Annotated in this window: 112 protein-coding genes and 1 other RNA gene (2 of these 113 only partly in view); 54 read left to right on the top strand and 59 right to left on the bottom strand. The window is 56.1% G+C overall.

Translation table 11 applies throughout. From position 1 onward, the window contains the following. Together NB063_RS09410 and NB063_RS09405 are read right to left on the bottom strand one after the other, a co-directional pair. On the bottom strand, positions 1–24 hold the 5' portion of the coding sequence (locus NB063_RS09410) for a helix-turn-helix domain-containing protein (protein WP_250928471.1). The gene continues 699 nt to the left of window position 1, outside the view; only the first 24 of its 723 coding nucleotides appear in the window; its start codon is at positions 22–24; the stop codon falls past the left edge of the window. Positions 25–152: 128 nt separating this feature from the next. Beyond that, on the bottom strand, positions 153–941 hold the full coding sequence (locus NB063_RS09405) for a TIGR04255 family protein (protein ID WP_250928470.1): 789 nt from the start codon (positions 939–941) through the stop codon (positions 153–155). A gap of 188 nt (positions 942–1,129) precedes the next feature. On the opposite strand from NB063_RS09405, the gene NB063_RS09400 reads away from it, so the two are divergent. The 15 genes from NB063_RS09400 (at position 1,130) to NB063_RS09330 (ending at position 19,716) form a co-directional block, all read left to right on the top strand. Then, positions 1,130–4,210 (top strand): type I restriction endonuclease subunit R, encoded by a 3,081-nt coding sequence (locus tag NB063_RS09400; RefSeq protein ID WP_250928469.1) that lies wholly within the window; start codon positions 1,130–1,132, stop codon positions 4,208–4,210. Next, positions 4,207–6,216, top strand: coding sequence for an acyl-CoA dehydrogenase family protein (locus NB063_RS09395; protein WP_250928468.1), 2,010 nt, complete (start codon positions 4,207–4,209; stop codon positions 6,214–6,216). The genes NB063_RS09400 and NB063_RS09395 overlap by 4 nt, the downstream gene beginning before the upstream one ends. A 496-nt stretch (positions 6,217–6,712) precedes the next feature. Beyond that, positions 6,713–7,078, top strand: a complete 366-nt coding sequence (locus tag NB063_RS09390; protein WP_250928467.1) for a helix-turn-helix domain-containing protein — start codon at positions 6,713–6,715, stop codon at positions 7,076–7,078. Between the two features lie 2 nt (positions 7,079–7,080). Next, positions 7,081–7,812, top strand: coding sequence for an ImmA/IrrE family metallo-endopeptidase (locus tag NB063_RS09385; protein WP_197203827.1), 732 nt, complete (start codon positions 7,081–7,083; stop codon positions 7,810–7,812). Between the two features lie 102 nt (positions 7,813–7,914). Continuing rightward, positions 7,915–9,114 (top strand): hypothetical protein, encoded by a 1,200-nt coding sequence (locus NB063_RS09380; protein ID WP_146439931.1) that lies wholly within the window; start codon positions 7,915–7,917, stop codon positions 9,112–9,114. Beyond that, the gene (locus NB063_RS09375) at positions 9,080–10,231 is read left to right on the top strand and encodes a hypothetical protein (RefSeq protein ID WP_250928466.1); all 1,152 of its coding nucleotides are present in this window, start codon (positions 9,080–9,082) and stop codon (positions 10,229–10,231) included. The genes NB063_RS09380 and NB063_RS09375 overlap by 35 nt, the downstream gene beginning before the upstream one ends. 74 nt (positions 10,232–10,305) lie before the next feature. Further along, complete coding sequence (locus NB063_RS09370) at positions 10,306–11,010, top strand: GNAT family N-acetyltransferase (protein ID WP_250928465.1); 705 nt, start codon at positions 10,306–10,308, stop codon at positions 11,008–11,010. Between the two features lie 192 nt (positions 11,011–11,202). Then, positions 11,203–11,817: a sigma-70 family RNA polymerase sigma factor gene (locus NB063_RS09365; protein ID WP_250928464.1), complete on the top strand. Its 615-nt coding sequence runs from the start codon at positions 11,203–11,205 to the stop codon at positions 11,815–11,817. 95 nt (positions 11,818–11,912) lie between these two features. Further along, positions 11,913–12,146: a hypothetical protein gene (locus NB063_RS09360; RefSeq protein WP_145294974.1), complete on the top strand. Its 234-nt coding sequence runs from the start codon at positions 11,913–11,915 to the stop codon at positions 12,144–12,146. Positions 12,147–12,188: 42 nt separating this feature from the next. Then, positions 12,189–12,947, top strand: coding sequence for an ATP-binding protein (locus NB063_RS09355; protein ID WP_145294977.1), 759 nt, complete (start codon positions 12,189–12,191; stop codon positions 12,945–12,947). A 55-nt stretch (positions 12,948–13,002) separates the two neighbouring features. Beyond that, positions 13,003–13,476 carry a DUF669 domain-containing protein gene (locus tag NB063_RS09350; protein ID WP_146439927.1) on the top strand — a complete coding sequence of 158 codons (474 nt, stop codon included), beginning with the start codon at positions 13,003–13,005 and terminating at the stop codon, positions 13,474–13,476. Positions 13,477–13,569: 93 nt separating this feature from the next. Further along, positions 13,570–14,088: a RusA family crossover junction endodeoxyribonuclease gene (locus NB063_RS09345; protein WP_145294984.1), complete on the top strand. Its 519-nt coding sequence runs from the start codon at positions 13,570–13,572 to the stop codon at positions 14,086–14,088. Then, positions 14,088–15,749, top strand: a complete 1,662-nt coding sequence (locus NB063_RS09340) for a DEAD/DEAH box helicase (protein ID WP_250928463.1) — start codon at positions 14,088–14,090, stop codon at positions 15,747–15,749. The genes NB063_RS09345 and NB063_RS09340 overlap by 1 nt, the downstream gene beginning before the upstream one ends. After that, positions 15,746–18,016 carry a bifunctional DNA primase/polymerase gene (locus NB063_RS09335; protein WP_250928462.1) on the top strand — a complete coding sequence of 757 codons (2,271 nt, stop codon included), beginning with the start codon at positions 15,746–15,748 and terminating at the stop codon, positions 18,014–18,016. Before NB063_RS09340 ends, NB063_RS09335 begins: the two co-directional genes overlap by 4 nt. Before the next feature lie 389 nt (positions 18,017–18,405). Further along, positions 18,406–19,716: a DNA modification methylase gene (locus tag NB063_RS09330; protein WP_250928461.1), complete on the top strand. Its 1,311-nt coding sequence runs from the start codon at positions 18,406–18,408 to the stop codon at positions 19,714–19,716. Here NB063_RS09330 and NB063_RS09325 read toward each other — a convergent pair whose 3' ends face one another. From NB063_RS09325 to NB063_RS09275, 11 genes are all read right to left on the bottom strand, one after another. Next, positions 19,717–20,037, bottom strand: coding sequence for a hypothetical protein (locus NB063_RS09325; protein WP_146439923.1), 321 nt, complete (start codon positions 20,035–20,037; stop codon positions 19,717–19,719). It lies immediately after the preceding gene. Between the two features lie 12 nt (positions 20,038–20,049). Beyond that, positions 20,050–20,265, bottom strand: a complete 216-nt coding sequence (locus tag NB063_RS09320; protein ID WP_146439922.1) for a DUF4314 domain-containing protein — start codon at positions 20,263–20,265, stop codon at positions 20,050–20,052. An 11-nt stretch (positions 20,266–20,276) separates the two neighbouring features. Next, the gene (locus tag NB063_RS09315) at positions 20,277–20,510 is read right to left on the bottom strand and encodes a hypothetical protein (RefSeq protein WP_146439921.1); all 234 of its coding nucleotides are present in this window, start codon (positions 20,508–20,510) and stop codon (positions 20,277–20,279) included. Next, positions 20,507–20,689, bottom strand: coding sequence for a hypothetical protein (locus NB063_RS09310; RefSeq protein WP_146439920.1), 183 nt, complete (start codon positions 20,687–20,689; stop codon positions 20,507–20,509). The genes NB063_RS09315 and NB063_RS09310 overlap by 4 nt, the downstream gene beginning before the upstream one ends. 241 nt (positions 20,690–20,930) lie before the next feature. After that, positions 20,931–21,164 (bottom strand): hypothetical protein, encoded by a 234-nt coding sequence (locus NB063_RS09305; RefSeq protein WP_146439919.1) that lies wholly within the window; start codon positions 21,162–21,164, stop codon positions 20,931–20,933. A 9-nt stretch (positions 21,165–21,173) separates the two neighbouring features. After that, complete coding sequence (locus NB063_RS09300) at positions 21,174–21,653, bottom strand: winged helix-turn-helix domain-containing protein (RefSeq protein WP_250928460.1); 480 nt, start codon at positions 21,651–21,653, stop codon at positions 21,174–21,176. A 29-nt stretch (positions 21,654–21,682) separates the two neighbouring features. Next, positions 21,683–21,744: hammerhead ribozyme type II (locus tag NB063_RS09295), an RNA gene on the bottom strand. Positions 21,745–21,803: 59 nt separating this feature from the next. Beyond that, positions 21,804–22,055 carry a hypothetical protein gene (locus NB063_RS09290; protein ID WP_250928459.1) on the bottom strand — a complete coding sequence of 84 codons (252 nt, stop codon included), beginning with the start codon at positions 22,053–22,055 and terminating at the stop codon, positions 21,804–21,806. A 282-nt stretch (positions 22,056–22,337) separates the two neighbouring features. Next, positions 22,338–22,547 carry a hypothetical protein gene (locus NB063_RS09285; RefSeq protein WP_146439916.1) on the bottom strand — a complete coding sequence of 70 codons (210 nt, stop codon included), beginning with the start codon at positions 22,545–22,547 and terminating at the stop codon, positions 22,338–22,340. 132 nt (positions 22,548–22,679) lie between these two features. Then, positions 22,680–22,955, bottom strand: coding sequence for a hypothetical protein (locus NB063_RS09280; protein ID WP_250928458.1), 276 nt, complete (start codon positions 22,953–22,955; stop codon positions 22,680–22,682). A gap of 288 nt (positions 22,956–23,243) precedes the next feature. After that, positions 23,244–24,101 carry an amidoligase family protein gene (locus tag NB063_RS09275; protein ID WP_250928457.1) on the bottom strand — a complete coding sequence of 286 codons (858 nt, stop codon included), beginning with the start codon at positions 24,099–24,101 and terminating at the stop codon, positions 23,244–23,246. Positions 24,102–24,237: 136 nt separating this feature from the next. Between NB063_RS09275 and NB063_RS09270 the strand changes: the two genes are divergently transcribed. The 17 genes from NB063_RS09270 to NB063_RS09190 all read left to right on the top strand — a co-directional run bounded on the left by NB063_RS09270 (position 24,238) and on the right by NB063_RS09190 (position 39,836). Continuing rightward, complete coding sequence (locus tag NB063_RS09270; RefSeq protein ID WP_230253616.1) at positions 24,238–24,555, top strand: hypothetical protein; 318 nt, start codon at positions 24,238–24,240, stop codon at positions 24,553–24,555. Then, complete coding sequence (locus NB063_RS32440) at positions 24,545–26,812, top strand: terminase gpA endonuclease subunit (RefSeq protein ID WP_250928456.1); 2,268 nt, start codon at positions 24,545–24,547, stop codon at positions 26,810–26,812. Before NB063_RS09270 ends, NB063_RS32440 begins: the two co-directional genes overlap by 11 nt. 91 nt (positions 26,813–26,903) lie before the next feature. Next, the gene (locus tag NB063_RS09260; protein WP_230273898.1) at positions 26,904–27,101 is read left to right on the top strand and encodes a hypothetical protein; all 198 of its coding nucleotides are present in this window, start codon (positions 26,904–26,906) and stop codon (positions 27,099–27,101) included. Positions 27,102–27,164: 63 nt separating this feature from the next. Then, entirely contained in the window at positions 27,165–28,667 is a 1,503-nt protein-coding gene (locus NB063_RS09255) for a phage portal protein (RefSeq protein ID WP_250928455.1), read from the top strand. After that, positions 28,624–30,651 (top strand): Mu-like prophage major head subunit gpT family protein, encoded by a 2,028-nt coding sequence (locus NB063_RS09250; protein WP_250928454.1) that lies wholly within the window; start codon positions 28,624–28,626, stop codon positions 30,649–30,651. Before NB063_RS09255 ends, NB063_RS09250 begins: the two co-directional genes overlap by 44 nt. A 57-nt stretch (positions 30,652–30,708) precedes the next feature. Beyond that, the gene (locus NB063_RS09245; RefSeq protein ID WP_250928453.1) at positions 30,709–31,038 is read left to right on the top strand and encodes a DUF2190 family protein; all 330 of its coding nucleotides are present in this window, start codon (positions 30,709–30,711) and stop codon (positions 31,036–31,038) included. A gap of 8 nt (positions 31,039–31,046) precedes the next feature. Then, the gene (locus NB063_RS09240) at positions 31,047–31,394 is read left to right on the top strand and encodes a hypothetical protein (protein WP_250928452.1); all 348 of its coding nucleotides are present in this window, start codon (positions 31,047–31,049) and stop codon (positions 31,392–31,394) included. A gap of 14 nt (positions 31,395–31,408) precedes the next feature. Continuing rightward, positions 31,409–32,014, top strand: a complete 606-nt coding sequence (locus NB063_RS09235; RefSeq protein ID WP_250928451.1) for a hypothetical protein — start codon at positions 31,409–31,411, stop codon at positions 32,012–32,014. Beyond that, a complete protein-coding gene (locus NB063_RS09230; RefSeq protein WP_250928450.1) occupies positions 32,011–32,958 on the top strand; it encodes a hypothetical protein in 948 nt (315 codons plus the stop codon). The genes NB063_RS09235 and NB063_RS09230 overlap by 4 nt, the downstream gene beginning before the upstream one ends. Positions 32,959–32,962: 4 nt before the next feature. After that, complete coding sequence (locus NB063_RS09225; protein ID WP_250928449.1) at positions 32,963–33,253, top strand: hypothetical protein; 291 nt, start codon at positions 32,963–32,965, stop codon at positions 33,251–33,253. Between the two features lie 5 nt (positions 33,254–33,258). Further along, positions 33,259–33,630, top strand: a complete 372-nt coding sequence (locus tag NB063_RS09220) for a hypothetical protein (RefSeq protein ID WP_456061989.1) — start codon at positions 33,259–33,261, stop codon at positions 33,628–33,630. Further along, a complete protein-coding gene (locus NB063_RS09215; protein WP_250928447.1) occupies positions 33,627–34,070 on the top strand; it encodes a hypothetical protein in 444 nt (147 codons plus the stop codon). The genes NB063_RS09220 and NB063_RS09215 overlap by 4 nt, the downstream gene beginning before the upstream one ends. Then, entirely contained in the window at positions 34,067–34,624 is a 558-nt protein-coding gene (locus NB063_RS09210) for a hypothetical protein (RefSeq protein WP_250928446.1), read from the top strand. The genes NB063_RS09215 and NB063_RS09210 overlap by 4 nt, the downstream gene beginning before the upstream one ends. A 27-nt stretch (positions 34,625–34,651) precedes the next feature. Then, entirely contained in the window at positions 34,652–35,065 is a 414-nt protein-coding gene (locus NB063_RS09205) for a hypothetical protein (RefSeq protein WP_146439901.1), read from the top strand. Positions 35,066–35,087: 22 nt separating this feature from the next. Next, positions 35,088–35,588 (top strand): hypothetical protein, encoded by a 501-nt coding sequence (locus NB063_RS09200; protein ID WP_250928445.1) that lies wholly within the window; start codon positions 35,088–35,090, stop codon positions 35,586–35,588. A 238-nt stretch (positions 35,589–35,826) separates the two neighbouring features. Next, on the top strand, positions 35,827–39,045 hold the full coding sequence (locus tag NB063_RS09195) for a phage tail tape measure protein (protein ID WP_250928444.1): 3,219 nt from the start codon (positions 35,827–35,829) through the stop codon (positions 39,043–39,045). Further along, complete coding sequence (locus NB063_RS09190; protein ID WP_250928443.1) at positions 39,045–39,836, top strand: hypothetical protein; 792 nt, start codon at positions 39,045–39,047, stop codon at positions 39,834–39,836. Before NB063_RS09195 ends, NB063_RS09190 begins: the two co-directional genes overlap by 1 nt. Here NB063_RS09190 and NB063_RS09185 read toward each other — a convergent pair. The 5 genes from NB063_RS09185 to NB063_RS09165 all read right to left on the bottom strand — a co-directional run bounded on the left by NB063_RS09185 (position 39,833) and on the right by NB063_RS09165 (position 42,756). Further along, the gene (locus tag NB063_RS09185; RefSeq protein ID WP_250928442.1) at positions 39,833–40,543 is read right to left on the bottom strand and encodes a hypothetical protein; all 711 of its coding nucleotides are present in this window, start codon (positions 40,541–40,543) and stop codon (positions 39,833–39,835) included. The genes NB063_RS09190 and NB063_RS09185 overlap by 4 nt on opposite strands. Before the next feature lie 224 nt (positions 40,544–40,767). Next, positions 40,768–41,055: a hypothetical protein gene (locus tag NB063_RS09180; protein ID WP_250928441.1), complete on the bottom strand. Its 288-nt coding sequence runs from the start codon at positions 41,053–41,055 to the stop codon at positions 40,768–40,770. Positions 41,056–41,502: 447 nt separating this feature from the next. Beyond that, positions 41,503–42,096 carry a hypothetical protein gene (locus NB063_RS09175; RefSeq protein ID WP_250928440.1) on the bottom strand — a complete coding sequence of 198 codons (594 nt, stop codon included), beginning with the start codon at positions 42,094–42,096 and terminating at the stop codon, positions 41,503–41,505. Between the two features lie 24 nt (positions 42,097–42,120). Continuing rightward, positions 42,121–42,354 carry a hypothetical protein gene (locus NB063_RS09170; protein ID WP_250928439.1) on the bottom strand — a complete coding sequence of 78 codons (234 nt, stop codon included), beginning with the start codon at positions 42,352–42,354 and terminating at the stop codon, positions 42,121–42,123. A gap of 108 nt (positions 42,355–42,462) precedes the next feature. Beyond that, positions 42,463–42,756 (bottom strand): hypothetical protein, encoded by a 294-nt coding sequence (locus NB063_RS09165; protein WP_250928438.1) that lies wholly within the window; start codon positions 42,754–42,756, stop codon positions 42,463–42,465. Here NB063_RS09165 and NB063_RS09160 point away from each other — a divergent pair. Genes NB063_RS09160 through NB063_RS09130 form a run of 7 tightly spaced genes read left to right on the top strand, consistent with a single transcriptional unit; the run spans position 42,748 to position 48,384 of the window. Continuing rightward, positions 42,748–43,320 carry a hypothetical protein gene (locus NB063_RS09160; protein WP_250928437.1) on the top strand — a complete coding sequence of 191 codons (573 nt, stop codon included), beginning with the start codon at positions 42,748–42,750 and terminating at the stop codon, positions 43,318–43,320. The genes NB063_RS09165 and NB063_RS09160 overlap by 9 nt on opposite strands. A gap of 13 nt (positions 43,321–43,333) precedes the next feature. Next, entirely contained in the window at positions 43,334–44,668 is a 1,335-nt protein-coding gene (locus tag NB063_RS09155) for a glycosyltransferase family 25 protein (RefSeq protein ID WP_250928436.1), read from the top strand. A 5-nt stretch (positions 44,669–44,673) separates the two neighbouring features. After that, positions 44,674–45,429 carry a glycosyltransferase family 2 protein gene (locus NB063_RS09150; protein ID WP_250928435.1) on the top strand — a complete coding sequence of 252 codons (756 nt, stop codon included), beginning with the start codon at positions 44,674–44,676 and terminating at the stop codon, positions 45,427–45,429. After that, positions 45,422–46,135 (top strand): glycosyltransferase, encoded by a 714-nt coding sequence (locus NB063_RS09145; protein WP_250928434.1) that lies wholly within the window; start codon positions 45,422–45,424, stop codon positions 46,133–46,135. Before NB063_RS09150 ends, NB063_RS09145 begins: the two co-directional genes overlap by 8 nt. Next, positions 46,126–47,151: a hypothetical protein gene (locus NB063_RS09140; RefSeq protein ID WP_250928433.1), complete on the top strand. Its 1,026-nt coding sequence runs from the start codon at positions 46,126–46,128 to the stop codon at positions 47,149–47,151. Before NB063_RS09145 ends, NB063_RS09140 begins: the two co-directional genes overlap by 10 nt. Then, the gene (locus tag NB063_RS09135; protein WP_250928432.1) at positions 47,123–47,932 is read left to right on the top strand and encodes a radical SAM protein; all 810 of its coding nucleotides are present in this window, start codon (positions 47,123–47,125) and stop codon (positions 47,930–47,932) included. The genes NB063_RS09140 and NB063_RS09135 overlap by 29 nt, the downstream gene beginning before the upstream one ends. Beyond that, a complete protein-coding gene (locus tag NB063_RS09130) occupies positions 47,929–48,384 on the top strand; it encodes a hypothetical protein (RefSeq protein ID WP_250928431.1) in 456 nt (151 codons plus the stop codon). Before NB063_RS09135 ends, NB063_RS09130 begins: the two co-directional genes overlap by 4 nt. Before the next feature lie 112 nt (positions 48,385–48,496). Here NB063_RS09130 and NB063_RS09125 read toward each other — a convergent pair whose 3' ends face one another. After that, positions 48,497–48,829, bottom strand: a complete 333-nt coding sequence (locus NB063_RS09125; RefSeq protein WP_250928430.1) for a four-helix bundle copper-binding protein — start codon at positions 48,827–48,829, stop codon at positions 48,497–48,499. 117 nt (positions 48,830–48,946) lie between these two features. Between NB063_RS09125 and NB063_RS09120 the strand changes: the two genes are divergently transcribed. From NB063_RS09120 to NB063_RS09100, 5 genes are all read left to right on the top strand, one after another. Further along, positions 48,947–51,394, top strand: a complete 2,448-nt coding sequence (locus NB063_RS09120; RefSeq protein WP_250928429.1) for a heavy metal translocating P-type ATPase — start codon at positions 48,947–48,949, stop codon at positions 51,392–51,394. 119 nt (positions 51,395–51,513) lie between these two features. Beyond that, positions 51,514–51,792, top strand: coding sequence for a metal-sensitive transcriptional regulator (locus NB063_RS09115; protein WP_007328345.1), 279 nt, complete (start codon positions 51,514–51,516; stop codon positions 51,790–51,792). Between the two features lie 186 nt (positions 51,793–51,978). Continuing rightward, positions 51,979–52,359, top strand: a complete 381-nt coding sequence (locus NB063_RS09110; RefSeq protein ID WP_250928428.1) for a hypothetical protein — start codon at positions 51,979–51,981, stop codon at positions 52,357–52,359. Between the two features lie 116 nt (positions 52,360–52,475). After that, a complete protein-coding gene (locus tag NB063_RS09105) occupies positions 52,476–52,886 on the top strand; it encodes a hypothetical protein (protein WP_250928427.1) in 411 nt (136 codons plus the stop codon). Positions 52,887–52,967: 81 nt separating this feature from the next. Continuing rightward, the gene (locus tag NB063_RS09100; protein ID WP_250928426.1) at positions 52,968–54,416 is read left to right on the top strand and encodes a PP2C family protein-serine/threonine phosphatase; all 1,449 of its coding nucleotides are present in this window, start codon (positions 52,968–52,970) and stop codon (positions 54,414–54,416) included. Here the strand turns inward: NB063_RS09100 and NB063_RS09095 are convergent. The 6 genes from NB063_RS09095 to NB063_RS09070 form a co-directional block, all read right to left on the bottom strand. Continuing rightward, positions 54,408–55,079, bottom strand: coding sequence for a GNAT family N-acetyltransferase (locus NB063_RS09095; protein WP_250928425.1), 672 nt, complete (start codon positions 55,077–55,079; stop codon positions 54,408–54,410). The two genes, NB063_RS09100 and NB063_RS09095, sit on opposite strands and share 9 nt — an antisense overlap. A 19-nt stretch (positions 55,080–55,098) precedes the next feature. Beyond that, positions 55,099–55,374: a hypothetical protein gene (locus NB063_RS09090; RefSeq protein WP_250928424.1), complete on the bottom strand. Its 276-nt coding sequence runs from the start codon at positions 55,372–55,374 to the stop codon at positions 55,099–55,101. A 134-nt stretch (positions 55,375–55,508) separates the two neighbouring features. Continuing rightward, a complete protein-coding gene (locus tag NB063_RS09085; RefSeq protein ID WP_250928423.1) occupies positions 55,509–56,888 on the bottom strand; it encodes a hypothetical protein in 1,380 nt (459 codons plus the stop codon). 115 nt (positions 56,889–57,003) lie between these two features. Next, complete coding sequence (locus NB063_RS09080) at positions 57,004–60,519, bottom strand: efflux RND transporter permease subunit (protein WP_250928422.1); 3,516 nt, start codon at positions 60,517–60,519, stop codon at positions 57,004–57,006. Positions 60,520–60,530: 11 nt separating this feature from the next. Further along, the gene (locus NB063_RS09075; RefSeq protein ID WP_250928421.1) at positions 60,531–62,654 is read right to left on the bottom strand and encodes an efflux RND transporter periplasmic adaptor subunit; all 2,124 of its coding nucleotides are present in this window, start codon (positions 62,652–62,654) and stop codon (positions 60,531–60,533) included. 291 nt (positions 62,655–62,945) lie between these two features. Next, on the bottom strand, positions 62,946–63,500 hold the full coding sequence (locus NB063_RS09070; protein ID WP_250928420.1) for a hypothetical protein: 555 nt from the start codon (positions 63,498–63,500) through the stop codon (positions 62,946–62,948). 133 nt (positions 63,501–63,633) lie between these two features. Here NB063_RS09070 and NB063_RS09065 point away from each other — a divergent pair, with 133 nt between their 5' ends. Next, positions 63,634–65,346, top strand: a complete 1,713-nt coding sequence (locus NB063_RS09065) for a TolC family protein (protein ID WP_250928419.1) — start codon at positions 63,634–63,636, stop codon at positions 65,344–65,346. 55 nt (positions 65,347–65,401) lie between these two features. Here the strand turns inward: NB063_RS09065 and NB063_RS09060 are convergent, their stop codons facing one another. Next, positions 65,402–65,956 carry an RNA polymerase sigma factor gene (locus NB063_RS09060; protein ID WP_250928418.1) on the bottom strand — a complete coding sequence of 185 codons (555 nt, stop codon included), beginning with the start codon at positions 65,954–65,956 and terminating at the stop codon, positions 65,402–65,404. A 210-nt stretch (positions 65,957–66,166) separates the two neighbouring features. Here NB063_RS09060 and NB063_RS09055 point away from each other — a divergent pair, with 210 nt between their 5' ends. Next, on the top strand, positions 66,167–66,643 hold the full coding sequence (locus NB063_RS09055; protein WP_250928417.1) for a DUF305 domain-containing protein: 477 nt from the start codon (positions 66,167–66,169) through the stop codon (positions 66,641–66,643). 14 nt (positions 66,644–66,657) lie between these two features. On the opposite strand, the gene NB063_RS09050 is transcribed toward NB063_RS09055, so the two are convergent. From NB063_RS09050 to NB063_RS08985, 14 genes are all read right to left on the bottom strand, one after another. Beyond that, positions 66,658–69,132, bottom strand: coding sequence for a heavy metal translocating P-type ATPase (locus NB063_RS09050; RefSeq protein WP_250928416.1), 2,475 nt, complete (start codon positions 69,130–69,132; stop codon positions 66,658–66,660). Positions 69,133–69,154: 22 nt separating this feature from the next. Beyond that, positions 69,155–70,630 (bottom strand): trypsin-like peptidase domain-containing protein, encoded by a 1,476-nt coding sequence (locus NB063_RS09045; protein WP_250928415.1) that lies wholly within the window; start codon positions 70,628–70,630, stop codon positions 69,155–69,157. 32 nt (positions 70,631–70,662) lie between these two features. Next, on the bottom strand, positions 70,663–70,905 hold the full coding sequence (locus tag NB063_RS09040; protein WP_250928414.1) for a BON domain-containing protein: 243 nt from the start codon (positions 70,903–70,905) through the stop codon (positions 70,663–70,665). Continuing rightward, on the bottom strand, positions 70,902–71,663 hold the full coding sequence (locus tag NB063_RS09035) for a methyltransferase family protein (RefSeq protein WP_250928413.1): 762 nt from the start codon (positions 71,661–71,663) through the stop codon (positions 70,902–70,904). Before NB063_RS09035 ends, NB063_RS09040 begins: the two co-directional genes overlap by 4 nt. Positions 71,664–71,854: 191 nt before the next feature. Beyond that, positions 71,855–72,538, bottom strand: coding sequence for an ABC transporter ATP-binding protein (locus tag NB063_RS09030; RefSeq protein ID WP_250928412.1), 684 nt, complete (start codon positions 72,536–72,538; stop codon positions 71,855–71,857). 112 nt (positions 72,539–72,650) lie between these two features. Further along, positions 72,651–73,877 (bottom strand): ABC transporter permease, encoded by a 1,227-nt coding sequence (locus tag NB063_RS09025; protein WP_250928411.1) that lies wholly within the window; start codon positions 73,875–73,877, stop codon positions 72,651–72,653. Positions 73,878–73,944: 67 nt separating this feature from the next. Next, positions 73,945–74,727 (bottom strand): hypothetical protein, encoded by a 783-nt coding sequence (locus tag NB063_RS09020; RefSeq protein WP_250928410.1) that lies wholly within the window; start codon positions 74,725–74,727, stop codon positions 73,945–73,947. A 118-nt stretch (positions 74,728–74,845) separates the two neighbouring features. Next, a complete protein-coding gene (locus NB063_RS09015; protein ID WP_250928409.1) occupies positions 74,846–75,376 on the bottom strand; it encodes a hypothetical protein in 531 nt (176 codons plus the stop codon). Positions 75,377–75,433: 57 nt separating this feature from the next. Then, positions 75,434–76,096: a hypothetical protein gene (locus NB063_RS09010; RefSeq protein ID WP_250928408.1), complete on the bottom strand. Its 663-nt coding sequence runs from the start codon at positions 76,094–76,096 to the stop codon at positions 75,434–75,436. Positions 76,097–76,137: 41 nt separating this feature from the next. Further along, complete coding sequence (locus NB063_RS09005) at positions 76,138–79,389, bottom strand: efflux RND transporter permease subunit (RefSeq protein ID WP_250928407.1); 3,252 nt, start codon at positions 79,387–79,389, stop codon at positions 76,138–76,140. A gap of 11 nt (positions 79,390–79,400) precedes the next feature. Beyond that, a complete protein-coding gene (locus tag NB063_RS09000; protein WP_250928406.1) occupies positions 79,401–80,903 on the bottom strand; it encodes an efflux RND transporter periplasmic adaptor subunit in 1,503 nt (500 codons plus the stop codon). A gap of 248 nt (positions 80,904–81,151) precedes the next feature. Then, on the bottom strand, positions 81,152–81,652 hold the full coding sequence (locus tag NB063_RS08995; RefSeq protein ID WP_250928405.1) for a hypothetical protein: 501 nt from the start codon (positions 81,650–81,652) through the stop codon (positions 81,152–81,154). A 250-nt stretch (positions 81,653–81,902) separates the two neighbouring features. Beyond that, positions 81,903–83,549: a TolC family protein gene (locus tag NB063_RS08990; protein ID WP_407652585.1), complete on the bottom strand. Its 1,647-nt coding sequence runs from the start codon at positions 83,547–83,549 to the stop codon at positions 81,903–81,905. 223 nt (positions 83,550–83,772) lie between these two features. After that, complete coding sequence (locus tag NB063_RS08985; RefSeq protein WP_250928403.1) at positions 83,773–84,399, bottom strand: hypothetical protein; 627 nt, start codon at positions 84,397–84,399, stop codon at positions 83,773–83,775. Positions 84,400–84,695: 296 nt separating this feature from the next. Between NB063_RS08985 and NB063_RS08980 the strand changes: the two genes are divergently transcribed. Beyond that, complete coding sequence (locus NB063_RS08980; RefSeq protein WP_250928402.1) at positions 84,696–85,043, top strand: hypothetical protein; 348 nt, start codon at positions 84,696–84,698, stop codon at positions 85,041–85,043. Positions 85,044–85,190: 147 nt separating this feature from the next. Continuing rightward, complete coding sequence (locus NB063_RS08975; protein ID WP_250928401.1) at positions 85,191–85,817, top strand: hypothetical protein; 627 nt, start codon at positions 85,191–85,193, stop codon at positions 85,815–85,817. A gap of 100 nt (positions 85,818–85,917) precedes the next feature. On the opposite strand, the gene NB063_RS32235 is transcribed toward NB063_RS08975, so the two are convergent. After that, positions 85,918–86,046 carry a hypothetical protein gene (locus NB063_RS32235; RefSeq protein ID WP_261367275.1) on the bottom strand — a complete coding sequence of 43 codons (129 nt, stop codon included), beginning with the start codon at positions 86,044–86,046 and terminating at the stop codon, positions 85,918–85,920. 430 nt (positions 86,047–86,476) lie between these two features. On the opposite strand from NB063_RS32235, the gene NB063_RS08970 reads away from it, so the two are divergent. The 3 genes from NB063_RS08970 to NB063_RS08960 all read left to right on the top strand — a co-directional run bounded on the left by NB063_RS08970 (position 86,477) and on the right by NB063_RS08960 (position 88,538). Further along, positions 86,477–86,797: a hypothetical protein gene (locus tag NB063_RS08970; RefSeq protein WP_250928400.1), complete on the top strand. Its 321-nt coding sequence runs from the start codon at positions 86,477–86,479 to the stop codon at positions 86,795–86,797. A 149-nt stretch (positions 86,798–86,946) separates the two neighbouring features. Further along, positions 86,947–87,267, top strand: coding sequence for a hypothetical protein (locus NB063_RS08965; protein ID WP_250928399.1), 321 nt, complete (start codon positions 86,947–86,949; stop codon positions 87,265–87,267). Positions 87,268–87,653: 386 nt separating this feature from the next. After that, positions 87,654–88,538 carry a hypothetical protein gene (locus NB063_RS08960; RefSeq protein WP_250928398.1) on the top strand — a complete coding sequence of 295 codons (885 nt, stop codon included), beginning with the start codon at positions 87,654–87,656 and terminating at the stop codon, positions 88,536–88,538. Between the two features lie 81 nt (positions 88,539–88,619). Here NB063_RS08960 and NB063_RS08955 read toward each other — a convergent pair whose 3' ends face one another. From NB063_RS08955 to NB063_RS08890, 15 genes are all read right to left on the bottom strand, one after another. Beyond that, positions 88,620–90,767, bottom strand: a complete 2,148-nt coding sequence (locus NB063_RS08955; protein WP_250928397.1) for a heavy metal translocating P-type ATPase — start codon at positions 90,765–90,767, stop codon at positions 88,620–88,622. Beyond that, the gene (locus NB063_RS08950) at positions 90,748–91,395 is read right to left on the bottom strand and encodes a cation diffusion facilitator family transporter (protein ID WP_250928396.1); all 648 of its coding nucleotides are present in this window, start codon (positions 91,393–91,395) and stop codon (positions 90,748–90,750) included. The genes NB063_RS08955 and NB063_RS08950 overlap by 20 nt, the downstream gene beginning before the upstream one ends. Continuing rightward, on the bottom strand, positions 91,392–92,651 hold the full coding sequence (locus NB063_RS08945) for a cytochrome P450 (protein ID WP_250928395.1): 1,260 nt from the start codon (positions 92,649–92,651) through the stop codon (positions 91,392–91,394). Before NB063_RS08945 ends, NB063_RS08950 begins: the two co-directional genes overlap by 4 nt. A 65-nt stretch (positions 92,652–92,716) precedes the next feature. After that, complete coding sequence (locus NB063_RS08940; protein WP_250928394.1) at positions 92,717–93,283, bottom strand: cation transporter; 567 nt, start codon at positions 93,281–93,283, stop codon at positions 92,717–92,719. A gap of 62 nt (positions 93,284–93,345) precedes the next feature. Continuing rightward, a complete protein-coding gene (locus NB063_RS08935) occupies positions 93,346–93,795 on the bottom strand; it encodes a thioredoxin family protein (RefSeq protein WP_233215155.1) in 450 nt (149 codons plus the stop codon). 20 nt (positions 93,796–93,815) lie between these two features. Beyond that, a complete protein-coding gene (locus tag NB063_RS32570) occupies positions 93,816–94,061 on the bottom strand; it encodes a BON domain-containing protein (RefSeq protein ID WP_063825903.1) in 246 nt (81 codons plus the stop codon). Continuing rightward, on the bottom strand, positions 94,058–95,446 hold the full coding sequence (locus tag NB063_RS08930; RefSeq protein ID WP_250928393.1) for a PP2C family protein-serine/threonine phosphatase: 1,389 nt from the start codon (positions 95,444–95,446) through the stop codon (positions 94,058–94,060). Before NB063_RS08930 ends, NB063_RS32570 begins: the two co-directional genes overlap by 4 nt. 119 nt (positions 95,447–95,565) lie before the next feature. Next, complete coding sequence (locus NB063_RS08925) at positions 95,566–95,997, bottom strand: response regulator transcription factor (protein WP_234952465.1); 432 nt, start codon at positions 95,995–95,997, stop codon at positions 95,566–95,568. A 536-nt stretch (positions 95,998–96,533) separates the two neighbouring features. Then, a complete protein-coding gene (locus tag NB063_RS08920; protein ID WP_250928392.1) occupies positions 96,534–96,890 on the bottom strand; it encodes a heavy-metal-associated domain-containing protein in 357 nt (118 codons plus the stop codon). A 463-nt stretch (positions 96,891–97,353) separates the two neighbouring features. Beyond that, entirely contained in the window at positions 97,354–97,722 is a 369-nt protein-coding gene (locus tag NB063_RS08915) for an RND transporter (protein WP_099261001.1), read from the bottom strand. 33 nt (positions 97,723–97,755) lie between these two features. Continuing rightward, entirely contained in the window at positions 97,756–100,992 is a 3,237-nt protein-coding gene (locus NB063_RS08910) for an efflux RND transporter permease subunit (protein WP_250928391.1), read from the bottom strand. Positions 100,993–101,004: 12 nt separating this feature from the next. Continuing rightward, complete coding sequence (locus NB063_RS08905; protein ID WP_250928390.1) at positions 101,005–102,696, bottom strand: efflux RND transporter periplasmic adaptor subunit; 1,692 nt, start codon at positions 102,694–102,696, stop codon at positions 101,005–101,007. Positions 102,697–103,466: 770 nt separating this feature from the next. Then, the gene (locus NB063_RS08900) at positions 103,467–107,444 is read right to left on the bottom strand and encodes an efflux RND transporter permease subunit (protein ID WP_250928389.1); all 3,978 of its coding nucleotides are present in this window, start codon (positions 107,442–107,444) and stop codon (positions 103,467–103,469) included. Positions 107,445–107,459: 15 nt separating this feature from the next. Next, positions 107,460–109,787 (bottom strand): efflux RND transporter periplasmic adaptor subunit, encoded by a 2,328-nt coding sequence (locus tag NB063_RS08895; protein WP_250928388.1) that lies wholly within the window; start codon positions 109,785–109,787, stop codon positions 107,460–107,462. A 9-nt stretch (positions 109,788–109,796) separates the two neighbouring features. Further along, positions 109,797–110,699 carry an anti-sigma factor family protein gene (locus NB063_RS08890; protein WP_250928387.1) on the bottom strand — a complete coding sequence of 301 codons (903 nt, stop codon included), beginning with the start codon at positions 110,697–110,699 and terminating at the stop codon, positions 109,797–109,799. A 186-nt stretch (positions 110,700–110,885) separates the two neighbouring features. Here NB063_RS08890 and NB063_RS08885 point away from each other — a divergent pair, with 186 nt between their 5' ends. The 3 genes from NB063_RS08885 to NB063_RS08875 are packed head-to-tail and all read left to right on the top strand — an operon-like array spanning position 110,886 to position 112,889. Continuing rightward, complete coding sequence (locus NB063_RS08885; RefSeq protein ID WP_250928386.1) at positions 110,886–111,281, top strand: hypothetical protein; 396 nt, start codon at positions 110,886–110,888, stop codon at positions 111,279–111,281. Between the two features lie 2 nt (positions 111,282–111,283). Further along, entirely contained in the window at positions 111,284–111,961 is a 678-nt protein-coding gene (locus NB063_RS08880; RefSeq protein WP_250928524.1) for a class I SAM-dependent methyltransferase, read from the top strand. A gap of 19 nt (positions 111,962–111,980) precedes the next feature. Continuing rightward, positions 111,981–112,889 carry a hypothetical protein gene (locus NB063_RS08875; protein ID WP_250928385.1) on the top strand — a complete coding sequence of 303 codons (909 nt, stop codon included), beginning with the start codon at positions 111,981–111,983 and terminating at the stop codon, positions 112,887–112,889. Positions 112,890–112,897: 8 nt separating this feature from the next. Here NB063_RS08875 and NB063_RS08870 read toward each other — a convergent pair whose 3' ends face one another. The 3 genes in view from NB063_RS08870 to NB063_RS08860 are tightly spaced (each overlapping or abutting the next) and all read right to left on the bottom strand, a layout consistent with a single transcriptional unit that may run on beyond the window. Next, on the bottom strand, positions 112,898–113,314 hold the full coding sequence (locus NB063_RS08870; RefSeq protein ID WP_196784637.1) for a hypothetical protein: 417 nt from the start codon (positions 113,312–113,314) through the stop codon (positions 112,898–112,900). Then, positions 113,311–114,885, bottom strand: a complete 1,575-nt coding sequence (locus NB063_RS08865; protein ID WP_250928384.1) for a recombinase family protein — start codon at positions 114,883–114,885, stop codon at positions 113,311–113,313. The genes NB063_RS08870 and NB063_RS08865 overlap by 4 nt, the downstream gene beginning before the upstream one ends. Further along, positions 114,882–115,343 carry the 3' portion of a DUF2924 domain-containing protein gene (locus tag NB063_RS08860; protein WP_250928383.1) on the bottom strand. The gene runs 30 nt beyond the window's last position, so only the last 462 of its 492 coding nucleotides appear in the window; the start codon falls outside the window, past its right edge; the stop codon is at positions 114,882–114,884. The genes NB063_RS08865 and NB063_RS08860 overlap by 4 nt, the downstream gene beginning before the upstream one ends.

Below are 115,343 nucleotides of genomic sequence, written 5' to 3'. Positions count from 1 at the left end.
TGAATCCAATCTGTCCCAACTCATGGAATCAAGATCGAGGTCTTCAACTTGCTGCTCAGCGTCACACACTACGATTCCAGAGCCAGTCGCGGAAACAACTGGAACAATCAATGAAAAAACGACCTTGGAGTTGCGACGTTTTAGAGCCGTGTTCATTGTTGCTTTCTCCAACACTCACGGGCAAAATCTGTCACGGACTGCTTAAAAGCTCGTGACGTGAACCGATGGAGATTCCACAGGAGTTCTTTCAAGTCGTCGAATTCGATCCCATCGCCGCTGCTTGTCGTATTGTCGATGTCCAGCAAGCGATATGACTCTTGTTCGTTTGGCGTATTGGAAAACTTCATGCCTTGAATTTGCAAATCGGGTGGAAGGAAATCTGATCCAACCATGTCGAGACATCGAATGGTGAGAACACCGATGTCGGTTTGACTGCGAGTCATGGTCTGCGTTTGACTTGTTTTGCATTCCAGTTCGTCGCCCGACAATCCGCGGAGGCCGTCAGCAACCAGTTGGTTGGGAGTGACTCCATCAATTTCACGCAGCAGGTTTAGATATCGAATTCCAACCTGTTCGGCAAAAGAAGGGTTTGCAATTTCTTGGAGCTTGCCGACAAGGCTGACCAACCGGTCCTGAAATGCTTCAAATCGAGCGTATTCGCTTGTTGCCAAGACGATGAAGTCTTGGGTCAAGAAAACCGACTCGGTCCGGTTTCGATTACGAAAGACCCAGCGAGTTACGTCACTAGTTGTGATCTTCGGGCCGAAATGGACCTGTTGGACTTTCTCTTCGTCAAACCTCTCCAATCCGACATGCCGCATCGTTTCTTGAAGGTCGTCGACCATCTCCGGCATCTTGCGGACCGGCGAAAAACGCACTTGCCCGATTACCAACGCCAGCGGCGGGCGAGCTAGTTCGTCAATCGGATCGTGGCGATTCACTGTGCTTTTTCTCCCTATGCTGCGTGGATTGTTTTAAGACTTTACAATAAACTTTACACTACCGAACAGGCCAGGGTTCGGAATTTTCCCCTGGAGACGACCAGTTTTCGGTTTCGCAGCCGTTGCAACCCCCGCATTTCGCCACGATCGCCACAGCTTTCCGCTTTCACAACTGAGACTCAATTCCTATGAAGAAACACACGGAGGCTCGATTCGAGGATGCGATCGTCGCGGAGCTTTGCCAGTCGACGCAGCAGGGTGGCGGCGGATTCGAGTTCGTCAATTACAACTCCGGACCGGATAAAGAACGGTTCGATCGGTCGAGGGCGATTGATCCCTCACGGGTGATCCGTTTCATCACTGCAACGCAGCCGAAACCTTGGGCCGGACTGAAGACGATTCACGGGGACGACGCTGAGCGGTTGCTGATCGAGCATCTATGCAAAGAACTGGACACGAAGGGTGTCTTGAAGGTTCTGCGGCAGGGTTTCAAGTGCTACGGGAAGAAGTTTCGCGTCGCGATCTTTGCACCGAGTAACGCCATGAATCCAGATACTCTGGCGGCGTATGCTGAGAATACTTGGAGCGTTACTCGGCAACTTTTCTACAGCACGTCGAACAGCAACTCACTCGATCTGGTTCTTTTGCTCAATGGTTTGCCGTTAGTGACAGCGGAACTGAAGAATCCGCTTTCCGGACAAACGGTCCAGAACGCGATGAAGCAGTACAAGGAAGATCGCGACGCCAACGATTTGATCTTCACGTTCAAGAAGCGTTCACTCGTACACTTCGCGGTTGATCAGGACGCGGTTTTTATGACAACGCGGTTAAGCGGAAAGAAGACATACTTCCTGCCGTTTAACCTCGGTAACAAGAGCCACGCGGGCAATCCGCAGGCTAAGGACGGAGGCTACCGCACGTCGTATCTTTGGCGAGAGGTTTGGCAGCGGGATAGTTTGCTGGACATCGTCGGGCGTTTCATGCACTTGCAGGTCAGCGAGAAGCGCATCCTGACGTCGTCGGGCATCAAAACCATCACTTTAGAAACGATGATCTTTCCTCGTTATCACCAGCTCGATTGCGTCCGCAAAATGGTCGATAGTGCCCGAAAAAACGGGCCAGGTAAAAACTATTTGGTTCAACACTCCGCAGGGTCCGGCAAGTCCAACTCGATCGCCTGGCTAGCCCATCGCCTGTCTTCATTGCACGATGCCAATGACCGTCGCGTTTTCGATAGCGTGATCGTCGTGACGGATCGACGAGTGCTGGATCAACAGTTGCAGAACACGATCTACCAATTCGATCACAAACAGGGGGTGGTCGAGAAGATCGACGAAGATACCAAGCAACTCGTGAAAGCGCTGGCTGGTGGAACGCCGATCGTGATCACGACGCTGCAAAAGTTTCCTTTCGTGAGCGAGACGCTGGAAAAACTTCGCGAAGAAAGCCTGCCTGGATTAAATATTTCGACGAAGGATCGCCGTTTCGCTGTCATCGTCGACGAAGCTCACAGTTCGCAATCCGGCGAATCTGCAATGGAATTGAAAGGCATTCTGAATGCGGAGCAAATTGCCGAGGATGCCGCGAAGTATGCGGCCGAGCACGGATTGGATGACGAAGATGATGACGATGCCGATCATCTTGCCGGCGTGGTTCGGGAGATGATGAAGCGAGGTAAGCAGCCGAATTTGAGCTTCTTCGCGTTTACGGCGACGCCGAAGTACAAGACCAAAATCGTTTTTGATGAGCCGGGCGAGACGGGCCAATCGCCGTTTCATCTCTACACGATGCGACAAGCAATCGAAGAACGCTTCATTTTGGACGTGCTTCAGAACTATACCACGTTCGAGACTTACTTTCGGATTGTGCAGGCATCCGAAGAAGACCCCAATGTGCTACGCAAGAAGGCCGCTCGGGCCTTGGCGCGGGCGTTGAGTCTGCACGATTACAACCTGGCGATGAAGACCGAAGTGATGGTGGAGCACTTCCGCACGCATGTCAAGCATAAGATTGGCGGCCGGGCTAAAGCGATGGTGGTGACTGAGTCGCGGTTGCATGCGGTTCGCTACAAGCAATCGTTCGACCGGTACATCAAGGCGAAGGGATACGATGACATCCGGACGTTAGTTGCGTTCTCGGGAACGGTGGAAGATCCAGACGCGCCTGGCAAGTCATACACAGAAGTGGGCATGAATGAAGGAATCAAAGAATCAGAATTGCCAAGCAAGTTTGATACGGAACAGTACCAAGTTCTGTTAGTTGCTGAGAAGTATCAAACAGGTTTCGATCAACCCCTTCTGCATACGATGTACGTCGATCGCAAACTGAGCGGATTACGTGCCGTGCAAACCCTGTCGAGGCTAAACCGAACGTGCAGCGGAAAAGAGGACACGTTCGTTTTAGATTTTCGCAATAAACCCGAGGAGATCTATGCGGCGTTCAAGCCGTACTACGAGGACACGCCAACTGAACCGATCACCGACGCGCAGCATCTTTACCGGCTGCAACATCAGATTGAGGAAACGGCTCTGTTCGATGAGTCCGAAGTAATTGCTTTCTGCAAAATCTATTTCCAGCCAAAACGAAAAGAAACACCGAACGATCAAGCTCAAATGAGTGGCATTCTCGACATCGCCAAAGATCGCTTCACCGCGAAAACGGAAGAGGAACAAGAAGAAACGAAAGCCCTTTTAGTTAACTTCCGCAATATGTACGGCTTTCTTTCCCAGGTTTTACCGTACCAAGATTCCGATTTGGAGCAGTTGGCGACATACCTTCGGTTTTTGCTGACGAAGCTTCCCAAGCGTGAAACCGGGCCTGCCTACCACTTGGGCAACGAGATCGACTTGCAGTACTACCGCCTGCAAAAGATCAGCGAAGGCAGCATCGACCTGGAGACTGGCGACGCCAGCCCGTTGAAGGGACCGTCGGATGTGGGAACGGGGCGAGATGACGAGCAAATCCGTCTCTCGGAACTGATCACGCTGCTCAACGAACGGTTCGGGACGGACTTCACACAGGCCGACCAATTGTTTTTTGATCAGATCGAAGAGGAAGCAAACGAAAACGAAGATCTTCAAAAGGCTGCGGCGGCCAATTCAAAAGACGACTTTCGAGGTGTCTTTGAAAAGTCGTTTGAGGGATTGGTCATCGACCGAATGGAAGGCAACGAAGAGATCTTCGATCGCTTGATGAGCGATGACGAATTCCGAAAGATTGCTTTGGAACACCTCCTGGCTAAGGTCTACAAGAACTTGAAACAGAAATGATCGCCACAGCCGTTTACAAGGTTGTCAACTTCAACTCCACCAGGATTTCCATGCGACGTTTGCACGTTTTTTTGTTTTGCATAGTTTTTGTAAGCCGGCCTGGAGTCGCCACGCCTGACGATGTCAGGACGACTCCAAACGATGCCCTGAATCGTGTTCAACAAGATCATTCGGACGAATCGCCGATCCTTGTTGCGCAGGGCGACTTGGACCAGTTAATCGACTGCAAGGGTGGTGGGGCATGTCCAATTTCGGCCGCGTTGATTGCGTCACAGGGACTTCGGGTGATGGCGGGGCTGGCGGTCGATCCGCACCCGCATCGGACGGCGTTGCGGGTGTTTCGAGACAAACCAGAGTTGTTGCTAGGTCGAATCAGCAACGATCGGTTCGTCAACCTGATGGCTTATCTTTGCGATGACTTTCAAGAGATGCCGACTGCAATCTCGGTCTTATCTGCGCCCAACAGTCCGCATTCCGCACTGGAGCCGAAGTGGTCGGAAACTGAAGGGCCGGACCTTTCGGTAAAGCATGGGGAGATGAAGGTTTTGGCTTACACGGTGACGACAGCGGACGGAACCGTACGAGGCAGGCATTTTGTGTTGCTAAAAGAGAACAATGAAGGCAAGTTGTCATTTCTCAATCCTGCGAGCCCGTTGAAACAGCGATTCTTCTTGGTCGAGTATGGTGGCGTCCCGACCGCGACGAAACAGCGAGTGTTCTTTGTCGTCCCCGACGGGCTGGATAAGTCCAACCAAACCTACGAACTAAATACGATATTCACCGTTCGATTCTTGGCGGACGACGCCGATGAATCGCCTGACGACGCTTCGAGGGTCGAGGCCATCAAAGCCAAGATTGACTTGCTGGCTGATCAGTTGCGATCGTCAGGCGAATTGACCTCGCCGATAGCTTGGCGACGTGGGGGAGCCGAGTTCGGATTGCCAGGTGTTGACCTACCGGTGGAAGTTGGAGGCGGTGGTTACTCGGCTTCCGAAGCAATCGAATTGTTTCGCCATGCTGGGAGAATCAATCTGAACTTGCGTGATGTCATCGGAGGCGCACATGGCCGGCCTCTGACAAAATCAAGCACAGCACTATCTCAGGATGTGTTGCGGAAGCTTGCGGCTGGGGAGGCCTACGTGGCGGTGGCGATTACGGAGCCAACCGCGGGAACAGATATGAAGGCCATGAAAAGTAACGCTGTTCGTTACGAGGCTGGCTTCAAATTGACCGGACGCAAGCTTTGGAACGCACGGTTGCGTCAAGCGACTCACGTTGTGCTCTACACACTGGCGGCCGACCGCAATGACGGAGAACGTTCGGCGTTTCTCATCCCCATCGATCATCCCGGTTTAAAAGTGGTTGACCGCTACGCCCATGGGCTGACCGGCAATTCGTTTGGTGGTCTTGAATTCAACGACATGTTCGTCAGCCGAGACCACCTGCTGGGCGAAGATGGTGATGGAGGTGAAATTTTCAACGAACATTTTCAATACTGGCGACTGATGCAGGCCGCCGCGGCGATCGGATGCGGCGAAGCAGCTCTGGATCAGATGGCCGAGCGAATCGAAACACGAGATGCATTTGGCGCACCGATAGGCCGCTTCACGCACCTGCAGCAACCACTCGGTGAGTACCTAACAAAGTTGCGAATGGCGATGTCGCTAGCACGGGAGGCGGCCCAAATGATCGACAATGGCGACTACGACGGTGCAACGCCGTTGGTAAACGGCCTGAAAGCTGAAGGCGTCGAAATCGCATTGTCAGCGTGTGATGCAGCTATGCGTGCCCACGGAGCGATGGGATACAGTCGAGAAACTGATCTCGGTGATCGAGTTCGAGATCTGATGGGATTGCGAATCGCTGACGGCACTACGGACGTTATGCGAATGACGGTCGTAAGTGAGAAGTACGGATCCGATCTTTGGAAGATGGCGGTATACGGTGTTAGAGACACCAAGGCCAGCAGCACAAAAGACGAACAGCAGCCTGCAAGTGTTGAGTAACTTATTGGACTGGGCTGCTCTAATGACGTTGTCTCGATAACATTCTTCCCGTACCAAGCGGTCTCGCTGTGGCTTCCGAATCTCTGATTTCTAAATCGGAAACACGAACAGCCGTACGACTTCGCTTGGCTGTGAGACAGCATTTGGGGACAAATGTTGATTGTGGATCAGTTGAGGAATCCCTAAACGGATTCAGTCGGTTGCTGTGAATCCGATCTAGAATTCTCGCTTTCTTGCTCCCCACGTGACCAAACGTGTCACGAGCGATGAGTTCAATGATCCGGGCTGGCGGGTTTGCTAGCAAAATTCTGAATTGGGGGATTGTCTGGGTTTTGGGACACGGCATATTATGATTGCATTGTTTAGTGCACACTATACACCGAGGGTCGGGGGCTCGTGTTTTCGCGGGTTTCCGGAGGAGTAAGTGGTTGATGGAGATTGCCATGCTTTGGATGCAGTGGAATTCGGGCGACGATTCGGCGGGGAGGCCTGCGCGATGAAAAAGGCTCGTGGTGCGAAGTCGTTTGGCGCGGTGCTGCGCCAGAAACGAACGGCGAAGAAGATCACGCTGCGCAAATTCGCAGAGATGATCGGCGTGTCGGCAACGTATTTGTCACAGGTCGAGCAGGATCACTTTGCACCGCCAACGGCAGATCGTGTCACGAAGATCGCTGAGTTGTTGGGCGAAGATTCCGACGAATGGATTCGGCTGGCCGATCGCGTGCCGGATGACGTGGATGTCATGGTCCGCCAACACCCAAAAGACATGCCCGAGCTGATGCGGTTGGCGACTGGGCTTTCACCGAAACAATTTGAAATCATCAAAGAACAGATTCGTAAAATGAAAAAGCGGGGGAAGTGACGATGGTCGTTGATTTGTTCGCACAGGGAATCGAAGTGCCGCCGCTGTCGTCCCGCCAAATCGCTGCCGAGGCCGACACTGTGCTGGAGGAGTACGCGAAGCGATTCGGGCCGATCGTGAAACCTCCCATCGAAATTGAGGATGTCGCGACCTCGGTGTTGCCGCTGACTTTTGGCTTCTCGGATCTCCAGAGCCAACTTGGTGGTCGCGTTCATGGTGCGATCTGGTTCTCGCGACAGCACATCCTGATCGACGACGCGCTGAATCCAGATCGCTTTCCCGATCTTCTCGGTCGCTATCACTTCACGCTCGGCCATGAAATCGCACACTGGCAGTTACACCGGTTTTTGTTCCTGGACGAAGCCGGACATGCGGTCTTGTACGGTGACGAGGAAATGCCGGACGTGATTTGTCGCAAGGATCACGCTCGTCCCTTGATCGAACGACAAGCCGATGAGTTCGCTGGTTGTTTACTGATGCCCGAATGGTTGCTCAGGCCGGCGTGGCGAATGCTAACCGGCAGCGATGATCCGATTTGCGACTGTCGGCTTCGAGAACTCGTGCCGACGATCGAGCCGATTCGTTTCTTGATCGACGCCGATGGGATCGAGGTCCAGCCGGATCCGATCCGTTTGATGCGTGAGGTGTTCTGTGAATCGCTGGCGGATCAATTCGCGGTGTCGGACGAGGCGATGCGGATTCAATTGGAGTATCTGGGTTTGTTCGCTGAGTAGGCAGCTTTGAGGGTTTGTTCATGCCTCCTAATCGGAGGCATTCGTTTTTGATTCATTGTTTAGTGTGTAGTGTACGGTATGTTTCCGAGAGGGGGAAAGACGATGTCATTAGCTGGATTTAATCCGCGGAACGTCCTGCGGCAGACTTCCAACGGTTTGCTGGAGGAAATGTTTGGCGGGCTGAAGATTCCGATCGACGTGAATTGGTCCGAGGCGATCGAAACGGACGTGGAACCGATCTTTCAGGCGTATCAGTCGCTGGAGGAGCCGACGAGACAGAAGATCGAATTGCTACTGCGTGACTTGCATTCGATGGCCACGGAGTCGGGACAACGTTCGATCTTTCAACAAGCCATCCAAATTGGCGAAGACGATTTCCTTGCGGAACTAGAACGGTTCGATAGCCGGTACGACGTCGCGATGCTGACCTATCTGTCGAAGCCGGAGGTCTGGCAAGTGGCCGCGCGCTTCGCGGCAGCCGACCGCGTGATTGGCGGGCGATCGTCCCAGCGGCGAATCAACCTTCCGTCGGCGAAACCTCGAACCTCGCCCCAGCACATGAAGTCGTTCTCTGGTGCCTTGTCAGCGTTCTATTCGGCTCATCAGGGTCGCGGCCGGCAATGCGTGGCCGAGTACTTGCTGCGCTGCGAGAACCTGCACTATGTCTTCGCGAGCCTGGACGACTATCGCAAAACGTTCATGAAGCTGATCGACGGCGGCAACGCGTTCAAGCGGGTTTGTGAAACGCATGTGTTTGAAAACGTATTTGCCTACGACGAAGCGAATCACGTTCTCGACGTGTACGCGCTCGGTGGAAAACCGACAATCGGTCCGCTGCAAAAGATCTTTGCTCGCGAGTTCCTGGGGATCGAATTGCCGCCGGAAGATCCCAACGCCGAGCCATTCTCGCTGGGGATCCTGTTGGATCCGAAGTTTCGGTTTCCGACTGATCCCGAGGACGCTGTTCGCTCGGTCGTGATCGCGGCGGCTCGTGTGTTGATTCTCGGCTCAAAAGAAAAGTTGCACTTCAATCCGAACGTCGACTTCGGACCATCGAGTTTTCAACGCATGATCGAACGATACATCCGGCAAGACAACTTGCCGCGGTCGATCATGCATCTCGAGCGCGTCGACCTGCGATTCCTGATGGAAAACGGTCACGAGTTCAACCTCTCAATCACGCGGCCCAACCGTAGCACCATCAAATCGTTGGCGACGCGAGATCGCTTGTTGGCTGAAAAGTACCTTCGTCAGTGGGGGATCGACCTTGCGAGCGATTGTGACGCTGTTTCGGTTGCTTGACCGAGGCGATGAACCGTTGGTGGATTGCGACACGCTTCGATTACTGGGCGGTTGCGATCCCGACGACCTAGTTCGATCCGGCGTGTTGGTGCCGGCCGAGCCGTCGATGTCGCTGCATGCAAGTTGCGGACAATGCAATGTCCACGATGTGGTTCGTGTTCCGCGACCAACTGGGGTTGAGTTTTACGAAGCGTGCCCTTTCGACGGCGCAGACTTGGTTGAGAAAGAGCGATTGCGGCAATGGTCGATTGACGGTCGGGCGATCGCGGAATTGTTTGCCTCGGCGATGCCGGACGGCGGCCCGGCGGAAACACTGTTACCGGGTGTGGCGTGGAGAATTGGCGAGGTGCAAGTTGGTGGTGAATCGTTTCCGATTGTTTTGACGACGACCCGATCAGCATCGCGTCTGGCAGACCGGAGTGGTGCGTCACGAATGATTTTGATTGGCGATGAGCTTCCCGGCGAGGGTTTCGCGGGAAGACTGAGCATCACTGAAGCTTTCGCTATTCGCTCGAAACGGGTCCAGTCGCGACCGGAGCGTTTTGCACAGGTCTTGCCATTGTCGAGTGTGCCGCTGGGAAATGCGTTCTATCGCAAAGGCCAGATGTGGGTGGTGCGGTTCGAGGGGCAGGAGACCTACCTCGAGAACAATGTCGGACCACTCTACATCGCTCGGCTGTTGGCGACGCCGCATCGAGCGGTACCGGCGGTCACGTTGTTGGCCAGTCGCATCGGGATCGACGAGCGACAGCTGATTGGATCGTCCGGCGAATTGACGGACGAAGCGGCGGTGGAAGAGTGTCGTGGTCGGTACCACGAGCTGATGGGCGAGATCGATGAAGCGAAAGCGAACCATGACTTGGGATGGCTGGAAAAGCTGCAATCCGAACAGGACCAGTTGGCCCTGCACTTTGCATCGGTATTGGGCAAGGGTGGCAAACCTCGCGAAGTTGGCGACATCAAGAAAGTGAGCCAATCGGTTTCGGTTGGCATCAAGCGAACGCTTGATGTACTCGACACGGAATTAAAACCGCTGGCCGATCATCTGCGAGCGCACCTCAGTCGTGGTGTCTGTCCAGTCTATTCACCGCCCGCCGACATCGACTGGTTGGTTTGAACTATCTGGAAACAAATTCGCTGCGAAAGAAACCACAACAGCTAACGAATAACACTTTAAGCCTTAGGACAACGATGACTCTTAGAAACCGAATCCAACAAGCGTTAAAGCAAGAACGCGGAATCCGGCTATCGGCCGCGGAAGTACAAGGAATCGCTTCGGCCTTGCACATTGATTTCCCGGTGACGCGACCGATGAACGCACGGCGGTCCAAGCCGTCACCATCAAAAACGCCGATCGACGGGCACGTGCGTTGGATGATCCATCGAGATTTGAAAGATGTTGTGGCGATTGATGTTGCGGCAACCTGTGCTCCGTGGAGCAAAGACGACTACAAAAGTCGCCTGAGCCAACGAAATACAGTCGCCATGGTGATTGAGTTGCCTCGTGTCGGCCGCCGCAAGCCCGTGATTGTCGGTTCCATGGTCTATCAACTCCACAAGCAGCATGTCGAGTTGGAACGGATCTTTATCGAACCAGAGGTTCAATTGCATTCATTTGGGCAGCAATTGATTTCCGAGCTGCGATCGAGATTGACCCGAGAGCGTCGGACGCGAATCAAAGTCACGGTCGAGGAATCCAATCTTCGCCTCTTGCTGTTTTTTCAAGCGGTCGGGTTTTCTGCGGTTGAATCATCTGGCGGAAGAGTTGTCATGGAACATTGGTGGAACGACGACCCCAGTCCGTTTCGCGACCTTAATAAGCGTCAGCGATCCGTATCACGACAGTCACCGCACAAGGACCGTGATCAAGAGGGCGACAACCGTATCGGAGTCTAAAAACTTTTCTTAGCGACTCCAAATGTCGCTCGGCGACTTGAGAAGTCGCGGCACGTCTTCGCTGTGAGGACGTGACGAACGAACCTCGCCGGCCGCCTGCGTTCTTTTCGTGACATGGCTTGTCGCGACGCAGCTTCTTTGCGGTCTGTGCGAATCGCTCGCATCACGGGATGCCTCCAGCCGGAGACAACCATGAGTGCGAATACTCAAGCGGAAGGCAAACGGCTCGGCGAAGAGATTCTTAACGATTTCGCCATGAAGACGGCGCGGATCAAAGCCGAGCAACTCCATCGGCGACCGGAATTCAGCGACTGTGACGCCGAAGACATCGCTCAAGAGTTGCTGATGTACTTGATCCAAAAAGCTGACTGTTTCGACCCGTCGCGATCGAAGGTGAACACGTTCATCAACCGAGTCATCAACTCGGGCGTGCGAGAACTGTTGCGATCGAGGAAACGCCACAAACGGCATCCGATCGAAGATGGCGTGCAAATGCAATCGTTTGAGACGCCCGTCGACACGGTGGATGAAACGTTCGCGACTCTGGGTGGCGAAATCTGTGACGAGGACCAGGTCCGACGAAGCCAGTCGTCTTACAGCGATCCATTCGAGGCGATCGACGAAGCGGACGCTTTGGAGGTCGCGATGCAGACGATGCCCGCGGAATTGCGGCGGGTGTGCGAGTACCTGCGTTGTCATTCGATGAGCAGCACGATGAAAAAGTATGGCCTGCCGCGTCGGCGGTTCAACGCGGTGCGTGCCGAGATCGCCAAGCACTTGAAGAAGTATGGCGTGGCCAATTTCTGAGATTGGCGTACAGGGCGACCAATTCACGGCATAGGTAACCAGGGGCGGCCAACGGGTCGTCGGAACATCAAACCTCCCATCCACCAGGTTAGCGAATGAGTGATTTGGACATTGAACGCCGCGTAGCACTTTCATTGGCGGTCGGCCGTTACTTGCGATCGGCCGACCGCTTCAACGAAGCGTCACGAGATTTCACCGGAGCGTGCAAGTCGCTCCGCAAGCAACTGGGAACCAACCAACGGTTCGTCGCCCAAATTGATTTCAAGCACTACCTCGTGACCAGCGATCGCGATGGCAATTTCGACATCGAAGCGATCCCGACTCTGTAATTCCAGCCATCCCAACCATTCAACGAAGGAACTATCCAACCCATGACCAACTTACTCACAACCATTCAATCTGGCCGGCAATCGAAGCCGCCTCGTGTCTTGCTTTACGGTGTCGAAGGCATCGGCAAGTCAACGTTTGGCAGCGAAGCCCCAAAACCGATCTTCATTCAAACGGAAGACGGTCTCGACGAAATCGAATGCGATCGCTTTCCGCTGGCGACGAAGTTCGATGACGTCATTGCCGCCCTGAAAACGCTCGTCAATGAGAAGCACGATTACGAATCCGTCGTGATCGACTCGCTCGATTGGCTGGAGCGTCTCGTCTGGGACAAACTCTGTCAGCAGTATGCCGTCGAGTCGATTGAGAAGGTCGACGGCGGGTATGCCCGCGGTTACATGCACGCCCTCTCTCTGTGGCGTGAAGTACTCGACCTGCTCAATGTGCTGCGTTCGCGCGGCATGGTGACGGTCTTGATCGCCCATTCCAAGGTCGAACGGTTCGAGGATCCCGAGTCCTCACCCTACGACCGCTATTCGCCGCGACTGCACAAGCACGCCGCTGCCCTGGTGAAAGAGTGGTGCGACGCCGTGCTGTTCGCGACGCGAAAGATGCGCACGCAGAGCGAAGACGGAGGTTTCAACCGCAAACGCACCATCGCTCACGCGATCGGCAAAGACGGTGGCGAACGCGTCGTGCGTGCTTACGGATCGCCCAGTTGCGTTGCCAAGAATCGTTACGGCATCGCTGAAGAATTGCCGCTCTCGTGGGCGGCGTTCGTGGCAGCGATGTCGGCCAACTAAACGACTCAACCAATTCTCTTTCTACAGACTCCAAACGAAGGACCACAGACTTACCATGGCAAATCTCAACGGCTTTGATGCCAACACCGTCGAACCAGCCGACGATCTCGAACCGATCCCCGCTGGCAAGTATGTCGCTGTCATCACCGATAGCGAAATGAAGCCCACCAAATCCGGCTCTGGAAACTATCTGCAGTTGACGTTTCAGATCGTGGAGGGCGAGTACGCAAACCGTCTTCTCTGGGTGCGACTCAACCTCGACAACCCCAACGCGACCGCGGTGGAAATCGCCCGGCGGGAGTTGTCTGCGATCTGCCGGTCGGTTGGCGTCTTGGTGCCAACCGACTCGGCGGACTTACATAACTTGCCATGCGTGATTCATGTGCGAGTGAAACGCCGCAACGACACCGGCGAGTTGCAAAACGAAGTGAAGGGCTACTCGAAGAAGGACGCTGTGGCTCAACCGATCGCCGCCTCGCAAGTCAGCGGTTCGGACGACCAGTCCGCGTCCCCGCCTTGGAAGCGTTAACCGCCCGACAGCTTCCAAGGAACGGCACCCAGTCAGCAATGGATTGTTGGCTGGGTGTTTTTATTCGCTCGTTGAACATCGAAGTAAGCCACCATGATCCGACTCACGTTGCCCTATCCGCCTTCGGTCAATCATTACTGGCGACACGTTGGCAATCGCGTGTTGATCAGCAAGGAAGGCAGGAAGTATCGAGCGGCCGTCAGTTCGCTGCTGAATCGTAAGAACATCGAAACGCTCACAGGCGATTTGATCGTCGACATCGTCGTCCATCCGCCCGATCGACGCCGGCGTGATGTCGACAATTGCTTGAAGGCGATGCTGGACTCGATGCAGTGGGGCGGTGCGTACGAGGACGATAGCCAGATCGTGCGATTAACGATCGAGAAACGGGAGCCGGCACCGAAAGCGGGCAACGCCGAAGTTGTGATTCAACGCATCCCTGCACCGATCGGGAAAGCTGGCTTTCGTTCGTGCTTGCGTTGCGACGAGGCCTTTGTTTCCACAGGTCCAGGCAATCGCATCTGCGAGAGTTGCACTTTCATCAACGACCTGCTGCCACCAGCGCTGCCAATCGAACGAGGTAGCAAACGGCACAACGGGGAGTTGATGTGATGAAACTGCGTTCCTACCAGCAAGCCGCCGTCGATGCGGTCTACGATCACCTGCGAAACCGCGACGATAACCCTGTTGCGGTCTTGCCGACGGGGGCGGGCAAGAGTCTCGTGCTGGCTAAGATCGCGTCCGACGCTGTGACGCAATGGAATGGTCGCGTATTGATCTTGGCGCACGTCAAAGAATTACTCGAACAGAACGCCGACAAGGTTCGCCGTCTGTGTCCCGACATCAAGGTCGGCCTGTATTCAGCTGGCCTCAAGAAACGCGACACGAACACCCCCGTTCTCGTCGCTGGCATTCAGAGCATCTACAAGCGAGCGTGTGACCTCGATCCATTTGATCTGATCGTCGTCGATGAAGCCCATTTGATCTCAAAGAAGGGCGACGGCATGTATCGGCAGTTCCTGGCCGACTGCAAGGTTATCAATCCGCACGTTCGCGTGATCGGCCTGACAGCGACTCCGTTCCGCCTCGATTCCGGCATGATCTGCTCGGCGGACCATTTCTTGAATCAAGTCTGCTACGAAATCGGCATCAAGAAATTGATTCGTGACGGATACCTGAGTCCGCTCATTTCCAAGGCCGGCGTGAATCGAGCCGATTTTGGTGGCCTTCATCTCCGCGCCGGCGAGTTCGTCAGTGAAGAAGTCGAATCGTTGGTCAACGACGACGCCCTCGTGTCCGCCGCGTGTGGCGAAATCGTTGAACTGACGGTCGATCGCCGGGCAGTGTTGATCTTTGCGTCGTCCGTCGCACACGGGCGGCGTGTCGTTGAAGTGTTGCGGGAAAATCACGGCATCGAGTGCGGTTTCGTGACCGGCGAAACACCAGCGGGCGAACGAGACGAACTGTTGGCCCGCTTCCGTGGCGATGCCCCAACATCGTTGATCGAAACCGAACCGCTACGCTTTCTCTGCAACGTAAACGTGCTCACCACCGGTTTCGACGCACCGCGAGTCGATTGCGTGGTGATGCTGCGTCCCACGATGTCGCCTGGCTTGCTTTATCAATGCGTCGGTCGAGGTTTTCGTTTGCATCCCGGCAAGGAAAACTGCCTGGTCCTCGACTTTGGCGGCAACATTGAACGCCACGGACCGATCGACCAGATCAAACCGAAGGACAAAGCCGCTCGCCCCGGACAAGAACCGCCAGCCAAGGAGTGTGAGAAGTGTCACGCTTTGGTTGCATGCGGCTATGCCAACTGTCCCGAGTGCGGTCATCCCTTCCCGCCACCCGAGCGAGAAGCTCATGATGCACAGGCGTCGGAGGCCGGAGTATTGTCTGGCGAAGTCACTGACACCGAGTACGACGTCCAAGACATCATCTATCGCGTCCATCGCAAACGCGACGCGGACGAAGACGCACCACGATGCCTGCGCGTTGACTACATGATCGGCCTCGAACGTTGGCAAAGCGAGTACATCTGCATCGAGCACTCTGGCTACGCACGTCGCAAAGCCGAGGCTTGGTGGAGTGAACGCTGTCTCGATCCGTGCCCATCGAACGCGGAAGAAGCGGTTGATGTTGCCGGCTCGGGGCTTCTCGCGGCGACCGAAAAGCTGATTGTTCGCTCAATCGCAGGCCAGAAATACGATCGCATCATCAAGCAGACACTCGGCGAGATTCCAAATGCGGCATTGGAAGAGGCCCCATTTTGATAGCCGATGTGCGGGAACAAGTTGCGATTTATCGCCAACGTGGCTGGTACTGCGTGCCGCTGCGCCCTCGGTCAAAGTCGCCGTCGCGCCGCGACTGGACAAAGTTGCGATTGAAGCCCGAAGCGTTTCCCGAGAACAGCAATATCGGCATCATTCTCGGCGAGCCGTCCGGTTGGATCGTCGACGTCGATCTCGATTGCGCCGAAGCGATTGAACTGGCCGATCAATATCTGCCACCGACTGTGGCAGTAACTGGCCGGCCGTCGGCACCCCGTTCGCATCGTTGGTACATCGCCGCTGGCGCGACAACCGAGAAACACGCCGATCCAAACGACGGCTCGATGATTGTTGAGCTTCGATCCACCGGGACTCAAACCGTCGTCGGCCCCAGCATCCATCCCGAAGGCGAACCGTACGATGTCCTCGACAATGAACCCGCAACCGTTCCTGCACCCATGTTGGCTGCGTGCGTGAAAGCTCTGGCTGACGCCGTGATCGTCAAACGTGGTGTGCAGGTATCAATCAAGCAGCCGACCTCATCGACGCGGTCTGCGTCGGATGGAGATGTCGAGGCCCGAGCCATTGCCTATTTGAACGCCATGCCGCCAGCGATTGCGGGCAGCAGCGGTCACTCGCAAACCTTCGCCGCCGCGACAGCGCTGGTTCACGGTTTTGGCATCGAACCGGATCGTGCCCTGGCGATTCTCGCGGCGGACTACAACCCTCGATGCGTCCCGCCCTGGTCCGATCGCGAACTGCAACACAAAATCAATCAAGCCGCGACTAAGTCCCACGACCGGCCGTTTGGTTGGCTCCGCGATGACGGTCCGATCGAAACGGCAAGCGAAGTCGATCTGTCCGGTTTCATGACGAAACCGAAGAAGACGGTTTCCAAAGACGCAAAGCCATTGTCCAAGTTCACGGGAATCGCGGATCCAGGGATGTTGCCCGAGCGGTTGTTTGAAGTTCCCGGGTTCGTTCGCCGCGTCATGGACTTCTCGCTCGCCAACGCACCCTACCCGAACATCGGCCTTGCCTTTTGCGGCGCGATGGCGTTGCAGTCGTTCTTGGCCGGTCGCAAAGTCGCGACCGCCGGTGATCTTCGTACGAATCTCTACCTGCTCGCGCTCGCCGGTAGCGGAACCGGTAAAGAATTCCCTCGAAAGGTCAACTCGCAAGTCCTTTTCCAGATTGGCGAGGCGACTTCGATCGGTGACAAGTTCGCGTCGGGCGAAGGAATCCAGGACGCCCTGGTTCGCAGCGGACGCATGTTGTTTCAGAACGATGAAATGGACGGTGTTTTGCGGCAGATCAATCTCGACCGAGAAAACAGCCGCGAGTCGATTCCGAACATTTTGTTGACGCTCTACACATCCGCTGGCGATGTCTATCCGATCCGCGTGAAAGCAAACCAGAAAGAGGCAATCCATGTCGATCAGCCCCACCTGACGTTGTTCGGCACTGCGACGCCTCAATACTTCTACGAGTCGTTATCGAAGCGAATGTTGACCAACGGCTTCTTTGCCCGGCTGAATATCATCGACGTCGGCAAGCGTGGCAAAGGGCAAACGCCCGGATCGGCAAGAGACGTTCCTGAGGAGGTTCTGGAGATCGCGAAGTGGTGGGCGGATTTCGAGCCGGGCACTGGCAATTTCATGAAGTTCCATCCCAAACCGCTGCGTGTAGCGTTCACGCCGGAAGCGGAGGACGCGATTACGCAGTTGCGTGAACAAACCGAGGTGGAATACGACAAGGCCGACGACGCTGGGGACGAGGTGGCTCGTGCCGCATGGAGTCGGACGTGCGAGCATGCCAAAAAGCTGGCGTTGATCTACGCGGTCAGCGAAAACCATCTGCAGCCGATGATTTCGATTGATGCCGTGCGTTGGGCCAGCGAGTTTTCACTGCACCAAACCCGCCGGCAACTCTACCTCGCATCCGTTCACGTCGCCGAGAACCCGTTTCACGCCGAGTGCTTGAAATTCAAAAAACGTCTCGCCGACCGACCCAACTACACCATGGCTCGCCGTGAAATGATGCGTTCGATGACGTTGAAGGCAAGCGACTTCGATCAAATCGTACAAACGCTGATGCAGCAAGAAGACATCGAACCGGTCACGATCGAAACGCGAACCAAACCGGCGTCGGGCTATCGCCTCACCACGGTGCCCGATCTGCCCAAACAATCCGTCAGCCAATCCGTCAGCGATGATGCGGACGATTCTGACGTGTTGGCGACCAATGCGAACGATTTAGGCCTGGAATGATCGAATCTGTCAGCAAACGTCAGAGAGTCAAACTGACGGATTAGCTGACGGTTTTGGTACGCGGAAACCCAACGATATACGAATAAAAACACTCTCTCTCCTAATGCGTCAGCGTGTCAGTCCCACTCGCCCGCGATACACGTTTGCACGCATGAGGGGGCTGTCTGACGGATTCATTCATGACGCTTCTCAACGCGTAGGTACTCCCGGCCGATCCGTTCTCTGGTCAGGGCCGCGGGAACAGCAGCCTTATTAGGCACAGTTAGTTTCGGCTGTCCGAACGAAAATTCACGTCCGTCCGAACGCATCGGATCCCCAACCAACCACCCATCAAACCAACGACCGACCCAACCCTTCCCGTTTCATTCTCTCGCCTTGGAAGGGCAAACATGCAGGTCGAAATGTGGTCGCTTGATCGAATCAAGCCTTACGAGAACAATCCTCGCATCAATGACGACGCCGTTGATGCCGTCATCCTCTCGATCAACGAGTTCGGGTTTCGCCAGCCGATCGTGGTCGATACCGACGGTGTCATTATCGTCGGCCATACACGGTTCAAGGCGGCGAAAAAACTCGGACTCGCCGAAGTCCCCGTTCACATCGCGACGGACCTCGAACCTGAAGCGGTAAAAGCGTACCGGATCGCCGACAACCGGACTGGCGAGAACGCGCAGTGGGACTACGACCTGTTGCCCTTGGAAATCGGCGGATTACAAGAATCAGGTTTTGATGTTGAGTTGCTCGGTTTCGACGATGATGAACTCGCCAAGCTGCTCGATCCCGGTGTAACGCAGGGTTTGACGGATCCAGACGACATCCCCGAACCGCCAGACGAAGCGATCACGCAGCGCGGCGACATTTGGATCCTCGGCGACCATCGACTGATGTGTGGTGACTCGACCAGCGTCGAAGACCTCGATCGTCTGCTCTCCGGCGCGAAGATTCACCTTTGCAATACCGATCCACCGTACAACGTGAAGGTGGAACCTCGCAGCAAGAATGCGATCGCGGCCGGCAATTCGTCGTTCGAGGCTGGCAAGGGCAAGACGAAGGAAGGCCCGAAGAAGATGCGGGCCAAGGATCGGCCGCTTGCGAATGACTTTGTGTCCGACGAAGAGTTCGACCGATTGTTGAAAGCGTGGTTTGGCAACATCACTCGCGTGCTCGAACCCGGCCGTTGCTTTTACATCTGGGGTGGCTTCTCCAACATCGCCAACTACCCGCCGGTCCTGGCCGCAGCCGGTTTGTATTTTTCCCAGGCCATCATCTGGGACAAGCAACACCCCGTGATGACCCGCAAAGACTTCATGGGGGCACATGAATGGGCGTTCTATGGATGGAAAGAAGGTGCTGGTCACAAATTCTTTGGGCCAAACAACGCGACGGACCTGTGGCACGTCAAGAAAATCGCTCCGCAGAAGCTCGAACACCTCACTGGCAAGCCCGCCGAACTCGCGGTTTTGGCGATGCAATACTCGTCGCGGAAAGGCGAGAACGTGCTCGACTTGTTTGGCGGCAGTGGCTCGACGCTGATCGGCGCGGAGCAGACGGGGCGCAAGGCATTCTTGATGGAACTCGATCCGCCGTACTGCGACGTGATCGTTGATCGCTACCAACGCTTCACCGGCAAGAAAGCAATCCTCGAACGGACCGGCGAATCGCCGATCCCAGTGGGCAGACGCGAGGAGAACATGCGGTGACTAGAGTTCCTTGCACGACCAAGCTCCGTCGTCAAAGACATAGACGAATCGAGCGCCGCAATTTCTCGCGAAATCAATCAGCGAGTCGTTGGTCGGCAACTTGGCCGGCGGATCACCGTCTGAGAATCGTTCGGCCTCGCCGGTCTCGCGGTTCAGGCATCGAAGGTCGCCGTGGGAGACGAGTTCCTCGGCGGCGGTTTGAGTTTGGTAGCTTTGCATCAGAATTTCTCCTGTGTGTTCGGGGTAACCGTCGTAATGAAGGTAGACCGCTGCGTATGTTCGGTCGGCGCGGCGGACTGCGATCGTCGCTCGTGTGGACATGGTGGTTGCTCCTTAGTTCGTTTGGCCGGCCGGCAGTCGCTCGACGACGTCCGGTGGAATGGAAAGCATCAGCGACCGGCCGTTGTCCCAGTCGACATCGACCTGCGTCCAATCGCTTTGTGGATAAGCGCCGGCCACCGTTCCGGTGGTGCCGGCGGGAATCGGATCGGGGTCGTCGGTCATCGAAATCAGCCGCACGCGATCGCCCGCCTTGAGATTCGTTTTCATCGTTTTGTTTCCTAGTTGCGAGCGTTGTTGGTTTCGTCGACCAGCGCGGCAACTTCCGAAAGCTGAGCGTTGACCAAGTTCAACGCTCGTACGTGCGTCCATCGCAAAGCCTTGTTGTCCGGCCGAATCATTCGGTCGAGTTGCAACTCGATGTGTTGCAAGAGATCGCGGGCAATCTGGTGAGCGTTTTCGTAAGCCGGTGCGGGTTGGATTGGCTGAGCGTTAAGCGTTTGAACCTTGTTCATTTCTGGTCTCCTTTCTCGTTGAGATAGATTTCGGTGCCGTTTTCGAGTTCAACCTTGGCCGCGCCAGCGCGTTTCGCATCGGCGACGATCATTTGAACTGACAAGGGTTCTTCGACTTCGATTCGCCGGCCGTCGGCGAATACAACAGCCGATCGCATTCGCTGCGGTTGCATCTTCATTTCGTTTCTCCGTTCGTGTTGTTTGAAAAACCGTTCGTACAACCACACATGAGCCATTGGTTTGCCAACACATCAAGCGAAGTCCACGAAACATTCCAAAACTTCAACATGTTTTTCGCCGGAGTGCGTTGGGCCACGACGTTGCCGCGTGTCGCGTGACTCGGGTGCGCCGCGTGGTTACGGCCGTCACGACGAAACGCCCGTACGCTACGAACGTCGGGCGTTGTCGGCGGCGTTCGGACTAGAAGCCGAGCGGCACCAAAACGTGGGCGTTCTTGCCCGTGACCGCAAACTCTTCGCAGGCCGTTGTCCTCGCAAAGATCGCGTCTCCGCGGCGGACCACATATTCCACAACACCAGCTTCAAAGTTTTCGCCGGCGATCGACCGCAGTTCGTATCCCATGTCGGGTTCCGGAGGTGCGGTTTCGCCTTCGGCCAAGTCATTTACCTGGCGGACGTCGCAAATGAACTTCATCGCTTCGCCCTATGCTCTCGCCGTGAACCGACCACGTTCCGTTTTGACGAAGCGACTTTCATCGCCGCGTTTCATGTCTCGCAGGATCGCCGAGTAAAGCGTCGCGTGCGGCGTCTTACCGCCAGGGCTTTCCCACAACCCAGCTTCGGTCATCGCGGCGATCATCTCTTGCGCGTTCATCGGTTCGCCGCTATCAGCCAGGACCTTCAACGCCGCTTTCACGCACGAGAGCTTCTTTTCAACGCCCGTGGTTTCCTCCGTCTTTTTCGCGACTCGTTTCCTGACCCGCGTTTTCGTTGCCGGCGTCTCAGTAGCCCGCGCCGAACCCTTCAACCGGCCGGCCGTCTTGATTCGCACTTTCTTTCCCGTCGAGAGGTTTGTTGCGTCCCATCCTCCACTTCGGTTCTCTGCGTCAATACGCACCGTCACTTTCTTGTTGGTGACCGTTGCGAAGTATTCTCCACCGATCTTTACGTCTGCCTTCTTCATCGTTCGTTCTCCGTTTGGACTTCGTTCGTGGTTGGCTGCCATCGTCAGGCCGCGGGAACCAGCCGCGACAACGCCCGTTTGCGTTTCGGCTTCCGTCCTTGCGAGTCGCGCCGCGGTTCCGTCCGCGGCGGTTGTTGTGCGGCCGGCGGGTTAAACAACCCCGCCAAGAAGGCTCTTGTTGAGCCGTTCGAGCATCTCGCAAAAGATGTAGTGCTCTTCCAAAAGCGTGCCGTCCGGTCCCAGGTCCGCGTCAGCCTTTTCAAGGGCGTCGACCAAGGGACGAAGCTCCTCGGCGATCTTGTAATACGACTGACGAATCTCCTGATACGTTTCGGGGTCGAGCTTTCGCATCTCGGTGCGAAGAGCGGCGACCTTCGCTTTTTTCGTTTCGTTCATGGCCATGGTTTTGTCTCTCGTGAAAAGGGTTTTGAAAACGTTTTGCCGTTTGGCGTTAACACACATGAGCCATGCATCTGGAAACAGCTCAAGCGATTCTCGGCAGTAATTCTCAGTCTTTTGCGATGTTTTCAAGTTCCGCGGACGTTTGCGTTTGTGGCCCGGAAAGAGATGTCGGCATGGTTTGCTGCTTGTTGGCAACAGCTCGCGACACGGGCCAACGTCGGCGGCGATTCAACGAAAAACGGCCGCGCTGTCGAGCGCGGCCGAAAGGTTGCGGGCGAGAATCTATTCGCCGGCCGGAGCAACGAAGTCTTTCAATTCCTTGAGCCGTTCGGAAAGGTGTTGAAGCGAACCGACGTGTTCCCAATTGATGGGATGGTCGGCATCGGGGGCCGGCATGTCTTCGACGATTTGGTGAAGGTCTTCGAGCAAGGTCAAAGCCCGGACATGCGCGGTGGTGTAAGCGTCTTCGACGCGAGCGGTGTTCTTTGCCATGGTTGGGTCTCCGTTGTTGGAAAGGGGAAATGCGTCTGCGTTGACACACATGAGCCATGCGGTTTCAGACACAGCAAGCAGAGTTCGGGAAAGTCTTTGAATGTTTCCCGAACTCGCTTTCGCTTGCCGCGTTTAGCAATCGCGGCACGCTTCCCAGGCCCGTTTGCTGCCGTAGCAGATCTGGCCTCCTTCGACGATGTAGACGATCGCGTCTTCGGCGACGTCTTGGTCATCGAAGTATTCGCTGGGGTCGTCTTCGCTCGCTTCGTTCATCTCCGCGCCGCTGGTGATTCCGGCAATGCGGTTTTCAAAAGGCCAGTTCTCTTGCGTCATCAAACGCACTTCGGCGTCCGGCCCATGTACGTCGCGGTACTCTTCGAGCAATCCGATCAGTTGGTCGATGGTCATGTTTGTGTCTCCGTTTGGGTGAATGAAAAACCGTTTCGTATGACCACACATGAGCCATGCGTTTCAAAACACATCAAGCGAAGCCAGCCAGCAATTCGCAGTCTTTTTGAATGTTTCTCGATCTCGCCGACGTGGCCCGAAACTGCGGCGTCTGTCGCGTTGCAAAACAGTGGCCCGCTATTAGTCACATACGCCGTTGACGCGACACGATGTACACGTGCCCCCGCAAAACCAAAGAAACGCCGCGAGATACATCGCGGCGTTGGAGGGGCGGAAGGCCGTCCGCGGTTAGACCGCCTGGTCGTATTTGCGGGCCAATTCAAGAAGCTTCTTTTTGACTGGCTTCCAGTCGCAGGTTTGTTCGGCGGAGGAAAGTTCGCCGAAGCGTTTGTTGCGAAGTTCGCCCTTGTACCAACCCTTGGTCCATCCGAGGCGGTAGAAGAGCCGGTTGAGTTCCGTTTCGCCGTGGCCGGCATCCGGTCGGTCCCAGCAACTCTTCGTGCCAGGCTTCTTGGCGTAATCCCATCCGCTGCAGCGTTTCGTAGTGAGGGCGAGTTCTACCAAGCCCAAAATCATTTGGATGTATCCGATCAGTTTCGTCTTGTTGAGCGTTCCGGCGAAGGCCCGAATCTCGATTCGGTTTCGGCCGGCGGCCAGGTGCGTGAGGTTGAGAAGGTGGTAGCGGTCTCGTTCGCAGCGGGTCTTCGCGGCGTCTTTATTGCCGTATCTTTTGATTTGCTTTGCCCAGTGGGTTCGTTCGCGGCGTTTGGTGCCGGTCGAAGCGTAGATGGCTCGTTCGTGGTTCGCGATCAGCGAAATCAGTCGGGCCAAGGCCGCGGCGTCGCCGTTCCAGGAAACCGTTACGTGCAGGCCGCAAGATTCGTTAACCCGTGCGCCGCGTTCTTTGATCGCGTCCACCGCGGTCTCTACGTTGGCGAGTCCTTCGTAGCCGCGAAGAACCGGAGATACAAACTCGCATGGTTTGCGTCCGGCCGGCGTGCGGATGCTGCCGTCGCGCTCTGCTTTCCAACCCGCGGGCAGCCAAGCGACCGGCAATCCGTTGTGGTATCCACCGATCGGCGTGCGGTCGGTGCCAGGCATGTGGGTTTCGATTTCGATACCGAAGGCGATGTCGTTGGCGTTCATTCGTGTGTCTCCAAAAGGCGTGTAATTCGTTTCGTTGACACACATGAGCCATGCGTTTCGAGACACCTCAAGCGAAGTCCGGAAGTAATGTTTCAGTAATTCCCAGGTTTCTTTTCACCCGCGCACGCCGCCAGTTTTGGCCCAACGTCGCCGGCCCAAACATGCGGCCGACGATGCCAAACATGCAAACAAACGCGACAGCCGCCAACGTGTGCGGCGAGTTGCGAACCAACCCACGGATCCCGACATGGAAGGCAAACGAGAGAATGTTGACCCGACCAAACTTTCGGTCGAGCAACTTTCGAAGTTGTTGAGCAACGCGTACCGCCAGCGCGTTCCAGAGGAACAAATCGCCGCCGATCTAGAAGCCGGCGCACCGACAAACGTTGATGGCACGATCAACCTGGTCGTCTACACCGCTTGGCTCTTACAGGAGATGCACCGTGGCGACTGACCCGCGACGAATGAAACCGAGCGAGTGCTGCAGGACGCTCAATAGCACGCCGTTCGGTGAGGTGATCAACGAACGCCAGCTCTATCGCTATCGAACGCGAGCTGGAAATCGCATCGGAGACGGAACGCACGTTGACCTCCTCCGCTTCACCGCTTGGCTAGTCGAAGAACGCCATCGTCCGAAGCCGCCGGCCGACGAGGATCCGTACGGCAAGGTCAAAGACAAAGCCCGCGCCCGCAATGCAGCGATCGCATTGGCCGGTCGCGACATCGGTGACTTGCCAGTGATCGAGGATCCGCGGCGAAAAGCGAAGGCCGCCAGTAGTTTTCGATACTTTTGCGAAGCCTATTTCTCGCTGACGTTTCATCTGCAATGGTCGCCGGATCACTTGAAGGTGATTGAGCGCATCGAAGAAGCGGTCGTTCGTGGTGGTCTGTTCTCACTCGCGATGGCTCGCGGTAGTGGAAAAAGTTCGCTGGCCGAGGTTGCGTGCATCTGGGCAGTGCTAAACGGTTACCGAGATTTCGTATGTTTGATCGGCAGCGACGAAGGCCACGCATGCGACATGCTCGACTCGATCAAAACGGAACTCGATGCCAATGAAATTTTGTTGGCCGACTACCCGGAAGTCTGCTTTCCAATTCAGGCGTTGGACGGAATCTCAAACCGAGCCAACGGGCAGCTCTATCAAGGCAAACGCACGCAAATTGGATGGACGGCGAAAGAAGTTGTCCTGCCAACCATCGCTAACAGCAAAGCGAGCGGTGCGATCATCAAAGTTGCCGGCCTGACCGGACGCATTCGTGGAATGAAGTTCAAGCGGCCCGATGGACGAACGGTTCGACCTTCGTTGGTCGTGCTCGATGACCCGCAAACGGACGAGTCGGCTCGTTCGCTTTCGCAATGTGCCAACCGCGAAGCGATCCTCGCCGGCGCGGTGCTCGGACTCGCCGGCCCAGGTAAAAAGATCTCGGGCATCATGCCCTGCACGGTCATTCGTCCCGGCGACATGGCCGACAACATTCTCGATCGCGACAAACATCCGGAATGGAACGGTGCGCGAACGCGAATGGTGAACTCATTTCCAACAAATGAAACGCTATGGGAACGCTACGCGGAAATCCGTGCCGAAGGTTTGCGAGCCGGCGACGGCGGCGCGGCCGGAACCGAGTTCTATCGCGAGAACCGGCGGGCGATGGACGAGGGTGCCGATGTCGCGTGGAAAGAACGTTTCAATCACGACGAGCTGTCCGCGATCCAGCACGCAATGAATTTGAAGCTACAAGACGAAGCGGCATTCTTCGCGGAGTATCAGAATGAACCACTGCCGGAAGAACGCGTCGATGCCGACCAACTTACGGCCGAGCAGGTCGCTGGCAAAATCAACGGACTCGAACGACGCTGCGTTCCGATTTCGGCGAACCATCTCACTGCGTTTATCGACGTGCAGCAAAAACTCTTGTTCTTTGTGGTCGCCGCATGGGAAGACGATTTCACGGGCTACGTTCTCGACTACGGGGCGTATCCCGACCAGAGCCGAGCGTACTACACGCTTCGCGATGCACGCCACACGCTGGCAACCGCTGCGGACGGCACAGGACTCGAAGGCAGTATCTATGCCGGGCTCGAATCGCTCACCGAAGATTTGCTTGGTCGTGAATGGCAACGTGACGATGGTGCGGCAATGAAGATTGGGCGGTGCTTGATCGACGCCAACTGGGGACACTCCACGAACGTGGTCTATCAATTCTGTCGGCAAAGCCCACATGCTTCGATCCTATTGCCTTCGCACGGACGTTTCGTCGGTGCGTCCTCGAATCCATTCAGCGAATACAAACGCCGCCCCGGCGACCGCGTGGGTTTGAACTGGCGAATTCCCAGCGTCCACGGGAAACGCGCGATCCGGCACATCATCTACGACACGAATTGGTGGAAGTCGTTCACGCACGCGAGGCTCGCTGTCGCGATGGGCGATCGTGGTTGCCTGTCCGTTTACGGCAACCAAGCCGAAACGCATCGAATGTTCGCCGAACAAATCACCGCCGAATACTTTATCAAAACAGAAGGCCGCGGTCGGACTGTCGACGAATGGAAAGCCCGCCCCGAACAGCCCGATAACCACTGGCTCGACTGCCTAGTCGGCTGTTCCGTCGCCGCTTCGATGCAAGGCGCATTGTTGTTTGGCACCGATGTAGAACCAACTCGCCGACGCGAGCGAGTCAGTTTCAAAGAACTGCAAAAGCGAAAACGGAACTAAATCAAGCCTTTCTGAATATTCGCGTACAAGTCTCGCCTCCTACGGCATAGGTAACCAGGGATGAAGCAATGTTTCTAATCAAACGCAAGCCATGCCTGAAGAGTTGAAAGATGTAATCCGTGAAAATGCTGAGGGGCCAGCTAAGGCTTCGGGTGATGCGGGTTCCGTTGAGCAGCACAAGCTGACCGAGCAGATTGCTGCGGACAAGCATCTCGCTGGCAAGGACGCGGTTCGCAAGCCGAATCGTGGCTTGCGTTTTAACAAGATCGTGCCACCTTCGGCTGGCTGATCCTTCTTTTTGTTTCGCGATGAACACAGGGCTGCCGGGGACGGCAATAGGAAACCAACACGGATGTTGAAGATGTTGTCAGGGATTATCGAGCAAGCATGGCGTGGCGGAGCTTCCCGCTCTTCATCCACGTCGGGACGCTCACCCCGGCAGCCCTTCTTTTCGCGGCTTCGTGCGAAGTACGACGCTGCGAATACGACGCTCGACAACATGAAACATTGGTCGCGAGCCGATGGTTTGTCGTCCGCTGCGGCGAATAGCCCCGATGTGCGGCGTACGCTTCGCAATCGCTCGCGATACGAGGTCGCCAACAACAGTTACGCTCGCGGCATCACACTGACACTCGCGAACGACGTGGTTGGCACTGGACCACGACTTCAAATGCTGACGCCGGATGATGCTGCGAATCGTTTCGTTGAAGCGGAATTCTTTGCTTGGGCTGAGGCAGTTGGTCTGGCGGAAAAGCTGCGGACGATGCGACTCGCCCGCGTTTCGGACGGCGAATCGTTTGGTTTGCTGACCAGCAACGAGCGAGTTGACTCGACTGTGAAGCTCGACGTGCGATTGATCGAAGCCGACCAAGTGGCCTCGCCGACGTTGGTCGCAGACCGCTCTCGCTATATCGACGGAATCCAGTTCGATGCCGACGGAAACCCGCTCAGCTACGACGTGCTGCGTGAACATCCTGGCGATGTGACGTTCACGATCGACGAAGAGTTTGACACGGTGCCGGCTGCCGCGGTGCTTCACTACTTTCGTTGCGATCGTCCGGGGCAGATTCGAGGAATCCCGGACATTACGCCCGCATTGCCTCTATTCGCACAACTTCGTCGGTTCACGCTGGCGGTACTTGCGGCTGCAGAAACGGCCGCCGATTTCGCGGGCATCCTCTACACCGACGCACCGGCCAATGGCGAAGCCGACGCTGCGGAACCATTCGAGCCGATTGAACTTGAGAAGCGAATGCTGCTCACAATGCCTGGCGGTTGGAAGATGGCTCAAATGAGGAGCGAGCAGCCAAGTACGACGTATGCGGAGTTCAAGAAAGAGATTCTCAACGAGATCGCTCGTTGTCTGAACATGCCTTTCAACGTCGCCGCGGGGAATTCGTCGGGCTACAACTACGCCAGTGGGCGACTTGACCACCAAACCTACTTTAAGTCGATCCGCGTTGAGCAGGCACAGCTTGCTCGCACTGTGTTGGATCGCATCCTGAACGCTTGGCTTCGCGAAGCCATTCTTATCGAGGGCTATCTGCCCAACTCGCTTCGCACACTCGATTCGACGTTCCAAAGAGCGTGGATGTGGGATGGATTCGACCATGTCGATCCTGCCAAGGAAGCCAACGCCCAAAAGATCCGTCTCTCAAATCATACGACTACTCTGGCCATCGAATTTGCGCGGCAGGGTCGTGATTGGGAGACGGAACTTAAACAACGTGCCAAGGAACTGGAGCTGATGCACCAGCTTGGACTTTCGCTCGATTCAAACTCTGTTGACACCGATGTTCATGAGGACAAGGATGACCACGACGACCAAGAACAAACCGTCCAACAAGCGACTTGAAGCAAGCGAGGACGGGACTCCTAGCAGTCTCCGTATTGTTTGTGACGATGCCGCAACAATCACCCTGCAAGCGGCCGAGTCGGCCAGCGAGGGGAAACCTGCGCTTCGCAAGTTCTCCATGACCGCTTACACCGGTGGCGCGATGCGACTCGGCGGCTGGCCCCATCCAGTCGTTGTTGATCTGACCGGCATGCGTGTGGCTCGCAAGAGTCGACCAATTCTGAAAGACCATGATCGCGGCAGCATTGTCGGCCACACCGATGACATCCGTGTTAGCGAAGCAACGCTGGAAGTCTCTGGCGTGATCTCGGGCGTTGGATCAACGGCTCAGGAAGTGATTGCGACCAGCGAAAACGGATTTCCGTGGCAGGCATCGCTCGGTGCAAGTGCCGACAAGGTCGTATTCATTCCCGAGGGAAAGACGACCAAGGCGAACGGTCGTGAGTTTTCAGGTCCCGTCTATGTCGCTCGCAAAAGCACCCTTGGCGAAGTGTCGTTCGTGGCCCTGGGCGCTGACGATGAGACCGAGGCCCGAGTCGCAGCCGGCCTAGCCGCAGAAAGCGAGGAGCAGGATGAGACAACGGACGACAAGGATGAACTCGAACCGGTAAATGCAAGCTTGAAACTCGACCCGAAGCCTCGACCCCCTCAGCCTCGCACACCTGTAGAAGACATGCGTGCCGAAGCTGCTTCCGAGTCGCGACGTATCGCTGGCATTCGCAAAGTATGCGAAGGCAAACATACGGACATCGAAGCCGATGCGATCGAACAGGGTTGGAGCGTGACTAAGACGGAGCTTGTTGTGCTACGCAATGAACGTCCCTCCGCGCCAGAGCAATCTTCGGTCCGCCCAAGTTGCACTCGCGAAGTCCTCGAGGCAGCTGCCTGCATGTCAGTGGGTATCGAGGAGAAAACCCTGCTGGCCAGCTACGGAGAACGCACGCTCGACCTGGCGCAGCCGATGGGGCAAATTGGTCTGCGTGAATTGGTTGCGGAATGTGCGCGACTCGAAGGACACGACGTCCCACGCGTGTTTGGCGACGGCCGCGTCACGATTCAGGCTGGCTTCTCGACAATGAGCCTGCCTGGAATACTTGAAAATGTGATGAACAAAACATTGCTGGCCGCTTATGAAACGACCCAGATCGCCGCATACGATCTGTGCAGCGTGGGCAGCGTGAGCGACTTCAAAGAAGTTTCGCGGTTTCGGTTGCTGGGCACGGGCGGTTTCGAGCCTGTCGCTCCCGATGGCGAATTAAAGCACGGCAAGCTTTCGGAGCAGAAGTACACAAATCAGGCGGATACCTATGGCCAGCTGCTTACGCTGACGCGTAAGGACATCATCAACGATGACCTCTCGGCCTTCATGGATATTCCGCGTCAAATGGGGCGAAGTGGGGCCGAGTCGATCGACGAAATGTTCTTCACTTTGTTGCTCGGAAATTCCCCCGCGTTCTTCAGTGCTGGCAACTCCAACTTGCTCACCGGTGTCGACACCAAGTTCGGCCCCGATAGTCTGACTGCGGCTAAGACGACGTTCCGTAAGCAGAAAGCAGGGCCGGGAACTAAGCCGAAAGACCAGAAGCCGATCAACCTTCGTCCGGAATTCCTGGTCGTTCCGGTCGAGCTTGAAACCGAAGCCGAACTGCTGATGGGCTCATCGCAGTTGATGATCGACGCCTCGGGGACTCCCACAAAAATCCCCGTCGACAATCCGCATCGCAATAAGTATCGGGTCGTTTCGACTCCGCATCTATCCGACTCCTACTACGGAGGCGCGAGCGGCAAGGCGTGGTACCTCTTCGCCAACCCCAAGGTTTTGCCAGCCTTTGAGATTGTATTCCTCAATGGCCGCCGCACGCCGGTGATCGAACGCGTTGAAATGCCACCCAACATGCTTGGGATGGGTTTCCGAAGTTACATCGACTTCGGCGTGAATAGCCAGGACCCACGCGCCGCCGTGAAGGTCACCGGCGAAGCGTGATCCGAGCTTAACTTTCTCACCTAAAACTCACGTCCCAAACCTCAGGTCTAACAATCCATGTCCGCAGCAGATTTTGTTCAAGAGGGAGCGGCCGTCGACTACACGCCGGACGCTGATCTTCCGGCCGGTAGTGTCGTCGTGCAAGGCGAACTGGTCGGCATCACCAAACACGACATCAAAGCCAACGTGCTCGGTGCGATCAGTGTCGAAGGCGTCTTTGACGTCGCGAAGGACCCCGCGATTTCGGTTTCTCCTGGTGCCAAGGTTTACTGGGACGCGACCGCTGGCCAATCGGTCACGACTGCGACCGGCAACAAGTTGCTCGGCAAAGCCGTGCTTTCCGCCGGCACCAACACACCCACCGTCCGTGTTCGACTGAGTCAATAAGGATGGTCATGGCGTCGATCAGCCAAGTAACGGCCGACCGGGCCAAGGCGATCGAACGTCTGGTGTTTGACGAAGATCGCAAGACCAGCCAGTGGCTTCGGGCATCGCCGTTTGCAACCTGCCTTTGCATCGCTGTTGCCTCGACCGAAGCGACATGGCGTGTGCAAGCACTGCTTCCCGACGAGGAAGTCGTCCAACTCGGTTACTACGTTCGCTCGTCTACGACGGGCAGCAAACTTTTCAATCCGTCGAAGCCGCTTTACCTGAAGTCGGAAGTGATGTGCGGACTGCCCATCCGCTTCCTGTCGACGGTCGAACAAATCAATCCGATCCTCTGGGTCATTTTCAAGAGTTAAGGAGCACTCACTGCATGAACGCAACATTGCGAGCCATCATCGCCGCGTGCGTCCTGTGTCTGGCAATTGGCTGTTTGCCCGAACAACCTGTTCAGGTGCGACCGCTCCCGGCCCCCGCGCCGGAGCAACCCGCCGCGAACTTGCCCAACAAATTGCACCAACGGAATTGGACTGGCAGGCTCAACCAAGGCAGTTGCGTTCACGCTTCGCTCGTCAATCACTTGCGGTGGCTGAACGAGTATGAACTCGGGGAACGCTGGCGTGCCACTTACAGCGACGGCGAATGGGACTCGCGATTGCGAAGCCGACTCGACGCTGCCGACATCAACTACAGCTACACCGTCAAAGCCGATCCGCGATTCCTCGATTGGGCGACTGCGACTCGGCGCGGTGCAATCCTGTGGTGGAAGCCGGCTCACTGTTGCACCTTCGTTGGCTGGGTCAATCGCGACGGTCGGCAATACGCCGCGATTCTCGACAACAACTATCCCGGCCGCTTTGAACTCACACCGCGTGAGCAGTTCGTTCGCCTTTGGGCTGGCTATGGCGGATTCGCACTCACGGTCCTCGACGACCCGGCCAGCTCCTTGCCCTATCGAAGTTATGAGGTAATTCAATGAACGATGGAATTCGGATTCGATTGAGCCTGGGGCTCGTCGCGGTGGCGATCATTCACGCCGTACTCCTTGGGACCGTGTTCACGGCACTTCGTCCGTGTCCAACCGTCCAGCCCGACGACGATGTTTGGAGTGTCCCCAATGCCGTGCCGCCTGCTCCGCGCGTCGGCAGGATCGAAAAGCTTGACGAGCCTCAGTCAGTAAACCTGAATGCTCAAGGCGAGATCAAACAGCAGTCGGTTTCGATCTGTCCAACTTGCGAACCGACGACGATCTACACGCCAACGATCGCACCGCAGCCTGTTCTGCCGGTGGCTGCTCCGCAACCCCAGCCATCGAAGAAGAAGTATCAAATCGCGTTGTTCATTGGCAGTGATGCGAAGAGCAAGCAGTTGCTCGATTGGTTCAACCACGATTCGAAGCTTTACAAGTTGCGAACCGACTGTGACTTCCAAGTCTACACGTCAGGCAACGCACTCTATCAAACTCGCTTTGCCAACATCGTCCCCGTCGAGCAGTTTCCTGTGGTTCTGTTTCAGGACAACACTGGCGGACACGTTCACGCGGCTGGCCGCGCAATGCTGCCGGCAACTGCGGCTGAGTTATACGCCGATCTCCACCAGGGTTACCAACTGTATCAACAGACTCGGCAGGCCCAGAAGACTGGTGCCTTGAAAACACGAGGCTATTCGTGGGACGACGCGATCTCGCCCAAGTTGCAACTCAATACTGAAGATTGTCCGGACGGTTACTGTCCCGTAGAGCCATCAGACAACTGGCGTCCGTTCGACCGAGATCGTGACCGACCTCGCGATCTGTTGTTCGACAGGGCGAACGAAACGCGAAGTGCCTTTCTGTGGGCATCGGCAGGTGAACTGGCAACGATCGCGATAATCGTGCTTGCCGTCTTTCTACTCGGATTCATTCTCATCAAGCGAGGTATGTGAGCAAATGACGTTACTAACCGGAATCGCAACCGTCGTGGTGTTGCTGTTGATTGCCGTCGCCTTGTTGCCATCGAAAAAGCGTGACAAGGACAGCAATCAGGCAGCTAGCGTTCTCAATCCGTTTCAATCGCCAGCAACTCCAGTCAATCTGCGTGAGCAGCAATTGCAGGAGGAATCCGATGCGATCGCCAGCGAGTATCAACGCCGATCGAATGAGGCGTGGCTGGATGAGTTGAGCGACAAGGCATCAACGCTGTTGAAAGCCCCAGCGAAACCCGCGGCTCGCAAATCGTGACCGACATGCTGCATCGCGGGCAGTCCTGGTTGGCGGAGAAGCTGACCAAGCATGCCTCGCGAGATGTGGTGTATCAGCGTGACGATGTCTCCGTCGATCTGCCTGCCACAATTGGCAAATCGGAGTACGAACAGGACGATGGCGATGGCGTCATCACTCGTGCTCAAGTCCGCGACTTTCTGATTAACACGAAAGACTTGTTGCAATCCGCTATCGGCACTTGGCCACGACGCGGCGATCGCATTCTCGAAACCGACGGTGACACGACCTTCGTTTACGAACTGATGTCAATCGGCAACGAACCGCCGTGGCGATACAGCGATCCCTTCCGCGTCAAACTCCGCATCCACACCAAACTGGTTGACACGATCACATGACAGCAACGCCCGCAACCGTCATTCAGATTGCCGAAAGCGTCGTCGCGGAAATCAACGCTGGCGACTTTAGCAAGTCGAACCTCTCCGCTCAGCGACTCTACGTTCCCAACTTCGATCTGGAAGACATGAAGGAACTGCGAGTCACCGTGGTGCCTCGCGAGGTGGAGTATCTCCCGCTCGATAGAGCATCGAACAAGTACCACGCAACAATCGACGTGGCCGTCCAAAAGAAGTTCAGCAAGGGCGATGCCAAAGAGATTGACCCACTGGTGTTTTTCGTCGAAGAACTGGCCGACTACTTCCGGCTCAAACGTCTCAATTCGTTCGTGGCAGCCCGCTGCGTCAAGGTCGAGAACTCAGTCCTCTATTCATCCGAGCATTGGACTCAGTTCAATCAATTCACGAGCCTACTGACGTTGACGTTTGAGCTAGCGCAATGATGCACATTCGGGCTCGCGTGCGATTCACACCGGGCCAACTGAAAAAGAAGGTCAACCAAGCGACTTTCAAAAGCATGAATCATGCGGCCGGCACCATCCGGATGACCGCGAAACGATCCATTCGCAAACGCAAAAAAACATCCAACCCAGGATCGCCGCCAAATTCACCGACCGGAATGCTGCGTCGTGTGCTTCGCTACGAAGTCAACCGCGATCGCGGCGAAGCAGTCATTGGCCCCGTCAATGAGATCACTGGCCGGCTATGGAATCTGCATGAATTCGGTGGCGTTGTTACCAAACGACGCAAGCTGAAACGACATCGGTTCCGCGTCGGCGAGTTTGGGCCGATCCGTGCGAAGCAGCCCGGCAAGTTTGCCCGCATCAAACTGCTCACGATCGCCCAAGCCAGCCGAGCCACACGACTGATCGAAGAAGAGAACGAACGCCGCGGAGACAGCAAACCACGCCGCTATCCCGCACGCCCGTTCATGAAACCTGCCCTCATTGCCAATCAAGCACGCCTGCCGAAGTTCTGGCGTGACTCGGTGAAATAGTCTCTCGACCACGGATGGAATCGAAACATGTCAGCAGAAGTAAAACTCGGTCTCGATGCCGTCCTGACGATCGACGGTGCCGAGATCAAGAACGTCAAAGACTTGACGGTCAATCTCGAAAAGGCCGAAGCAGACGCATCGACTCGTGACAACAACGGCTGGCGAGCCACAGTCGGCACTCTAAAAGACGCGTCGATCGAATTCACGGTGCTCAACAAGAACGGCGACACCGCGTTCGGGATGCTGCAAGGACTGTGGAGTAGCGGAACGCCGACTGACGTTGGCATTTCGGATGCTGGTGGTTCGCTGACACTGACCTGTGAAGTCATGAACTTCAATGTCAATCAAAACCTCGAAGAAGTGGTGTCGGCCGACGTCACCTTGAAGCCAACCCAATCTTCGTCTGGCAGCGGCATGAACGTTGGTGGCGGAACGCCCTAAGTAATCCTCGGAACAGAACTCCATGCAGAAATTCATTGATCGTCGCGGTCGGGTTTGGATCGTCGACATCGACAACACCACGCTTCGCCGCGTCAAAGCACTCACTGACGTGCGATTGCTGGACGCGATCGACGGCGACCTCGTCACTCGGTTGTCGAGCGACCCACTACTACTCGGCGATGTGTTGTTTGCGATCTGTAAGCCGCAAGCCGATCAACAAGACGTTGACGACGAAGCGTTCGCCGAGGGACTGGCGGGCGACTCGATCGACGAAGCCTGCAAGGCATTGGTGGATGCGTTGGTCGCGTACTTCCCGGAGTCCCGCCGCCGTCTTCTGAGGAAGGCGGCCGACAAGCAGAAGATGATCGAGATGCGGGGATTGGAAGCGATCGAGAAGCGGCTGGACGATCCCAATCTGGTGGACCGGATTGTGGAGGACCTGGAACGCAAGCTCGCGGTGCCGACATCGAGCGACTCATCATTCGGCTTGCCGGCATCATCGGAGTCGACCCCGGACCACTGACACTTCGGCAACTCGTCCAAATGGCCGAGGCGAAACGCCAGCACGATTGGCACATCGCATCCAGTGTCATGGCACTGACGGCCGAGATCAATCGCGATCGCAAGCGTCGACGAAAACCGTTCAGGCCCGATGACTTCAATCCCTACACGGTCACGCGGTCCATTCCGGTGAAAGCCACTGTTGAACAAGTCGCACATCTTCTCGGCGCAAGATTCCAACCCCGTGAGAACGAGTCTCCATGTCCCAAGTCCGAGCCGGATCCGCCTATGTCGAATTGCTGACCAAGGATGCAGCGTTCGTCAAAGGTCTGCGATCGGCTCAGAAGCGGCTGGAGTCATTCGGTGCATCGACACGGTTGCTTGGCACAAAGCTGATGGGTCTCGGCGCGGCTGCCGCCACACCACTGGCCGGCAGCGTCGCCATCTTCTCCAACTTCGACGATGCCATGCGTGGCGTTGCTGCGATCACGCAAGCGACTGGATCGCAGCTTGAGTCGCTTCGCAATACGGCAAAGAAGCTCGGAGCAACCACCAGTTACTCTGCCAGCGAAGTCGCCTCGTTGATGACCGAACTCGGTCGCGCCGGTTTCAAACCGGAACAGATCGAGAAGATGACCGCCGCCGTGATGAATATGGCCCGCGCGACTGGCACCGACGCGACTCAGGCCTCCGGCATCATGGCAGCAACGATTCGTCAGTTCGGAATGGAAGCTGGCGAAGCGACACGAGTGGCCGATGGCCTTACCGCTGCAGCGAACAAGTCGTTCAACACGGTGGAGTCTCTCGGCGAAGCCTTGTCCTACGCCGGCCCCGTCGCTGCCGACGCGAACATGAGCCTCGAAGAGACGCTCGCGATTCTCGGTACGCTCGGCAATATGGGTATCCAGGGATCGTCGGCCGGTAACGCAATGCGTCGCTTGCTGACGATCAGTGCCGCCGAATCGGAGAAATTCAAAACCACCTTTGGCGTCACGACCAAGGACGCGAAAGGCAACGCCCGATCACTCGTCGACATTCTCGGCGAAGTCGCTGCTGCAACCGAGAAGATGGGAACGGCCGAAAAGGCTGAGAAACTGAACGAGGTGTTCGGGCTGCTGGGAATCACCGCGGCCAGTTCCATTGGCAAGAGTGTCGCCGATACCCGCGATTTGTATTCCGAGCTGCAAAAGGCAGGCGGAATCGCCGGCAAGACTGCTGAGGAAATGGAAGGCGGACTCGGCGGAGCGTTCCGAATCCTGAAGTCTTCCATCGAGGGAGTCGCGATCGCCATCGGTGAATCGCTGGAAGGCAGCGTCACGACGATGGTTCAAGCCTTTAGCCGCGCGGCGTCAGGGGTGATCGAGTGGATCAACAAGAATCAGAAGATCGTCAAGATTGCCGCTGCGAGTGCCATCGCGATCTTCACGATCGGCGCGGCATTGTTCGCTCTTGGTTCATTCGCTGCCGTTGCGTCGTTCGCGGTGGGCGGACTCGCGACCATTTTCTCATTCATCGGTGGTGCAATCGGCGTCATCGTCTCGGCGGTCGGACTGCTGTTTACCCCGCTTGGCCTTGTTGTCGCAGCAGTCGCCGCGCTTGGTGGCTACTTCCTCTACTCCACCGGCATAGCTGGCCAGGCAGTCGAGTATCTCAAAGGTCTATTTGAAACACTCAAAGCCGACACGCTCGCCGCATTCGGTGCGATTGCCAACGCTCTGGCTGCTGGTGACATCACTGCGGCCACCGATGTGTTGTGGACTTACTTGAAACTGCAGTGGGTCAAAGGCACGACCTACATCAAAGGCGTCTGGGCGGACTTCACTCAATATGTCTCTGACGTGTGGGCCGACTCCGCCTACGCGATCGGGGATGTTCTGATTGGTGCCTTGACCGGGCTTGCCGGCGTCTGGAACAGCACGCTCGGATTCATGGCCGATGGTTGGACGATCCTCACGTCTGCTGTGCAAAAAGGCTGGAACAACACGATTGGATTCCTCAAAAAGGGATTCCTCAAACTTCACGAACTCGTTGGCATTGCAGGCGACGTATCGGTGCAGATCGGCGGAGTGCTCATCAACGCATTGGCCGGCGTCGAGAATGCTTGGGTCGAAACCGTCGATTACCTTGCCGACACTTGGACCGTGTTCGTTGGTCAAGTGAAGTCGATGTGGAACTCGACCGTGGGGTTCCTCAAAAAAGCGTGGATCAAACTCAAAGGTCTGTTCGACGATGACATCAACGTCGATGTCGAAATGGCGAAGATTGACGCTGACACTCGAGCGGCCGATGCTGCCGAGGAACAGCAACGCCAGCAAGCGATCATCGAGCGTCAGCGTCGCCGATCGAAACGCAAGGAGCAGATCGAAGCCAACCGGGTTGAGATGCAGAAAGGCATCGCCACACAACTCGAAGCACGCCGCAAGGCTCGCGAAGGACAAGACATCGACGCCGACATGCGAGCGATCGACGATGAGACCGATGCGAAGAACGCGGTTGTCGACCAATCCAAGGAACAACAGTTCCGCGAAAACGATGCGGCGCAGTCGAATCGCCAACAAATCATCGACGACACGACTGTCGGAGTGCAACGCACCCTCGATCAGATGCGAGCGGAAGCGAAAGCGGCACGCGAGGCAGTTCGGCCGAACGCTGAAGATCGCGAGAAGGAACGTGACGAGCAAATCGCCACCGCACAGGCCGAGTTCGATGCTGCGGTGGAACGAGCCAACAACGCGACGGCCCCTTCCGATGCTGAGCCGAAACCCGACGAGGCCGCTCCGCCGAAACCACCAGTCGCTCCGCCCAAGATGCCCGAGCCAGGCGCAGTCGATATTCCCAAGGTCGATCTCCCCGGCATCGACGATCCCGAGTTGCAACCGCCCAATGCGAAAGACCTCCGACTCGACCTGAACCCAGACGCTCAGGCGGCAATAGACCAGTTCGCAAACGGTCCCGACACCGATCGAACCGAAGTTGCCGGCAATTTTGATGCGAGAGGTTTGGGTCTCGGCAGTGGAGCTTCGACGATTCCACAACAGGCTCGCGAGCCACTGAAGAAATTGGAGCCCATTGCCGCTGAGGACGATCCCGTCGAGGTCATCTTCGCGCCGCAGTTGAGGTTGGAACCTGAACAAGTCGACGATGCGAACGTAAACGGCGAGCAAAACAACGAGGTCGTCGCCGAGAACCCAGTCGATGTCCCGTTGGATCTGCCAGAGTTCTCGGATGAGCCCGAACCGAAAGAGATGGACTCTCCGCTGACGCTCGACGTTGCCGCGATCACCGAAGCATTCGCATCCGTTGGTCGTTCCCTCGCTGCGTTTGACTCCGCAATCTCCAACAGCACGTCGCAATTGCAGTTGCCTGCGATGTCGGGCGGGGAATTCAGCGAGGACATGAAACGTGCAATCATTCAAACCGCTGAGAACACTCGACGCCTTGTTGAGCGTTCGCAGTCGGGAGGGTTGGTATTTAGCTGATGTCAATCTCTACCGGTGGATACGACTTCGAGGTCGCGGCTCTGTCCGAAAAGGCGTCGCGAGGAAAATCACACTCCGATTTCACTTCATACGTCGCGACGAACGGCGGGGCAGTTGATCCGGCAGCCGCTTCAAGTGCGTTGTACCAGTACTACAAAGCGATTCACAAGGAGCTGATCCCGTACCTGCAAATTGACTCGGAGTTCATCAACCAGAAGCACGCTTTGGTCAGCGTCACGATCAACAAGACCAAACTCGATCCGGTTTCGTTCAGTACGACCGGAGCTACAACGCATCTGAATCAATCGCTGCAGACTCGTGGTATCTACTCCGCGCCGGGGATCGCGGCTCCCGTCTATCACGGAGCGATCGGCGTCAGCGATTCTGGCGTCGCAGGCGTTGACATCACAGTCCCCGCGTTTGAATTCTCCGTTCGCAAAAAGTTTGAGTTCGTTTCGACAGCTTATCTGCTTGCCATGGTCTCAATGACCGGCCGAGTGAATTCAACAGCGTGGTCGATCTTCTCTCCCGGCGAAGCGTTGTTTCTCGGTGGCGAAGGGGGTGAGGATGAGCAGAACTGGGTCGATGTGACTTACCATTTCGCCGCTCGACCGAACGAGTTCGGGATGACGGTTGGCAACATCACCGGGATCAGCAAGCAGGGATGGGATTACCTGTGGGTCAAACATGGCGAGAAAGTGGTTGGCGATCGTGTGCTGCAAGTTCCTGAGGCAGCTTACGTTGAACAAGTCTATCACGGAGGAAACTTCAACGTGTTGGGGATCAGCTAATGACCCGACGCGTTAAACCAGGCGATCAGTTTGCGATCACCGCTGCTGAATACAACCGATTGCTTGTCGCTGCCGAAGCCTCGCATCGAAATCGACTGCCGGGCGGAGGTGGTCCTCGCACGCATCTGCGAAACGCCGCAACCGTTCGCGTTCACAACCTGTCGGCAACCACGGTTCCGATTGGCGGAATCGTCGGCTTCGAGTCGCCGCTGACCGATCCGACACTCGGCCCGATGGAACTGGCCCGATTCGTTCGCGATGCAACAATCGAGTGCGTGCGCCCGACCGAAAGCGAACATACAGGTCGCGTTGGGGTCGCCATCGAACCGATCGCGGAAGACAAGGTCGGCCGCGTGGTGTTCGATGGCGTCGTGGCCGCGCGAGTCAACGTCGTAAAAACTTGGCATAAGTTCGCGGACGTTGGCGAATCGGCTGGTGACACGCTGCAGTCGAAGCCGGACGGATCGGCACAGATTCTGTGGCGTCGAGACCTCAACCAACTCGGTGACCAATGGGCAGTGGTTCGGGTCGGTCGGCCCGCTGATCCGGTTTACCTTGTCGAGGTTCCGACCGGTGGTATCGCTGGCCGTCGAGGGATGCGGACGGGCAGTGCGGACTGTGACCTCTATCAACTCGATAAAGCGGGCGAGATCGAAGCGGTCACGGATCCGGCTGGCGACACAGTACGAATCACCGCTCGAAATCACTCGGCACAGCGTATTCGCGGACCGATCGCGGATTCACCGAAACAATACTTGGAAGTTCAGTTCGACGGTCAGCGATCTTGGGTGATCGACCCGCCGAAACAAACGCTGCTATGCAAGCCGGCGAAACGCATCAAAGCAAAGTCGTGGGGAACGGCTCGCGAGCTACGTTTTGATGGCGGATGGAAACCGATTGGCCCTGCTGTCTCAGTTTACAACGTTTGCGACTATGCATTGCTGGCCAGCCAACAGATCGTCTGCCACTTCCACGAAGACACATCGGCATATTTAACCATCGGTTGCCGTTGCTGTGATGGCAGCAGTAGTTCGAGCAGTTCATCAAGCTCCAGCAGTTCCTCGAGTTCAGGCTCCAGCAGCAGTTCTAGCAGCGATTCCTCATCCAACAGTTCATCGTCGTCGCCTTCGTCATCTTCATCCTCGTCATCGGGGAGCTCGTCAAGCAGCAGTGGCTCGTCGAGTAGTTCGAGCATGAGCAGCTCAAGCTCATCGAGCATGTCGTCGAGCTCTAGCAGTTCTCTGTCGGCTTCCAGCAGTTCATCAGGTTCGAGTTCGTCGAGCAGCGGATCATCCTCCTCGTCGTCCGGCAGCCCGTCGTCTTCGTCGTCATCAAGCAGTGGTTCGTCATCGAGCAGCCCCTCATCGAGCAGCAGTTCCGGCAGTTCGTCGTCGTCATCAAAGTCATCGTCGAGTAGTCAATCATCCTCAGACTCGTCGTCATCCGACAGCAGCGATTCCTCCCTTAGTTCGTCCGCATCCAGCAGCAGCGATTCAAGCGACAGTTCAGCGTCTTCATCAAGCAGCGACAGCAGTAGTCAATCAAGTGATTCGTCGGACAGCAGCGATTCGAGCACATCGACTAGTTTGCCGAGCCTGAGCAGTTCATCCAGCTCGGACGGTTCCTCGTCGGCATCGAGCGGTTCGTCCAACAGTTCGTCGAATTCTCAATCAAGCGATTCATCCAACAGCGAGTCAAGTGACTCGAGTGACTCGACCAGTCTGCCCAGCATCAGTGTTTCATCAAGCTCCGACGGGTCGTCGTCCGCATCGAGTGAATCGTCAGATAGTTCGTCCGATTCCCAGTCCGGCGACTCATCGACAAGCGAATCGAGTGATTCCAGTACGTCGATCAGTCTGCCAAGCGTGTCTGGATCCAGTTCATCGGCGAGCAATTCGTCGTCGAGCAACTCGCAATCAAGCGATTCCGGTTCGTCGAGCGATTCGTCCACCTCGCAATCAAGCGAATCAACCAGCAGTCCGTCCGTCAGCAGTTCGCAGTCATCGGCGTCCGAGAGTGAATCATCAACCAGCGAATCATCGACATCTGAATCCAGCCAGTCTGAATCGAGCACATCCGAAAGTGAATCACGAAGCGAGTCAGACTCGGAGAGCGTGCCTTCGTACAGTTGGAATTCATCAGCAAGCAGCGAAAGCAATTCCATATCGAGTGAGTCCGAATCAGAATCCCAGTCGCAATCTGAATCGGCGTCCCAATCAACTAGCGAGTCGGGCAGCGATTCCCAAAGCGAATCAAGCATCGACCGCAGTTCGGACTCACAAAGCTACTCAGCGAGTGCTTCGGAATCGTACTCGGACAGTGCCTCCGGCAGCGGGAGCCAAAGTGGCTCTGCATCAGGAAGCGGATCAGATTCAGGCAGCACAAGTGCATCCGAATCAGATAGCGGCAGCGGATCGGGATCCGATTCACGATCAACGAGCACATCGGATTCTGGCAGTGATTCGCGAAGTGATGACTCTACCAGCGTACCCGTTTCATCAAGTGGTTCGGGTTCCAATTCGACCTCGCGGTCGACTAGCGACTCGGGATCGGAAGGTTCTGACAGTGATCGGCCCAGCGAAAGCGACGATCCGAGCGTCGGCGATTCATCGGGTAGCGACAGCGATCAACCATCCGAAAGCAACGACTCGACATCCAACTCAGAACCACCAAGCGACGGTTCCGACCGCCCCAGCGAAAGTGCATCCGATAGCAGCGACGGCTCCGATCGGCCGAGCGAAAGCGATTCAACCGAGGAACCTTCCGAAGACAGCAGCGGATCGAGTGAACCTTGCAACAGCACATGGATTTGGTCGTGCGGCTGGGAGTTAGTGAGCAGTGATTGTGAAGACCCTGGCGATCCTCCCAGTTCGTCTGGTTCATTCGATGGAGCAGTCGTGGGGATGACAGCATGATGCATTGCCCACACCTAACGCCCGACAACCAATGCGAAGTGGCATGCCAACTCGCCGGCTGTCGCGTTCAAACCACGCCAACCGCGTGCAACGCGTGCCAGACCAACGACAACCCGTGCGCGATCAACATCGTCACGATCGGCATGGCATTGGTCAACAAGAAGCGACGCAAACAGGACATCACCGAGTTGGAAGCACTGCTTCGCAACTACATGCCGGACGAAGACCCGATGCCGGCGACGCTGAAGATCAGCAGCTACCGGCCCGGCCCCGGCAACGAACTCAAAAAGATGATCGCTTGGTTTGCAAAGCCGAGCGAAACGTGCAACTGCGAAACCCGTGTCGACACGATGAACGACTGGGGTGCCGAAGGTTGCCGCCGAAACATTGACACGATCGTCGATTGGTTACTCGAAGAAGCCCAAGCAAGAGGACTCCCGCATGGAAGGTTTACCGCAACAGTCGCCCGCAGTCTCGTCAGCACTGCCATCCGCAAGTACGAGCGAAAGTTCCCCGAAGGGGCACCCGAACCAGACCAAGACGATCCGGAGGACGAATTCGATCGTTGAACGTTGCTTCTTGATGAACCTCGATCGACGCGATGATCGGCTGCGTGACTGGATGCGGCAGCTTCCCGATCCGTGGCCTTTCCCCGAACCCGAACGATTTGCCGCGATCGACGGCCGGCGCGTGGCCACGCCTCCGCAGTGGCGGGCTGGGAACGGAGCGTGGGGGTGCTACCGATCACACTTGCTAATTCTCGAAAAGTGCCTGCTCGAACACATCGACTCGTATGTCGTCTTTGAAGACGACGCCGGTTTCGGCGACGACTTCTGCGAACGGCTGCAGGAATTCATCGCCGAGTTGCCGGCCGATTGGGGAATGGCGTATCTCGGCGGCCAACACCTTTACGCCGGCAAGAACCCGCCGCACAAGGTCAGCGAACACGTCTACCGACCTTACAACGTGAATCGCACGCACGCGTTCATGGTGCGAGGGCGCGAGGCGATGAAAACACTCTATCGCCATTTGACTTGGAACGACTGGCACACCAAACATCACATCGACCACCACCTCGGTCGTTTGATCCAGCGACGCTACCAAGCACTCGTGCAAGGCAAGAATATTCAAAAAGAATCCATCGCGGTTTACACGCCCGATCGCTGGCTCGTTGGACAACTACCGACCAAATCAAACATCTGCGGACGGAAGTGGAGTCAAACTCGGTTCTTCAATGACGCCAAGAACGCTGACCATTCGGACGCACCGTTCTTTGCAGTGCTTGGCCCGCACCGCGCCGGCACGTCGTGTGTCGCAATGGTGATGCATCACCTGGGCGTTCACATGGGTAACCAACTCGGTGGCTACGAAGCGACCGGAGGTGGCGAGGCAGTCGGTCTGGCACAGCTTTGCGAAAAGGTGATGCGTTTCCCGGCGACGGACCCGAATGTCAGCGACGACCAACTGACTCAGATGCTCAAGTCCTGGATCATCAGTCGCAAATCGGAAGCGAACCGCGACAAGACGGTCGCTGGAGCGAAGTATCCGCACCTGTGTCGCTTCGTGAATCACCTTCACGCCGGGTTGGGCGATTCACTGCGAATCGTCTCCGTCGAAAGAGACATCGAGGCCTCGATTCGCTCGCTGCAGAACCGTAGCGAGAAACATCGTGGCCAATGGTTCGCGGCAAACGACGAGGAGTGCGAAGTTCTGCAGCGCAGTCTCCGCGACCACCGAGATAACTTCATCGCCGAGCATCCCGATGTGCCGGTGTTCCGGATCGAGTTCTCCGAGTTGGTGACGTATCCCGAGGAAGTGATCGGAAATCTGGTCGAGTTTCTCGGCATCGCGCCGACGCAGGATGAAATCCAGTCGGCGATTGAGCACGTCAATCCTGATCTCCGGAAGTTTGGGTGAGCGACATGGCGAAAAGAATTTCAACCGCAGACATCACGTTCTGCATCAAGACGATCCACCGCCCGTGGTCCTGCCATCGGTTGGTCCAGTCGCTGCGCGAACACATCGCCGACCCAGCCATTGTTGTTGTCGACGACGGTCGGCCGGAACTTCGCTTCAGTGCGAAGTATCCCGAGTCCGCCAAGCACTGCACCGTCATCAATCTAGACCGGCACGATGTGGGCGTTGGCGTTGGACGCAACGCAGCGATCGACGCGGCGCAGACCGAGCACATCTTTCTGCTCGACGACGATCACGTTATCACCGCGGATTTGCACATCGACCGCGTTTGCGAGTACTTCACGGCGCACGAACTCGACATTCTCGCCGTCCGGCAAGGAGGAGGCGGTCGACCGACGATGCTTTCGCCGCTGATGAACGGCAAACGCATCTGGATGCATCGCGGTGAAAAGAAACGTGTTGGCACTGTTGCCTGGTGCGACATGGTCAGCAACGCATTCCTCGCTCGCAAGGAAACGATCGCAAAACTCCGCTGGGACGAAGCCCTGAAAACCTACGAGCATTGGGAGTTCTTCTACCGCGCAAGTCACCTCGCCAATCTGCAAATCGCGGTCGCGACCGATTGTTCCGTCGTCCACGCCCATGTTGCCGGCACTGGATACCGCGATCTGCGTGGGCGATCGAAGTTCCGTGCGATGGGACTTCGTAAACACGGTTTCCATTCGATGCGTTATCCAGGAGGTCAAATCGTCCGTGCGTAATCAAGCCACTTTCTGCATTAAGACGATCCATCGCCCGAATTGCTGTGCCGCACTCGTTCGCAGCATCCACGACCACTATGGCGACAAGCGTCCGCTAATCCACGTCCTCGATGACGGCAAACCGGAACTGCGATTCTCGGCCGTTTGTCCAGACGAAGCCGCGATGGTCGATCGACTGATTGAGACCGAGTACGACATTGGTCTCTCCGCTGGTCGCAACAGACTGCTTGATTCTGGCGACACACCGATCGTCATCTTCGCCGATGACGATCATCTCGTGACGAATCAAACGCGTCTTCCTGAGTTGATCGGGACGCTCAACAAACATCACGACCTCGATTTGCTTGCGGCGCTTAGCAACAACGAGGAACGTCCTCGCATGTTGCGTGTCGATGGCAGAACGCTGCGGATCGCCTTCGGAAGCTACCGGCAGCGGCGTTCGATTCGCTGGTGCCATTACGTCGGCAACTGCTTTGTTGCCTATCGCGACATCCTGCAAGCGATCCGCTGGGACGAAACGCTCAAAGTCGAAGAGCACTGGGACTTCTTCTGGCGAGCAAGAATCGCCGGAATGAACGTCGCGGTCGATCTGAATCACTCATTCAAACATGAGCACGTTGACCCACCCGGCTATCAGCGTCGGCGGCCGGAATTCCTAAAAGCTGGCTTGGACAAACACGGACTGGAGAAAGTTATATGGAAATGAAACGAGTGATCGCGGTCCTCGACTTGCCACCACGGCGTGCATCGCAGAACGTGCGTGAAAGCTTTGAGGCTGCCGCGAAACGATGGGATGCGGAGTTGCTTTGGATTGACGAGCACCTTCAACCGGTGCATCCATTCTGGCAGAAGATGTTTGTCTGCGATCACGTGCATTCAAAGGTCGGGCCGGCGCACGTGCTGCAACTCGACAACGACATGCTGATTCGATCGGACTGCCCTTCGCCGTTTGATTTGCTGACGCCACTGCAGTTCGGAATGGTTGCCGAGCGTCAGTCAGCCAGTAATCGCATCGACAATGGAGGTTGGCAGCAGCGGGCACAAGAGATTTGGGCGAAGCGATGCAGTGTGCGGCCGGCACCGACTTGGCTGCATCCCAATGGCGGACTCTATCTGTATGGCTCAGAAATGTATGGGCCAATGTTTGCTCGCATCATTCGGCATTTGATTCCGACGTGGGGTGCCAGCGATCAGGCCACCGACGAGTCGTTGATCGTCAATCAGCTGTTTAATGACCATCCGGGCTACATCAAATTCTTGCCGCCCGATTTCAACGTCAGCATGGTCTATTCGCCCGCCTGGGCCATCAATCCGGTCATGCAATCTTACGTCTACCATTTTGTTGGGCGATCAAAGGCTCACATTGATGACTGTCGGTGGCAACGGCGGGATCCACCGGAGATGCCATTTCCTGGCAATGCTGAAACGCAAGAGCTGATTCAACGATGGGGAAATGATCCACCGGCTGAATATGACATCGGGCCGATCTTCACTCCACAACTCGCCGCGAACCTGCTGGCCATCTATCCAGATTTGATTGTCACAGGCCAATGGTCAGACGAACCACACCAATTGGATCGACGAATGCTCAGTCACACCGAGACCGGTTCGTCACATTTGGTGCTAACCCGCTTTCTGTTGCAGCTTGGCGTCAACGCTCGACGATTCCGAATTCGCGTTAAGGAGGACGCCAATGCAACGCCACAACTTGCCGGCACTTGAGTATCACGTGGCCCACGGTTGCAATCTGTCTTGCCAGCAATGCAGCCACTACAGCGACCATCATTTGCCCGGCGCGATGCCCACGATCGAACAAGCCGATTTCGACTACCAGAAATGGTCGCATCGTCTGAAGCCGGCTCGGTTCGCGTTGCTTGGTGGCGAGCCACTGCTGAACCCAGCGATTCTGGGACACATTAAACTTGCTAGGCAGCATTGGGACAGCGACTTGATGCTCGTCACCAACGGATTCTTCCTACATCGGTATCCCGAACTTCCAAAAGTACTCGTCGATACGAATTGTCGACTCGAAGTCAGCCAGCACGGAACGCACAACGAATACGTCAAACGATTACGCGAAGTGAAACACCTCGTTTGGCGCTGGCGAGAACAGTTTCCCGGCATTCGCATCAAGATTCGACAATCGCACCGCGGTTGGATGCGTCAATACAAGGTGGCGAATGGCAAACCAATGCCGTTCAACTCCCAGCCCGACGCCGCATTCAAAGTCTGTATGCAGAAAACCTGCACGCAGCTTTACGAAGGCAAACTTTGGAAATGCCCCGCATTGGCCTATTTCGCCAAGCTCGAATTCAAACTGCGACTGCAAGATTTGCCACAGTGGCAAATCTTCCGCGACTACCAAGCGTGTTCACAAGACGCCACGGATGAAGAACTGCAAGCCTTCATCGAAACCAAATCCATTCCGCAGTGCGGCTTGTGCCCCAGCAAACGCACCGCGTTCTCCCATCCCAATCCTCTGCAACGGAGTGCCCTGCAATGACGTATCCTTCCGGCTATCCCGAGATGCCGCCGTATCCCTTTGTCCCGCCGTTTGATCCGCCCGGCAGCGAACCGCCCTACGATCCCGAAGAAGACGACGACGGTCCAATCATTCTCACTCCGCCGCCGTTGCCGCCTCCGCCAGTGTGGCCCGACGACTATCCGCCAGGCACTCCCGATCCCGGCCCGCGTCCGCCTTGGTGGCCTGATGATTACCCTTGGCCGCCGCCACCTGAAGAACCCGTCGTGATCGAGTCACCGCCGCCGATTCACGTCTGGCCGCGACTGCCGCCGGATCATCCCTATCACGTTCCGCCCGGCTACTCTGCGCCCGACAATCTTCCGCCGGGCCACCCTGGCGAAGCCTATCCCGGAATGCCCGATTATCCCGTCGTTCATCCCGGAGACTGGGGCGACGATTGGCCGAGCTATCCAGGCATCCTCGACGAGTGACCGCCGACCGTTGACGAAAACGAATAGCGTTACTCTACCAAGGCAATAAACAAAACGCCGGCGTCCCACATCGGGGCGTCGGCGTTTTTGCGTTTTGGGATTTCGGCTGGTGCTACGATGCCATCGACGAACAGCTTTCGTGGCACTTGCGGCAGCATTCGACGCAATTGTCCATGTTACCGACCTTCTCACAGCTGTCGGCGCAGGCCTTGCAAATCGCTGCGCAAGCTTTGCAGTAGTGCGCATGGTGATCGCTATTGCGGCTCATGAAGTCGACGCAGGCAGCACAGGCCGCGATGCAGTCGAGCATCAGCTTGACGTGCGTTTGCTCGACGTGGTTGCCGCCTTCGGACAGGCAATGACTGGTCAGCATGTCAGCACAGGTCGTTTGGCACTCTTGGCAGTTTTCGATGCACTCTTTCATGGATGCGGTTGCGGTACTCATTCGTTTCTCCTTTAGAAATTGTTGTTGCGGCCCCGTTGCCGCTGCATTAGCGGTATGCAACTTGCATACCACTACGGGGTATATTGGAGAATGACTTTTTGACAGCCAGGAGAAATCATGGACCACGATAAGAAACACGAGACGTCCTTGCCGGTCGCCGATCCGTCAACGCAGATCGACCCGGTTTGTGGAATGACCGTTTCGGCGGATAGTCCACGATCGGCTGAGTTCGGTGGCAAGAACTACGTTTTTTGCAGCGACGGATGCTTGAAAAAGTTCCAAGATGATCCTGCGGGGGTGCTGGCGAAGCGATCACAGAAAGAGGCATCAAGCGGTTCGTCTTGTTGCGGTGGCGGCGCAGCGGTACAGATCGAGGAAACCTCGGACACGTCTTCGTGCTGCAGTGGTCACTCATCGACCAAGGCGAGCGATGCGCCCGCAGACCCGACGGCGATCTACACCTGCCCTATGCACCCTGAAATCGAGCAGGTCGGCCCCGGCGACTGCCCGATTTGTGGGATGGACTTGGAGCCGAAGGTCGTCTCGTTGGATGACGAGGGTGAAGATAAGCAGTACGCCAACATGAAACGTCGCTTTTGGGTTGGCGTTGCGTTGTCGGTGCCATTGCTCGTTATCGCGATGGGGCCGATGGTCGGATTGCGGGTCGCGGATTGGATGAGCCAGACGGTGTTTGGTTGGTTGCAGTTGGCTCTGGCGACGCCAGTAGTGTTCTGGTGCGGATGGCCCTTGCTGGTTCGCGGAGCCAAGTCGTTTCGCACGATGAACTTGAACATGTTCTCGTTGATCGCCGTGGGAACATTGGCGGCGTATCTCTTTAGCTTGGTCGTCGTGTTGCTTCCCGGTGTGATCCCAGAAGCCTTCTTCGAGAACGGTGTTCCACCTCTCTATTTTGAAGCCGCGGCGGTGATCATCACCTTGGTGTTGCTCGGGCAGGTATTGGAATTGCGAGCACGACAGCAGACGGGCGGAGCGATTCGTGAACTCATGAAGCTTGCTCCCGATACGGCACACCGAATCACGGACGATGGCGAGGAAGATGTTTCGCTCGATTCAGTCCACAAGGGTGATCGGCTGCGAGTACGTCCTGGCGAGAAAGTTCCGGTCGATGGGAAAGTTCTCAGCGGGTCGAGCAGCGTCGACGAGTCGATGTTGACGGGCGAGCCGATGCCGGTGAAGAAGGTGGAAGGTGACGAAATCACGGGCGGAACGTTGAACCAGACCGGTGCGCTCGTGATGGAAGCCGTCGGTGTTGGCGGTGACACGGTTCTGAACCGCATCGTGCAAATGGTTGCCGAGGCTCAGCGAAGTCGCGCGCCGATTCAAAAACTGGTCGATGTGGTCGCGCGTTACTTTGTGCCAGCGGTGATCGTTTGTTCGATTCTCGCGTTCATCGGCTGGGCTGTGTTTGGTCCGGAGCCGCAGCTTGCACATGCGTTCGTAGCGGCCGTTGCGGTGTTGATCATTGCTTGCCCGTGTGCGTTGGGGCTGGCGACGCCGATGTCCGTGATGGTGGGTGTTGGCCGAGGAGCGAAGGAAGGCGTGCTGATCAAGAATGCTGAAGTCCTCGAAGTCATGGAGAAGGTTGACACGATTGTCGTCGACAAGACAGGCACGCTGACGCAGGGACGACCGGAAGTGACGGGTGTCGAGACGTTTGCTGACTGGAATGAGAACGATGTGTTGACGTTGGCTGCGGCGGTCGAAGCACAGAGCGAGCATCCGTTGGCTCAGGCGGTCGTTCGCCGAGCGAAGGCGGATGAGTTGCAGCTAGTGGAGGCGAGTGAGTTCAACAGTATCACCGGTGGTGGCGTTCACGCTCGCGTCGATGATCATGATGTGTTGATTGGCAAGGCTGACTTGTTGGACGAACAAGGCATCGAGGGCGTCGATGCGGGGCGAGACAAAGCGGGATCGCATCAGGCCGAAGGTGCGACGGTTGTGTTCGTGGCGATCGACAACAAGCTGGCAGCAATTCTCGCCATCACTGACCCGATCAAGCAAAGCACTCCGGCGGCGCTAAAGACGTTGCATGAACTGGGGTTGAGAGTGGTGATGTTGACCGGCGATGCCGAACCGACCGCGAAAGCCGTCGCGGCGAAACTGGGCATCGACGAATTTCATGCTGGGGTTTCGCCCGAGGAAAAGCATGATTTCGTTCGCAAGCTGAAGAAGGAAGGCAAGACAATTGCGATGTGTGGCGATGGAATCAACGACGCTCCTGCACTTGCCGAAGCGAACGTTGGCATCGCCATGGGCACGGGGACGGGCGTTGCGATTGAGTCTGCTGGTGTCACGCTCGTCCGTGGCGATCTTCGCGGTGTGGCTGCGGCGGCAAACTTGAGTCGCAAAACGATGAGCAACATTCGTCAGAACTTGTTTTTCGCTTTCATCTACAACACCCTGGGAATTCCGGTCGCAGCTGGGTTGCTGTATCCGATCTTCGGCGTGTTGCTCAGTCCCATGATTGCAGCAGCAGCGATGAGTTTCAGCAGTGTGTCGGTGATCGCGAATGCGTTGAGATTGCGTGCCGCTAAACTCACCTAGCCTGTGACAAAGCGGGCTTTCGCTCGATAGGAGCCGATCAATACCCATCTAACGACGATCGACCTATCACGCTAAAATCTGGCTTCTTGAAAAGCCAGCCTATCCAAAAGTCTCCACGAATGCTGTCCGACGACGAGAAAAAGAAGCTCAACAACCGACTTCGACGTGTCATCGGACAAGTCGAAGCGGTTGGTCGTATGATCGAGGATGAGGAATACTGCGTGGATATCCTGATGCAGTTGTCCGCCGCGACGGGAGCACTTAACAAAGTCGGCCAAATCGTCTTGGAGCAGCACATCCGATCCTGCGTCAGCGAGGCGATCAAGAGTGGCAGTGCCAAGGACCGCGACGAGAAGATCGAAGAGCTGATGACAGTCTTTCGGAAGTACGGCGAGTGAGGGAAAGCTGGGCGTGGCGGAGGTGTCAGTGAAGAAGCGACGCATCCTTGTTTAGGCTCCCACCTTCCAGACTCCCCATCTTTTTTCAGAAAGTCGTGAAGAAACGTCGGGGCCGTGCATCCAAAGAGCATCAAAGAAGAGATTCCCTCAGTGGGAGTCGTTTGAAAGCTTTTGGAACTGTCCGCCATGAACCGTCGTCACACCAACGCTGCCGCTCGATTGTTTGCTGCTTTTGCAGTAATCGCGGTGCTGTTGGCGTCCTCGCCGGCCGCTCGGGCAGGATCACACGACGCGAAGCCTTGCCCTCATGCGTGCTGCCAGCCGCAGCCGGTCGGGCACGGCTGCTGTGACAGTGATCCTTTGCACGAATGCCCTGCAATGGCTTCGTGTGAGACGACAGTCTGGTTGCCGCCGCGAACTTCTGGCGACGATCCGTCGCCTCGCGGCTTGGATCGCAGCGACTTCTCGCGGATCAGTTGGAAGACCGAATCGGTCGCCTTTGGTCGGCCGGATTCTTTTGTCCGTCCCAACTCTCTGATTGATTGGCACGTTCGTCTTCAGATTTAGCGGTTGGCTCTGCTTCGACCTGCGAAGCCAGACCCAATTCAAAAAACGAAGATGTTTCTGTTTCCCAATCGGTGCATGTCGATGTCGGCCGCGCCATCAATCCTGGAGTTTCCAAAATGTTAGCGACTGTATTCTCTGCTGTTCTGTTCGCCGTTTCCTTCGTCCCCGCTGGCAATGTTGACACCGTCGCATCGGCTCGGCCGACGTGTTGTGCCAAGCATGCATACTGCTGCACCGTCCAAGCGGCGTGCTGTGGCAAGCAAGCGGAAACGACAGCAACCACTGTCGAAGTGGCCGGCCCAACTTCTCAACCGACCTGTTGTGCCAAGCGTGCCTATTGCTGCTCGGTAAACGCACGATGCTGTGGGAAGCACGCTGAATCGAAAGCTGCAACCAGCGACATCGCCAGTTCAACAGGGAAACCAACCTGTTGTGCAAAGCGAGCGTACTGCTGTAGCGTCGGTGCGGACTGCTGCGGAAAAGGATCGGCAAGTGCAACGGAAGCAAAATCGGCTGAACTCAGCTAATCGCGTCTGATTCCGTTCGATCCCATATCGGCCGGACGAGCCTAAAAAACTCGCCCGGCTTTTCTCTGTTAGGTTGCCGTGATGGAAGCGTTCAAATACCGATGGCATCAGTTGCCGATCAGCCGGCAACTGCTTGTCCTCGTCAATGCAATTCTCTTTGGGTTCGTCGTTCTGTTTCTTGTCGTTGACTACCGAGTGCGGATGGATCGGCATTTGAACGAGAAGCAGATCGCGTTGACCGAAGAAGCCAAAACGATGTACGAATCGCTGTTGGTCGCTGAACCTCACGGCGGCGAGGCGATTCAAAATCTGGTCGACAACGTCTGCGCTCGAATGAATACCGACGATTCGCCCGGTCACCATATTGCTGCGGATTGGCGAGGGCTTCCGTACCAAGCTGTCTCGCATGGGCATGCTTCCGACGAAATGCTCCTGGCAATGCGGTCGGCTGCTGATTCAACCCTCGCCAGATCAAACGCTACCGGCGCGCTCGTTGTCGGGTCTTTCACTGGATCAGCGGGCACGGTCTACATTTCAGAGAAACGTTCAGCCGTTGTGGGTGCAACACGCCGCTCGTTGTTGATCCAAATGTTCGGAGTCCTATTGCTGGGAGGGATTACTGCCTTCGTGGTCAGCGCGGTATTACGGCAATTGATCGCCAAACCAATCCAAGGTTTCGTTTCGGCGCTGCGGAGTGTTGCCGCCGGCGACCTGAGCGTGATTGCACGCACGCGAAGCTGTCGAGAACTGAGTTATCTCGCCGATCAAATCAATTCGATGACCGAGGCTTTGGATCACGCTCAGCGCGACCATCGCGTTCACATGGAAAAGGCACGTCAAATTCAACAGAACTTACGACCGACGGTGAATGGATTGGTTGGAATCGACGTCGCCGAGTTGTTCGAGCCGGCCGACGATGTTGGCGGTGACTACTACGACGTGATTCCATTGTCCGATGGGCAATATCTACTGTGCGTCGCGGACGTATCGGGACACGGCGTGCCGGCCGCGATGGCGGCGACGTTGTTGAAGGCGTTTGTGTCGGAAGCGGCAAAGAAATCGTCCAGCCCTGCCCAGATTCTGACAGATGTCAACGAACGATACTGCGAATACGTGATGATGGGACACTTTGCGACGATGACGCTACTGGTCGTTGACCCGAATAGGAGACGACTGACCTACGCCAATGCAGGCCATGAATTTCCGTTCTTGCAGATTGGACGCGAAGCACCGGTGCGATTGAATGTGGGCGACCTGATCTTGGGCGTCGAGGAGGATACCCGCTACAGCGAAGAAACAATCCAGCTCGGCGATACGGCCCGCTTAGTCCTTGTTAGCGACGGAGTGACTGAAGCGTTTGACCCGAGTGAAGAACAGTACGGAACCGAGCGAATTGAGCAGTTGATGAACACGGTCAAACGCTGCAACGCTCGGGAACTGGTTGAAGCGTTTGAGTCGTCCATCGAAACTTTCCGCAAGGGGCGCAAGGCGTTCGATGACACCACGCTGTTGGTGGCTCAGTTAACTTGAATGGGCTGCGGTATCGTCGCCGAGATATCGTCCGATTGTGAATCCAACATCTTTTGAAAGCGTCGGGTAGGTTGCTCGACTGAGTGGTCCGATGCGAAAGAAAGATGCTTGACCAACTTTTTGGAATTGCATTCGTTCGACCGCTCGCAGGGCGTTGTGGTTCGATCCTTCGGTAGTCAGCACCAGGTGTCGGATGCCGGCGCGTTGCAATTCGTCGGCCATCCTGCTCAAGATCGCCGCGTACAGTCGTCGCCCTCGGTAGGCAGGAAGCACCAAGACTTGGAATACGAAAGCGGCATCGTCGGAAAGTTGGATTGGCAGACCAGTTTCGGGTTTGCCGTCGTGGTTCATTTCACCGGGTATGTTTCCAAAGGCGACCCAAGCGAACCCGGCGAGTGACTCGGCTTGAAAGGCTGCAAAGCATTTGGCTGCGCCGGCGTCCAGCATTTCCAAGTCCCTCTCTGGGATCACGTAGTCCAGTTCGGATGTGTGTTCGCGTAGACGCTTGGATGAACACGAACAGATTTCGTATTCGCTCGGCGTTGGCGTTCGCGGCATCGTGTCGATCGGCGACTGATAGAAGTGACTGACGTTCGCGATCGCAAAACGCCGTACTACTCGATACGCCAACCAACGTATCGAGCGTGTGGAGTTAGACTTCATGGTAGAGCGCGCTCCCGCGTTAGTGGCAACAGCTTTCGCCGCCTGATGAGGGACGCTGCGAAACTGAAGTGGGACCGGTTGTGAACGCATTTGCTGCGGGCGGTTGGTAGTCAGTGTCGAAATCAATCGCCGTGTCGTATTGAATGTTGGCGGCAGCTTGCTCGGCGTACTGCTGAGCGGTCACTGCCGGTTCGTCTTTTCGATTGCCCACCCAGGGCAGCGAATGGCATCCGGCGGATAGCGAGAGGGGCAAAACGAGCGCTGCGGTTGCGCAATATTTCCATAGCGATTTCATGACGACGTCCTTGTCGTAAGTTGAAAACAAAAAGGCAGGGACGGCGTGGTGACGTCATCACTTGCGTGATTCAGCCGCGACACCGCCCCCGCGTGAGTCAGATCGGAAGCGAGCAGTTCTCGCTCCCGACTTAGTTAACGAATCAATGGAGCATCGACTCCTTGAGACTTCAGAACAGCCAACCACTTTTGCGGCTCGGCCGCAATCTTCTTCGCGCATCCAGGGCAACAGATGTAGATTGCTTTGCCATCCGCATTGACTTTGTACGGTCCACCCATCGCATCAAGCGGCTCGTCCATCACAGGACACTTCTTTTGGGCCGCAATGAAAGGTGCATCGGCAGAAACCACCTTGAAAATGCCTTCACGAACCTGTTCGGTACCTGCGGGAACTGACGCTTGATTACCGCTGCCGTGAACTATTGCCAAATACTTCGCTGGCTCTGCCTGAATCTTCTTGATGCAGCCTTTGCAGCACAGGTAGATCGGTTTGTCGCCAACCATCACCTTGATCGGCGTACCCATGCCACCGAGAGGTTCATCCATGACGGGACAGGTCTTCTGGGCCGCGATGGCCGCTGCGTCGGCTTGGGTTGAGGTCGAGACAGTGATCTTTGCCGTCGTCGTGGCAGCAGGCTGGGCACTGGCTTGCGTGCCGTTGCCATAAACCATCGCCAAATACTTCGCTGGCTCGGCTTGAATCTTTTTGATGCATCCCTTGCAGCACAGATAGATCGGCTTGTCACCAACCATCACCTTGATCGGTGTCCCCATACCACCGAGCGGTTCATCCATCACGGGACAAACCTTCTGGGTGGCAATGGCTGCTGCATCGGATTGGGTCGCGGTGGTGACCGTGATCTGCGGGCGACCGGCGGCATACTTAGCCGGGTCCGACTTGACCGCGTTCACACAGCCTGCACAGCAAACGTAAAGCTTCTGTCCGTTGACATCGACGGAGACAGGATCACCCATGCTGCCGAGCGGCTTTCCGCTGACGGGGCAGATTTTTTGTCGTGCGATCGCCGCGGCTGCCAGTTGTTGCTCGCTGGCCGGAACGGTGGCGACTTCATTGAAAGAGATTGTGCTGGCCGCAATACCGACCAATTGCACATCGACGTCAATCTGTCGACCAGCGATTTGCGACAAGTTCACAGGAGCCGTCAACGCTCCTTTGCCATCGGGCAACAAGTCGTAGCGATAGCGTTTCGCATTGCCTTCGACTCGTACCGAAACGGCACCGCGTCCCCGGTCAACCGAAACCGGCTGACCAGCGCGGTCGTAGACGAACATTTTCAGCCCGCCTTGTGAAACAATCGTTTCGATTTGCAGGTTGCCGGATTGTTTCAAACTGCCGCCATGCGGCCCTGCTTGCGTCGCTTCGCGAGCCTGCGTCATGCCGGGCATCACGTGGTTGTGTCCAGCGTGATTGTGCTGCGATTGAATCGTCTGCCCAAACACGCTCGATGCGGACATCGCGAGTGAGAAAGCGGTGATGATGAGTGTTCGTTTCATGGGAGAACTCCGTTGTAAAAGTTTCAGGACTCCATCCGTTGGGTCCGTCGATCTTGGTGAGGTTGGTTGATTGGATGCCTGAGTCGTGAATTCCTTCACGGTCAAACGAAAAGTTTTATGCCGCTTTCATGAGTTCCTCCTCCGGCATCGCTTCGGTGCCTTCCCAAAGCTCGTCTTGAAATCCGAAACGCATTTTCAATTCCTGGTAGCCGCAATAGAGCGTCGGCACAATAAACGACGTGAACGGTTCAGCTAACATGCCACCGAACACGGGAATCGCCATCGCTCGGGCAACGTCAGCACCACGGCCTGTCGCGATCAACACCGGAATCAACGCGGCAAGCGTCGTCACCGTGGTCATCATGCAAGGCCGAATGCGTTTGAGCCCGGCTTCGTAAACCACGTTGCGAATGTCTTCGACCGATTCGATTTTGCGTTTCTTGAGCAGTTGATGGATGTAGGTCGCCATTACCACGCCATCGTCGACCGCGAGACCGAACAAAGCGATGAAGCCAACCCAGACTGCCGTATTGAGTTCGACGCCCATCGTTGCCACTGCAATCATGCCGCCAGCGAAGGCGACTGGGATACCGGAGAACACGGCAAGCGAAATCGAGAGGTTTCGGAACTCCATGTAAAGCAACATCAGATTGATGCAGATCACCATCGGAATGATCCACATCAGACGCCGGTTGGCTTCGATCTGATTTCGGAAGCTACCGACGGCTTCGAGGGAATAGCCGGCTGGCAATGACAACCGATTCGGGTCGGACGGAAGCAGCGACTGTGCCGCGCGGAGCTGTTCTTCGATCGCGGAGACCGATTCCAAATCGCCCTTGCTGCCATTGGTCATGAGAGAAACGTGAGCGACGAGTCGACCGTTTTCGCTGTTGATTGCACCCGGCCCCCAAGTCGTTTCCAGCGTCGCGAGTTCTTCGAGCGGTACGACCGCCCCCGAATGTGTGACGACCGGCAAGCGTTTCAGCCCGTCGATCTGTTCGCGCAAGTCACGGTTGTAACGGAGCCGCACTGGATAACGCTCACGTCCTTCAACGGTCTTGATTAAGTTCATCCCGCCGAGTGCGGTCTCGATGACTTGGTTCACCATCGACGAACTCATCCCGTACCGCGATGCCGCCTCACGATCGACGGTGAACTCGACGTAGGGTTTGCCAAGCACGATATCGGGGTTGACGGTGCCGGCGTTGATCAGCGGCGACTTCTTCAGCTCAGCGGAGACATTCATGGCCGCGTCAGCCAACTCGTCGAGTTCGTTGCCGTAAACTCGAATTGCCATCGGTGCCTTGATGCCAGACTGCAACATCACGACTCGGCCCTCGATCGGTTGTAACGCCGACGCGGGCGTGACACCGGGCAACGTGGCGACGCGGTTGATTTCGTCCCACACGTCGCGAGCCGTGACGCCTTCTCGCCACTCGCTTTCGGGTTTGAGCATCACATAGGTTTCGACCATCGCGGCCGGCGCGGGGTCGAGTGCCGATTCGACGCGACCGATTTTGCCGAGAACATCTTTGACTTCGGGAATTTGGCCGATCAAAACATCTTGCGTCTGCAACACTTGCATCGCTTGCGAAAAACTGGCTGCCGGGTACAGCGTCGGCATGTAGAACCAGCTTCCTTCGTCGAGCGCGATCCAGTCGTCGCTCTGCAACCCCGTAAACACATGCTTGGCATCGACGTAGCCGGGAAAGTCATTCAGATCGGCACCGAACAGGTTCGCGAACTTTTCGACCGGACGAAGCACGGTTGGCATTCCGACGTAGGCACCCACGCCGATGATCAACAGCATCAACGGAAACGAAAGCGCGAATGCTTTGTGGTTCAGGGCGTGTCGCAATCGGGCTGCGTAAATCCAGCGAACGAAGCGACTAGACGGGATTTCTTCGATTGGCCGAATCCGCTCTCGCAGCAATTGCCAACCGGCAATGAATCCGATCACTGCGGCGACGGTGGTCACGATCCAGGTTTCCAAGCCGAATCGCTCTGCGAGTCGTGACCCCCACAAGAAATGGGACGCGGCACCGATCAATCCCGAGAGAGACAACGCGGCAACCATCGCGGTCGATTTTCGACGCACGCTGCTCCGCAACATCAATCGGCACAAAGCGGGCACAATCGTGACGGCCGCGATCATCGCTGCAGCAATCGCGAATGTCTTGGTGTAAGCCAGCGGAGAAAACAGCTTGTAATCGCGACCGGTCAAAAAGAAGACCGGCAAGAAACTGACAATGGTTGTCGCCACGGCGGTCACGACGGCCGGTGCGACTTCGACCGTGGCTTCGTAGACGACTTCCGTGCGAGGTTGCTTGATTCTCTCCTCTTCACTGCCAGCCTCCCAATCCGAAAGATGCTGGTAAATATTCTCTGAAACGATGATCGCCATGTCGACCATCGTGCCGATCGCGATCGCGATTCCGGCTAGCGACATGATGTTCGCTCCGACGCCGACCACACGCATCGCAATGAACGACATCAGCACTGCTGCCGGCAAACAGATCGCCACGACGAAACTGCTGCGGATGTGCAATAGAAACAAGAGGATGATGATCGCCGTGATGATGATCTCGTCGCGTAACGCATGCGTCAGCGTCGCCATCGTTTCGTCGATCAGTCCGCTGCGATCGTAGACGCCGTTGATGGTCACTCCTTGCAGCGATGGCGTTATCGCGGCAATCTTGGCTTTCATGCGGTCGATGACGACTCGAGGATTCTCGCCGTATCGCATCACGACCACGCCGCCAACCGCTTCGGCTCCGTTGTAATCCAATGCACCGCGACGAAAATCAGGGCCAATCTGCACATTGGCAATGTCGCGGACGCGAACGGGAACTCCGTCACGCTGCATGATGACGGTGTCCTCGATGTCCTCGACCGCTTTGTCTTTGTCACCGCCAGAGCCGAGGAACCCCTTGCTGCGGACGATGAACTCCATGCCGGTCGTTTCGACTGTCTTAGCACCGACGTCCAAGTTCGATCCCTTGATCGCCATCGCCAACTTGTCGAGCGATACGTTGTGAAAGCGAAGCTTGTCAGGATCGACTTCGATTTGATACTGGCGAACGTAACCGCCGATCGACGCGACCTCGCTGACCCCTTCGACCGCCTGCAACTCGTACTTCACAACGAAGTCTTGCATGCTGCGAAGTTCTGCGAGCCCCATGCCTTCGTCGGGTGGTTGTAACGTGTAGTAGTAGACCTGCCCCAATCCGGTCGCGTCCGGGCCAAGTTGTGGCACGACGCCATCGGGCAACTGTGACGCGGCACTGCCGAGTTGCTCAGAAACTCGACTGCGTGCCCAATAAAAGTCAATTTCGTCCTTGAACGTGACCTGCACGAAGCTGTAGCCGAACATGCTCTTGCCACGCACCGATTCCGCACCGGGAACAGCGAGCAACGAAACGCTCAGCGGATAGGTGACCTGGTCTTCGATGTCCTTTGGCGAGCGACCCGGCCAAGGCGTCAACACGATGACTTGGTTCTCGCCAATGTTGGGAATCGCGTCGATCGGAATCGACTTAAAACTGATCCAGCCAGCGACGCTTAGACCAATGGTCAGCAATACCACCAGCCAAGGTTCTTTAACGCAGAAGCGAATGATTAGATTAAGCATGGTTCGTCTCCTTATTGCACCGTGCGCGCGATTGAGGGAACCATGCCCGCGGGCATTGCCATATCACGAACTACTTCGCCGCATGTCAGCATCTCGCTGCCCCAATATGGGTTCTGCAAGTCGCCGCCGGGCTGCATCCAGTCGCCACCGCCGCCGGGAACCATCGGGCAGTAATAGTGCGTCAACTTCACAGCCGTCTTCGGCCCGCGAGCCACCGTGGCCGCTCGCAACATTGCGTGACTGACACCGCGATAGGCCTCGCGAGCCGTTTCTAACGAACCGTCCAAGCGTGACGCCGCGCGGCGAGCGGTTGCGAACCGCCGTTGAGCTTCATCGGGAACATTGGCCAACATTTCCAGTTCGCGGAGACCTTCGATCAGTGTGTTCAACGCAACGGGCGGAGGCGTTTGGTCGGCCGCCATCGCACACTGGATTTCAAAGTACGCGTCGTAGGTTCGATCAAGCGTATTGCCAGCGTCGCTGGCCAGCATGACAGGAGTTGTATTAGGGAGCTCAAGCGGTCCCGGCGAATAGCTCGGTGCTTTCGTCGGGTCCATCAACGAAGGATTGCCGGCGAGCTGCATTTGTGAGTCGATCAGGAAATTGCCGGCTGTCGCAACCGTCTCACCAGCCGACAGTCCTTCCACAATCACCGCTTCTTTGCGATTCATGGGACCGATCGTCACTCGGCGAATCTCAAAACGTCCGGGTTCGGTTTCGACGTAGATCACACTGTTTTCACCAGCAAGAAGCACGGCGTCGCGCGGCACAGTTACGACTTGCTGCATCGGCAAGGGTTCTGATGCGAACCCAAGCTGCGACGTCGGCACCAAATCCATGTCACAAAGCGGACACTTACCGGGTTCGTCGCGGATAACTTGCGGGTGCATCGGGCTGATGTATTTGTTCGCCAGTGCCGGATCGTAAACTTGGTCCATTGGGATCGCCGGCACGGTCACCCGAGCGGTCGCGTAGTCGCCCGGTCGCAGTTTGCCGTCAAAGTTCATGATCTCGACTCGCACGCGTACCGTTCGAGTCTTGGGGTTCACGGTTGGGTCAATGAAAGCGACGCGGCCCGTGAATACTTCGCCCGGCATCGACTGTATTTCCGCTTCGACTTGTTGGCCGAAACGAACAGCCGATGCGTCGTCGGGGAACAGGTCAAGCATCAACCAAACACTGCTTAGGTCGGCTACACGGTAAAGCTTGTCTCCCGTTTTCACATAGTCGCCCTCAACCGCTGACTTTTCGATAACGGTTCCTCTCTGCGGTGACTTGATGCGAATGCGCGACATTGGTTTACCCGACTTCCCCAACTGCTCGATCTGACTTTCCGTCATGCCCAGTTCCGTCAAATTCTCCCGCGCCATCTTGTTCAGATCGCCGCCAGAGATTTGAAAGCGACCGATCTTGCCATCGCTGTTCATGCTGGTGATGAACTCGGTTTGTGCGGTGTAGAGCTGTGGGCTGTAGATCAACGCCAGGTCGTCGCCATCATTGACTTTCACGCCAGCGTAGTTCGCGTACATCTTTTCCAAGCGGCCGTCGATGTATGCGCTGATGGTCGAAAGTTGGCTTTCGTCGAAGTCGATCGAGCCGATGGTGCGGATCGTTCGATTGACTTCGCCCATCTTCGACATCGCGGTTTGAATACCGACCAATCGCCGGGCGGATGGTTCGATGGTGACCGAGATACCATCGCCGCCTCCGCCGCCGGTCGCTTCGACCAATTCCATCGCACACACCGGGCATCGTCCGGGTTCGGTCGACGGTGGCGTACACATCATCGGGCAGATGTATCGTTTGTCTTCGCCACCGCCGGCTTCCGCGAGGGAATCGCCTTGGCCGCCCGAGAAACCATCGGCAGTCAACCACGCAGTCCGCTGGGCGACCCCGAGTAAGAAAAACACAAGACCAGCAACGACGACTACCGTTGCGGCTTGCACACCCGTGCGCACCAGCCACTTCATCCCGCCACCACTTTTCGGTGCGGTCGGTTTGGCTTCAATTGGCGAGGGCGTTTCTTCGGCAACCGTTTCCACTGGCTCGCTATCAGTCGGCGCATCCGCATCCGCGCCGCTGACTTGGTCGTCAACTTCGGCTTCGTTAGGTTCGATTGGTTCGTCCTGATTCATGACAGTTCTCGCGGCGTTTTCCGGCACAAAGTATGTTTCCATCCACGGGCGATTGCCCCTGAGGCGACCGGCCGACGCGGTTGGTCACGAGGGGCACTTCGTGAATCAACATCGCCGACCGGTCATTGCCTCCAGGCTATGACCGGCTCATTGTTTTGGTGACGCGAATTGGATCGCGTGGGGATTGCATCTGGATAGACTTCACACGGAACGAGCGCGCAGCATCATTCGCATGAAAGCCAACTTGAAAACGAGAAGCTACGAGCGCGCAGCTCTCCTATCGAGACGACGCTAGATGCGCCAGATGCAAAGGAACCGCTGAGAGAAATGCGGTGAGTGATCGCCGATCGGCAATCGTGACATCAGTTGATCTGGACGAATTGAAAGTCCAGCCTCGGATGCAACGTGATCCAAGTACGTAATCACGACCAATTCACGAACCTGAGGAACAGGTACGCGATGTGGTGCCGGTGCTAGCGGTTCTGATCGAATGCCACACATGCACGATGACAACGCAACTTGGTCTTGAACCAATTTCTCGTCGTCGGATTTCGGTGGCTCGGGCACGACATCGGAGATTTCACCGAACAGGTCGTCATGCTTTGGTTGTTTGCGTTTCTTCGCACAGCAAGTTCCGGCGTCTTCGTCGTTGCCGTTACAGCAACCGCACAGTTCGCCGTCCGTTTTCACTTCACAGCATTTGCAAGCGTGGCAGACCGTTTCGGCCCCGCAGCACTGACCTTGAGCACATGTTCCCTGCGCAGCCACCAGCGTCATCGGCTGAATCACCATTGCAGCGATCAGACAAAGATTAACGGCGGTGCGAATTAGGGGGGAGTTGCTCACTGTGACCTTCCGAAAAGGATACCCATGCCCGGTATATGAACTGTATCGGAAATTTTGCCGAAGAGTTCAATAGGAATTACCCGGTTAGGCAAACTTTGACTGCTCAATTATAGCTCATTAGGACCTGAACGCCATGGATCGGCATTCTTTGAGACTCAGAACGACCCACGCCAAACGATTGCTGCTAGCAGCATTGGTTGCCGCGTCGACGTCTGGTTGTGCCTCCCAGCGTGGTGTTCAGGTCGCAAAATCTACCACTTCGGCCCCCGTGTCGAGCCCGACATCGGTCACGAATAGCGACGTCGACTGGCAGCAAGTCCTTAGCGAGCCGGAAACTGCTTCCGTACAGCCCGTCGGCTACAACGACGGAGTGGTGATCGCATCGCCCGCCGTCTTCGCTCAACCGCCCCAGGACGACGGAAAACGAAGTTTCGGAGACTTCCTGCAACTCGATCCGCCCAAGGAAGATGGGGACAACGAGAGCAAGGAAGGTGAGGAGAAGGATGGTGATGAACCGGACATGAAGGAAAAGGGTGACGACAAGAACACCGAAGGTAAAGACTCCAAGGATCGGGAGTCCGACGAAAAGGAAGACTCCAAAGATGCTGAGGCCGATCGCACTGCCGAGCCGATCGCGACGCCTGCGCCCAATGGCCAGCCCGTCGAGTATTTCGTAGGCACTGCACTCGCACGTCACCCTAAAATCCTCGCTGCTAGGCAACGTGTCGCTGCGGCATCCAATGTCATCCCGCAAGCCAAAGCCTTGCCCGACCCGACATTCAACAACACCTTCTGGCCTTTGCACGACAACGCCATCCAAACCGCGGCCGGCCGAGTCGCCAATCAGATGTCGGTCAACCAAATGGTCCCGTTTCCCGACAAGCTGAAAACCAAAGCGGTCATCGCCAGCCGCGAAGTGCAAATTGCTCAAACGGAAGTTGACGCGATTGCTCGCGAGATCACCGAGTCCGTTCGTCTCGCCTACTACGAAGTTTGGTTCGCAACCCGCGCGATCGACATCATCGAAGAAACCAAGGACCTCGTTGCCGACCTGACTGACGTTGCCGAGGCGCGTTATCGCAGTGGCGGTTCACAACAAGACGTGTTGCGTGCCCAACTCGAAACCGACCGACTTGACGAACAACTCATCACGCTTGCAAGACAAAAGCTGGTTGCCCAAGCCGACCTCGCTACGCTGCTACAGCAACCCGTCGGGATTCTTCCCGAAGCGACGGATGAACTGAGCATCACTGACACGCCCCAGCAAATCGAAGAATTGATCGCGTTGGCCGAACAGTGTAATCCGAAGCTACGCGGCCTCGCATGGGAAATTCAACGCGACCGCGACAAAGAACGCTTGGCCTGCTTGCAGCAGTATCCAGACTTCAGCGTCGGATTGAATTGGGGATTGGTCAGCGATAACCATGACGTTCTTAGCCCAGTGGCCAACGGAAACGATCAACTCAGCGTCAGCTTCGGTACAACATTGCCAATTTGGCGAGAGAAGATCAACGCCGGAGTCCGCGAAGCAGCTCACCGTCGCAGCAGCACCACTCGCCGACTGGAAGCCGAACGCGACGAACTGTACGGCAAGATTCGCCGCCTGATTGTTCAAGCCGACGCCCTGGTCGAGCAACGCGACATCTACGAAGATCGTATCATCCCGCGAACAGAAGACACACTCAAACTTTCGATCGCCGACTACCGTGGCAAACGGACGGACTTCTTCACCTTGATCGAAACCTACCGCGAGCTACTAATGTTTGAGACCCAACTCGCCCGCATCGACGCCACACTGGCCGGCACGATCGCCCAGTTGGATCGCACGGTAGGTTGCCCTCAATAAGAAGTAGGGGGTGTTGGGGGGTGAAGGAGACGGGAGAACACAGCTCCCTCCTCCTTCACTCCGGACTCCCATCTATCAACCTCCGCAATTCACGCCGTGCCCGGTTCAACCTCGATCCAACCGTACCTTCGGGGATGTCTAGCGTCTGGGCGATCTCTTGGTACGACAAACCGCTCTCTTCTTTGAGCGTGAAGATCGCCCGCAATTCCGGATCGAGTTGATCGAGTGCCTGGCGTACCATCGCGACTCGTTCGTCTTGCTCGACGTGGTCGGTTTGGCCACCGGTCGGCTCGACCACCAGTTCTTTGGTCCGCCGATGTTTCTCGCGGCGTAGATGCTGCAGAGCTTCGTTGGTGGCCAGTCGATACAGCCACGTTTCAAACTTCGACTCGCCGCTGAACTGCTCGAGCTTCGTAAACGCCCGAACGAAAGTTTGCTGCGTTAAGTCGTCGGCGTCCTGCTGACCGACCATCCGCACCATTAAGCGGAAGACGCGATCCGCGGTGGCCTCGTAAATCTGGCGGAGCGCAGCGCGATCGCCGCCGGCACCGGCCTTAACCGTTGCGTCGTCGATTGGCTCTTTGACATTGCTCTCACTGCGATGCTCCATTTGTCAGATTGTACCGATACCCAAGGGGGGTACTAGCGGCCTTTGGGTTCGGCGTGCCGTGGCGATTACCGACCAATGCGGTCGCGCATCACACAGGCCATCGCGACTTCGCGTTGGAATTTGAGATTTCTCCTGGCATTCGGATACCTCGGCACCGTATTTGCGAATTCGTTTGGGAACTCGAATCACAAACAAACCAAGGAAAACGACATGACCAACTACCGACTTTTTGGAGCGATGATCGCCACTTCGACCGCAGTCATGCTGTTGGTGATGTATCTGAACACCTACGCGATCGACCACGTCTACTGGAGTGAGACTCGCTTCTACATGGCACTCGTCATGGGAGCGACGATGGCAATGATTATGTTGTCGTTCATGCTCGGCATGTATAAGAGTACGAAGACCAACGTGGCCATTTTCGCTACCAGCATCGCCGTCTTCGCTGGGTCGCTGTACCTCGTACGCAGCCAGGAGACCGTTGAAGATGTTTCGTGGATGAAAGCCATGATCCCACACCACTCGATCGCGATCCTGACCAGCGAACGAGCCGAAATCACCGACCCTCGAGTCCGCGAACTGGCCGACCAAATCATCCAAACCCAAAAGAAGGAGATCGCGGAGATGCAACGACTGATTGCGGACTTGGAAAACGAAGAAACGAATGCATTGGCATTGAAACATTGACTCGCGAATGACCTCTATTGTTTGTATGCCAATAGTCGCAATGCGTTGAAAACGACGACCAGCGTGCTGCCTTCGTGCAATGCAACTGCGGGGCCGATGTTGAGGCCGAGGATCGTGGCGGGGACGAGAAACGCTACCATGCCGAGACTCATCCAGAGGTTTTGACGGATGATGCGGCGGGTTGCGCGGCTGAGTCCGATGGCGAGCGGCAAGTGGTCGAGGTTGTCTGCCATTAAGGCGACATCAGCGGTTTCGAGGGCGACGTCGCTACCGGCGGCTCCCATTGCAATACCGACGGAGGCGGATGCCATGGCCGGCGCGTCGTTGACTCCGTCGCCAACCATGGCGACGCCGCCTTCACTTTGTAGCTTCTTGATTTCGTTGACCTTGTCTTCAGGCATCAAGTCGCCGCGGGCTTCGTCGAGACCCACTTCCTTCGCGACCGCGTTGGCGACTTTCTGGTTGTCGCCCGAAATCATAATCATCCGCACGATGCCGAGCTCGCGAAGCCGCGAGATCGTTCGCTTGGAGGCTTCACGGGGTGTGTCCATCAAACCGATCACGCCGAGGTAACGATCACCGCGCCGGACGATCATCGTTGTGCGTCCGTTCTCTTCGAGCGATTCGACAATCTCGCGTACGCTGTCTGACAGCGGTGGCCCGTCGACTTCGGCGAACAGATCGTCTTTGCCAATGTGAACAATGTCTCCATCGACCGTCGCTTGAATGCCGCGACCGGTGATACTCTGCAAATCAGTCGCATCAGGAATCTCTCCGCCACTCCCAGACTCCCCGTCTCCCAATCGTTTCTTTCCGTCGCGAACAACGGCTTTGGCAAGCGGATGTTTGCTGAGGTCCTCGACTGCGATAGCGGTTCGTAACAGTTCGGTCTCATCGACACCGTCAGCGGTGCGAACGTCGGTGACTTTGGGTTCGCCCTCAGTGAGCGTTCCGGTTTTGTCAAACGCAATCGCGTCGAGACTGCCGAGGCTTTCCAACGGTCCGCCGCCTTTGACTAGAATTCCGCCGCGGGCGGCTCGGGCGACGCCGCTGAGCACCGCACTGGGCGTTGCGATCGCCAACGCGCACGGGCTTGCGGCGACCAGAACCGCCATCGCTCGATAGAACGATTCGCTGAAGGTTTCGTCGATGACGAACGGTGCGAACATCAACAGTACGACACCGGCAATGACCGACGGGACAAAGTATCGCTCGAACTTCTTGGTAAACTTTTGCGTTGGCGACACCCGTGTTTCTGCTTCGCTGACCATCGTGACGACACGGGCCAGTGTGTTTTCAGATGCGAGCTTGGTGACTTGGATTTCGAGCGACCCCGATTGATTGATCGTTCCCGCGAATGCACGATGCTCTGGCGGAAGCGACTCGGGATCGGATGCGGCAGCGGTAGCGTCATCAACGGGGCGTTTGTCGACAGGCACGCTTTCGCCTGTGATCGGTGCTTGGTTGATACTGGACTCGCCGGCGGTCACGAAACCGTCCGCCGGGACTCGTTCGTCGGGTTTGATGATGACGCTTTCGCCGACGATCAGGTCTTCGACGGGAATTTCTGATTCGTTGCCATCGCGTCGAACCCGTGCAGTTTTCGGTGCCAGATCGGACAACGCTTCGATGGCACGTTTGGCTCGCCCCATCGCGTAGCCTTCCAAAGCGTGACCGATGCTGAACAGGAACAACAGCAACGCGCCTTCGGCCCACGCTCCCAACGACGCGGCACCTGCGGCAGCCACAATCATCAGGAAGTCGATCTCAAACTTGCCGGCTCGGATTTTCTCGATCGCTTCGGTAACGGTGTAGTAGCCGCCGAAAAGGTAAGCGGCGATGTAGCACCCCAGCGGAATCCAATGGTTCAGGTCGGCGAATGTTTCGAGCAGCCAACCGACTAACAGAAACAGGCCGCAGAGAATCGCAAAGATCAACTCCGACTTCGGTCCGAAGATGCCACCGTGAGCATGGTCATGACCAGCATGATCGTGATCGTCTTCGTGACCTTCATCGTCTTGCCGATGGCCCTCATGCTCGTCGCGATCTTTCAGGTCAGACGATGACCAATCATCCAGTGCCCTTGCGATCGTCGAAGCGTCGGTTGTTTGACGATCGAATTCGACTCGAACGGCTCCGTCCGGGGAAACAACCGATTCGATAACTCCGTCGATGCGAGCCAGACGCGACTCGATGGCGGACGCTCGGCGTGCGTGCATCGGCTCAACTCGCTTATGCCAATGCCCGTATCGCTGGTCAAGCTGCGTGCCGGCACGCCGTGCCATTTCGCGAACCTCTCCCGTCGATACCACATTCGGGTCATAGTGCACGCAGATTTGGCCAGGGCTTTCATCGCTTAGCTTAAGCGAATGTGCGGCGTCGATTCCTGCTTTGCTTTGCAGCAATTCCGCCAGCCGCCTGACGCACGAATCGTCCGCATCTTTGACCGTGGGTAGAAGCAGGTTGAGTTCAATCTTTTCTTTTCTCATGCGTATGTCGATCTCATTTGGGTTAGTCGTCACCTTTTCGCCTATGTGTTTCCAACATCACCAAATGCGAGCCTTGATCGGACTGCAACAGAAAGAGCACTGGCTTACCAGGCTCCAGCTCTTTAATGATCTCTGCGTACTGGGCTAGGTTTTCAATTCGCCGATCGTTGATGCGAGCAATTACCATGCCAGCCGCTATGCCCTCGCGATACGCTTCACTATCGTAAGAAACATGCGTAATCAACGGGCCGTGTGCATCCAGTGGAAGGTCAAGCTCACGAACCAGCGACGGAGTCAGCGTCGCGAGTCCCAGGCCGTTGAGCGAATCGTAGTGCTCGAATGAATCCGTTGGCGGCGTCTGGGGAATTGTCGGTGTTGCGTTAGAGTGCGATGCGTGCTTCAGCAAAATCTGTAAATCAACGACCTCGTGGTCGCGAAGCACTTTCATCGCCTGTGATTTGACAGTTGCCGCGTTCGCGTTGATTGAGTCCGGGTCAAAAGATTGCGTCACAAGTTTACCGTCAAATTCGGTAATCACATCACCCTCCCGCAAACCCGCGAGGCTGGCTGGCGAACGTGGCATGACGGCCTTCACATACAGACCAGCCGGAAGCGATGGCTCCAACAGCCTGGCCATGTCGGGAGTCAGCGGTTGGGTTTCAAAACCAAAACGGCATCGCTCGACGTAGCCGTTCATGCGAAGTTGCTCAGTGACATCTTTAACAACATTGATGGGCGTTGCTAATCCGATGCCTTGAAACTCGCCAGTCGTCGTGACGGCTCCTTCGATGATTCCAACGACTTCGCCATGCAGGTTCAGCAACGCTCCGCCGGAACTGCCGGGATTGGTGCAGGCGTCATTCTGAATTAGCGGATAGGGTGAACTCGGAACCCATCGCTGCGTCGAACTGATGATCCCTGCACTGACAGAACGTTGAAGATCATAGGGAGAAGCGAGCGATATGACCCAATCGCCAACACCCAGGCTGTCGGAGTCCGCCAATTTAACCTCTTGCAGGTCGGCAGCGTCTTTGAGTTTGATGATCGCCAAGTCGGAGATAGGATCGCAAACGACTTCGCTGGCATGGAACTTTTGCCCGTCCGCCGTTCGCACAAACACCGCGTTGGCATTTTCAACGACGTGGCTGCAAGTGAGCACCCAGCCGTCACGGTCGATGACGACCCCCGAGCCCTGGTCGTCGGGAGAGTCAGGTGGCGACGTTGTGGTTGGCCGATATGTCGATGGCCCAGATTGATGACCGTGAATCGCTCTTTCACGCAACCGCATAGGAAGTGTCATTCTTGGCCCACGCAAAGCGTAGACAGTGACGATTCCGGGCGAAACCTGATCCGCAACTTTGCGGACAAGGTTCGACAGATCGTTCGCCGATGCAACGTCCGCATGAGATTCAGTTGAAACTGGTTCCGCCGAAATGGCGATCGTCGCGATCATCGACGCAAACAAAGTGCAAGCAATGGTTCTGCAATCAAACTTCATGGGAGATGTTTCCGTTCGAGAGGTGAATCCGTTTAGTTCTGCTTGGTTAGGGTGATTTCACTGCCGACCAAGTTGACACCCGGAGTGGTTCGGGCGATCGCGACGACCAACGCACGGTCGTTGACATCATCAACGGTGCCGGTGAGAGTGACGTGCCAGGACTTATCGCTGGAGACTTGCACTTCGTCAAAACCATATCGCTTGATGATGCGTTCGACTCTAACGCTGAGTGTCTCAGGATTCGCAGGAGGGTGCTTGGAGCTTTGCGATCTCACTTTGCAGCCTCGTACAAGATTCGCTCGTACTTGAGCCAGCGTCGGAGTTGCCGTTTCATAACCCGAGCGATGATGTAGAGAAGAATGCCGCTGCCGAGCAGGATGTACCACGATGTTTCGATGGCGACATTGCCTTGCTGAGCTTCGTGCATCGCCAATTCCAATGCCGGGAAGGTCAATGCGATGACCGCGACGGCAGCAGACTCGGCTCGAATGACTTTCGGGATGTCTAACGGGAGTTCCGCTGACTTCCATTGCCGAAGTCTTGGTGCGAACGCGGGCGTGCGATTGGACCAATCGGTGAACACACTGCCAAACGTTTTTCGCAAGAACGCTTCCTCGGTGAACATGATGCGTTCGTAATACAACGCGAATGCCATCAGGTAGACCACAACCAACCAGGGAGCCGCGGAGTGCAACACAATGCCGAGGGCAATCAGGAAATTGCCGAGGTACAGTGGATGCCGGACGATGGAATAGAAGCCGGTTGTGTTGAGTGTTTCGGCAACTTGCGTTTTCGTGTTGCGACCCGATGTTCCGTCAGCGGCGTGGCCAACTGTGTGAAAGCGAACCGCCAATCCCACTAGCGAAACGCCGAGACTGATGATGCTCCAAATGAAATGCAAATTGGGATGCAATTCAATCACGGGATATCGCAGCACGGCGGTCACGATCAACGGTAAGATCACGAACGGCAGATAGCTGCGCCAGCGGAACAGCCACGATCCAGTGCGTTCAAATTCTTCAATGAGGGCCATAGGGATTTCTGTTTTCGGGTTGGGAGGTGAAAAACGGCTCCCGGCGCGTCGGCTGGTGAGTGACGCGGTCCGGGAACCTAGCTAACGGCTGAAGGGCAGCCATCAGTTTTCTAGTTGGGAGTCTGGGAGACACGGAGACAAGGAGTACGATTTCTCCCTGGCTCCCCCTCTCCCAACTCCCCATCTTTTTCTCATGCGGCTTTTGCAACGGCGACCTCGTGGGTGACTCCGGCGACTAAGCGAATGGTGCGGTGCGCGAACGCGGCGGTGTCGGCGTCGTGGGTGACCATGACGATCGTACGTCCGTCTTGGTGAAATTCATTCAGATAGCTCATTACCTGTTGGCGAGTTTCTGAATCGAGGTTTCCGGTCGGTTCATCGGCCAAGATGATTTGTGGGTCGTTGGCGAGCGTCCGTGCCAAAGCGACTCGTTGTTGCTGGCCTTGGCTCATTTCGGACGGACGGTGATCGGTTCGATCAGACAACCCAACGCGGTCGAGCATCTCCATCGCACGCTCTTCTTGTTGTTTGGCGGTTTTGCCAGACAACATGAGTGGGATTTGCACGTTTTCGCGGGCAGTCAGCCACGAGATCAAGTTGAACGATTGAAACACGAAGCCGATCTTGCGGCCTCGTAATGCGGTGCGTTCTTCCACCGACAGGTCGTACAAGGATTCGCCATCGAGCATCACGTCGCCAGTGGACGGCGCGAGCATGCCGCCGAGAACAGATAGCAGTGTTGTCTTGCCGCTTCCGCTCGGCCCAACGATCGCAATGAAATCGTTGTCGGGAATCGTGAGGTCGGAGTTGTCGAGTGCCGTGACGATTTGGCCTCGACGTTCGTAGGTCTGGGTGACAGCTTTGAGTTGATACATGGGGAAATTGTAGATTTGAGATTGAAGATTTTAGATTTAGTGGATGAATTGAAGATGACGGCAGAAATGGAGCATGATTTCTTTTCAATCTCCAACCTGCAATCATCAATCTTCAATCGTTAAACACGAGGCATGGGTCGAGACCAGCGGCGCGGCGGGCGGGTAGTAGGCTAGCGGCGACCGCGACGATCGTTGCCGTACCCATCCCCACGCCCAGTAGCATCGGCATCGGTTGTACGTGAATGCCCAACAACTGCGGTCCAAGCACTGCGGCGACGATGGTGCCAACAACAAAGCCCGCTGCTCCACCGACGAGTCCCAAGACCGCAGCTTTGCCAAGGAACATTTGTGTGACAAAGTTGCGACTGGCTCCGATCGCCATCAGCGTGCCGATTTCCTTGCGTCGTTCGGTCACGTTGGCGTACATCACGCTGGCGATGCTCGTGGCACCGACCAGCAGCAGGATCGACAGGAACACCCACGACAAACGTGACATCAGTCCGTTGACGGCGATTTGCGTTTGCACCACTTGGGCGATCGTGACGATTCGCGTCTCGGGAAGTTCGGCGGACAGGTTCGTGATTAAGTCGCCCGCTGAATCTTCGCAGCACGCCATGATCTCGATAACATTCACCACTGGTCCGGCACCCGATAGGTCTTGGACGCTGTGCAAGTGAGCGAACATGCGTCCGTCGTCAATCGTCCCAGTCGCGGGCAGCACCGTGAGGACCGTAAAGTCATCACCGAGTAGCGACAACGAATCGCCGGTTTTCGCTCCCAGTTGGCTGGCGAGATCACGTCCAAGGATCACATCGCGGTCGCCCAACTCTGCGATCGTGCGAGTTGTCGCCAGTGAGTTCGGATCGTCATCCCCCGCACCGGTATCAGCCGCAGTGGCACAGCAACCGGCATCGCTACCGACCGCATTGCCCAACATCCCGAGGCCCTGCCAAGCTGCTTTGGCTTGAAACTCGCTGCGGGGCAGGATACCAGTCAGCGTGACGGGAATCGTGTCGACGTCCGCCTCAACGCACAATTTTGGAGCCAAGTTTTCGACGCCGGGCAACCGAGCGAATGCAAGCCGAGTGACGTATTCTTCGGGCATCGTCTGCCCGTGCATATCGGCGCCGTAGTAGTCTTGCAGCGTGACGCTGGGCGGCAAAACCAAGACGTTCGCACCGAGCGACTCCATGTCACCAGCGATCTTGCGTTCCGTAAACACCGTGATGTTTTGAATCGCAACGAGTGCTGTGACGCCAAGCGTGACGGCCAGCAAACTAGTCAGCATCGGAGTGGGCCGCTGCCAGAGTTCTTTCCATATCATGTGTCGAAGTTTCATAGAATCCGTTCCGTCGATTGATGATTGTTGAATTGGGATTGAAGATTGGTACAGCCGGACTCGACCGCTATCGTCTCGATGGCTGTTTTGAGCTAGCCGACTGGTGATGTTTGCAGTTTTCGTCGTCACAGCATTTTCCAGCGGCAGCCAACTTCTCCGCCAAGACATCGAAACTGACGTTAGCGTTGAACGTGCCGACCATGACGCCCGGAGGTGCCATGAACGCGACAACGGGTGTCGGTTGGCCGGGCTTCACTCCGATCTTGGTCAAGAATTCAGCTTCGGCCGGATCGTTTGCCAACACGGTGACGACTTCGGTTCGGTTGCTATAAAGTTTGTCAGCCTGAAACTGTTGAACTCCGACGGGAACCGGGGCACCGGCGGTAGGCTGAGCACACAGCAACACGAGCTTGCGGTCTTGCAAAGCCTTGAGGATTTGTGTCTGTCCAGGCGAAACGATCGCGGCGGCAAGTTGCTGCTCGGTTACCCGGCGTGGGAAAACGCTGCACACCGCACCGTTGGGAGCAACCGTAGCGGTCGCGGGCATCGGCATCCGAGTAGCATCAAATTGCTTGACCAATGCTTGCTCGGAAACGTCACCGATTTGCACCGGCACAATCACTGCGTCTTGCCGACTGGACAAAGACGATCGCAACGTGCCGTGCATCTTTTGTGTCGCCGCGTCGTTGCCGCGATAGAACATCACGAACGCAAACTGGTTATTGGCCGACGCAGCTTGTATCGCTTGCTCGGCAGGGCTCGCCGCGCGAGCGGTTTGAGTCATCGCGAAGCAAGCAGTTACCAGCGTCATCGTCAGTGCGATTGCCGTTTGATTGAAAGTCCGTTTCATCGTAGTCATTCCTTTAGTAATTGGAGATTTGAGATTCGAGAGAGCGGATTGAAAAAAGACCAAAGCAGATTGGAGAGTGATGCTTTTCAATCTCCAATCTGCAATCATCCATCTTCAATCACTCGTGGTCGTGACCTTCGTGGTCATGGTCGTGCGCGATCGTTCCTCGGAACGATTTTCCGTTGATCGTCAGGACGAGTTTGGGATCGGCTCCTTCTTCATCCAGGTGTTCGCCGAGTTCGGCGTCGGTTGAAACAAAGCGTGACGATTTGCCTTGGGGATCGTTTGCATCAGGCGAAGCGGCCAGCTTGAATTGTTCTGGCTTGCCGTCATGTTTGACGTTGATCGTCACTTCGGTCGATTCGATCGGAACTTGTTCCGTCGCGGCGGCGTTGAGCACGTAGATGGTCACCGAGCCGGTGTCTTCGTCGTGAACGAGTTCGGCGTGGTATTCCTCGTTACCCAGTTCGATCAATCCGCCGTGGTGCGGTCCTTCTGTGGGATGAGCGTGACCAGCGTGATCGTCATGTGTATCAACGGTGGCGGGCGGGGCATTCGTTTCAACGGTGGTGCCGGATTCTTTGCAGCCGACGAAGCCGAAGGTTGCCGATGCTAGAACGAGCGTGAAGAGTTTGCTTGAAAGTTTCATTGGTTTTTCCGTTGGAGATTGTTGATGGAAGATTGGAGATTGAAATTTGGACTCTGTTTAGTGACTGTGTTTGACCTCGAAGCCGGTTTTCGCGAGCCACTGCTCCCAGGTCGTCGCGACTTCATGGGAACCCACTTCGATGTGTTTCCATTGCGGACAGCGGAAACTCAAGTCGGCGTGGCCGGAATGCTGTGAGCTTTTCAGCTCGCATCCAAGTCCCTTCAACATTGCGGTCAGCTCCGCGAGCTGTTCTTGATTTTCAATGTGTATCGTTTTCCAGTCGGTGATGCGGTAGTTGACCTCTTCGACTTGGCCTGCCGCGTGACTGTGTCCGGCGTGATCGTGTGCCGCATGGTCGTGACCTTCATGCCCGGCATGATCATTGCCACCGTGATCCGCCGCGTGACCGTGCAGGGTCTCGAATCCCGCCTTCTTTAGCCACGATTCCCACTGGTGAGCCAGTTGGTCGTTGGCGACTTCCATGCTCTTCCATTTTGGCGAGCGATATACCACATCGGTGTGTCCACCGTGGCTGTCGATCTTGGCTTCACAGCCTAGTTTTTGTACAGCAGCAAGGTGCTGCTGCGCCTTGGCGGAATCGTCGAAGTGCATCTCTTTCCACTGGGGCAAGCAGAATGCGATCGACTCTTCGGCACTGGCAAGACTGCCAACCGATGCGAGTGCGACGAAGCACAGCAGTTTTGAAATTCGTTTCAACATCGAACTTTCCTTTATGGGAAATGATCCGTTCGCTTCCTGTCTTAGGTCGCGGGTTCGGAAAGGGGCTGGGAGGTCTCGGTCGTCCGTGACGGAGAAGGGTTGTTTCGTTGGTGAGATTCCTCGTCTTCGGATTCTTCAAACAGAGGAATGTCGGTTCTGGATTCGTTGACAACTCGCTCAGCCGATTTCAGGCCGATCAACCAGAACAATGCCGGGTGAACGAAGAAGTCGAGCAGCGTCGAGCTGATTAGGCCGCCGAGGATCACTGTCGCGACTGGATACAGGATTTCCTTGCCGGGTTCGCCCGCCGCCATGACCAACGGGACCAAGCCGATGCCGGAAGTCAGTGCAGTCATCAACACGGGAGCGAGACGTTCGAGTCCCGCGCGAACGATCATTTCTTTCGTCCAGTCTTCGCCTTCGTGCTGCACGAGATGCAGGTAGTGGTTCAGCAACAGGATGCCGTTGCGCGACGCGATCCCGGCTAGCGAAATGAATCCAACCATGGCGGCGACCGTCAGCGTTTGGCCGGTGATGACCAACGCGGCCACCGAACCGATGAACGCCATCGGCAAGGCCATCATCACTTGCAGCGAAAGATTGACGCTGCGGAACATCGTGTAGAGCACCAAGAACACGCCGACGAGCGAGACGGCAAATAGAACGCCGATCACTCGCGAGGCCGACTGTTGGCTTTCAAACTGACCGCTGTATTGAACGAAGTAGCCCGGCGGCAGCGACTCGACGATGGGTTGGACCTTCTTTTGAACGTCTTGCACCACATCGACCACACCGCGATCGGACACATTGCATTGCAACACGATCCGCCGTCGAACGTCTTCGCGATTGATTGTGTTCGGGCCGCCTGATTCGTAGATATTGGCGACCGATTCCAGTGGCAGCTTGCCGCCGTCGGCAAGATCAATCGTCAAACGACGCAGTGTTTGCAGGTTCTCGCGGTAATCCTCATCCAGACGCAGCATCAAATCGAACGTGCGTTGGCCGATCAGGATTTCGGAAACGACTTGTCCGTTAAGCGCCGTTTCGATGAACTCATTGACTTCGACGGCACTGAGTCCGTAAAGCAACAGCTTGTCGCGGTCGAGTTCAATCCGAAGTTGTGGGATGATGACCTGCGGTTCGACCAGCACATCTTTCGTTCCCGGCACCGCCTTCATCGCCGCTTCCATCTCGCCCGCCTTACGTCTAAGTAGGTCGAGATCGTCACCGTAAATTTTGATGCCGATTTGCGCCTTCACTCCTGAAATCATGTGCGAGATCAAGTGAGCGATGGGTTGCTCGACCGCCGTGACGATGCCAGGAATATCCGCCATCGCTTCGCGAATCTCTTCGAGCTGTTCTTCGCGGGATCGCGGTGACTCGGGATCGAGTTCCAAAATAAACTCGCTCATGTTCACGCCCTCGGCGTGTTCATCCAGTTCGGCACGACCAGTACGTCGAATGAATCCTTCGATGTCTTCAATCTCTCGCAATCGCGTTTCGACGCGGCTGGAAATGTCGTTGGAAGTCGCCAGTGAAGTTCCCGGTGGCAAGACGACGTTGAGTTGTACGGCACCTTCATTGAACGGAGGCAGAAAATCGCGTTCCAGACTCATCAGAAACATCCCTGATAGAGCGACCAGAATCGCTGTAACCGCTAAGTTAAATCGCGGCACAGTCAGACTGAAGCGGATGACTTTGTCGCCGATCCACTTAATACCTCGCAGGACGAAACCGTCTTTTTCATGCCCCTTGAGCTTCTGTTTACCAAGCAACCAGTACGACAGCACGGGAGTTACGGTTAGGGAAACCAACAGCGACGACAGAATCGAAACGATGTACGCGACACCGAGTGGAGCGAACAGGCGTCCTTCCATGCCAGAGAGTGCGAACAGCGGTAGAAAGACAAGGATGACGATCATCGTTCCGAACACAATTGAGTTGCGAATCTCAATACTCGCACGGAATACCACCAACAGAGGATGCTTCGGGTTATCGCTCCCCCGGTTCTCTTTGAGTCGTCGATAGATGTTCTCGACATCCACGATCGCATCATCGACCAATTCGCCGATCGCAACAGCCAAACCGCCCAGCGTCATCGTGTTGATCGAGAGTCCGAAGATCGAGAACACGATCGCTGTCATTACCAACGACAACGGAATCGCCGTCAGCGTGATGAACGTCGTGCGAACGTTCATCAAGAACAAGAACAGAATGATGACGACCAGGATGCCGCCGTCACGCAACGCCTCAACGACGTTCTCAATCGCTCGGTCAATGAACGACTTTTGCGTGTAAAGCGGTTCGATGCGGAGATCACCAGGCAAGGAAGGCCGCAACTCATCAATCGCAGCCATCACGTCCTCGGTGACGCGCCGCGTGTCAGCGCCAGGTTGCTTGTTGATCGTGAGAATGACGGCAGGGCCACCTGAAAACTCACCTTCTTCGTTTCGTACCCAGGCCGAACTATCGCCTCGTTTGACCTGAGGGCCTTCGATGACGCGAGCGATCTGGCCCAGCGAGATCGGTCGGCCTTCCTTCATCGTGACGACGACCTTTTGCAGGTCTTCGATGCTCTGGACACGACCCAGACCACGAACGAGTAACTCGTTTGGCCCCTGTTCGTCCAAGTATCCGCCAGTCGCGTTCTGGTTGCTGTCTTGAACGGCTTTCTTGACTTCATGCAACGCAATTCCGAATCGCAACATCGCGTCAGGATCGACCAACACTTGAAACTGCTTGCGACCGCCACCCATTGTGAATACTTGCGACACACCAGGGATCGTCAGCAATCGTTGGCGTACGACCCAGTCGCCGAGCGTCCTTAATTCCAGCGGTTCCGTTGCACCATCGTTGCTCCACATCCCCAGCATCAAAATCTGGCCCATGATGGACGAGACTGGTGCTAGTGTCGGCTTGACTCCTTTGGGCATCCGTTCTTGGACGAGTTGCAACCGCTCGGCGACAATTTGGCGGTCGTTGTAGATGTCCGTGTTCCAATCGAACTCAACGTAGATGACCGAGATGCCGACGCCCGACGCACTGCGAACCGCCTGCACGCCGTTGGCTCCGTTGACCGCTGTTTCGATGGGGAAAGTCACGAGCGTTTCGACTTCCTCTGGCGCCAACCCCGGTGCCTCAGTCATGATGACCACGCGAGGCCGGTTGAGGTCGGGGAAGACGTCGATGGGAGCCTGCATCGCTTGCCAAGTCCCGAATCCCACCAGGAACAAGGCAACGGCGATGACGAGCAAGCGTTGTTTTAACGCGAATCGGATGATTGAATTAAGCATGGCTTGGCTCCTTAGTGGTTGTGGCCTGCGTGTGGATCAACTCCACCGCCAGACTTGTTTTTGAGAGCCATTTGCATTTGATGAGCACCACGCATGGCGATGACGTCACCGGGGAACAACGAACCGTCGTTGTCGATCACAGCGGAATACTGATCGCGGTACTTCACATGAACCGGCACGCGATCGAAGTGACTGCCGTTCTGCTGGAACACGAATGTCTCCGCTCCTTCGCTCGCCACCGCCTCGACGGGAACCACGATTTGCTCCGGCATTTCTTCGACCGGCACTCGCAACTGCATCCGCTGACCAGGGATGTATCGCCATTCGACATAGCGGTTGCCGTCGCTACGACGATCCTTCGCAACTTCGTTTGGAAGCCGAACGTAGAAGTTCAATGTGCGCGACGTTGCATCGACTTGGTTGGCCAGATACGCGATTTCCAAGCCTTCGATCACGCGGGATTCGGAACCTGGTTGTTCTATGATCGCATCGACCGTCCATCCGTTTTGGGAGGCACCTCGAAGCTGCCGAATATCTTGCTCGAATGCGAGACCTTCGATGAACAACTCGTCATAGTCGGTCAGGATGCAGAGCGTTTCGCCCGCGTTGACGGATTGCCCTTTGTGTACGGCCAATTCTTGCAGGATCAGCGGGCCAGTGTGCTGAGAGTCAGTGTGCTGAGGCTTGTTTTCTTGAACGAAGCTCGCCTGGACGACATGCTGGGTCAATCGCAACTCGGCTTCACCGTGACTGTCCACGCTTGGTGTGAAGATTTGCAACTCACGCAGCAGCCGTCGCTCGCGTTCGATCTGATTCACTTGATCGTCCGACAGTCCATGCAGGCGCAATGCTTCCCGCTGAGCGCCGAGATTCGCGTTCAGCTTGTCGCGGGAGTATTGCCGCTCCAACAGAACCTTGCCCGCGACCGCACCACTTCTGGTGACTTGCTCTAAACGAGCGATCTCGCGATTCTCGACGTCCAGTTCACCGAGCGTGCGAACGAAATCAGTTTGTGCGTTGACGAGGTCTTCGTGCGTCAAACGAATTTGAAACAGCAGGCTTCCCGGCTCGACCGCTTCGCCTTGTACCGCGTGAACATGTGTGACGACGCCGGTCATTGGCGTGGCAACTTGAACTCGCGAACGACCAGGGCGCTCGACGACGACGGCGGGAACAGTGATGGATCGGCGGAAGGTCTCCAGCTTGATCGGGCGGATCGTTTCGTCGGACAAGCCAATGTTACGGATCGCCTGCTTTGACAATTCGAGCGACGTCGCGTCGTCGTGGCCCGCATGCGCCGCATGATCGTGACCGGCATGAGGATCAGCCTCGCCAGTCGCCTCACCCTCGTGCGATTCGCCGCCGCCACCTCGGAACGAAACCGCGGTTCGATCAACCCACGCCTTGGTGGCCGGGAACCAATGCTGCCAGGAAATACCACCGACGATCAAAACGATCAGTGTGGCGACTAACCAAACCCACTTCATGGGGACTTTGGGCATATGGATTTTCATGGTAACGAAACCAACGGAACAACTGCCGGAGAAACCGATCCACGATTCGGATTCGTGTGGATCAGAGAAAGGTCAACGCGAAGAAGCGTCCGTGGCAGATGATCGGCGAATGCTAGACGTACAGATCAGCGCTAGCGGATTTCGCCAAGGGTGTCGGAGCTGATGCACGAGGATCGAAAGTCTTGACGACTTCCGCATCGGCATGGAGGCACGAACACTCTCATCCAATCACGGACGAGAGCGGACCATTACAGACGCCAGACTTGAGTCTGGAGGCGGAGGGGCGACTGCACGCAGTGCGGATCGGGGGGCGAACCGTACTCCGTCCGTAGTGCGAGCAATTCTTGCGACGACAACGACAAGCAATACGTCAGCAAGGGAGACCAATCGACGGTCAACATCTGCGAAAGGTCGGTGTCTCGTTGATCGGCAACGATATTGCAATCAGCTTCGTCGCAGGATTCGTGCGGTCCATGTGAACCCGAACAAGGCGATTGCGAACAAGGCTGTTCGGAATCAACTTCATTCGCGTCACCATCAGAGCACGGAGCCTGATGGCCATCGTGGGAATGCCCGTCGTGATCGTGGCCAGCTTCGTTAAGTCCAACCACGTGGGGAACGTCCACCATCACCTGGTCAACATCGTGACTGTGCGTGTGACCCGCGTGAGCGTGATGCACGCAACAACCCAGCAGTGCGTGAAGCACTACGGCGGTCATCGTCGAATAGGTGAGGAACTTGTGAAACATGGTCGCTTTGAAAAATGCCCGGACGAACGGCACAATAGGACGAATCGTCGCAGTATTACTATCGAATTTTGAGTGATGGGTCTACAGTGAAACTACGAAGAAAGGGCAACGCACAAGCCGTACCAATCGTGATCTAACGGCAAATCATTGGGAAAAGCCGCAAAATCAGTTCTCAACAAATCTTCAACTTGTCGTCAACCTGACCGCGACAGTGTCGCGTCTTGCGACAGTTTTCGGCTGCTGGCGGTAGCTACTGCTGGCTCAGCGTCAGGCCGCGAAGGCTATCGTCGCCGCTGTTATCTACGACCGCATCCAACGCTCCGGTCAGCACAAAACCATCGACTCGGGCGCGAGCCTGGGCGAGTTGCTGTTGAGAAACAATGAACTGCAAGTTCGTGTCAAAGTACGTGCGTCGTGCGATGAGGACTTGCACGAAGCTGGTCTCTCCCGCTTTGTAGGCGAGTTCCGCTAGCTTGAGACCTTCCTCGGCGTTTGGCAGAATGTCGCTCGTGTATTGCTCGACAGCGACTAGCGACGAATCGTAGGCTCGTGATGCGGCAGCCAAACGGGCCTTGATCGAGTTTTGAATCCGATCGAGTTCTCGTGATGCCCGAGCGTACTCGGCGCGGGCGGCGCAGATGTTTCCCTGGTTTTTATTGAAGACGGGAATCGGTGCGCCAATCTGCAGGTTGATCAAACCGTTTTCGGTGCTGTTGTCCACACCGGCGGCGAATTGTACGTCAAGGTTTGGAATCGGCTGCACTTCTTGGCGACTGATGTTTGCACGAGCTTGATTGATGCGAGCATGAGCCGCGCGCACTTCAGGACTCGACGCGATCATCGTAGACGCGACGCTGGGCCAATCAAGATTGATTTCCGCACTGGGCAATGTGCCCTGTAGCGGCACCGGTGTCATGTCGGGATTGCCCGCCAATGCCGAAAGTTCTCGCCATGTCGCGTCAAATTGTACTTGAGCTTGACGCAGTGCCAAACGAATCTCGTTCTGTTGCACTTTCGCTTGAACGACCTCCAGTTGCGATCCTTCCTGAGCCTCCTTGAGTTGCTCGGCAAGTTCGACTCCCGTGTCGGCAACCGACTGGAATTCTTGGATCAAGTTTACGCGTTGTTGAGCCGCCAACGCGTCGTAAAACGCCACACGAATATCAGTCGCGATACGATACTTTTGAGCTTCGAGTTGCATCAACTGGGCACGAAGAGCCTCGTTCAGCACGCTGCGATTGAGAGCCAGTTTGTCGGCGGTGATAATCGTCTGCGAAATGAAAACGGTGTGCTGGTCGGTACCTCGGTCGGCCAATTGTGTCGCCTGATAACCGACGGTCGGGTTTGCTCGCAGGCCAACCTGGGTTTTGAAACCAGCCGCCTTCTGAGTTGTTGCGACAAGCTCAGCGATCGTTGGATTATTGGCAAGCGCGATCGACTCAATCGCTTCGAGAGTGAGTCCGGCCGGTTGTTCGCTAAGGTAGTAATCGTTGCTCGTGGAGAATGGTTGCACAAAGTCGGCAACTGCCTGGTCTGGCGAATCCAACGCCATGATGTCCGCCAACGAACTCGCATCATCGTCCTCTCGCCTGGCTTTCGCGGCGGACTTTTCGCTGGACTTCTTCTCATCCGCGCCAACATCCACTTCGTCGTCAAACGCGACGGTCATTACCGGGGCATCCACGACGCCTTGGAATAAACTGGGCATTTCGTCCGCTGGGGTCGAGTTAATTTGCGCAGACGTTGGAGTCACTTTCGCAACGTGACTGCCAACACTTTGACAGCCTGTCGTGAAACTCGCCGCCGAGCTTGTGATAAGGATCATGTTCAAGACCGCACGCAATCGCCGGCGTCGCGATTGACGAGAACGATTGCTGGTCGGTTGGGATGCGATCACCGCATTTTCCTCCGTGAAAAAATAGACCAGCCGGTGTTTTCCATCGGTTTCGTACAAGCGAAACATCGAATCGAATCGAAATATTCGCTCTCATCCCGCCTAATCCAAGTCCGGTGGTAACGGTTGTGCGGAAGAAGCCCGCGGAAGATGCTGAAACTCAGCCATCAGGCGTCGGATTCCATTCCGACGGAGGCAATTGGTTGCTGACGCTTCTCGGCCAGTCTTAGTGGTGACCACCGTGAACGTGGGTTGTCGTATGAGGAACCGCGTCGACGTGAGTCGTGGTGTGGGGAACGGCATGCAAATGATTGCCATGCCGTTGGTAGTCGATATGCGTGGTCGTGTGGGGAACGTAATCGGTGTGCGTTTGCGTGTGCAAATGCGGTTGGTGAGTCGATGGCAAACCACCGTGCTGGTAGGACGGACGGTACGACTGGTACGGCTGAACGTATCCGCTTTGTTGAACGCCGTTTTGATAGATCACTCGCCCCTGTTGCGGGTAGGTCTGTTGCGGATAGGTCTGACCCTGAATGTACTGTCCCTGCACCACCTGCCCCTGAATCACAGGACGAGCCGAGCGATAGGGTTGCTGATATTGCTGTGTGTACACCTGCTGATTGCCGTAAGGCGAGACTTGATCGAAATGCGTCGTCGTGTGTGGAACGCTATCAACGTGAGTTGTTGTGTGAGGCACGGCATCGACATGATTGCCATGCTGGACGTAATCAGTGTGTGTCGTCGTGTGCGGCACATTGTCGAAGTGCGTGGTGGTGTGTGGCACGCTCCACTGGGCTTGAGCGGTAGTCGCCAACGCCATGACGGCAACGGCTGTTGAGAGAAGAATCTTCATCGAACCAAACTCCTTACGGGGGGGATTTTTGCGGGGCAATCACAATCCGTCGGATCATTCAAATCACCCACAAAGTTAATCTTACCCAGCCACGCGAGGGGTGACAACTAACCGCATCTTCCGACTGATTCTCTTTTTGTCATCTAAACGAAGCACTCAGTCATCATGGGGACGACACAGGCGTTCGCGGAACCTTCGTAAATCGTTGGTTTTCTGGTTTGGCACACTAACTGCGTTGGTTGGAGTTCAACGGCACTTGCCGTAAACCTCCCCCCGAAATGTCAGGATGAATCAGTATGAAACGCTTTCTCGCCATCGCCGCTCTCACGGCAGGACTGTTTGCCTTCGCCGGAACCACCGACACCACGGCGGCAGATTACTTTCACGGCGGACACCATGGATTCGGCGGCGGGCATCATGCTAGCTATCACCACGGCGGTTTCAGTCACCCGCCCATTCAAACGTACCCCAGTTACGGATACCAATCGAACTACGGCGGTTATGGATACGGCCAAACCTATCAACCACGATACCAGCAACAGTATGCACCGGCGTATCGTGCTCCGTCGAGCCGACAGCACGGCGGGTTGCACATCGACATTGGACGCTTCCATGTTCTAGGTGTCGGCGGACACCACCACTAAGCGGCTACCACCGAGTAACCAACGAATTTTGTATGACCGCGTGAGATTCGTCTCACGCGGTTCGTGTGAAGAAGCACTCATAGACGCGGCCCGCAGGGTAAGCGGCTGAACGATTTCGATGAAACATTTACAAAGAGTTTGAAAAACATGCCGACGCAATTCATTGCCACAGCTGCCGCTGCGTTTCTTTTCATAGTCAATTTCGCCGAGCCTGTCGCTGCTCAATATCACCACGATCACGGGTTCCACCATCGCGGCGTTTACGGGCGCGCTCACGACTACCATCACGGCTTTGATTACCACTCAGGTCACTATCAGGATTACGGCGATCATGCTCACTACCAAGACAACTACTACTTGGGACATGGCGGGCTTGATGCGTACTGCCCAGCGACTAGCGTCTGTCCATTGCAGTATCAACCGCAAGCCGCAATTGGAACGCCCTATCTAGAAGACAGAACTTATCAGAACATTCCTTTCAACAACGCACCGGCATACGACGAACGGAATCCTATTCAGCCTCACAATCACGCGGGTCACGATCATTCGGGCCATGTTCACGATCACGACGGACATTCGCACGCGGCACCGTTACGTTCGCCCGATGCTGGATACATCGCTCCACCATCGCTTTCCCCCAGCGATCGTCGCCAACCATCGCCACCGCCGAGTTTCGATTCGCGCTCGCGTCAAGGTCAACCATCTCAGCAGTCGGCCCCCATCCAAGACTCAGACTCCTCCATAAAAATGGACGGCCCTCCACCAGCTCTTTAACACGAAAACGCATATCGACTACCGACGACACGGCAATCTGTGAATTGCGACTGCCTTGGAAACGACAAGGACCTGCGAGCTTTTGGCTCGCAGGTCCTTTTTACTTTCCAAACATTAAGAATCGTTGAAATTGGCGTCGGTTACGCTTTGCCGCTGGCGTTGCTTCCTCGAGGTCGAAGTCAACCGCATCGACATCCAGTCGAGCGAGCACATCGTTGTAATAATCCATTAGTCGAGCCTCAGTTATCATCTTGCGGCTTCGATTTGAGATCGGCGTCAAGAATTCGACCTTGGGATATTCGTCTGTGTTCGGGATCGCACCGGGCTGGCGCGGCCAATCTCCTTGGTGCAGATTTGCAAGCTGGTCTGATTTCTGATCGTTAGGTCAGGCGTGCCCAGCCATCGCGTGCTCGCAACTCGACGTCATTGAGCTGGATCGAATGGGCTGTTGCTGGGGTCATCGAACGTAATCAGCGTATTCAATTGGACTCGTTTTGTCGTCAATATGATTCGCCTGTCGAACGGCTTGCGTCACGAATCAGCGTGAAAGACGGGGGAAAACGCAATTTTGCATGTTTGGCACAAACGCTGCGTTGTTTCACAGGAAGTTTCCCACCTTCCGTTTCTCTGAAACAACCCCAACAAGAAAGGCCTCAGTCATGTTGACCACGAAAAAGCTCCTTCCCGTTATCGCACTTGCTGCCGCAGTCACCTTCGCCCTTGGGGGTGAAGCAAAAGCTCAGCATGGTCATGGCTGGGGACGCGGTCACCACGGTCACGTCTATCAACCTGTGACTCAATCGCATTGGGGCCATGGACACCATCAGTCGCACTATCCGAGCTTCGGCTGGCGTCAACCAACATTCCACAACACGACGCACCTCGACTACCACGCACCGCAAATCCGTCGGCACGGGAATCACTTCCACGTACAGCCCGGTCATTACGACGTCCACAACACAGGCCACTGGCACCGCTAAGGAACATGAATTTTGTGGTCAACATGCCCCAAGTTCGTTCCAGAAAACTTTTTGGAATTGGTTAAGGGATTTGGCCTGAGTTCACGCAAGTCCTTCTGTACCCAGCTCACTTCGAGCAAAAAAACATCTCACTCAACAAAGGTTTCGTCATGTCAATCGTCAAAAAACTCCTTCCCGTTGTCGCTCTTGCTGCCGTGTTCACCTTCGCCCTCGGCGGCGAAGCAAAAGCCCAGCACGGTCATGGATGGGGACATGGTCACCAAGGTCACGTCTATCAACCTGTGACTCAATCGCATTGGGGCCATGGACACCATCAGTCGCACTATCCGAGCTTCGGCTGGCGTCAACCGACGTATCACAACACGACGCATCTCGACTACCACGCCCCCCAAATCCGTCGGCACGGGAATCACCTCCACGTGCAACCAGGGCACTACGACGTGCATCGCAGCGGCCACTGGCACCACTAAGCCTGAGGTGAACATTTGACCCGGCCGACATTTGTCGGTCGGGTTGGTCTTGCAATCGTTGCGAACCGCACTGCCACTTCAATGCAAAAAACGATGACTAAAGTCGACCTTTCAGTGCGTGATCGAGCACTCGCGTTGGTCCTGACAGCTTACACTCAACAATAGTCCAATCCTGTTGCTACTGACGTTTCGATGACATCGGAAGCACCCAATATCCTCGGAGGTTCCCGATGCGTCATCGCCTACTAACCGCTGTTTTCCCCGCCGTATGCCTTTGTGTAGTAGCAAGCACGGCTTCGGCACAGTTTAGAATCCAAATTGGAAACGGTCACAACTCACATGGCCACGGTGGAATCGTTCAGCCACACATTGATCATCACGACCACGTGATCCGGGATTCTCATGGTCACGTTCGAGGGATTCAACACCACGATGTGATTCACGGAGGTACCCATGGCGTTGTCCCTTCCATCGGTGGTACACATATTGATCACCACGACCACATCGTCCGCGACCGCCACGGACATGTGATCGGGACGCAGCACCACGACGTGGTACACAACGACTGGTCGCACATTGTCCCCAACACCATTCATGGTTATGCAACCGGACAGTACTACGTGCGCGGAGGTCAGTATTACTACTCGCCGCAGGTTTCAAGCCAGCACGTTACCGCGAGACCAGTGATGTTGCCGTTCGGCGGATTCACCCAGTACAGCGATCTTTCCGGTCGATTGGAAACGCTCGTCAATGAGATTCTGCTCGACCTGCATTGCAACTACTCGCACAATCGTGGTTTCGCGGAAACCTACCGTGAAGCCTATCAACTACTAGGCGTGGCAAAGTTCATTCACGCCGCAGAGCACAACAACGATCGCGAAGCCATGCGTTCCAAACTTCTGGGAACGGACCAGCTGTTTCATCACATCCAGGACGATGTGCGAGGTTGGACACGAATTCATCACCGCCAAATTGGTTCGCTCGGAATCGTGTCAAAGATGGACTTGGCCGAAGCAACGTTGCATCACTTGATGAACGATGTTGGCGTGTCAGAGTCAGCTCAGGCTCCACAACCAGGGGCTGCGCCAGCACCGCTTGTGGAGCAAGCGCCCCCGCCGCCTGCTGCACAACAAGGCTACGCACCGCAACAGGGAGCGCGTCAGGGTTACGCGCCACAAAGAGCGCCTGCTCAAAACTACTCGCCTCAAGGAAGCCCAGCAGCAACGGCAGCACCGTTAGGCAATTCTCCTCCGCCACCGACGGTCCAATAGTTTTCGTATTGTCCTTGATACAGCCTCGCCAAGAATCTTCCCCCCGTCTCTGAGGACAACCGCTGCAGTGATCATTCCGATTCAACTGCGCAGAAGCCGCAATCCATTGGCGATCACCAGCAGGGAGGCTCCCATGTCAGCGGCGATTGCGGCCCACAGCGATGCCACTCCCGCCAAGGTCAGCACGACGAACAAAGCTTTGATTGCCAAAGAGAACCAGATATTCTGGCGAATGACGGACAGCGTTCGTCGCGAGTGTTCGATCAGCCAAGGCAGCTTCGACAGGTCGTCGGACATGAGGGCAATGTCGGCTGTTTCAATCGCGGCGTCGCTTCCCGCCGCTCCCATCGCGAGTCCTAATGAAGCCCGGGCTAGTGCGGGTGCGTCATTCACGCCATCGCCGATCATCGCAACATGCTTGTATCGCGAAACGAGTTCTTCGACCTCCGCGACTTTGTCTTCAGGTAACAACTCCGCATGGACTTCGTCGATACCGGACTCTTTGCCGATCGCTTTGGCGGTGCCCTCGTTGTCGCCGGTCAGCATGACGATCCGCTTGATGCCGACTTGGTGCAACGTCTTGATTGCCTCGCGGGTCTCGTCTCGGATGGCGTCGGCTAGCGTGATGAAACCACAGACGTGCTCGTCATTGCCGATCACAACCACGGTTCGTCCGGCCTCCTGCATCGCTTCGAGCTGCTGACGAACTTCCAGGGTTTCCTGTCCGCGTTGTTCAAGATAACGATGCGAACCGAGCCAATAGGTTTTTCCGTCAATGACTCCGGTTGCCCCTTTACCTTGAATCGTCTCGAACGATTCGGCTGGCGGCATGGTCATGCCACGTTTCTTGGTCTCATCAACAATGGCTCGTGCGAGCGGATGGTTGCTATTGAGTTCCAATGCTCCGGCACGCGTCAGCAATTCTTCTTCGTCGTGGCCGTTCATCGGAACGACGTCGATGACTTCGGGAGCACCCTTTGTTAGCGTCCCGGTCTTATCCATCGCGATCGCGACCAGCTTACCAGGTAGCTCGATGAACACGCCCCCTTTAACCAACACGCCATTGCGTGCAGCGGCGGCCAGCGATGCGACGACCGACACCGGTGTTGAGATCACCAATGCACATGGGCAGGCGATGACCAGCAACACCAGCGACCGATAGATCCAAACCGACCATGGTTGTCCGAGCAGCAAAGTCGGAATCAACAGCATCAACAACGCGACCGCCATCACCACCGGTGTGTACGCCGCAGCAAACTTCTCGACCCACTTTTCTGACGGTGCCCGCTTCGATCCGGCATCGCCAACCATTTGAATGATGCGGGCCAGCGTCGTGTCCTCCGCCGCCTTGGTGCTTCGCATTTCCAGCAAGCCATCGCCGTTGATCGTTCCAGCGAACACTTCACTACCGACCAGCTTTTCGACCGGCACGCTCTCGCCGGTGATCGGGGCCTGGTTAACATCGCTGTTGCCGACGATGACTTCGCCATCGAGCGGTATCTTTTCGCCCGGCCGAATCACGAGCTTCGATCCAACCGGCACTTCGGCTGGCACCACGTCGCGGACTTCGCCGGAGTCGTCTCGTAAGTGAGCGACCGGAGGCGTCAGGTCCATCAATGAAGCGATTGCCCGTCTCGCCCGGCCGATACTCCATGATTCCAACAGCAACGACAGCGAGAATAAGAATGCGACCGCCGCTCCCTCAAACCACTCGCCGATCGTGATCGCTCCGATCACCGCGACCGACATCAGCAAATTCATGTCAGGCCGCAAGGTGACCAGTGCTCGCCAAGCTTTCGGTAGCACCAAATACATCCCGGCCAGAATTCCGATCAGGTAGCAAACGATCGCGGGCGTTGCGACGGCCTCATCGAAGCCGCCCGAGAGCAAATGAATCACCAGCCCGATCCCGCCGAAAGCACCGCTGATCGCGGTCATGATCGCGCGTTGATGGCTTGCCCAGAACGATCGTCTGTCAGATGACTGTTGAGAGTTCTCCCATGTCTCGGCCTTCAACCCCGTCCGCTCGATCGCGGCCAGCACATCCGCGGCGGTAACATCGACGCCATCAAGATCAACGGTCAGTCGCCCATTAAGCAAGTCGAAACCCAAACGCTCATCACCACCGAGCAGCGGCACTAATTCACGTTTGATCAGCGCAACTTCCTCGGCACAATCCATGCCGAGGATTTTCAGTTCCATCTTGTTTTCATCGCTCATCGTTGTCATCCTCGTCGATTTGAACTTGCCATGCGTCGCGTCCAGACTCGTAGGCTTCCCAAGCCACATAGGGAACGATCAACAGTGCAGCCACCGGATCGGCCCACCACCAACCTTGCCACTGCACCAGACCGATGCCGATCAGCACGACAACGGTTTGGTACTCGCAGATCATCGTGTCAATGGCATCGTATTTCAGAGTCGCCGAATCGGTCTTCTTGCCATAGCGATACTTGCCCCATGCCAGCATCGGGTTGACGACCAGCGACACCAGCAAGATGCCAATGCCCCACCACGACATCGACGCGGTTTCTTGGCTGATGAACTTGCTGATCGCCTCGTAACAGATGAATAAGACAGCAATCGTGAAGGCACCCGAGAGAACCCCTAACGCGATCTTCTTTCTCTTCCGCTTGTCTCGCTCGTTGATACCTTTGGCTTCGCCGTTCAACTGCCAGATCATGAACGCGGCGGAGTTCGCTTCGACGATGCTATCGACGCCCCAACTGATCAGCGCCGAACTGCCCGTCATGAATCCGGCCGTTAGCGAAATGGTCACTTCGGTGATGTTGTAGATCAGGCTGGCAATTTCGACATTGCGACCCCGGCGTATCAATTTTGCTCGTTCCTCGCTCATCGCACTTCTCTTAGTAGTTGAATGTTCGTCATGGCAAAGTGGTCAGCGGGAATGGCGGGAAGTCGATCCATTGCAATTTGCAAATCCTGTTCCGGGATCTCGTAGCTGCATCCGTTGACGAGCACGTCGGTGGCCGCCTTCATCTGCTCGATCGCGATCCATTCGCCGGGGCAGCGGTGGTTATGGTAGTGATCGCCGCCGCCTTGAGGAATCAAGGTGAATGGATTCCCGTCCCAATCGTGAAAACGAGATGGCCTGAACGTTTCCGGCTGGTCCCAAAGACGTGGATCGTGGTTGGTACCGTATAAATCCAGCAGCACCTTGCGGCCGCTCGGAAAGTGGTAACCCTGCCACTCGAATGATTCTTTCACCTTTGCTCCGGCAAACGGAAAGAATGGATAGTAACGCCGGACCTCCTGCACAAAGCAATGCAAATCATCCTGGGAGTCATCGCGAAGTTGTTCGCGAATCACGGGATGTTCGTGCAGGGCGTGAGCACACTGAACGATGTAAGCCGACACGGCGACCGTTGGACGCAGGATATTGTTTAGCTCGACCGCCGCGACTTGAACGTCCAACAAATATCCATCGAGATCACGATGATTAGCGACGATGAACGCGGCGGTGTCTTCGGGAGGTTGATAGTTTCCAGCACGAATTTGTTTGACAATTCCTCGCAACCAAGCTTCGTTGCGTTTGCGTGCGATCCTTGCCCACCAATGCTTTGGACCGATGCTGCCCGCATAGTCGAAAAGGGCTGCCAGCTCACTGGTCCTTCGATCCACATCGGCCGGATCAAGCGGCACGCCCGCCCACTGACAAACCGCTTCGGTTAGAACCTCTTGAGCCTGTCGGTAAAGCACGACCTGATCCATGCGTGACCATTGCAGAATTCGACGGTTCCAAATGTCACGAGCAAGCCTCGTCAGTCCGCCAATTTTGTCTTCGGTCAGCAACGACATGAACATCATCTTGCGATGACGATGGGCCTTGCCGTCCATGCCCTGTACCCCGCCGCGTCCGAACAAAGTCTTGGCGATTCGCGACGGAGCGACACTGACGCGGGAGAAACGCGAGGTGTCGTAAAACGCCTTAGCGGCTTCCTCGCCTCGCAAGCAGATTACCTTTTGCAAAAGCAAACGAGTCTCGAACGCATCCGAGCCGTGTCGTTCACAATGCTTGGAGATAAAACGATAGGGATCGCGGGCAAGAGCAAACGTGTCGTCGAAAAAAGTATTGTTGGGGATTTGGGTCATGTTTCGTCCTCGATGTGTCAATAGGCTTCACTTGTGTTCGTTCGTTCACTTGCTTGCAGTTGAAATCACTTTTCCGTCGCTGCCGATTCCGCCGAATCGCTTTGCTTGGCCTCTTTTGCGTTGGACAAAATCTCAAAACCACCCTTGACTACAATTCCGGCGACAATCCCTCCGATCACCAAATCGGGAACTTGTGACTGAAAGAAAATGACGGCAATACCGGATAGCACGATGCCAAGGTTGGCGATCATGTCATTAGTTGTGAAAATCCATGAGGCATTGAGATGAACCCCCTCATCTCGATATGAGCGAAGCAGTCGTAGGCACACTAGGTTGGTCGCAGCGTTGATGATTGCTACGACGATCATTGCCCAGCCGACAGGTTCAGAGCCGGAAACGAAGCGGCGTATCACGTCGACCACTAAGCCGATGGCCATGGCAACCAGTAGAACGCCCGATAGTTTGGCGACTCGTGATTTTGCAGTCGCTGAACGGCCTACCGCGTACAGACTAGCGAAATAGACAAACGAGTCGCCGAGGTTATCCAGCCCCGCGCCTAACAATCCTGTTGACTGAGCGATGAAGCCGACGACCCCCGCCAGTAATGCCTGAGAGAAATTAATGAGCAGCACCCAAATGAGCGTTCGACGCTCATCTCCGTCTTCGTGATCGTCTTGACGCTTCTCGACGTTGCTCATCGCTCGGCTCTCGTTTGATCGCGGATGTAGACCTGGAGCGCATCGTTCAAATATTTTTTCGATTTCAACCCGACCAGACGTTCTGCTTCTTTTCCATCCACAAAAATCAGCAGCATCGGGTATTTGTCGATGTTGTACTTTTCCTTGATGAAGGGGTTTTCCTCGATATTCACTTCCGCGACTTTGGCTTCACCGGATAATTCCGCCGCGAGTTCACGAATCGTCGGTTTCATGGCGATGCAGGGCTGGCACCACGGTGCCCACATGTCGACCAAGACGGGAAGCTCGGACTCGATGACTTCGCGTTGAAAGTTGGCGTCGGTCAACTGGGCGGGGGTAACTCCGTTCCGTCGAACTTTCTCGTTCGCCGACGGCGACTCGCTACGGTCGCAACCGAACATCGCAACCGACAAGACGCCAAACGTTAATAGGCAGATTTTTCGCATGTTTCTAATTCGTATTTGGTTCACGAAACTCGATGATTGCCTTCCTTAGCTCGAACGAACTCACTTTCCGACACTGTGATCTTGGCCGAGAAAGTGCGGACACCGGGTGTTGTACGAACGACCGCACATGCAAGCGCGCGGTCGTTCGGATTTGCCACGGTTCCGGTTATTTCAACGTCGCCAGTGCAATCACATGACGCCTTGACCTCCGAAAAACCAAACTTGACCAACGCTTTCTCGACTCTCTCCGCCAATTGGCACCTCACGCGACCGCCTCACGCACAATCCGTAGGTGATTCGGATGAGAAACCTCTAATCGCTGTCCACCGACCGAATTACACTCCAAAGCCAGGATCGTTACATCGTCATCCGGCGGTAGGTTACCTGCATGCTGCCCAAGTTCGCCGACCAGCCGGTTTAGGGAATCGTCGAGCGGTTCATTCACACTCCCTGCGAATATCTCCGCGATCCTGCCTCGTCCGAACTGTTGCTCATTCACGTTGTGCGACTCGGCCACACCATCGGTGGCCATCAACAGCCGGTCGCCTTTTTGTAGCCAATGTTCCGTGGTCTTCCATCGTGAGTCAGTGTCAATTCCCAAGGGTAGACCGGTCGACTCAAGTGACGAGGTGCCGTCCTTTGAAAGCAACGTGACGGGTTCGTGTCCCGCGCTGGCGAGTTGCAGACGCCCAGTCGCAGGGTCCCAACGCAGTACAGCGGCGGTGGCGAATTCACTGTCCATCAGGTAGCCGGGCAACATCACATTGACACGCTGCAGCACTTCGCCCGGACTTCCACCACGCATCGACGCCGTGTCGAATAGCATTTTCAAAATAGAGGCATTCATCGCTGCCGGAATGCCGTGGCCAACAAGATCGGTGATGTAAATCAGCCAGGTATCCTCCGGCATTGCGACGACTCCGTAAATATCTCCAGCAACGTCCTCCGCGGGCTGATAGTGTGTCGAAATTGTCAGTCCGGGAACGGTCGGCGACTGCGGCAAAAGATGTCTCTGTATCCTCTCGGCCCGGCTCATGTCCAAGGCCCGCCTTTGCTCCGTGTTCGCAAGCGATTCGCTCATTTCGGCAATGGATTGGCCAAGAGTATTTAACTCGTGGCTGAGGCATTTAATTCTCGGAACGGCCAAACGATCTTCGCTGACCCGCTGCACGGCGTTGACCAGCAAACGTGTTGGCTTAACAATCAGTCGAACCAGGGCGAGGTTCACCAGGACGGTTGCGATTGTGGCAAGGCCAAGCTGACTCAGCACGTGAATGATGATCTCCCTGCGAATCGCGCGGCGGACATCGGCCGCTGTTTCAGAAATCTCGACGCGAACCGGCCCAGCCGCGAAATGACCGACGACCGCAAATTCATATGAATTCTCCCAAGATTTCCGCGCGTGTTCCGATTCCGAATCCGCCAACAGATTCACGTTGGTATCGGCATAGTACTGCAGGTCTTGCTCGTTCCAGCCAATGTTGATCCATCGCGGCGAACCATTCTGTTGTGACGAATCTAAACGGCTGCCGACAAGCAACCGCTGAATCGTTTGCGAGTTCGGCGGCTGATCCATCGCCAGCAGCGCGCTACCGATCAGCGATGCTTGCTCGTCGAGCGCCTCACTCCGTTCGCTGGTAGCGCGTTTCATCTCCATTCGATGGTCCAGTACAGCAAGTACCGCCACGAACAGTACCAGCGGAACGTTGACGGCGGCAAGCAATAGTGTCCCGGTTGAGCAGGACCACCTCGGACGGTTTGATGTTGTCTTCATCCTTGAACCCCCGCCAATCGTTGATGAACGACCCTAACGAGTTCCTCGCCACTGAGCGGATTGGAAAGCCCGACTTGACCATCGTCAGAAAAGGAAACTTGCAGAAAATCCAGCAGAACGGTCGGAATGGTCTCGATGACATCGTCCTTGAACATGACGTCTATCACGCCGTCACCCTGTCCCCATGGCAAATGGATCTCGATCACAAGGACCGCGAACTTGTTGGTTCGCAAATACTCAAGGCACGTCACACCGTCGCCGGATTCGGTGACCAAATAGCCAGCCGCGATGAGTTGACATGCATACTGGGCACGGCGTGTTTCGTCTTGGACACAGAGTAGCAAGGACTTTCGGTCGTCTACTTGGTTATCGTTGTCCGGGCAAACTAAAGAGGGTGATTGATAACTTCGTTGAGGTAATGTTTTCATTGAACTGCTTTCTTGTTTGGTAAATGATGACAGATGCCCTTTCTGATTCAGGAAAGCCATCAAGTCAGATACCGCGACAATCGAGAGCAGACGTCCTTTGCCGACTCATAACGTACGTTATCTTCCGAAATGCTCGTCATGGGATTGCGAAGTTTGCTACATCCCATCGGTTGCCATGAGAGCGGCTTTGACGCGAACGATCCCATTTCAAGATCGAGTCGTACTTTGTCCGAATGACTCCAGAAATAGACAACTGACTCAAATACATCGCAACGGCATGGACATGGACACTTCTCTGGGCACTGTTCGCAAGAAACGCAACCAGCAGGAGAGTCGAAGCTGGACGGATGACAGCATTCGGGGCATGCGCAACCGCCGATCGCCATGGCTGTTGATCCATGCACGCAAAAGGCAATAAGAATTAGAACGATTAAACGCATGTCGATATTTGGTTCCCCCGGTTCTTCAATGAAAGGCCGCTGATGCTGCGGTATCCACAACATCAGCGGCCACACAGTTTCAATCCAAATCGAAGGCTACTTCTTCGGTTTGGACGTGTATGTTCCGCTCGGGCCTTCGAGCTTCACGGGTTCCTTACCAGCTTTTTCGATTGCTTCCCACAACTGGAGCGGCGACAGCGTCGCGCTGCTCTTGGGGACGACGATCGCGGTCTTGGACTTGACGTCGGTCTTGACGCCTCCGACGCCGGACACTTCGGACAACTTCGCGGCCACCTTCTTTGCACAGCTCTCACAGGTGAGAACCTTCAAGGTGATGGTGGTTTTGTTCGTCGAAGCCCCAACCAAATCGGCGGCAGTGGCAATGCGGCTTTGAGCCGTCATGCAAAGGGTAGCGGCGAACGTCAGGGCAAGGCAAAGGGAGGTACGGTACATTTTCAGATTCCTTTCAGGTAACAAACATAAACTTTCATCTGGTCGGTCCTTTCGGATGGGGTCTAGGTGTCACATCGCTATCTCCTTTGGTTTGTAGGACGAAGTGGGTAAACGGGGATAAGGTCAGACTGAAAAACGTGGCTGAGGGCGAGCGACTCAACGGGCTGGTCAAATGCGCTACTGTTTTCTCCCCAGCCACTACGATCAAATGGCTATCGCCGTGGATGGGTCGAGGTTTCAACTTTCGCCAAGGGCACGGTTGAATCCTCACTGTTCTCTGTCGGCGAAACGTTCAAACAATCGCCATCGCAGCAGGCTTGCGAAATGCAAGCCGTCCGGTGGGGCACAGAACATCCACACATGCAGCCGGGCTGAACGAGCAGAAACGTAGCGAACGACATGGTCGTGACGCGTCGCAATCCCCGACTCCAGGCGTTTCTTTTTGGCGATTGCCTTGACATGCCTACTCTGTTGGTTGCGGTGGTTTGTGACCCGTCTTGGCTTCGTAAGTCGCTGCGAACTTATCGAAACGCTTGGGGCTGCAAATGAAACACTGCGATTCGGGGCGGTCGTGTTCATCACACCAATCGCCATCCTCTTTGAACTTCGACACCAACGTTTTGTCACACAGGGCGCAATCGCCTTCGGGAACACCGTGTTCGACGCACCACCAACCGCCGTGGCTGTGATCCACATTCGTTGCCGCCACCGGTTCGGAACTACCGGGTTCAGTGACGACATCGCTCTTGCTGCAACCGGCCAACACCACGGCGGCAGCGGCCAATCCGGCCAGCGACAGTCCACGAAAATCTTTGATCCAATTCATCTTCACAATCAATCTCCTTCGGCTTGGCCGAATCAAGGGTTAGACCGTCAGCCGCTCGGACAGCTTCTGGGATTCAAACGTTTCGTCGGAATCCGAAGGCTGCTCCGACTCTGGGTCGGTCCGGTCGTTGGGTTTGAGTTGATGACCATCATCATCTCCACCATCTCCGTCAAATTTTTCAACCGGCAGGTTGAAGACCACATAGAGCACTCGCAAAACGAGCAAGCTCATGATCATTGCGCTACACACGCCGCCGATCACAACCGTTGCCAACGGTCGCTGCACCTCGGCGCCCATGCCGGTACTGAACGCCATCGGCACGAAACCAAGGCTGGCGACAAGCGTCGTCATTAGGATCGGACGCAATCGCGTCATCGCGGCTTCTTCGACCGCTTCATCGAGTGACCGACCACGCCGCCGGAGTTGTCGGATCGTTGAAACCAGCAACATGTCGTCCAGCACTGCAACGCCGGACAATGCGATGAATCCAACGGCAGCCGAAATGGAAAACGGCATGTCGCGAACCCATAGTGCCAACACTCCGCCGATCCAAGCGAAGGGAACGCCGGTGAACACTCGTAACGAGTCCACCCAGTTGCGATAGGTCGCGTAGAGCAATGACAGGATCATTAACAGGGCGATGGGAACAACGATCATCAACCGCAGTTGGGCACGTTGCAAATTCTCAAACTGGCCACCCCACTCGACACGGTAGCGTCCCGGTGGCAGTTGAACCTTCTCGTCAATCGTGCGTCGGGCTTCGGCGACAAAACTACCCAAGTCGCGTCCACGGACATTCGCTTCGATCGTGATTCGCCGTTGGTACCAATCTCGCTTGATTGTGTTCGGCCCCTCGACCTTCTCGATCGTGGCTAACCGAGACAAAGGGATGCGTTCACCCGAAGGCGTCGCTACTAAAATTTGACGGATCGCGTCTGGGTTAGCTCGCGCCTTTTCCGGCAAGCGAATGATCAGCGGGAAACGCAATTGCCCTTCGTACACTTCGCCGACATGATGGCTGCCTAACGAACGCACAAGATTCATGATCGTGCTGGCCGACACCCCGTAGCGTGCGATCTCGTCTTGTTTGACACGAATCTGTAAAACGGGTTGACCAGACACCTGTTCGACCTTGACGTCTTCGCTGCCGGGAATGGCATTGAGCGCCCGTTCGATCTCGCTCGCCTTCTCGACCATCAGATCGAGGTCATCGCCATAGAGGATTGCCGCGACATCCGACCGAACGCCCGAAATCATTTCATTCATTCGCATCTCAATCGGTTGTGACATCGCCAATCGAGGGCCGGGCAAGTCTCGAAGTTCTTCCTGAACCTTGATGACCAATTCTTCCTGCGTCTCCGCCCTCGTCCATTGTTCGCGTGGATGCAGGGTCAAAAACAAATCGGTCAATTCAGTTCCCATCGGATCGGTCGCAACTTCCGCCGTACCGATGCGGCTCCAGACCTGCGATACCTCATCAGGAAACTTATCCAGCAGAACCTGCTCCATTTGCGTGTTGTATCGCATGGATTCTTCTAGCGTTGTGCCCGCCAGCCGCACGACGTTGATCGTGATCGCACCTTCGGAAAGTCGCGGTACGAACTCGCTGCCAAGGTTCGGTGCAACCAAACCAAACACGCTGACCAACAACAATAGTGCCGCACCGATCACAAAGGTCTTGTGGTGCATCGTGAACCGAAGAACCGGTGCATAAAGTCGCTTGAGCACGCGGATCAACAACGGCTCTTTCTCTTGGACGTTCTTCGGCAAGAACAGACTGGCCAAAACCGGCATCAGGGTGAGCGATAGGACCATCGAACCGGCCAAGGCCATGATTACGGTGATCGCCATAGGTCGAAACAGTTTGCCTTCGATCCCTTCGAGCGTCAGGATCGGCAGATAGACAATCATGATGATTAGCTCGCCAAACATCGTCGGCTTGCGAACCTCGATGGCCGCCTCGCGAATGATCTCCAGTCGACTTTTGCCGTCCCGGTTGTGTGCCAAATGCCGCACGCAGTTCTCGATCATCACGACGCTGCTATCGACGACCAACCCAAAGTCGATCGCACCCAGGCTCAGCAGACTGGCGGCGATGCCAAACTTCAACATTCCTGAAAATGCAAACAGCATCGACAATGGGATCGCTGCCGCGACGATCAAACCTGCTCGCAGATTCCCCAGAAAGATGAACAACACCGCGATCACCAACAGACCACCTTCAAAGAGATTTTTTTGAACGGTGTGAATCACGTGGTCGATCAATTCGGTGCGGTCATAGACGGTTTGAATTCTGACGCCCGCTGGCAGTGTCTCTTGAATGCTGGCGATCTTTTTTTTGATGGACCACGTCACGTCGTGACTGTTCTCGCCCATCAGCATGAACCCGAGTCCCAAAACCGCCTCGCCGCGTCCATTCGCCGTGACCGCCCCGCGTCGGATTTCGTGTCCGATTTCCACCTCCGCCACGTCACGAATGCGAACTGGCACGCCATCTTTGGCGGTGATAACAACATCCTTGATCTCCTCCAGATTGACCGTTCGACCGACGCCGTGGACCAACAACATTTCGCTGCCGTCGGTAACCGTCCCACCACCTACATTCTCGTTGTTCGCTTCGATGGCTTCGCTAACTTGCTCGAACGTCAATCCATACTTCACCAACAAATCCGGTTGCAGTCGAACCTGATACTGTTTCTCGTAACCACCCCAACTATTGACCTCCGCAACGCCGCGAACCGAACGCAACTGGGGCTTCACCACCCAGTCGTGGATCGTACGCAATTCCGTCATCCGCTTGATGCGTTCTTGTTGTGCGACCTTGGAGAAATCAACACCTTCGTAAACCAGCACATAGTGAAAGACCTCGCCCAACCCTGTCGAAACCGGCCCCATTTGCGGTCGCTGAATCCCGTCGGGCAACTCGACGGTGGAAAGCCGTTCGTTGATCAGTTGTCGGGCGAAGTAGATGTCGATGCCATCGTCAAAGATCACAACGACTTGAGACAGGCCGAACTTTGAAATCGAACGCAACTCATGCAGGCCCGGCAACCCGCTGATCGCCTGCTCGACCGGAAACGTAATCTGACGCTCGATCTCTTCGGACGCGAGCGAAGGGGCGACCGTGTTGATTTGAATTTGAACCGGAGTCGTGTCCGGGAACGCGTCAATGTCCAGTTGCTGGAGCGAGAACACACCAACGCCAGCGAACAACAACGCGGTCAAGATGACCAAGGCGCGGTGCTTGAGCGAGAAATCAATGAGGTAGTTAAGCATCCGTGCAATCCTTTATTCGGCGACGCAGTCGCAGCCTGCACCAAGGTTGTTCTTGAGAAGTTGTGCCCGCAGCACGTCGCTGCCGTCGGTCGCGATCACTTCGCCCGGTAACACACCCGAAATGATCTCTGTCACATCGCCATTGACCGCTCCCAATCGAACCGAGCGGACATGGAAAACCTTGTAGCTTTCGGGGCTGGCGAAGTAGTCCTTGTCGCGAACAAAGACGACTTGGCAACAACCTTCCCAATGAGAGGAGCCGGTTGGGATCACGATCGCGTCGGACTCTTTCCGCAGGATCACTTCGCCCATTCCAAAGGTCTCGTTGCGGAGGCGTCCGTCCGAGTTGTCCAACACGGCTCGAACCTGCAACATCCGCGTCGTGTTGTCTGCCGAAGTGCTAATCCAGTCCAATGTTCCGGTGACGACTTCGCGGCTACCGTCGGCGCGAAACTCAACGGGCTGACCGATTGCCAACTGCTCTGAACTTTCCAGCGGAATGTTCAACGTCAGCCACATTTGTCGAACGTCGGCGACCTGAAAGAGAATCCGCGTCGGATCAACGACTTCGCCCGCGGAAACACTCCGCTGAACCACGACACCTTGGATTGGCGATCGAATCGGCAGCAGGTTTGACGTGACGGTTCGACTGTTCAACTGCGCACGAAGCTCGTCCGGAATTCCTAGCAATCGCAAGCGATCGAGCACCTGTTGTTCTGATAAGCCCTGCAACTCACCGACTTCGGCGGGCAGTCCCAAATTCCGCAGCGATTGCTCCGCCGCCAAGACGTCCGCCTGAGCTTTCGCCAACGCCGCGTTCGCATCCAAAATTCGGGAACCGGCAATCGCGGCGCGAGCGCTGCTCAATCGCGAAACGTTTTGCTGTTGAAGTTTTTGTTCCGCCAACGCCCGCAGTAAGTCCGTTTTGATGTCACCAACTCCCGCCGCGTCAATCACCGCCAGAACTTCACCAACCTCCACCGGATCGCCCACGTTCTTTGTGACCTTCCAAACGCTCCCCGGCACCCGCGACGCCATGCTCGCCTGTCGCGTTGGATCGTAGATAATTTCTCCGTTACCAACGATCGACTCGGTGATCGGGGCACGCTCGACCAGTTCAACATCGACGCCAGCCTGTTGAACCGACTCGATCGAAGCAAACTGAATTCGTGACTGGTAGACCTCGCAAGCACTGTTGTTTTCTTTGCGAGGCGCAATCGCCAACGCACGAGCCGCACGTTCTAAATCTTCGACCGGAACAGTGGGTGATTCTTTGAGTTGGGCAACATCGGGATGGTCGAGCGTGCAGTTGTGGACGCCGTGGACGCTGCACCAGCCGTAGTCAGGCCCCTTGGCCATCAACGTCGGATCACACTCGACACAAATGGACTCCGGCACCGCATGTTCTTCACACCAATCATCGACAACCGGTTCGACATCGCCGGTCAGTGCGGCGAATTTGGGTATCCGCCAATCGTTGTGATGCCCGTAATAAAACACTGCTGCGAACCCGGCCAAAACCAAGGTCGGTCCGATACTGCCTAGCACCAACGAGATGCCGCGGCGAGTGGGACCGCGAGGTTTCGATTCGGCGTCCTGATTGATTTCAGTTTCGGCGGCGGGAACCTTGTGTCCATTGACGGACGGCTCCACGGGTTCTTGCAGAGGACTTTTTCTCGGCGCATCGGCAAGCGGATGACTCATTGGAAAACCTTGCTGGCTAAAGACGGTTTAAACAGCGCACGCAACAACCGCGAGCGCATACAACGACCAGAATCGCCGCCAACCAAAAGCTAGAATCCGAGCAAGCAAATCCGTAGCCGGAATTACAAACCGAGTTCGCCGGTCAGCAGACGAAGAGACCTACTCGCGGCTTAGAGCAGCCAAGAAGAGTGCGCAACGCGCACCGAGCGACCCGTCAAAAGATCCAATGGACGAGGTTGATGCTCGAATCGAGAAACCAAGACCTCGGAGAGATCAAGCGTCTCCAAACTCAGCGGAGCGAGATCCACGGCGAGCTGAAATTCGACAATCGTCCGATGGCTCAGCTCAGGCGTGACTTGACAGTCGCATCCCGTCTCGCAAGGACAGGGTGATTTCGCTGGTGGAACGCCATCGTCATCGCAAGTCGCGTTCTGTTCACCAGAACAACCGCAAGAATGATGCACAACTGCCACATCGCTTACAAAACGATTGTCAAACGCACCCTGGCAACAGACCGGGCACGCGACAACTCGCAGTGCGATAAACGATAGGAAAAGCAGCCGAAACATCGTGTCAGTTGGTGTTTCTTAATTTAGAGTTAATTAGCCAAATTGTAGGCCAAAGCTAGGCTTGCGTCCAGTCCAGTTTATCGGCAAATGCTGCCCGCTTTGTCCTGTCATTCTCGCATAGCCAGCCGCAAAACAGGCGATTAGCATACCAACACGCCCACTTGGGAGTCTGATTAACCCAGCTTCACTCCCCATCTTCCCTCAAGCGTCCTTCGCAAAGCGTTCGTCTCGGATACCCAGCCGCAACTTCCACTCCATCGCACTGCAATACAAAACCGGCACGATGAACATCGTGATGATTGCGATGACCATGCCTCCGAAGCTGGGGATCGCCATCGGCACCATGATGTCGCTGCCACGGCCGGTCGATGTCAGGATTGGAATCAATGCCAGGATTGTCGTCGCCGTGGTCATCAAGCACGGGCGAACGCGTCTCATGCCGGCGGTCACGGTGGCTTCGCGAGCGTGCTGGGCGTTCTCGATGCGATCCTTGCGGAAGCTTTCGTCAAGGTACGACGCGATCACGACGCCATCGTCGCTGGCGATGCCGAACAGGGCCAAGAAGCCGACCCAGACGGCGACACTGAGGTTGATCGTTTTGACTTGGAACAGCTCACGCATGTTGGTGCCGAGTAAGCTGAAATCGAGGAACCATTCGGTCCCGTACAACCACAGCATGATGAAACCGCCCGCCCACGCGATCAGGATGCCACTGAAGACTAGCGATGTTGTGATGGCTGATTGGAATTGCAGGTACAGAATCAAGAAGATGATCCCGAGTGCGAGTGGCAACACGATTGCCAGCGTTTTTTGCGATCGGATTTGATTCTCATAGTTGCCCGCGAACGTGTACGTCACTCCGGCCGGTAACGTGAACTCGCCCGAGTCGATTTTCGATTGCAAAAATGCCTGAGCCTCTTCGACGACGTCGACTTCCGCTTCGCCGGCCTTCTTGTCGAACAGCACGTAACCCAGCAAGAACGTGTCTTCGCTCTTGATGACCTGCGGACCTCGGGTGTAGCGAATGTCGGCGAGTTGTCCGAGCGGGATTTGCGACCCGGTTGGCGTTGGGACTAGAATCCGTTCGAGCGATTCGAGATCGTCCCGCAGTTCGCGGGCGTAACGAACTCGCACTGGGAAGCGCTCACGACCTTCAACCGTCGTTGTGATCTGCCGGCCGCCAATCGCGACTTCGATCACGTCCTGCACGCTGCGAATGTGCAGTCCGTATCGTTTGATCGCATCGCGGTCGATGTCGATCTCCAAGTACGGCTTGCCGACGATGCGATCAGCGATGACGGCTGAAGATTGGACCGTTGGAATTTGCTTCAGTAGCGATTCCAATTCCAAGGCAACCCGCTCGATCGTCTCCAGGTCTGGGCCTTTGACCTTCATTCCCATCGGAGCACGCATGCCGCTCTGCAGCATCACGATCCGAGCCGCGATCGGTTGCAACTTAGGAGCGGACGTCGTGCCTGGAATCTGGGCCGCCGTCGTGATGGCTTGCCAAATGTCGTCAGGCGTGCGTATTTCGTCTCGCCATTGCCGGAACGGACGACCGGTGGGATCAAGGATCAGCTCACCGTCGTCGTCGCGGACATACTCGTTTGCTTCCGTGTCATAGCGGAAGTTCAGCCGGTGACCGTCTTCGTCGGTTTTGTATTCCGACTTGTAGGTGATGTAGGTTTCGATCATCGACACGGGTGCCGGATCAAGCGGAGTGTCGGCGCGACCAATCTTGCCGACGACCGATTCGACTTCGGGGATCGACACGAGCAATTGGTTCTGCAACTGCAACACGTCCATCGCTTCACCGATCGAAGCGTGCGGCATCGTGGTGGGCATGTAGAGGAACGAGCCTTCGTCGAGCGGCGGCATGAATTCTTTGCCGAGTCCCGGTAGCACGTTGGTTGCTGTTCTCCAAGGACCGGACTCCCGAACGGTCGAATCAGAAACGCCAACCATCGTGAGCGTCTTGGGGACGAAACCGAAGACCTTGTCGAAACCCAACCAAGCCGATCCACCGAACAACAGAATCGCAGTTGGCAAGCAGAGAAACGCGAGCTTGTGATTCAGGCACCAACGCAGGATCGGTTCGTACAGGAATCGTTGAAAGACGGTAAAGAATCCGAGGATGCCACCAATCAATCCGCCAACGAACAGGAGATTCAGCAGCAAACCTTTCTGCGGTCCCAGCGGCAACCACTCCTGCGTCAGTAACACGCCGACGACAAGAGCGGCGACAGCACTGGCCGCGTACGGTCCGAAACGGTGGTAACGCTCAGGAATCCGTTCTTCGTACAGTTTGTATGCGGACAGCACGATCAAGATTGCACCGACCCACCACGTCAACATCATCGACGCCGCAATACCGAGAATCAGTAACACGAACCAAGCCCCGCGACGCAAACTCTTTGACTCAATGCGCCCGCCCATCAACACGTGGGCGGCTGGCGGAATGATTGTCAGCGCCACAATGACGGATGCCGCGAGTGCAAACGTCTTGGTGAATGCGAGCGGACGAAACAGCTTTCCTTCCGCACCGATCATCGTGAATACTGGCAGAAAACTGACCACGGTCGTTGTCACGGCGGTCAGCACCGCACCGGCGACTTCGTGAGCCGCCTTGAAGATCACCGTCATTTTGTCGTCTTCGGGCGCAGCTTCATCCAGGTATTTGAGAATGTTCTCGGTGAGAATAATCCCCATATCGACCATCGTCCCGATCGCAATCGCGATGCCGGACAACGCCACGATGTTTGCGTCCACGCCAAACGTCTTCATGGCGATGAAGCACATCAACACCGCCAGCGGCAATAAAGCGCTGATCAGGAACGAACTGCGTAGGTGGATGACCATCACCAAGATCACGATGATCGTCACGAGGATTTCTTCAAACAGCGCGGTGTTCAACGTGCCCAGCGTCTCATAAATCAAGCCCGTGCGATCGTAGAATGGCACGACCGCGACTTGACTGGTCGTGATCCACGTCGGCCACTGTTCTTGAGGCATGCCACGAAGATGCTTCACCCAAGCATCACTACTGGCCGTCGCTCCCGTGATCGGTTCCAGGTCATGCCGGTCGGCGTAGAGATCAACTTCATCGGCCGACGTCTTTGTGTAATCGACAAGCACCTTCGTCGGCAGACCCGGCGAAACTTCCTTGATACGCTGTTTGATGTTCTTGATCGCTGCCAGCGGGTTGTATCCGTAGCGTACCACCGCGACTCCGCCGACGGCTTCCGCACCGGCCTTGTCGAGCGCACCACGCCGTAATGCCGGTCCAAGCGAAACGTTGGCTACGTCGGCCACCGTGATCGGCACGTTGTCCGTCACTTTTACGACCGTCTTCTCGATGTCTTCGATATCCTCGATGAAGCCGAGACCGCGGATGACGTATTCCGCCTTGTTCAGTTCGATCGTCCGAGCACCGACATCAACGTTCGTCATGCGGATCGACTCGAACACCATCGCAAGCGTCACTCCAGCGGCCCGCATCGCATCGGGATCAACGTCGATTTGGTATTCCTGAACGAATCCGCCGATCGACGCGACTTCACTGATCCCTTCCGCTGAAGTCAAAGAGTAGCGAACGTAGTAGTCCTGAATCGTTCGCAGCTCTCGCAAGTCCCAACCACCCGTCGGCTTGCCATCAGGATCACGGCCTTCGAGTGTGTAAAGATAAATTTGCCCCAATGCTGTTGCGTCGGGTCCGAGAGTCGGTTGCACGCCATCGGGCAAGGTACCGGCGGGCAAGCTGTTCAGCTTTTCCAGCACTCGCGTTCGCGACCAATAGAAGTCTGCGTCTTCGCCGAAGATGATGTAAATCGACGAGAAGCCGAACATCGAATAGCTGCGGATCGTCTTGACTTCGGGAATGCCCAACAGCGCAACCGTCAACGGATAACCGATCTGGTCCTCGACGTCCTGTGGGCTGCGACCCATCCACTGCGTGAACACAATTTGTTGGTTCTCGCCAATGTCGGGAATCGCGTCGACCGGCACGGGATCGCGAGGCAACACGCCGGTGTCCCAGTCAAACGGCGCGACCATGACGCCCCAGCCTAGCGTGGCAATGACCAGCAACAGGACAACGAGCTTGTTGGTCAAGCAGAACCAGATCAGCCGGCCGAGGATCGAGCGTTTTGCGTATTCAATGGTTTCATCGTTGTCAGTCATGTTGAATTACTTGGCCTACAACTTTTCGACTTTGTCGGCACACTTCAGCATCGACGGGCCGTAGTACGGATTGCGAACTGCATCGTCGGACTGAATCCACGATGCACCACGTCCCTCAAACGCCATCGGGCAATGCAGTTCGTAAAGAGCCGCGTCGGTGGGAAGACCGAACATCCGCTCGAGGCTCAGCATCTGCTCAGACAGCAACGCGAATCCGCTCCGCAAGGCGGCGAGGTCGTTTGCTTTCTGCAATCTTGCGACGATCTCGGACAAGTCGCGTTTCTCTTTGTTCCACATTTCGCCCGCTTTGGACTCAGAGGCAATCGGCAGCAATGAAGCCAATTGCTGATGCAACGGCTCGACGGCTTGCTTCGCACCCTCCAGATCGTCGGCCGCGAGCGCCTTACCAAGTCCCAAATAGGGACCGACAAAGCCGTTCAATTGCTGGATCACTTCTGGCGAAGCGTCCATGTTTGTCATGGCTGGCATCTGCATCTCGTCGTGAGACATCGGCAAAGGGAATTGCGTCTTCATTTGCTCGACGCGCTGGCGAGTCAACGCGAACACCCGATCGGCTTCACGCATGGAATTGGTCTCACGGCCTTCGGTGACGTCGTTCCGCAATAACATCGCAATCTCGAACCATTGCGGTCGCATGTCGGGGCCGATCAAGTCTGCTGGCACCGCCTCGACCGCGTTACCCAGTTCGTCGTAGCCGGCACGAATCTCTGCGAGGTTCGCTGCTTCGACCTTTTCTTGAATCGTTTTGTATTGCTCAACAATGCCTTGCATCGCATCACGTACCGCTGGCACCAACTCCATCGGACTTGCGTTCATCGTGACACCTTCGTCCGCCTTTGGCATTTCCATGCCGCCGTGGTTGTGTCCACCGCCGCCACCACCTTGAGGTGTCATCATCGAGGGCTTCGCCGAAATCTGCAGCGCACTGTCGAGCTTGAAGTTTCCGTTGGTCACAACGAGGTCGCCTTCGTTGAGACCGGACTTCACCAGATAGAATTCACCTGCTCGCGGACCGATAACAATCTCGCGACCTTCATAAGTCGGCTTGTCTGCGTCGGGAATCTGAACGTAGACGATCGCTCGTGTACCGGTTAGCAACACGGCTGACGTCGGTACGATCAACGGCTTCGCAGCATCGGTCGGTTCTGCGGTGACATAGCCCAGTGATTCGGCCCGCACCAATGGCATCCCGCAAATGTCGCAGTCGCCCGGTTGATCTTTCACGATCTCCGGATGCATCGGGCTGATCCACTTTCCGGCCAACGACGCATCAAGCACTCGGCCGCCCGCCGCGACGTTGCTCTTCACGATCGCCCGTACGAACATCTCCGGCTTCAGTCGGCCGTCATCGTTGCTGACGTTCACGCGAACCTTCACCGTTCGCGTAGCTTCGTTCAACACCGGGTCAATGAACGCGATGCGACCGTGAAAAACCTCGCCCGGATAAGCTTCCGTCGTGAACTCGACGTCTTGCCCGTACCGCAACCAAGCTAGGTCCGATTCGTAAGCATCCATCTGAACCCACAAGTGGTTCAAGTCGGCGACGGTGTAGATGCGGTCGCCGGTCTGTACGCGATCACCTTCTTGTTTCAACTTGCCGACGACCGCGCCGCCAACCGGCGAATAGATCGTTACGGTTTCGGATGACTTACCACGTTGCTCGATCGTTTGAATTTGTTCTGGCGTCAGTCCCAGCAACCGCAACTTCTCGCGAGCGGATTCGGCAAGATCGAGTGGTTCGATGAAACGCGATGAGCTTTGTGGCCGGTCCCGCCGAGTGGCGGCAAGCAACTCTTCCTGTGCGGTGTAGAGTGCTTCGCTGTAAATTTGCACCATGTGGTCGCCCTTGTTGACTTCGACGCCCGTATAGTCAACGAACATGCGTTCGAGCCTGCCGGGAACCCAAGCCGTGATGTGGGCAAGTCGTGTTTCGTCGTACTCGATCTTGCCCACCATCCGAACATCGGCCGTCACGTATTGCCGACGGACGGGGCTGACCTGAACGTTCATTAGGCTCTTGATCTCAGAGCTGATCGAAACGGTGCGAACACCGTCGGCCGATTCTCTCACCGGAACTAAGTCCATCCCGCAGATCGGACAACTGCCCGGACCATCGCGACGGATTTGCGGATGCATCGAACAAGTCCAAATCGACGGTTTACTTTGCATTGCCTCCGAATTCGACGTACCGGAACTCGAGGACACTTTCGGCTCATCCGAGCCGCCGCCAAACCATGAAGCGACGAAGACACCGAGCAGCACAAACGCCACCGCTTGTGCAATCCAGAGTTTTCCGCGGTGTTGTTTGAAGAATTCGTTCATGAGTTCGCTTTAGGATTTGTCTAACCACGTCACCAGCTTCGCCACTTCCTCTTGGTCGCGAACGCCGACGGCGGTGACGCTTCGAGTGCCTTGCTTCCAAGTTGCCGCGATGCTGGAATCGAGATCGACGAGACAGCAATCTTTGTCGCCGCACGTTGCCATGCTCTGGCGGCGATCGCCAAACCAAGCAGCTTCTTCGTCGTCGTGTTCAAACAGAACCAACGTCGAACCATCGGATCGCTTGCACACCGCTTTGACGCAGGTGCAGCAAGGCATCTTCAACACGCTGGTCGATGCCAACGAATAGCCGTCGGGCAATCCACTCGAAACGATCGGGCGATAGCCGACCAACCTCACGGCTCCCTCCGCGTCGACCTTCTCACCGTCGTACTTGGTAAGCAGCATCTGTTCCGCTCCGTCTGGATCGCTGGGCAGTTTCTGCAAATAGTCGTCCATCACGCCAGCGAATTCGGCCATGTGGTCAGCTGACATGCCTTCTTCGCCTTCGTGTGAATGCATCGCCATTCCGCCGGCAGTATTTTTCATGCCATCCTGACCTCCGCCGTACCAAAGCCCAACGCCAAGCAACAACAAGATCGAAGCTGCCATCGACACAACACCGACTCCATACGGCGACTCGCGAATCCAAACGCTGAACCGTCGCGACAGAGTCACTGGTTCAGCCGCCGCCGGAAGTTCACGCTCAATCCGCTGCCAAAGATCAGACGCTTTCGCAGGGATAGGAGCCTGAGCGAAAGCCGACCCAAGTGACTCGAATGCACTTAACTCGGCCGCACACGCTTCGCATGACTCAACGTGCTTCGCGACAGTTGCCGCTTGTCCAGCCGCAAGCTCGCCGTCGTGATAAGCCGACAGATATGGCTGCACCGTTTTGCAATCGTTGGTTGACATAACCCACTCATTCTCTGGGAGACGCTTCTGCTGATGTGTTTTTGATGCCCGAAGTAAGTGTTTATTCACGCATTTCAGTGAATTTGCAGAATTCTTTCCGCATCGCGTGAAGAAAGCGACCGCCCAAGTATCCAAATTCACGTCAATCGAAAAATTCGCCCTCCTCATCCGCGAAGGCAAGACCCCATGCGACTCACGAAATTCATCCCGTTTCTACTCGGCGGGCTGCTCATTCTCGGCATTTACGGCTGCAGCTCGCCCGAATCCGATCCCGTGACGCCACCCGCGACTCCCGCCAGCGACACGGCCGAGGACCACGCCGATCACGATCACGGCGACCACGCCACCGCCGATTCCGATTCGCCAATGGCCAAGATGATGGCGGGCCTAAAAGAGCTATCGCCGGAAGATCACAAGTCCGCCATGGCTCAGCACATGTGCCCCGTCAGCGGCGAGATGCTTGGAACGATGGGAGCCCCTGAAAAGGTCGATGTGAACGGCAAGTCAGTGTGGATTTGCTGCGACGGCTGCAAAGACAAACTGCTCGCCGATCCCGAGAAGTACCTCGCCAAGTTGAAGTGAGCATGTTGATGGCGGCAACTGAGTTTGTGAAACGTGCCTTCACTAAAGGCCCATCTAATTCGCTGCAAAGTGTCTTGAGCGTGGTCGACGACTACGTTTTCGATCGTCGACACCAACTCGACACACGATCCGAAGTCGCGATCAACGACTTAGACATCAGCGACGAAGATAAACAGCACGCCGACAAGTACAAGCCGACGCGTGCTCGATACTTTCGCAAGATCATGGCCAAGCTCGATCTGCCTCGCGAAGGCGTCTTTGTCGACGTCGGCTGCGGCAAGGGTCGGATTTTACTTCTCGCCGCTGAACACGGCTTCGACCAAGTCGTCGGCTTGGAAATCTCGCCCTCATTGTGCGAGATCGCCGAGCGTAACGTCGCGAGCTTCCGAGAAAACACGCCCACCGCAAGCTCGATCGAAGTCGTCTGCACCAACATCCTCGACTATCAGATGGACGGCAGCGAAACCGTCTTCTTTTTGTATTCGCCTTTCGACCAACCGGTCACCAAGACTTTTCTGGAAATGATCCGGCAGTCAATCAACGATCATCCACGGGATTTATGGCTGATCATCGACGAGTTTCGATTCCCCGAGTTGCTGGAGGACGACGAACTCTTAAAGCAATCGCTTGTTTACGAATACGGATCAGCCATCTTCCACGTCTATCACCACCTCAGCTAATTTCTAACGGAGCATCCCCATGAGACATCTATTTACTGCCGCGATAGCAGTCGCCACGCTACTGGCGACTTCGTCTTTCGCAACCGCCCAAGACGCCGCCGCACCACACGACCACGCGGCACACGACCACGCGGCACACGACCACGCTGGCCACAGCCACACCACTAAGGCAACTGGCCCTCACGGTGGCACTGTGCAAACCGTTGGCGACCGCCGAGTCGAAACCGTGATCGCCGACAAAGGCATCATGTTCATGATTCTTGGCGAGAACGATCAACCCATCGCCCCGCCCGAGGCGACCGGTACACTGAAACTTCGAGTCGGCGACAGCGAGAAGGAATACACCTACCAACTCAAAACGCTCAAGAATCTCGCGATTGGAGTCGGCGTCGACCTTTCCAAAGTCGTCGACCAACCGTTGCACATGAACGTCGAGATCACCAACATCGGAAGCCAGCCACTGGTATTCCACGCGATGGGCAAACTCGCCAGCGGTAAGCTCTCTGACGAACTACTTATCAGTCTGCAAGCCACCTGTCCCGTCAGCGGTCAACCGCTCGGCTCGATGGGCAAGCCGCCCAAGATCACGATCGGTGACAAGTCACTCTTCGTCTGCTGTGCCGGCTGCACGAAGAAAGTCGAAGCCTCACCCGACCAGTACCTCACCAAGTACTACACCGCCAAAGGCGAACAAGTGCGCGAGGGCGTCTTCAAATCCACGCTTGCCGATGCTGCCGCCATCGCCGCACAGAAAACCTGTCCCGTCATGGACGAACCGCTGGGCGGCATGGGCGTCCCAGGCAAGGTCAACGTCAACGGAAAAGCCGTCTACATCTGCTGCCCCGGCTGTGCCAAAAAGCTAGTCGCTGAACCAGACAAGTACCTCGCGGCCCTCAAAGCCAAGGGAATCACTCCACCAGCGTTCTAAATATGGCGTCAAACATCTTTCGCCGCCGGACCGACTGAGCGAATCAGATCGCTCCACATTTCACGCTGCTTGACCCAACACAGTTGCTTCGTGATCGGACGCAAGTTCCTTTCGTGAATTTTGGAACGCCCCGTCATTTCGCGGGGCAGGTAGAGCAACGCTTCTTGAATCTCGGGTGCGAGCAGCGATAGGCTCAGGATTTGAGTGAGACGGGGCTGCGAGACTTTGCCCAACTCGGCAAGTTCGATCGTGTCCTGTGCCTCGCCACGCCGCAGCATCTCGTCCATACGAATCGCGAGCGCCATCAAGCGAGAAATCCTGGGAACCTTTCCGCGCCTTTTCACCGGCGGTTCGTCGGCCGATTCCGCCTTCTTCTTGGCGGGTTTCTTCAGATTCACGTTGACCTTACATTTGACCGTAATCATGAATTCGTCTCCTGTTGTTGTTCGGTCGCTTCGGCGGAAAAGGTTTTGATGCCCGCCGGGTGCATCGAAATCGAAAGCGAGCTTTCGTCTGCGTCGAATTCAATCCGACTGATCAGCAACGTCAGCACCGCCGACTTCTCGCGAGTGTTCAGCTCATTCCAGACGTTGCCAAAATCTGCAAAGGCGGCGTTCACATCACGCTCGTCGATCTGTTCCGCAGTCAAGCGTTTGATCTCGCCGTCTACGATTTCAAGCGACTCGATAATGCTGGCGACCTCTTGGTGCAACGCGGCCAATCGCTCTGAATCGCCAGACCCGGCATCCGTCGAATTGCTCACATGTTTCATCTGCTCGTGCTGGTGATTCAACCGTTGGGTGAGCTGCGTTCTTTGAGTATTCAACTCCGCCAACTCCGCTTCACAACGTTTGCTCGACTGCTCCAACACATCGCGACGCAAGCCAGGATCATCTGCGATGCAGCGAATCTGGTCGACCACGGCCGCCTCAATATCCGCCGCTGGCAGCGAGGGTGACGGACAATACTTCCGCCCGCGTTTGATCGCCGTCACACACGTGTAGTAGCGGTACACCTTCGACCGGCGGCGAGCTACGTTGTGGACCATCGAGTAGTTGCACGCCGGGCAATAGATCAAACCTTTCAACAACGCCTGATACTTGTTGACCAAATGGTTGCCCCCGCCGCGAGCGTGACTACGCATCATCGCCGCGACATCGTCGAACAACTTCTGGTCAATGATCGGCGTGTGCTCACCCTTGAACGTCTGCGTCTTATGCTTGATCCGACCAATGTAGGTTTGGTTGGTCAGCATCGTATGCAGCGACGACTTATCAAACGGCTTTCCGCCTCTCGTCTTTCCCGATTTCGTCTTCCAGGATTTCAAACGCCAGCCGCGGCGGTCAAGTTCTTCGACCACCGGCGTCATCGACTCCATTTCGAGATACAACCCAAAGATACGCCGCACCTTCGCCGCCTCGTCCGCGTTGACCACCAACTTCGGGCTTGGCCCGGACCGGTCAACGTCGTAGCCCAGCACCGGGATACCGCCCGCCCATTTCCCACGCCGTCGTTGAGCCGCAATCTTGTCGCGAATCCGCTCTCCAATGATCTCTCGCTCGAATTGTGCGAATGAAAGCAGAATATTCAACGTCAACCGACCCATCGAGTGCGTCGTGTTGAACTGCTGCGTCACCGACACGAACGACACGCCATGGTTGTCGAACGTTTCCATGATCTTCGAGAAGTCCAGCAAGCTACGACTCAATCGGTCGACCTTATACACGACCACGCAATCAATCTTTCCCGCCGCGATATCTTCCAACAATCGTTTCATCGCGGGCCGGTCAACGTTGCCGCCCGAGTAGCCGCCATCGTCGTACCTCGTCGAAATGACCTTCCAGCCCTCTTGCGATTGACTGGCGATGAAGTTCTCGCCGGCTTCACGCTGGGCGTCCAACGAATTGAATTCTTGATCGAGACCTTCCTCAGTCGACTTACGAGTGTAAATCGCGCACCGAATAATCCGCCGTTCAGATTCCGTTTGCTTTTTCATTTCTGTCTCCTTCCGAGCCGAAAGAAGAGGAATCCGTTGTAGCTGACCCCGGTGATCTCGCCAGCGACTTTCGACAACGAACGAAACCGTTTGCCCTCGTACTCAAATCCGTCCGTCAATACGAGCACCCGAACCATCTGGCCCTTGTATCGCCGCTCCAGAAAGCTGCCCGGCGGTGGCAAGCGAGGATCCCAGTCGACATACCCGTCCTCTTCAGGCGTGACCCGGCGAACGTTATCCAAAACCTCTTCGCGTGGAGCAGTCATGCGAAGATCCGAAGTCGCCGCCAACTCTCGAGCCTTCTGTTTCGCTTCGTTGCTCAGCCCGCCTTCGTCCAACGCTTGCAACCGCCAAGCGATTCGTCGCACCAAATACTTCTTGTGACGACTGCGACAAACTTCATCAAACACTTCTTCGTAGAGCGATCGCAGTTCATTGACTGTCTTGTCCTCCAGCGC

Source organism: Aporhodopirellula aestuarii (assembly GCF_023701485.1).
Classification (GTDB): Bacteria; Planctomycetota; Planctomycetia; order Pirellulales; family Pirellulaceae; genus Rhodopirellula; species Rhodopirellula aestuarii.
The sequence above is the reverse complement of the archived record's forward strand: the minus strand, read 5'-3'. Positions and strand labels throughout refer to the sequence as shown.

Coding starts and splice junctions, on each gene's coding strand:
- NB063_RS09120 (WP_250928429.1), top strand. CDS start 48,947: ATGGACCACGATAAGAAACACGAGACGTCCTTGCCGGTCGCCGATCCG.
- NB063_RS09300 (WP_250928460.1), bottom strand. CDS start 21,653: ATGAAGAAGGCAGACGTAAAGATCGGTGGAGAATACTTCGCAACGGTC.
- NB063_RS09115 (WP_007328345.1), top strand. CDS start 51,514: ATGCTGTCCGACGACGAGAAAAAGAAGCTCAACAACCGACTTCGACGT.
- NB063_RS09160 (WP_250928437.1), top strand. CDS start 42,748: ATGATGCATTGCCCACACCTAACGCCCGACAACCAATGCGAAGTGGCA.
- NB063_RS09280 (WP_250928458.1), bottom strand. CDS start 22,955: ATGACCATCGACCAACTGATCGGATTGCTCGAAGAGTACCGCGACGTA.
- NB063_RS09390 (WP_250928467.1), top strand. CDS start 6,713: ATGAAAAAGGCTCGTGGTGCGAAGTCGTTTGGCGCGGTGCTGCGCCAG.
- NB063_RS09285 (WP_146439916.1), bottom strand. CDS start 22,547: ATGGCAAAGAACACCGCTCGCGTCGAAGACGCTTACACCACCGCGCAT.
- NB063_RS09290 (WP_250928459.1), bottom strand. CDS start 22,055: ATGGCCATGAACGAAACGAAAAAAGCGAAGGTCGCCGCTCTTCGCACC.
- NB063_RS09020 (WP_250928410.1), bottom strand. CDS start 74,727: ATGAAACGGACTTTCAATCAAACGGCAATCGCACTGACGATGACGCTG.
- NB063_RS09080 (WP_250928422.1), bottom strand. CDS start 60,519: ATGCTTAATCTAATCATTCGCTTCTGCGTTAAAGAACCTTGGCTGGTG.
- NB063_RS09155 (WP_250928436.1), top strand. CDS start 43,334: ATGAACCTCGATCGACGCGATGATCGGCTGCGTGACTGGATGCGGCAG.
- NB063_RS08875 (WP_250928385.1), top strand. CDS start 111,981: ATGAGACATCTATTTACTGCCGCGATAGCAGTCGCCACGCTACTGGCG.
- NB063_RS09365 (WP_250928464.1), top strand. CDS start 11,203: ATGAGTGCGAATACTCAAGCGGAAGGCAAACGGCTCGGCGAAGAGATT.
- NB063_RS08880 (WP_250928524.1), top strand. CDS start 111,284: ATGTTGATGGCGGCAACTGAGTTTGTGAAACGTGCCTTCACTAAAGGC.
- NB063_RS09025 (WP_250928411.1), bottom strand. CDS start 73,877: ATGAAACTTCGACACATGATATGGAAAGAACTCTGGCAGCGGCCCACT.
- NB063_RS09220 (WP_456061989.1), top strand. CDS start 33,259: ATGCTGCATCGCGGGCAGTCCTGGTTGGCGGAGAAGCTGACCAAGCAT.
- NB063_RS09205 (WP_146439901.1), top strand. CDS start 34,652: ATGTCAGCAGAAGTAAAACTCGGTCTCGATGCCGTCCTGACGATCGAC.
- NB063_RS09015 (WP_250928409.1), bottom strand. CDS start 75,376: ATGAAACTTTCAAGCAAACTCTTCACGCTCGTTCTAGCATCGGCAACC.
- NB063_RS08865 (WP_250928384.1), bottom strand. CDS start 114,885: ATGAAAAAGCAAACGGAATCTGAACGGCGGATTATTCGGTGCGCGATT.
- NB063_RS09260 (WP_230273898.1), top strand. CDS start 26,904: ATGCCTGAAGAGTTGAAAGATGTAATCCGTGAAAATGCTGAGGGGCCA.
- NB063_RS09340 (WP_250928463.1), top strand. CDS start 14,088: ATGAAACTGCGTTCCTACCAGCAAGCCGCCGTCGATGCGGTCTACGAT.
- NB063_RS09195 (WP_250928444.1), top strand. CDS start 35,827: ATGTCCCAAGTCCGAGCCGGATCCGCCTATGTCGAATTGCTGACCAAG.
- NB063_RS08975 (WP_250928401.1), top strand. CDS start 85,191: ATGCCGACGCAATTCATTGCCACAGCTGCCGCTGCGTTTCTTTTCATA.
- NB063_RS09400 (WP_250928469.1), top strand. CDS start 1,130: ATGAAGAAACACACGGAGGCTCGATTCGAGGATGCGATCGTCGCGGAG.
- NB063_RS09240 (WP_250928452.1), top strand. CDS start 31,047: ATGGCGTCGATCAGCCAAGTAACGGCCGACCGGGCCAAGGCGATCGAA.
- NB063_RS09235 (WP_250928451.1), top strand. CDS start 31,409: ATGAACGCAACATTGCGAGCCATCATCGCCGCGTGCGTCCTGTGTCTG.
- NB063_RS09030 (WP_250928412.1), bottom strand. CDS start 72,538: ATGTATCAACTCAAAGCTGTCACCCAGACCTACGAACGTCGAGGCCAA.
- NB063_RS08890 (WP_250928387.1), bottom strand. CDS start 110,699: ATGTCAACCAACGATTGCAAAACGGTGCAGCCATATCTGTCGGCTTAT.
- NB063_RS09215 (WP_250928447.1), top strand. CDS start 33,627: ATGACAGCAACGCCCGCAACCGTCATTCAGATTGCCGAAAGCGTCGTC.
- NB063_RS08935 (WP_233215155.1), bottom strand. CDS start 93,795: ATGCGAAAAATCTGCCTATTAACGTTTGGCGTCTTGTCGGTTGCGATG.
- NB063_RS09255 (WP_250928455.1), top strand. CDS start 27,165: ATGTTGAAGATGTTGTCAGGGATTATCGAGCAAGCATGGCGTGGCGGA.
- NB063_RS08910 (WP_250928391.1), bottom strand. CDS start 100,992: ATGCTTAACTACCTCATTGATTTCTCGCTCAAGCACCGCGCCTTGGTC.
- NB063_RS08895 (WP_250928388.1), bottom strand. CDS start 109,787: ATGAACGAATTCTTCAAACAACACCGCGGAAAACTCTGGATTGCACAA.
- NB063_RS08870 (WP_196784637.1), bottom strand. CDS start 113,314: ATGATTACGGTCAAATGTAAGGTCAACGTGAATCTGAAGAAACCCGCC.
- NB063_RS09210 (WP_250928446.1), top strand. CDS start 34,067: ATGATGCACATTCGGGCTCGCGTGCGATTCACACCGGGCCAACTGAAA.
- NB063_RS08945 (WP_250928395.1), bottom strand. CDS start 92,651: ATGACCCAAATCCCCAACAATACTTTTTTCGACGACACGTTTGCTCTT.
- NB063_RS09275 (WP_250928457.1), bottom strand. CDS start 24,101: ATGAACGCCAACGACATCGCCTTCGGTATCGAAATCGAAACCCACATG.
- NB063_RS09165 (WP_250928438.1), bottom strand. CDS start 42,756: ATGCATCATGCTGTCATCCCCACGACTGCTCCATCGAATGAACCAGAC.
- NB063_RS09385 (WP_197203827.1), top strand. CDS start 7,081: ATGGTCGTTGATTTGTTCGCACAGGGAATCGAAGTGCCGCCGCTGTCG.
- NB063_RS08955 (WP_250928397.1), bottom strand. CDS start 90,767: ATGACAACGATGAGCGATGAAAACAAGATGGAACTGAAAATCCTCGGC.
- NB063_RS09250 (WP_250928454.1), top strand. CDS start 28,624: ATGACCACGACGACCAAGAACAAACCGTCCAACAAGCGACTTGAAGCA.
- NB063_RS09110 (WP_250928428.1), top strand. CDS start 51,979: ATGAACCGTCGTCACACCAACGCTGCCGCTCGATTGTTTGCTGCTTTT.
- NB063_RS09035 (WP_250928413.1), bottom strand. CDS start 71,663: ATGGCCCTCATTGAAGAATTTGAACGCACTGGATCGTGGCTGTTCCGC.
- NB063_RS09175 (WP_250928440.1), bottom strand. CDS start 42,096: ATGCTTGATTCGCTTTGGGAATCGCTGCCCGACTCGCTAGTTGATTGG.
- NB063_RS09100 (WP_250928426.1), top strand. CDS start 52,968: ATGGAAGCGTTCAAATACCGATGGCATCAGTTGCCGATCAGCCGGCAA.
- NB063_RS09355 (WP_145294977.1), top strand. CDS start 12,189: ATGACCAACTTACTCACAACCATTCAATCTGGCCGGCAATCGAAGCCG.
- NB063_RS08965 (WP_250928399.1), top strand. CDS start 86,947: ATGTCAATCGTCAAAAAACTCCTTCCCGTTGTCGCTCTTGCTGCCGTG.
- NB063_RS09320 (WP_146439922.1), bottom strand. CDS start 20,265: ATGAAAACGAATCTCAAGGCGGGCGATCGCGTGCGGCTGATTTCGATG.
- NB063_RS09150 (WP_250928435.1), top strand. CDS start 44,674: ATGGCGAAAAGAATTTCAACCGCAGACATCACGTTCTGCATCAAGACG.
- NB063_RS09325 (WP_146439923.1), bottom strand. CDS start 20,037: ATGTCCACACGAGCGACGATCGCAGTCCGCCGCGCCGACCGAACATAC.
- NB063_RS08925 (WP_234952465.1), bottom strand. CDS start 95,997: ATGAAAACATTACCTCAACGAAGTTATCAATCACCCTCTTTAGTTTGC.
- NB063_RS09050 (WP_250928416.1), bottom strand. CDS start 69,132: ATGAGAAAAGAAAAGATTGAACTCAACCTGCTTCTACCCACGGTCAAA.
- NB063_RS09095 (WP_250928425.1), bottom strand. CDS start 55,079: ATGAAGTCTAACTCCACACGCTCGATACGTTGGTTGGCGTATCGAGTA.
- NB063_RS09370 (WP_250928465.1), top strand. CDS start 10,306: ATGACTCTTAGAAACCGAATCCAACAAGCGTTAAAGCAAGAACGCGGA.
- NB063_RS09075 (WP_250928421.1), bottom strand. CDS start 62,654: ATGAATCAGGACGAACCAATCGAACCTAACGAAGCCGAAGTTGACGAC.
- NB063_RS09005 (WP_250928407.1), bottom strand. CDS start 79,389: ATGCTTAATTCAATCATCCGATTCGCGTTAAAACAACGCTTGCTCGTC.
- NB063_RS08985 (WP_250928403.1), bottom strand. CDS start 84,399: ATGAAGATTCTTCTCTCAACAGCCGTTGCCGTCATGGCGTTGGCGACT.
- NB063_RS08980 (WP_250928402.1), top strand. CDS start 84,696: ATGAAACGCTTTCTCGCCATCGCCGCTCTCACGGCAGGACTGTTTGCC.
- NB063_RS32235 (WP_261367275.1), bottom strand. CDS start 86,046: ATGGATTATTACAACGATGTGCTCGCTCGACTGGATGTCGATGCGGTT.
- NB063_RS09310 (WP_146439920.1), bottom strand. CDS start 20,689: ATGAAGATGCAACCGCAGCGAATGCGATCGGCTGTTGTATTCGCCGAC.
- NB063_RS09180 (WP_250928441.1), bottom strand. CDS start 41,055: ATGCTCGATGAGCTTGAGCTGCTCATGCTCGAACTACTCGACGAGCCA.
- NB063_RS09045 (WP_250928415.1), bottom strand. CDS start 70,630: ATGAAGTTTGATTGCAGAACCATTGCTTGCACTTTGTTTGCGTCGATG.
- NB063_RS09395 (WP_250928468.1), top strand. CDS start 4,207: ATGATCGCCACAGCCGTTTACAAGGTTGTCAACTTCAACTCCACCAGG.
- NB063_RS09190 (WP_250928443.1), top strand. CDS start 39,045: ATGTCAATCTCTACCGGTGGATACGACTTCGAGGTCGCGGCTCTGTCC.
- NB063_RS09225 (WP_250928449.1), top strand. CDS start 32,963: ATGACGTTACTAACCGGAATCGCAACCGTCGTGGTGTTGCTGTTGATT.
- NB063_RS08905 (WP_250928390.1), bottom strand. CDS start 102,696: ATGAGTCATCCGCTTGCCGATGCGCCGAGAAAAAGTCCTCTGCAAGAA.
- NB063_RS09200 (WP_250928445.1), top strand. CDS start 35,088: ATGCAGAAATTCATTGATCGTCGCGGTCGGGTTTGGATCGTCGACATC.
- NB063_RS08950 (WP_250928396.1), bottom strand. CDS start 91,395: ATGAGCGAGGAACGAGCAAAATTGATACGCCGGGGTCGCAATGTCGAA.
- NB063_RS09330 (WP_250928461.1), top strand. CDS start 18,406: ATGCAGGTCGAAATGTGGTCGCTTGATCGAATCAAGCCTTACGAGAAC.
- NB063_RS09000 (WP_250928406.1), bottom strand. CDS start 80,903: ATGAAAATCCATATGCCCAAAGTCCCCATGAAGTGGGTTTGGTTAGTC.
- NB063_RS09105 (WP_250928427.1), top strand. CDS start 52,476: ATGTTAGCGACTGTATTCTCTGCTGTTCTGTTCGCCGTTTCCTTCGTC.
- NB063_RS09055 (WP_250928417.1), top strand. CDS start 66,167: ATGACCAACTACCGACTTTTTGGAGCGATGATCGCCACTTCGACCGCA.
- NB063_RS08900 (WP_250928389.1), bottom strand. CDS start 107,444: ATGACTGACAACGATGAAACCATTGAATACGCAAAACGCTCGATCCTC.
- NB063_RS08970 (WP_250928400.1), top strand. CDS start 86,477: ATGTTGACCACGAAAAAGCTCCTTCCCGTTATCGCACTTGCTGCCGCA.
- NB063_RS09010 (WP_250928408.1), bottom strand. CDS start 76,096: ATGTTGAAACGAATTTCAAAACTGCTGTGCTTCGTCGCACTCGCATCG.
- NB063_RS09060 (WP_250928418.1), bottom strand. CDS start 65,956: ATGGAGCATCGCAGTGAGAGCAATGTCAAAGAGCCAATCGACGACGCA.
- NB063_RS09305 (WP_146439919.1), bottom strand. CDS start 21,164: ATGAAGTTCATTTGCGACGTCCGCCAGGTAAATGACTTGGCCGAAGGC.
- NB063_RS08995 (WP_250928405.1), bottom strand. CDS start 81,652: ATGTTTCACAAGTTCCTCACCTATTCGACGATGACCGCCGTAGTGCTT.
- NB063_RS09125 (WP_250928430.1), bottom strand. CDS start 48,829: ATGAGTACCGCAACCGCATCCATGAAAGAGTGCATCGAAAACTGCCAA.
- NB063_RS09350 (WP_146439927.1), top strand. CDS start 13,003: ATGGCAAATCTCAACGGCTTTGATGCCAACACCGTCGAACCAGCCGAC.
- NB063_RS08930 (WP_250928393.1), bottom strand. CDS start 95,446: ATGAAACGCGCTACCAGCGAACGGAGTGAGGCGCTCGACGAGCAAGCA.
- NB063_RS09230 (WP_250928450.1), top strand. CDS start 32,011: ATGAACGATGGAATTCGGATTCGATTGAGCCTGGGGCTCGTCGCGGTG.
- NB063_RS08920 (WP_250928392.1), bottom strand. CDS start 96,890: ATGTACCGTACCTCCCTTTGCCTTGCCCTGACGTTCGCCGCTACCCTT.
- NB063_RS09315 (WP_146439921.1), bottom strand. CDS start 20,510: ATGAACAAGGTTCAAACGCTTAACGCTCAGCCAATCCAACCCGCACCG.
- NB063_RS08885 (WP_250928386.1), top strand. CDS start 110,886: ATGCGACTCACGAAATTCATCCCGTTTCTACTCGGCGGGCTGCTCATT.
- NB063_RS09090 (WP_250928424.1), bottom strand. CDS start 55,374: ATGAAATCGCTATGGAAATATTGCGCAACCGCAGCGCTCGTTTTGCCC.
- NB063_RS09360 (WP_145294974.1), top strand. CDS start 11,913: ATGAGTGATTTGGACATTGAACGCCGCGTAGCACTTTCATTGGCGGTC.
- NB063_RS09245 (WP_250928453.1), top strand. CDS start 30,709: ATGTCCGCAGCAGATTTTGTTCAAGAGGGAGCGGCCGTCGACTACACG.
- NB063_RS09135 (WP_250928432.1), top strand. CDS start 47,123: ATGCAACGCCACAACTTGCCGGCACTTGAGTATCACGTGGCCCACGGT.
- NB063_RS09130 (WP_250928431.1), top strand. CDS start 47,929: ATGACGTATCCTTCCGGCTATCCCGAGATGCCGCCGTATCCCTTTGTC.
- NB063_RS09140 (WP_250928433.1), top strand. CDS start 46,126: ATGGAAATGAAACGAGTGATCGCGGTCCTCGACTTGCCACCACGGCGT.
- NB063_RS09345 (WP_145294984.1), top strand. CDS start 13,570: ATGATCCGACTCACGTTGCCCTATCCGCCTTCGGTCAATCATTACTGG.
- NB063_RS09085 (WP_250928423.1), bottom strand. CDS start 56,888: ATGAAACGAACACTCATCATCACCGCTTTCTCACTCGCGATGTCCGCA.
- NB063_RS09380 (WP_146439931.1), top strand. CDS start 7,915: ATGTCATTAGCTGGATTTAATCCGCGGAACGTCCTGCGGCAGACTTCC.
- NB063_RS09065 (WP_250928419.1), top strand. CDS start 63,634: ATGGATCGGCATTCTTTGAGACTCAGAACGACCCACGCCAAACGATTG.